The organism is Teichococcus rhizosphaerae (assembly GCF_002631185.1).
Classification (GTDB): domain Bacteria; phylum Pseudomonadota; class Alphaproteobacteria; order Acetobacterales; family Acetobacteraceae; genus Pseudoroseomonas; species Pseudoroseomonas rhizosphaerae.
The window spans coordinates 113706-227166 of sequence record NZ_PDNU01000002.1 but is presented as its reverse complement, the minus strand read 5'-3'; the positions used below and the strand labels follow the sequence as shown (position 1 = coordinate 227166).

Here is a 113461-nt window from a genome sequence, read left to right as displayed (position 1 = left end):
CACCGTCTTGCCCACGGGCACGAAGTCGTAGCCGCGCTGCGCCTTCTGCGTGTCGAGGAAGGGCTGGTGCTGGTAGGTGTTGATGTCGATCTCGCCCGCGGCCAGCGCCGCGTTGGGCTGGATGAAGTCGGCGAACTCCGTGATCTTCAGCACGAAGCCCTGCTTCGCCAGCACGTCGCGCACCACCTCCAGGACCTGGCCGTGGACGCCGCTGGTGACGCCGACGCGCAGCGGCCGCGTGGCGGTGCCGATTTCGCCGGCCGGCGCTTGCGCGAGGGCCGGGGCGCGGAGGATGGCCGGCAGCAGCAGCGCGCCGCCGGCGAGGATGAGGGAACGGCGGTTCAGCATGGGTACACCACTCCTCAGAAGGCGGGGACCACGGAGCCCTGGAAGGTCTCCTGCACGAACTTCTTGATCTCGTCGTTCTGGTAGGCGGCGACGAGGCGCTTCACCCAGGGCGCGTCCTTGTTGTCGCGGTGGACGGCGATGAGGTTGGCGTAGGGGCTGTCGGCGCTCTCGATGGCGATCGCGTCGCGCACCGGGTTCAGCCCGGCGGGAATGGCGAAGTTGGTGTTGATGGCGGCCGCCTCCACCTCGTCCAGCGTGCGCGGGATCTGCGCCGCTTCCAGCTCGATGATGCGCAGCCGCTTCGGGTTCTCCACCACATCCGCCACGGTGGCGCGGAAATCGGCGCCCGGCGTCAGCTTGAAGGCGCCGTTGGCCGCCAGCAGGGCGAGCGCCCGGCCGCCATTGGTCGGGTCGTTCGGGATGGCGATGCGGCTGCCGTTCGGGATATCGGCGACCTTCTTGTGCTTGCGGGAATAGATGCCCATCGGGAAGATCATGGTCTTGCCGACGGCCACCAGCGGCAGGTTCCGGTCCTTGACCGCCTGGTCGAGGAAGGGCTGGTGCTGGTAGCTGTTGGCGTCCAGGTCCTTCGCCGCCAGCGCGGCGTTCGGCGTGATGTAGTCGGAGAAGGGCACGATGCGCAGCACCAGCCCGTCCCGCGCGGCGATCTCCTGCACCTTCTCCAGCACCTGGCTGTGCGGGCCGGCGGTGCCGCCGATGCGCAGCGGCCGCGCGCCCGTGCCGATCTCCTGCGCGCTGGCGCCGCGGCTGGCCAGGAAGGGCAGGGCGAGGCCGCTGCCGAGCAGCGTGCGGCGGTTCAGGGACATGACGATCTCCTTCATTATATATGATGTGCGGGTGTTCAGCGGCGGCGGACGCGGCGGACCAGCCAGTCGCCCAGCGATTGCAGCCCCTGCACGAACAGGATCAGCACGATGACGACGCTGGCCATCACCTCCGGCATGAAGCGCTGGTAGCCGAAGCGGATTCCGAGGTCGCCCAGGCCCCCACCGCCCACGGCGCCCGCCATGGCGGAATAGCCGACCAGGCTCACCAGCGTGACGGTGACGGCGGCGATCAGGCCGGGCAGCGCCTCCGGCACCAGCACCTTCCACAGGATCTGCAGCCGGGTGGCGCCCATGGCGCGGGCGGCCTCCACCACGCCGCGGTCCACCTCGCGGAAGGCGGTCTCGAACAGGCGGGCGATGAAGGCGGTGGAGGCCAGCGCCAGCGGCACGATGGCGGCACCCGTGCCGATGGAGGTGCCGGCCACCAGCCGGGTGAAGGGCACGATGGCCACCATCAGGATGATGAAGGGCGTGGAGCGCACGGCGTTGATCAGCAGGCCGAGGGGCCGGTTGACGAGGCCGTTCTGCGCCAGCCCGCCCCGGTCGGTGGCGTGCAGCAGCAGCGCCAGCGGCAGGCCGAACAGGATGGCGATGAAGGCCGCGCCGGCGACCATGGTGAGCGTCTCGATCGCCGCCTCGACGAAGAGCTGCTCCAGCATGGGGGTGAGCCAGGGGATCATGGTCAGGCGGCCTCCGCCTTGGTCTGGGCGGCGGGGTCGGCCACCGGCGTCACGGTCAGGCCCAGCTCGGCGAACCAGGCGGTGGTGGCGTCGATCTGCGCGGGCGCGCCATAGGCGGCCAGCGCCATCAGCCCGAAGGGCTCGCCGGCGATCTCGTCGATGCGCCCCGAGATGATGTCGAGGTCGAGCGCGAAGCGGCGGGACGCCTCGCTGATCACGGCGCGGGTGCTGTTGGGGCCGGCGAACAGCACCTGCAGCAGCCGCCGCTCCTCGCCCGGCCGGGGCGCGGGCAGCCGGGCCACCGTGCCGGGCGGGATGAAGTGGCCGATGGTGTCGGCGATGAAGCGGCGCGTCGTCGGGTGGCGCGGCTGGGTGAACACGTCGAACACCCGGCCGGTCTCGATCACCTGGCCGCGCTCCATCACCGCCACGCGGTCGCAGATCTCCTTCACCACCGCCATCTCGTGGGTGATCAGCAGCACGGTGAGGTCGAGCTGGTCGCGCAGGCGCTTGATCAGCGCCAGGATCTCCTGCGTGGTCTCGGGGTCGAGCGCGCTGGTCGCCTCGTCGCAGAGCAGGATGCGCGGGCGCGGGGCGAGGGCGCGGGCGATGCCGACACGCTGCTTCTGCCCGCCCGAGAGCTGCGCCGGATAGGCGCCCGCCTTGTCGGCCAGGCCCACCAGGGCGAGCGCCTCGCGGATGCGCGTCTCGCGCTCGGCGCGCGGCACGCCCGCCACCTCCAGCGGAAAGCCCACATTGTCCGCCACGGTGCGGGAGGACAGCAGGTTGAAGTGCTGGAACACCATGCCGATGCGCCGGCGCCGGTCGCGCAGCGCCGCGCCGTCCAGGTCCAGCAGCTCCTCGCCCAGCACCCGCACCTCGCCGGAATCGGGGCGCTCCAGCAGGTTCACGCAGCGGATGAGGGTGGACTTGCCGGCGCCCGAGCGGCCGACGATGCCGAAGATCTCGCCCGCCGCCACATCCAGCGAGACGCCGTCGAGCGCCTTGGTGGCTACGCCGCCGCGGCCGGCGAAGTGGCGCCTGAGATCGCGCAGGGCGATGGCGGCCAATGCGGCGGCCGGTGCGGCGGCCGGTGCGGCGGCCTCATGCGGCGCGGGCGGGGAGGCCGACGCGGCGGCGGAAACGGGCATGGCAGTTCCAACATGCTGTGAAGGCGCGGGGAAAGGACGGCGAGGATGCGCGGACCGGCACGCGGTCCCTCGCGCGGCGGCGCCGCGCGGGCATGGTTCAGCCGGCGTTCAGCAGGGGGGCATTCGGCAGGTCATGGGCACTCCGGGCATCTCCAACATGGTCGGATGACCCACGAAGCGACCGGCGGCGGAGGGATCTCCCCTCCAGACCCGCAGCCCGGCTTCCTGGCGCTTTAGCACTTGGTGTCGCGGCGCAAGCTGCATCCGTCAAATCCCCGCGGGAAGGCATAGTCCCCTTCCGCAGCGGAGAATGGAGAAACCACAGCCTCACCGCAAGCGCAGATGCGGCTCATGTGACCATGCGTTCCGCGCATGGCTCATCCCCGTAGTCACCCATGGCGTGCAAATCCTGCGCGGAGGCTGTAGAACGCCCGCCATCATGCCGGATCAGAGGTGCCATCGCGCCTGCGCCGGCGAGGAAGCGCCCCGGACCCGGGTGCGCACCACCCGATCGTGGCGGATTTTTCGAACACATGCCTTTTCCTGTGATGCCCGAAGCGCTTCTGCGCGCCCTGACCGAGCGCGGCTATGCCGAGCCCACCGCCGTGCAGGCGGCGGTGCTGGAGCCCGAAACGGCGGGGCGTGACCTGCTCGTCTCGGCGCAGACCGGCTCGGGCAAGACGGTCGCCTTCGGCCTGGCCGTCTCGCCGGAGCTGATGGGCGGGGCGGAGCGCCTGCCTCCCGCCGGCTCTCCCCTGGCCCTGGTGGTGGCGCCGACGCGCGAGCTGGCATTGCAGGTGCGCACCGAGCTGTCCTGGCTCTATGCCGCCGCCGGCGGCCGCGTGGCGAGCTGCGTCGGCGGCATGGACCCCGTGGCGGAGCGGCGCGCGCTGGCGCAGGGCGCGCACATCGTCGTCGGCACGCCCGGGCGGCTCTGCGACCACCTGGACCGCGGCAACCTCCGCCCCGAGGCGCTGCGCGCCGTGGTGCTGGACGAGGCCGACGAGATGCTCGACCTCGGCTTCCGCGAGGAGCTGGAGAAGATCCTCGGCGCCGCGCCGGAGGACCGCCGCACCCTGCTGTTCTCCGCCACCGTGCCGCGCGAGATCGCGCGCTTGGCCGAGAGCTTCCAGAACGACGCGCTGCGGATCGAGGCCAAGGGCGAGGGCGGCCAGCATGTCGACATCGCCTACAAGGCCGTGCTGGTCGCGCCCTATGACGTGGAGCGGGCGGTGGTGAACCTGCTGCGCGCCTCCGACAGCCCGCGCGCCATCGTCTTCTGCTCCACCCGCGCGGCGGTGGCGCGGCTGCACGGCAACCTGTCCGAGCGCGGCTTCTCCGCCGTGGCGCTGTCGGGCGAGCTGTCCCAGGCGGAGCGCAGCCGCGCCCTCCAGGGGCTGCGCGACGGCCGCGCCCAGGTCTGCGTCGCCACCGACGTGGCGGCGCGCGGCATCGACCTGCCCGATCTCGGCCTCGTCATCCATGCCGAACTGCCGAAGGAGCCGGAGACGATGCTCCACCGCTCCGGCCGCACCGGCCGGGCGGGGCGCAAGGGCACCTCGGTGCTGATCGTGCCGCCGAACCGCCGCCGCATGGCCGAGCGGCTGCTGATGGCCGCGCGGGTCGAGGCCGAGTGGGGCCCGCCCCCCGCCGCCGAGGCCATCCATGCGCGCGACGCCGAGCGGCTGGCCGCCCAGGCTGGCACCCTGCTGGCCGAGGAGCCCTCGGCCGACGACATCGCCGTCGGCCGCGCGCTGCTGGAGGGCGGCGCCGCGCCGGAGGCGATCGCCGCCGCGCTGGTGAAGGTGCTGCGCGCGCCGCTGCCGGCGCCGGAGGAGCTTTCGGCGGTGGAGGCCACGGCCGCGCGCCGCCCGGTGCGCGAGCGCCCCGCAGGCCCGGGGCAGGAGGGCGTCTGGTTCCGCATGAATGTGGGGCGCGACGGCAATGCCGATCCGCGCTGGGTGCTGCCCTTCCTGTGCCGGCGCGGCCAGGTGGCGCGCGACGAGATCGGCCGCATCCGCATCCTCGGGCGCGAGACGCAGTTCGAGGTGGCCGCCTATGCCGCCGGCCGCTTCGCCGCCGCCGCCCGCCGCCCGGATGCGGACGATCCGCACATCCAGGTGGAGCCGGTGCCGCCCGGCGCTTCCGCGGGCGGCCCGCCCGCAGGCGGCTATCGCGGCCCGCGGCCGCATGGCGGCATGCGGGGAGGGCCGCGGAGCGAGGAGAGGGGGCGCCGCGCCCAGTTTCGTTAAGCTTCAGCCTGGTCGGTCAAGTTGCCGTGGGGGCGGCATGGCCGCCCTCCTGACTTTCCGTGCGCTCTGCTAGATCCGCGTGATGCGTAAGCGGTTTTGACGCTCTGTCATCCCAGGAGGAGGATCGACCGGCGCATGGCAGGTTAAGGGAACATGGAATCGATGCCATGGCATGAGCAGGTCTCTGTGGACGCGGAGGACGATCTCACCATCGATCGGCTGAGCCTCGCCGCGCCGCTGCTCGGGGCCACGGGCTGGATCGACGGGCTGGCGCGCCTGGTGGAGTTCGACCTTTCCGGCAGCGGAGCGGAGGCGGCGGCGCAAGCCCAGGCGAGGCTGGCGCAGACCCTTCAGGAGATGTTCGCCCCCCTCGGCTTCAACCTGCGGCGCATCGCTCCGGCCGGCGCCATGGGCCAGGATGGCGCGGCTCCCCCCGGCCATGCGACGGTCAGCCTTGTCGCGGCCCGCCGCACGGGGCGGCCGGTCTGCTCCATCCATCTGCCGCTGTGCATCGCCGCGCCCGAGCCGGGCTGGACACGCCCGCCCCACGCCCTCACGCGCCGCGGCAGCCGTCTCTATGGCTGCGGCACGCGGCGCGGGCAGGGGGCGGTCGCCGCCCTCTGGGCGGCGCTGCGGGCGGCCGATGCGGTGGGCCTGCCCCTGCGCTTCGATCCGGTCCTCCTGTTCACCCCCGACGACCAGACGGGCGCCGCCCTGCGCCAGCTCTGCGACCGGGGCGAGGTGAGGGGCCACTTCCTTTCCCTGGGCGGCATCGCGGCGCCGCGCATCTGGTCCGGCTCCCCCGGCCTGCTGACGGTGGCGCTGCGGGTCGGCGGCGCCCCTGATGCGAAGGGCGCGCTGCCGGTGCTGGCGCGCCTCGCGGAGCTTCGGCGGCGGCGCACCGGCATCCTCCCGGGGGCGGAGGAGGACGGCACCTCGCCTGAGGGGGGCCTCTCGGTGGTTTCTGTCGGCATGCAGGCGGACGAGGACGGGCCGCCGCGCTGCCAGGTGGTCGTGCAGCACCGCCTCACGCCGGATGAGGGCGGCGAGGCGGTTCTGGAGGAGCTGCGCGCCGCGATGGCCGGGCTGGGTGGCGAGGGCTGCCATGTGGAATGCCATGTGCTGCGCCACCTGCCGGCCGCCAGCGCGCCGGAGGACGGTGCCCATGCCGCCCGCTGGCGGCACGCCCTGAGCTGGGGCTTCGGCTTCGCTCCCGCCGCGTTCCGCCGTACCCGGGACGAGGAAGGGTCGGCGCTGGGCTTCGTGCAGCAGGCCGGGGTCCAGGAGATCCTGGTGAGTGGCCTGACGAGGCCCGGCCAGCGGCAGGCTCCGGTGGACGAGTTCACCACGGTCGAGGATGTCGAATCCCTGGCGCGTTCCATCCTGGCCTACCTGGCCGACGCTCCGGAACAGCGGCTGGACCTGGGCTGAGGACAGGCCGCCTTGCCCTCGTCCTGCCCCCTCAGCGATTGCCCGGCCAGAGGCCTGGCGTCGCCAGCTCCACCAGATGCCCTTCGGGGTCCCGCAGGAACAGGCTGTGGCCGCCCTTCGGCCAGGACACCCGCCCCTCCACCGTGATGGTGTTCAGGCCCAGCCATTCGCTCCAGCCCGGAAGCGTGTTTTCCGCCACCTGCAACGCGATGTGCTGCCGGCCTCCCGCGTCATGGCCTGGGATGCGGCCGCCGGGCACCTCCGTGTCGGCCGCGGCGGTGCCGCGCCGGAACAGCAGCAGCACTCCGGGGCCGATGCCGAGGGCGCAGAAGCTCTCCGTGGCCTGGAGGCATTCCAGCCCCAGTATGTGCTCGTAGAACCAGCGCGTGGCATGCAGGTCCCGGACGTACAGGGCGGTTTCCAGGAGCTTTCCGGGGGCGGCTGGGCGAAGCGCGGTCATGGGTCCTGATCCTGGGCTGGAACTGGGGCGCGGGGCTTCAGGGGCGGGGCTTCGGTGATGCAACCGCCACGCTCGCCAAGGGTTGCTCCCGGAAAGGCCGGCGCGCCTGCCCGGCCGGACGATCAAGGAGAGACGCGATGACCTCGCCGGACCCCCGCACCGCCGGCCGGAAGGCCGCCGGACAGAAGCCGGCCACCGAGGAAAAGGGCAGCCAGCAGAACGAGCGGGAGCTCGAGACGGCGCTGGAGGACACCTTCCCGGCCAGCGACCCGCCTTCCCAGTCCAGCCCGACCCAGGCCGTGGGCTGGGATGCCCCGGAAGAAGAGGCGAAGGACAAGAAGAAGGGCGGCTGAGCCCGGGCCGCCCGCCGCCCTGTTCAGTCCGGCGCCACCTCCGGGAAGCGCAGGCTGAACCGGGTGCGCGGGCGGTGCTCCGTCAGCAGCTCCCCCTCCACCTGGCGGGCGCAGGATTGCAGCAGCGTCATGCCGAAGCCCGACGAGCGCATCGCGGCCAGCGCCTCCATGCCGGCACCGTCATCCTCCACGCTCAGCACCAGCTCCGCGCCCTCGCGGAGAAGCGCGACATGGATGTTTCCGCGCCGCCCGTCCGGGAAGGCGTGCTTGAGGGCATTGCCCACCATTTCCGCCACCGCCATCCCCAGGGGCAGCGCGCGCTTTCCGTCCAGCGTGACGGGAATCGCATCGAGATGCAGCGCGACGGGCCGCCGCCCCACCCAGTGGCGGGTGATCCAGCGAATGAAGAACTCCAGGTAGCGGTCCAGCGAAACGGTCCCGACATCGCCTTCGCGGTGGAGCGCCTCGTGCAGCGCCGCCATGCTCTGGATGCGCTGGCCGGCCAGTTCCAGCGCCGTCCTCACCTCCTGGGGGGCGCGGCGGGCCTGCAGGCGCAGCAGGCTTGAGACGAGCTGGAAGTCGTTCCTCACCCGGTGCGCCAGGTCGCGATAGAGCCGCTCCTGGCGCGTGAGCGCCTCCTGCCGGTCCTGTTCCGCCGCATGCCGGCCGGTGACGTCCACCAGCACGCCGGCGGCGCCTCCCGATGGCAAGGGCTCGCCGCGCAGCAGGAGGACGCGCCGCTCCCCACCGGCGGCGGGAAGGGGGCGGAAGGCGACCTCCACCGGCTCCTGTTCCAGCTTGCGCCCGGCCTGGCGCAGGGCTTCGAGGTCTTCCGGATGGATGAAGGTGTGGAAATGCCCCAGCGAGACCAGGCCGGCATGCGGATCGCGGCCGAGCAGGCGCCAGGCATGGCCGGAAAGCAGCAGCCCCTGGCCGGCGGCATCCCACCGCCAGCTGCCGGCCTCGGCCAGCCGCTCCAGGCACTCGGAAGCCCGCTCCAGCCGCCGCGCATTCTCGGCCGCATGGCGCAGCTCGCCCGCCAGCCAGGCCACGAGCAGCCCGACCGCCAGCAGGAGCAGCGCCTCCCCGGCCTTCAGCGCCCCGCCGCCCGATGACAGCTCCGCGCCCAGGGTGAGCAGCGCCAGCAGCAGCACGCACCCCACCCCGCCCGACCGGCCGGCCACGAGCCCGGCCAGGGCGATGGGAGGCAGCAGGAGCGCGGGCGCGTGCAGGCCGGGCCAGAAGGCTTCCGCGCCGCGCCAGCCCACCAGAGCCAGAAGCGCGCAAGCCAGCGCCACGAGCTGGCCCGAGAGCACCCCTCCCGCGCGCGGCAGGCGCGAGACGAGGCGGATCACACCCGGACCGCCGCCTGCGGGCTGATGGGCGCGCTTCCTCCTCCGGTTCCCCGCATCGGCCGGTCAGCCATTGACCACGGTGCCCCCGTTCGGGTGCAGGACCTGGCCGGACATGTAGGAGGCATCGGGTCCGGCGAGGAAGATGTAGCTGGGCGCCACCTCGTCCGGCTCGCCCGGCCGGGCCATGGGCGCGGACTGGCCGTGCTTCTCCATGCGCTCGGCGTCGAAGGTGGCGGGGATCAGCGGGGTGCGGATCGGGCCCGGCGCCACGGCGTTGACGCGGATGCCCTTCTCCGCCAGCGAAACGGCGAGGGAGCGGGTGAAGGCCACGATCGCGCCCTTGGTGGCGGCGTAGTCGATCAGGGTGGGGTTGCCGTGATAGGCGGTGATGGAGGTGCTGTTGATGATGGCGCCACCTTGCGGGATGTGCGGCAGGGCCGCGCGCGTCACCCAGAACTGCGAGAGGATGTTGGTGCGGAAGGTGGCCTCCACCTGCTCCGGCGGAATGGTGGCGAAGTCGTGGTGGACGTGCTGCTCGGCGGCGTTGTTCACCAGGATGTCGATGCGGCCGAAGCGCGCCACGGCCTCCGCCACCAGCCGCTCGGCCACCGCGCGGTCGCCGATGTCGCCGTGGCAGAGCAGGATCTCGCGCCCCGCCTCCTTCACCAGCCGCTCGGTTTCCCGCGCATCCTCGTGCTCCTCCAGGTAGCCGATGACGATGTCGGCCCCTTCCTTGGCGAAGCCCACCGCCACGGCGCGGCCGATGCCGCTGTCGCCCCCGGTGATGAGGGCCACCTTGCCGGCGAGCTTGCCCGCAGCCTTGTAGTCCCGCATGGCGGAGCGCGGCGCGGGGTCCATGGCCCATTCCCGCCCCGGCTGGCGTGGCTGGACGGCGACGGGTGCGGCGGGGTTCTGCTGGCTCATCGGTGGCTCTCGGGTCGGGTTCCGCGCGGCGGGTCAGGTCGCGCCGGAAGGGAAGGGGGAGCGCTGCGCCCCTTTCGGGGCAAGTCGCCGCGCGGCGGGAAGGGCGGTGGTCCGGGGCGGAGGCGGCAGGGCAGTCGAACGGTGCCGGCGCCCGGCGGGGCTGCTTCCAGGGAGCGGCGCGCTCCAGCCCATCCGGAAGGGGAATGGATGGGGGGCGCCATGGATCTGTCGCAAAACCTCGCCAGCCGGCCCGGCCCCGGAACCTCCGGCGCGCGGTGGGTGCAGCATGATGCGCCCAACAACCCTGGAGCCCCGGCAGAGTTTCAGGGGCGGGCGGGCCCGTGGACCAGACCAGCCCTGTCATCGAACCTTCATAAAAGTGAAATGGAAGCGTCGCCGCGCGGCTCTAGAAGGCCCTCGACCGAACCGGCCCCCGGCAGCCCTGCCGCGCAAGGGCCCAAAGACGGAGAGATATGGTGAGCAACCGGCTTCTGGCCCTGGCGGCTGGCGTTGTGGCCACGATCGGCCTGTCCATGACCGCGCATGCGCAGCAGGCGACCATCACCGGGGCTGGCGCGAGCTTCCCCAACCCGCTCTACCAGAAGTGGGGCGAGGCGGCGAAGGAAGGGGCTGGCATCCAGCTCAACTACCAGTCCGTGGGCTCGGGCGCCGGCCAGGCGCAGATCCGCAACCGCACCGTGGATTTCGGCGCCTCCGACGCGCCGATGACCGCCGAGCAGCTGCAGGAGCACAACCTGCTCCAGTTCCCGGCCACTATGGGCAGCCTCGTCGCCATCGTGAACATCCCGGGCGTCGAGGACCACAAGATGCGCCTGACGGGCGAGCTTCTGTCCGAGATCTACCTGGGCAAGATCACCAAGTGGAACGACCCCAAGCTGGTCGAGATGAACCCGGGCCTCAACCTGCCGAACCTGGCGATCGCGCCGGTCTATCGGGCGGACGGCTCGGGCACGACCTATGTGTGGGTTTCCTACCTCTCGGCCGTCTCGGGCGAGTTCAAGCAGCGTGTCGGCGTCGGCACCTCGGTCCGCTGGCCTGCGGGCACGGGCGCCCGCGGCAATGAGGGCGTGGCCGGCACGGTCCGCAACGTCCGCGGTGCCATCGGCTATGTCGAGCACGCCTACGCGGCGCAGAACAAGCTGGTGACCACCCAGCTGCGCAACAAGGCCGGCAACTTCATCACCGCCGAGCCGGAGGCCTTCCAGGCCGCCGCCGCCAATGCCGACTGGAGCGCGCCGAACTTCGCCGCCAGCCTGATCGACACCCAGGGCGAGAAGTCCTGGCCGATCGTCTCGCCCACCTTCATCCTGCTGCCCAAGAACCCGCAGGATGCCACCCGGGCGCAGAACGTGATGAAGTTCTTCGACTGGGCCTTCCGGAACGGCGACCAGATGGCCGTCCAGCTCGACTACATCCCGCTGCCCGAGACGGTCGAGGACGCCATCCGCGCGGCCTGGACCGCCGAGGTCAAGGCGGACGGCAAGGCCCTCTGGCCGGCCCAGTAACCGGCAGGAACGGGCGGACAGGACCAGGCGGGCGGCTCCGGAAGGGGCCGCCCGCTTCCCGCAAGACGGGCCGGGCGCTATCCCGCCCCTGAAACCCGCTTTCCGGAGCATCTCCCTTGCAGCAGGCCGCAACCTTCTCAGCCCAGACGGCGCCGCCGCCCCCGCACGAGCTGCGGCGCGGCAAGAGCTCCGGCGCCCTGGGCGACGCCATCTTCGCCGCAGCCTGCCGCAGCGCCGGCGTCCTCGTGCTTCTGCTCCTCGGCGCCATCATCCTGGAGCTGTTCCTGGGCGGGCTGCAGGCCTTCCGCACCTTCGGCCCCGCCTTCGTCACCTCGACGGAATGGGACCCGGTGCAGGAGGTGTTCGGCGCCGGCGTCTCGATCTACGGCACCCTCGTCACCGCCGTGCTGGCGCTGGTGATGGCCGTGCCGCTGGCCTTCGGCATCGCCTTCTACCTCACCGAGCTGGCGCCCCCCTGGCTGCGCCGCCCCGTGGGCACGGCGGTGGAGCTGCTGGCGGCGGTGCCCTCCATCATCTACGGCATGTGGGGCTTCTTCCTGATCGTGCCGTTCATGTCCACCACGGTGCAGCCCTTCGTCATCGACACGCTGGGCACGCTGCCGGTGCTGGAGAACCTCTTCGCCGGGCCGCCCTTTGGCACCGGCATCTTCACCGCCGCGCTGATCCTGGCGATCATGATCCTGCCCTTCATCGCCGCCACCATGCGCGACGTGTTCGAGACGGTGCCGCCCGTCTTCAAGGAAAGCGCCTACGGCCTCGGCTGCACGCAGTGGGAGGTGGTGCGCAGCGTGGTGCTGCCCTACACCCGCGTGTCGGTGGTGGGCGGCATCATGCTCGGCCTCGGCCGCGCGCTGGGCGAGACGATGGCCGTCACCTTCGTCATCGGCAACGCCAACCGCATCTCCGCCAGCCTGTTCGGGCCGGGCAACACCATCGCCTCTGTGGTCGCGCTGGAGTTCGGCGAGGCCGAGCTCGGCAGCCTGAAGCTTTCCGCCCTGCTGGGCCTCGGCTTCATCCTGTTCGTCATCTCCTTCATCGTGCTGGCTGCCTCGCGCTTCCTGCTGCGGCAGCGGCTGAAGGCCTGAGCCATGAGCGCCACCCTGCATTCCGCCAGCGGCCCCGCCAAGGACATGCGCGTCGCCGCCGCCCTCGGACGCCGCCGCCGCCACGTCTCGACGGCCGTCAAGGCCGCCTGCTACGCCGCCACGGGGGTCGGGCTGCTGCTGCTGCTCTCGATCCTCGGCACGCTGTTCTGGAACGGCTTCTCGGCCCTGAACCTGAAGGTGTTCACCGAGGTGACGCGCCCGCCCGGCTCCGAGGGCGGCCTGCTCAACGCCATCCTCGGCAGCCTGATCCAGACCGCCATCGGCACCGCCATCGGCACGCCGATCGGGCTGATGGTCGGCACCTACCTGGCCGAGTATTCCAAGAACTCGCCGCTGGCCAACGCGGTGCGCTTCGTCTCGGACATCCTGCTCTCGGCGCCCTCCATCCTGATCGGCCTGTTCGTCTACCAGATCCTGGTGGTGCCGTTCGGCGGCTTCTCCGGTTGGGCGGGCTCGGTGGCGCTGGCCATCATCGTCATCCCCATCGTGGTGCGCACGACGGAGGACATGCTCCGCCTGCTGCCCGACACGCTGCGCGAGGCGGTGATCGGCCTCGGCGCGCCGAAGTGGAAGATGATCACGCTGGTCTGCTGGCGCGCCGCCGCCTCGGGCATCGTGACCGGCGTGCTGCTGGCCGTGGCGCGGGTCGCCGGCGAGACGGCGCCGCTGCTGTTCACCTCGCTCGGCAACCTGAACTGGTCGCTCAGCCTCTCGGCGCCCATGTCCAGCCTGCCGATCACCATCTTCGCCTATGCCGGCTCCCCCTACCAGGACTGGATCGCCCTGGCCTGGGCCGGCGCGCTGATCATCACCCTGGGTGTGCTGGGGCTCAACATCGCGGCGCGCAGCCTGCTGCGCAGGAAGTGAGGAAGACCATGGACCTTTCCATGATCCAGAGCGGTGCCGGCACGGCCGCCGCGGCTGCCCCGGCGGGCGCGACGAGGAACGAGCCGCGCATCGCCGTGCGGGACCTCGATTTCTACTACGGCGCCAACAAGGCGCTGAAGGGCATCAACTTCGACCTGCCGGAGCGGCAGGTGACCGGCATGATCGGCCCCTCGGGCTGCGGCAAGTCCACCCTGCTGCGGGTGCTCAACCGCATGTACAGCCTCTATCCCGGCCAGCGCGCCACGGGCCAGGTGCTGCTGGACGGCAAGAACATCCTCGACGACGACGTGGACGTGAACGCGCTCCGCGCGCGCATCGGCATGGTGTTCCAGAAGCCGACACCCTTCCCGATGACGATCTACGAGAACATCGCCTTCGGCGTCCGGCTGCACGAGAATCTCTCCAAGCGTCAGATGGACGAGCGCGTCGAGTGGGCGCTGACCCGCGCCGCCATCTGGGGCGAGGTGAAGGACCGGCTGAACACCTCCGCCATGGGCCTCTCGGGCGGCCAGCAGCAGCGCCTCTGCATCGCGCGCTCCATCGCCGTGCGGCCGGAGGTGATCCTGCTCGACGAGCCGACCTCGGCGCTCGACCCGATCAGCACGCTCAAGATCGAGGAGCTGATCGACGAGCTGAAGCGCGACTTCACCATCGCCATCGTCACGCACAACATGCAGCAGGCGGCGCGCTGCGCCGACCAGGTGGCCTTCTTCTACCTCGGCGAGCTGATCGAGGTGGCGCCGGCGGAGGAGATGTTCACCGCGCCCAAGCAGAAGAAGACGCAGGAATACATCACCGGCCGCTTCGGCTGACGAGGAAGCCATGCAGACCCTGCCGACCGAATCGCCGAACCCGCAGCCCCAGCAGAGCGAGCACATCGTGCGTTCCTATGAAGAACAGCTCAAGCGCCTGCGCGAGATGGTGGCCCGCATGGGTGGGCTCGCCGAGCGCCAGGTGGCCGACGCCGCCGCCGCCCTGATCCGCCGCGACACCGACCTCGCCAGCGCCGTCGTCGGCCGCGACGGCGAGATCGACGCGCTGGAAACCGAGATCGAGAATTTCTGCGTCCGCCTGCTGGCGCTCCGCCAGCCCATGGCGGCCGACCTGCGGCTGATCGTCGCCGCCATGAAGGTCTCGACCGACATCGAGCGCATCGGCGACTACGCCCGCAACGCCGCCAAGCGCGCCATCGTCGTCTCGCAGCAGCCGCATATCGGCAGCCTGAACGGCTTCCAGTGGATGGCCAAGCTGGTGCAGGAGAACCTGAAGGACGCGATCGACGCGCTGGTGAAGGAGGATGCCGCGGCCGCCGAGCGCGTCTGGGGCGCCGACGCGCCGGTGGACGACATCTACAACGGCATCTTCCGCGAGATGCTGACGCACATGATGGAGGACCCGCGCAACATCACCGCGGCCACCCACCTCCTGTTCATCGCCAAGAACTTCGAGCGGATCGGCGACCACGCCACCAACATCGCCGAGACCGTCCACTACGCCGTGCTTGGCCACATGCTGCCCGAGGACCGGCCGAAGGCGGACGCCTCCGCCTACACCGTCGTCCGCCCGCCCGCCTGAGCGCGCGACCAAGTCCGAACGACCGAGGAAAGACCCCGGCCATGGCTGAGCTGAATACCGGCATGCCCCGCCCGACCATCCTGGTGGTGGAGGACGAGGCGCCGCTGCTGACCCTGCTGCGCTACAACCTCGAGAAGCAGGGCTTCAAGGTGGACGAGGCGGCGGATGGCCAGGAGGCGCTGATGCGCGTGGCCGAGGCGCCGCCCGACCTCGTCCTGCTGGACTGGATGCTGCCGGCCATGTCCGGCCTCGAGGTCTGCCGCCAGCTCCGCCGCCGGCACGACACGCGCGCCCTGCCCATCATCATGGTGACGGCCCGCACCGAGGACCAGGACGCCGTCCGCGCCCTCGACATCGGGGCGGACGACTACATCGCCAAGCCCTTCGTGATGGACGCGCTGCTGGCGCGCATCCGCGCCCTGCTGCGCCGCACGGGCGGCGTGGCGGCCAAGGGCATGCTCGCCTGGCACGACGTGACGATGGACCAGGACGCGCACCGCGTCTTCCGCGCCGGGCGGGCGCTGCATCTCGGCCCCACCGAATACCGTCTGCTGGAGTTCTTCCTGCAGCATCCGGGCCGCGTCTTCTCGCGCGAGCAGCTCCTCGATGCCGTCTGGGGCCGCGACATCCATGTGGAGCCGCGCACGGTGGACGTGCATATCCGCCGCCTGCGCAAGACGGTGAATGGCGAGGGCGAGGTGGACATCATCCGCACCGTGCGCAGCGCCGGCTACGCGCTGGACCTGGAACACGCCTGAGGCGCCGCTCCGGGCGGGCGCCGCCCTCCGGGCCGGCCCCGCCTCTCCGGCCTTCGCGCGCCCTCACTTGCGCCGCTCTCTCCTTGCACCGGCCCGGTTCCGGCGGCATCTGGGATTCTCCACATCCGCCAGGGAGATCCCATGGACCCGACCGCACCCCGCCCGCAGGAGACCGAGTCCCGGATGCGCAATGTCGCGCTGGCGGTGCACGGGCTCTACGCGGCCAGCTTCCTGTTCGGCGTCACCTCGCTGATCGGCGTCGTCGTCGCCTACATGAAGCGGGGCGAGGCGGCTGGGACCATCTACCATTCCCACCTGACCTACGCGATCCGCACCTTCTGGATCGGGCTCGCGCTCAGCGTCGCAGGCTTCGTGCTCTCCTTCCTGGGCATCGGCTTCCTGATCTGGGCCTTCGCGCTGGTGTGGTTCGTGATCCGCCTGGTGCGCGCCTTCCTGGCCTGGAACGACCGCCGGCCGGTCGAGCGGCCGGAGCGCTTCTTCTGAGCGCATCCTGCCGCGCCTTCTCCGCGCCGACTGACAGCCAGCACGGCCGGCGCTACCCTGTGGCCTGAATCGGAAAGACAGGATACCAGCCTGTATGGCCGGAAGCATGGAACTGTCCTTGCGCCTGAGGCCCGAGGCGGAGGCCGTGCCGGTGCTGCTGGACCGGCTGGAGGCCTATGCCTGGGAGGCGGGCCTGCCGCCGGCCGCCGCGCAACGCCTGGCGCTGGTCTGCGAGGAGTGGCTGGCCAATGTCGCGATGCACGGGGCGGGGGCGAGCTTTGCCGAGCTGGCGCTGTGGCGGGAAGCGGATGGGCTGCATCTGCGCCTCGCCGATGACGGTCCCGCCTTCGATCCGCTGGCCGAGCCGCCGCCCGACACGGAATGCCCGCTCGGGGAGAGGATGGCGGGCGGGCTCGGGCTCCACCTCATGCGGCGGATGACCCGGCGGCTGGACTATGCGCGGGAGGCCGGCCGCAACAGGCTGCTGGCGGTGCTGGACGTGGCGTGACGGAACGCGGAAGGAGCGGGGAAGGTCATGGAGATTGTGGAGATCGAGGCGGAAGGCATGACGGTGGCGGTGCTGGAAGGGCGGCTCGACACCGCGACCGCCCCGGCGGCCGAGGCGCGGCTGCTGGCCCTCCTGGCCGAGCGGCCGGTGGTGGCCGACCTGTCCGCCGTGCGCTACGTCTCCTCGGCGGGGCTGCGGGTGCTGCTGAAGGCCGCCAAGCAGGGCACGGCCTCCGGGCACGGCTTCAGCATCTGCGGCCTGCAATCGCCGGTGCGCGAGGTTTTCGAGATTTCCGGCTTCGACCGGATCATCACAGCCTACCCGACGCGGGCCGAGGCCCTGGCCGCCTGAGGCGCACCGGCAGCGAGGGCAGGGAGCCGTTCCCGCCGTGACGCATCTCCCTTCCGCCGAGGCGCTGGCCAGCCGCGGGCTGGAGCGGCTGGTCGGCCTGTCGGACGGCGTGGTGTTGCAGGGAAGGCTGCGCCGCGCCGCACCGCTCATCGCCGAGGCCGGCTCCGGCAGGCTCGCCCGCCCCGCCACGGACGACCCGTTCTGGGCGACGCTGATCGATGCCGTGACCGTGCAGGAGACGCGCCTGTTCCGCACCCCGCGCCAATGGCAGGACCTGGCGGAGCGCGTGCTGCCGGGGCTGGCGGCGCTGGGGCGCCCGGCGCGGCTGCTGTCCGCCGGCTGCGCCACCGGCGAGGAGGCCTGGACGCTGGCCGTGCTGGCGGCGGGGGCGGGGCTGCCCGCCGCCGTGCTCGGCCTCGATCTGTGCCGGCCCGCGCTGGAGCGCGCGGCCACCGGCACCTTCCCACCCGGCCCGCCCGACCCGCTGCGCGACGTCCCGCCCGCCTACCGTGACTTCTTCGCCGTCTCGGCCAATGGCGTGCGGGCCCGCCCGGGCCCCCGCGTCTCGGTGCGGGTGGCGCGCGCCAACCTGCTCGAACTGCCGGAGGCGGGCCCTTCCTTCGATGTGATCCTCTGCCGCAACGTGCTGATCTACCTGACGGCCGAGGCGCGGGAGACGGTGCTGCGCCGCCTGCTCGCGCGGCTTGCGCCCGGGGGGGCGTTGATGCTGGGCGCCACCGACGTGCCGCCGCCGGCCCTGGGCCTGCGCTCCTGGGCCGGGGACCTGCCCTGCCTGTGGCGGCGATGAGCGAGGCCGCGCTTCGGGCGGGGGAAGGGTGGTACCGCCTGCCGCCCGGCACGGTCCCGGTCGCGCCGGCCGCCCTCCGCCCCGTGCCCGGCATGCCGGAAGGCATGCTGGGCCTGGCGCTGCGGCAGGGCGTGGCGGTGCCGGTGCTGGCGCCCGGCGGCCTATCCGGCCCGGTCTGGCTGGCCTGCGACGGCCCGGCCGGCCCTTTCCTCGTCACCGGCGATGCCGTGGCCGCGCCGGCGCCGCCCGGGGCCTTGCCGCTGCCCATGCGGGCCACCGCGCCACGCCCCGCGGCGCCCCACACCTCATCCCCCGTGCCGCCGCCCATCCAGCCGCCCGCCGCCGGAGCACCCGGCCCGATCGCGCCGCGGCGGGAGGAGGCGCTGCTCCTTCACCTGGCGGGATGGCGCTTCCCCTTGCCGGCGGGAGCCCTGCTGCGCGTGGTGCCGCTGCCGCCGCTCGCGCCGCCCCCTGGCCGCCCGCCCGGCGCGCTGGGCCTCGGGATGGTCGCGGGGGAGGCGGGCGCGGCGCTGCTGCTGGACCCCGCCTGGCTGGATCCCGCCTGCCCTGATCTGGGCGCGCCCACCCTGGCCGGCGCGCCGCTGATGGCTGTGCTGCTCCTCGGGGGCCGCTGCTACGCGCTGCCCTGCGACCATGTCACCCCCGTCCCCTCGCTGCCGGAGGGAGCGGCGAGGCTCGGGGAGCGGCTGGCGGGGCCGGAGGCGGCGCCGCTCCGGGCGCTCGCGCCGCCGCACCGCCTCATGCCCCCGCTCGCGCCACGGCCGGGGCGGGATCTGCTGCTGGCGCGGGCCGGCACGCTCGCCTTCGCCCTGCCGGTGGAGGAGGTGGGGGCCTTGGTGGCGCCGCAGGCCCCGGCCGCGGTGCCGAAGGCAGGTGGCCGCCTGCGCGGCGTGGTGGCGCATGGCGGCGACGTGCTGCCGGTGCTGGATGGCGGCGAGGCGATGGGGGAGGCCTCGGTGCTGGCGGCGCATCCCGCGCCGCCCTTGCTGCGGCTCGGCGGGGCTTGGCCGGTGGCGCTGGCGGTCAGCGCCGTGCTCGGCCTGCGCCGCTGGCCGCTGGCCGACATCCACCCGCTGGAGGTGCCGGGCCTCGTTGCGGCCCTCGCCCTGCCCGGCGTCGCGTCGGAGCGCCCTTTGCCCGTGTGTCGTGCCGAGGCGCTGGCGGCGCTGCTGGCGGGAGAGGCGCGGTGATCCGCGTCCTGGTGGTGGATGACAGCGGCTTCATGCGGCTGGCGCTGCGGCGGATCATCGAGGCGGAGGGCGACCTCAAGGTGGTGGGGGAGGCGGCGGATGGCCATGCGGCGCTGGAGCTGGCCGCGCGGCTGCGGCCGGACGTGGTGGCGCTCGACGTGGAGATGCCGGGGCTGGATGGCCTCGCCGTCACCGAGGGCCTGATGGCGCAGCCCTTGCCGCCGGCGGTGGTGATGGTCAGCCACCACACGCGGGAAGGCTCGGAAATGGCGCTGGCGGCCCTGGCGCGGGGGGGCGGCGGACTATCTCTGGAAGGGATCGGCGCTGTCCGGCCTCGATCTCGGGCAGATCGACCGCGAGCTGCGCGGCCGGCTGCGCCACTGGGCCACCGAGCGGGCGCGTGCCGCCCGGCCCGCGCGGATGTTCGAGCCCGCCTCCACCCCGCCGCGCGCCGCGCCCCGGCCGCCGCGCCGCGGCCGGGAAGGCGAGGCGTTCGACCTGCTGCTGCTGGGCGCCTCGACCGGCGGGCCGGACGCGCTGGCGGCGCTGCTGGGGGCGGCGGGCGTCCTGCCGGTCCCCTGCGTGGTGGCGCAGCACATGCCGGCGGCGCTGGGGCCGGACTTCGCGCGGCACCTGGCGGCGCGGACGGGGCAGCGCGTGCTCCTGGGCACCCATGGCGCCCGCCTCTCGCCAGGGGAGGTGCTGCTGCTGCCGGGCGGGACGGACGGGCACCTGGCCTGCACGAGCGGGGGCGGGCTGGCCCTGCGGCTGGCCGCCGGAGCGGGGCTGGTGCATCCTTCGGTGGACCGGCTGTTCCGCTCCGCCGCCCTGGCGGCGCGGCGGCCCTTGGCGGTGGTGATGAGCGGCATGGGGCAGGATGGCGCGGCGGGCATAGAGCCGCTGCTGGCGCGCGGTGGCCTGGTGCTGGTGCAGGAGGCGGCGAGCTGCGTCGTCTCCGGCATGCCGGCCGCCGCGCCGCCCATCATGCCATCCGCCGCGCCACGCGGCTGAGGGGATGGGAGAGCCGATGTCCGACCCGCTCGATCCGGAGCTTCTGGCCGCCTTCCTGCCTGAGTGGGACGCCGCCGCCACGGCGCTCGGCACCGCCGACGCGGCGGCCACGCCTCGGCTGCTGGACCATCTGCGCGGCATGGCCGGTGCCTTTGAACTGCGCTCCCTGTCCGGGATGCTGGCCGCGGCGGAGCCGCTGCCGGAGCCCTTCGCGCCGGGCGCGCTGGCGGGCCTTGCCGCGGCGCTGCGGGCGCAGGCGGCGCGCATCGCCGGAGCGGGAGCCGACGTGCCGCCGCCCGAGGATGCGGCCGCCCCGCCCCAGGCGCCGCGCCAGTGCCGCGTGCTGCTGGTGGATGACAGCGCCATGATGCGCCGCCTGCTGCGGGAGAGCCTGTCGGCCGAGCCGGCCTTCGCCGTGGTGGGCGAGGCGGCGAACGGCCATGCCGCCCTGGAGCGCATGGCCGCGCTCCAGCCGGACCTGACCCTGCTGGACATCGAGATGCCGGAGCTCGACGGAATCGGGGCCCTGCGCGCCTGGAGCCTGACAGGCCCCGGGGCGGTGGTGGTGGTCTCCTCCGCCGCGCGGCCCGGCACCGCCCTGGCGGCCGAGGCGCGGCGGCTCGGCGCGGCGGCGGTGGTTGGCAAGCCGTCCGGTGCCTTCAGCCCCGATCTGCGCGACCGCCAGGGCGGTGCCATCCTGCGCGCCGCGCGCCGTGCGGCGGGCCTGCCTTCCGCCGGGGAGGCGGGCTGATGCTGGAACGGGAGGACGCCCTCTGGGCGGAGTTCGCCGCCGAAAGCGAGGAGCATCTCGACGGCATCGAGGCGGTGCTGACAGGAGCCCCGCCCGGCCGCGAGGGGGTGAACGCGCTGTTCCGCGCCTTCCACAGCCTGAAGGGGATGAGCGACGCGCTGGGCGCGCAGGGGCTGAAAACCCTGGCGCACGCGGCGGAGGACGTGCTGGGCCTGGTGCGCGCGGGACGCCTCTCGCTGGACCCCCCCATGGCCGACCTGTTGCTGCGCACGGTGGACACGCTCCGCCGCCAGCGCCGGCAGCTGCTCGGCCGGCAGCCCGAGCTCCCGGCCGATCCCGCGCTGATGGCCGGGCTGCGCCGCCTGGCCGGCGGCAGCGCCGCGCCGCCCCCACGGCCGGACCCTCAGCCGGAGCCGCCACCATCCAGCCCGGCATCCGGCGACGCGGCCGATCCCCTGATGGCCACCCTGGCCTCACGCTGCCGCGCGGCGGTGCCGCTGCTGGCCGGGCTGGCGGGAGCGGCCCCAGGGGAGGCGGCCACAGGGGAGGCGGCCACAAGGGAGGCGGCCCCAGGGGAGGCGGCCCCAGGGGAGGTGGCCACAGGGGAGGCAGCCACAGGGGAAGCAGCAACAGCCGAGGCGGCGCGGCGGGAGGCGACCGCGCTTTCCGAGGCGGCGGCGCTGCTCGGGCTGCACCGGCTTTCCACAGGCTTCGCCGCCCTGGCGGAGGCGGAGGCCGGCATCGCGGCGCTGGCGGCGCTCGGTGGGTTGCGCCGGCAGCTGGAGCGGCTGAGCACCCTGGCGGGCGAGCCCGCGGGTGCCGAGGCGCTGCCTGCCGCCTTGCGGGGCGCGCCGGAGCATTGGATGGCGCCGCTCCTCGCCCTGCTGGGAACCGGTGCGGCGCCGGAGGAGCTGGCGGGACCGGCCCGGCAGGCGGCCGCCATCGCCGCCGCCCTGGGCCAGGATGCGCTGGAACAGCGCCTGCTGGTGCTGGAGGATCTGGCCGACCGCGCCGCCGAGCCGGACGCAGCCAGCGCCCTGGCCGAGGCGCGCGCGGCCCTACTGCATGCGCGGCCCGATTCCGTGCCGGCCATGGCCTGGCCGGCGCCGGGCATGCCGGAGCCGGGGCTGCCGGCCATGTTCCTCGGCGTCATGGGTCCGGAGGCGCGGCGCCGGGCCCTGGCGGCGCGGGCGGCGGGGCAGGGGCTGTTCCTGGCCCGTCTCGCTCTGGGCGAGGACGCGGCGCTGGAGGAGCGGGCGGGCGGCTGGCTGCGCCAGAAGGGCGAGGTGCTGGCCAGCCAGAACCCCGCCGGCGCCGAGCCGCCGGTGCTGGAGCTGCTGCTGGCCAGCGCGGCGGAACCCGGCAGCCTGGCGGAGCAGGCGGCGCTGCTGGACCCGGAGCGCCGGGTGCTGCGCGAGATCACCCCCCTGCCCGGGACTGCGCCTCCGGAAATCGTGCGGCCGGAGGAGGCCGAGGCCGCGGGCCCGGTGACGCTGCGGGTGCGGCAGGAGACGGTGGACGACATCATCGCCCTCCAGGCGGAGCTGAGCGCGGCCGCGCTTTCCCTGTCCGAGGTGGTGCGGGAGGGCGGCACGCGGGCCGCGCATGGCCGGCTGGCGGCGCTGGAGGCGCTGCTGCCGCCCCATGCCGCGCCACGGCTGGCCGCCGAGCTGGAGCGGCTGCGCCAGGGGCAGCAGGCGCTGGAAACCGCCGAGAGCCGCCTCGGGCTGGCGCTGCGGCGGCTGGACGATGCGGTGATGGGCCTGCGCGTGGTGCCGATCGGCACGCTGCTGGCGCGGCTGCCGCGCGTCGCGCGCGCGGTGGCGCAAGGGGGCGGCAAGCAGGTGGAGGTGGTGCTGGAGGGCCAGGAGGTCGCCATCGACCGAGGCCTGGTGGAGATCCTTTCCGACCCCCTGCTGCACCTGGTGCGCAACGCCGTGGACCATGGGCTGGAAGATCCGGCGGCGCGGCGGGCCGCGGGAAAGCCCGAGCGCGGCCTGCTGCGGATCGCCGCGCGGCGGGAGGGCGGCGAGATCCTGGTCCGCGTCGCCGATGACGGCGCGGGGATCGACACCGGTCGGGTGCTGCGGCGGGCGGTGGCACAAGGGCTGGTGGAGGAGGCGGCGGCGGCGCGGCTTTCCCTGCCCGAGACGCATGCGCTGCTGTTCCGCCCCGGCTTCTCGACCGCCGAGCGGGTGACGGGAACCTCGGGGCGGGGCGTCGGGCTGGACGTGGTGCAGGCGGCGGTGCGCCGCGCGGGCGGCACGCTGGCCGTGGAGAGCCGGCCCGGCGAGGGCACCGCCTTCCTGCTGCGCCTGCCGCTGGCGGCCTCGATCCAGAGCGTGCTGCTGGTGGAGGTGGCGGGCCACCCCTATGCGCTGCCGGCGGCGCGGGTGCAGGGCGTGGTGGAAACAGCGAACCTGCCGGCGGAGGCCGGGCGGCGCTCCCTGGCGGCGCTGCTGGGCCTGCCGGAAGGCCCGGAGGGGCAGGCGGGCGTGGCGGTGCTGGTGCGCTCGGCGGGGCGGCTGCTGGCGTTGCAGGTGGATCGCGTCCGCCGCCGCTCCGACCTGCTGCTGCGCCCGCTGCACCCCGCCCTGGCCAACCTGCCGGGCGTCGCCGGCATGGGCGTGCTGGGCGACGGGGAGCCCGTGGTCCTGCTGGAGCCCGAGGGCTTCTGACGAAGCCGGTCCCGGGAGCGGGCCGCATGATGGGCCGGAACGGGTCGCGCCCGTTCCGGCCCGCCTTCCTCAGCGGCGGCGGCCGTCGATGCTGAAGCTGCCCGGCCCGGCGAAGACCAGGTAGAGGAACACGAAGCAGAACAGGATCGCCGCGTCCCCGCCGTTCAGCACCGGATAGAAGCTGCGCGGCGCATGGGCGATGAAGTAGGCGAAGGCCATCAGCCCCGACAGCACGAAGGCCGCGGGCCGGGTGAACAGCCCCACCAGCACCAGGAGCCCGCCGAAGAGTTCCAGCATGCCGGCCGTCCAGGACATGGTGAAGGCGGCGGGCAGGCCGCTGGAGGGCGCGGCCGGGAAGCCCAGAAGCTTCTGCGTGCCATGGGCGATGAACAGAAGGGCTGCCATGATGCGCAGGGCCGCCAGGGCGTGCGGCGCGAAGCGTTGCAGGGAGGAAGAACTCGTCACGGATGGTCTCCTGGCTGGCGCGGGAGGGCCCCGCGCTTGCCGCGGAGATGGACCATGCGGGGGATGATGCAATGCCTGCCCTGCAAGCGACAGCCCGGCAGGAGACAAAACCGTGCCGCAGCGGCGAAGGGGCGGCAAAACTGTCAGGTGTTGATTGTTTACAGGGTTGCCGCCTGCCCGTAAGAGTATGGCAAGGAATGGCGGCATGGCCGCCCGACCGCATGAGGAAACGGCCGGCGGCGCCGGCCCGGCAGGGAAAACCGGCATGAGTGGCAACGACGACATCCTGTTCCAGACGCTGGACAACGGCATTGCCCGCGTCACCTTCAACCGCCCGCAGGCGCGCAACGCCTTCACCTTCGAGATGTATGAGCGGCTCGCCGCCTATTGCCAGGAGGTCGCGGAGGACAAGTCGGTTCGCGCCATCATCCTGACCGGCGCGGGCGACAAGGCCTTCGCCGCCGGCACCGACATCAACCAGTTCCGCGCCTTCAAGACTCCCGAGGACGCGATCCAGTACGAGGAGCGGATCAGCCGCATCATCTCGGTGCTGGAATCCTGCCCCAAGCCCACCATCGCGGCCATCAACGGCGCCTGCACCGGCGGCGGCGGCGCCATCGCCGCCTCGTGCGACATCCGCATCGGCTCCAGCAATGCCCGCTTCGGCTTCCCCATCGCGCGGACGCTGGGCAACATCCTCTCCATGGGCGCCTTCTCGCGGCTGGTGTCGCTGATCGGCCCGTCGCGCACCAAGGAGATGATCTTCACCGCCCGCCTGCTGGACGCGGCGGAGGCCAAGGAGATCGGCCTGCTGCATGAGGTGGTGCCGGAGGGCGGCGACCTGCAGGCCCGCGCCGAGGAACTGGCCCGCACCATCGCCGGCAACGCGCCGCTGACGCTGCGCGCCACCAAGGAGGCGATCGCCCGGCTGCGCCCGGCCATCTCCTCCGAGGAAGGCAAGGACCTGGTGCTGATGTGCTACATGAGCCAGGACTTCCGCGAGGGCATGGACGCCTTCCTGAACAAGCGCGCGCCCGTCTGGAAGGGCGAGTAAGCCCCCTCCGCCCCGCCCGCCGGACCATCTCGGGGGCGGGGCTGAAATCCACGCCGCGCCCCTTCTCTTTTTCCGGCGCAGTGGCATGACAGGGGAGGCGGCGGGGCGGGCCTTCGGGCCACGCCCGGCCGCCTCCTTCCGCGTGAAAGGCCAGACCGCCCATGATTCCCCGCCTCGCCGAACTGCCCGCCCCGGCTGCGCCCGCCCTGGCCTTCCTGGACGAATTGCGGCTGCGCGGCTTCTCGGGCGACATCTCGTCGGGCGTGGCGGACCGGGTGGTGATGTCCACCGACAACTCCATCTACCAGCGCCAGCCGGAGGCCGTGGTGTTTCCGCGCACGGTGGAGGACCTCCAGCGCATCGCCAGGGTGTCCGCCGACCCGCGCTTCCACGGCCTGGCCATCGGCCCGCGCGGCGGCGGCACCGGCACCAACGGGCAGTCGCTGACGGACGGCATCGTGGTGGACGTGTCGCGCCACATGACCCGCATCCTGGAGATCAACGAGGCCGAGGGCTGGGTGCGCGTCGAGCCCGGCGTGGTGAAGGACGCGCTGAACGCCACCCTCAGGCCGCTCGGCCTGTTCTTCGCGCCGGAATGCTCCACCAGCAACCGCGCGACGCTGGGCGGCATGATCTCGACCGATGCCTGCGGCCAGGGCTCCTGCCTGTATGGCAAGACGCGGGACCATGTGCTGGCCCTCTCCGTGGTGCTGATGGACGGCACGCTGTGGGAAAGCCGCAAGCTGGACGAGGCGGAGCTGGCGGCAGTGGCGCGGCGGCAGGACATGGTAGGCGCCATCCACCGCGTGGCGGACGGCATCGCGCGCGAGCAGGGGCCGCTCATCGCCGAGCGCTTCCCGCCGCTGAACCGCTGCCTCACCGGCTACGACCTCGCCCATATCCGCGATGCCGAGGGGCGGTTCGACCTGAACTCGCTGCTCTGCGGCTCCGAGGGCACGCTGGCGATGATCGCGGAAGCGAAGATCCGCGTGCTGCCCATCCCGAAGCGCAGCGCGCTGATCAACCTCCGCTACGACAGCTTCGACGCCGCGCTGCGCGATGCCCGCGTGCTGATGGCGCTCGGTGCCGCCTCGGTGGAGACGGTCGATTCCAAGGTGCTGGGCCTGGCGCGCGGCGACATCGTCTGGACCAGCATCGCCGAATACCTGCCCGACGACCCGGAAGGCCCCGCCGCCGGCATCAACCTGATCGAGTTCGTGGGCGACAGCGAGGTCGAGGTGCGGGCGCGGCTCGACGTGGTGGAGGCGCGCCTCGCCGCGGAGGGCCGCAGCCATGGCCGGCGCGGCCACACCGTGGCGTGGGACCAGGCGGGCGAGCGCATCCAGGGCATGCGCAAGCGCGGCGTCGGCCTGCTCGGCAACATGCAGGGCGACAAGCGGCCCATCGCCTTCGTCGAGGACACCGCCGTGCCGCCGGAGAACCTGGCCGACTTCATCGGCGAGTTCCGTGCGGCACTGGACCGGCGCGGCCTGGAATACGGCATGTTCGGCCATGTCGATGCCGGCGTGCTACATGTCCGCCCGGCACTCGACATGAAGGCCGAGGGCGCCGAGCGGATGATCCGCGAGATCACCGACGAGGTGTTTGCGCTCACCCGCAAGTATGGCGGGCTGCTGTGGGGCGAGCACGGCAAGGGCGTGCGCTCCGAATACGTGCCGGAGGTGTTCGGCCCGCTCTACCCGAGCCTGCAGGCGATCAAGGCGGCCTTCGACCCGCGCAACCAGCTCAACCCCGGCAAGATCGCCGCCCCCGGCGACGCGCCGCTGCTGGCGATCGACCGCGTGCCGATGCGCGGCCAGCTCGACCGCACCATCCCCGCCCCCGTGCGCGCCGCCTATGACGAGGCGCTGCACTGCAACGGCAACGGTGCCTGCTTCAACTACGACACGCAGGACGCGATGTGCCCCTCCTTCAAGGCGACCGGCGACCGCCGCCATTCGCCGAAGGGCCGGGCCAGCCTGTTCCGCGAATGGCTGCGCCAGCTTTCCGCCGCCGGGGTGGACCCGATGGCCGAGGCCGAGCGCATCCGCGGCGCGTCCTTCCTGTCCGGCCTGCCGGCGCGCATCCGCAACGAGATGGCCCGCCGCCGCGGCGAGGCGGATTTCTCCCATGCGGTGAAGGACGCCATGGATGGCTGCCTCGCCTGCAAGTCCTGCACCGGGCAGTGCCCGATCAAGGTGGACGTGCCGAGCTTCCGCGCGAAGTTCCTGGAGCTGTATCACGGCCGCTACCAGCGCCCGCTGAAGGACTACCTGGTGGGCATGATCGAGCAGGTCCTGCCGCTCGGCGCGCGGGTGCCGGGGGTGGCCAATGCGGTGCTGGGCAGCGGGATCGGCCGCGCCCTGGCGGCGAAGGGCGGGCTGGTGGACGCGCCGCTGTTCAGCGGCCTGGACGTGGTGCGGGAAGCCGCCGCGCGCGGCGTCCGGCTCGCGAGGCCCGAGGCGCTGCGCGGCCTGGAGGCCGGGGAGCGGCAGCGCCACCTCGTCATCGTCCAGGACGCCTTCACCAGCCATTTCGAGACGGGGCTGGTACTGGACCTGCTGGAGGCGCTGCAGGCGCTGGGCTTCACGCCGTGGCTGGCGCCCTTCCGGCCCAACGGCAAGCCGCTGCACGTGCACGGCTTCCTCGGCGCCTTCCGCCGCCAGGCCGAGGCCAATGCCGCCATGCTGCGCGCCCTGGCGGAAAGCGGGGTGGAGCTGGTCGGCCTCGACCCGTCCATGACGCTCACCTATCGCTCCGAATACAAGGGCATCGCCATGCCGCCCGTGCTGCTGCCGCAGGAATGGCTGGCACGGCGCCTGGCGCTGCTGCCCGAGCTGCCGGAGGGCGGCGGCTTCTCCCTGCTGCCGCATTGCACGGAGCGCACCAACGCCGCCGCCTCGCTGAAGGACTGGCAGGCGGTGTTCGCCCGCCTCGGCGCGCCGCTCGCGGTGCTGGCATCGGGCTGCTGCGGCATGGCCGGCACCTATGGCCATGAGGCGGAGCACCGCGACACCTCGGCGCGCATCTACGACCTGTCCTGGCGCGGCCATGTGGCGAGGCAGGGGGAGCGGCTGCTGGCCAGCGGCTATTCCTGCCGCAGCCAGGTGAAGCGGTTCGACGGCGTGCAGCTTCGCCACCCGATCCAGGCGCTGCTGCTGCGCCTGCGGGAGGCGAAGGCGGCCTGACCCGTCAGGCTTCCGGCTCCGCCCCCTCCAGGAAGGCGCGCACCAGCCGCGCCCGCGTGCCGCCGCGCATCCACATCAGCCCGATGCGGCGCGGCGGAAAGGGGCGGGGCAGGGGGATACGCGTGATGGCGGGGCCGGCCGGCCAGGGCGGCGCCCAGTCCGGCACCAGCGAGACGCCGAGGCCACGCCCCACCATCACCGCGATGGCATCCAGCGCGTCCAGCTCGAAGCGCTCGCGCGGCGCGAGGCGGGCTGCGCGCAGGTAGCGGTCCGCCAGCCTGCCGCCCCACTGGTTGCGGTCGTAGCGGATGAAGGGCTCGGCCGAGAGCAGCGCGTGCGGCTCGGCGCCCGCCATCGCCTCCGGCGCCAGCACCACCAGCGGCTCCTCCCGCAGCAGGCGCCATTCGCAGCTCTTGGGCGGCGCGAATTCCGGCTGCACGATCAGCGCCGCGTCCAACTCCCCCAACTGGATGCGGCGATAGAGATCGGCCGAGATGCCGGGGGAGATGTGCGTCTCAAGCTGCGGGTAGCGCGTGGCCAGCCGCGCCAGCATGGCCGGCAGCAATCCCGTCATGGCGGTGGCGATGGCGCCGAGCCGCAACTCGCCCGCCAGCGCGCCGGCGGTGGCGAGCGCCCGCAGGTCCCGCGCCTCGCGCAGCAGGGCGCGGGCGCGGTCGAGGATGGCGAGGCCCGCTTCCGAAGGCGCCACGGTGCGGCCGGCGCGCAGCAGCAGCGTGGCGCCCAGTTCCGCCTCCAGCGTCTGGATGCGCTGGGACAGGGCGGCGGGCGTCAGGTGCAGGCGGCGCGCGGCGGCGGCGATCGAGCCTTCCTCCGCGACCGCCACGAAGCTGTCGAGGAAACGTGTGTCCATTGGATAGGAAACCTATCGTCCGAAATCAGGAAAGGAAGGGTTTTCTGATTGCTCCGGCCTTGCCAGACTGGTTGCCGACACCGCCAAGCGCGGCATGGACTGGCACAAGGAACACGGCCGATGGATCTGGGCCTCAAGGACAAGGTGGCGCTGGTGCTGGGCGCCGGCGGAGGGCTTGGCGGCGCCATCGCCCGCTCCCTGGCGGCGGAGGGTGCCAGGCTCGCGCTGGCCGATGTCAGCGCCGAGGGACTGGCGCGCATCGAGGCCGAGGTGAAGGGTGCCGGCGCGCAGGCGATCAGCCTGACCTGGGATCTCGCCGACCTCGCCGCCATCGAGACCAACGTGGCGCGCATCGAGGCGGAACTCGGCCCGGTGCAGGTGCTGGTGAACAACACCGGCGGCCCGCCGCCGACGCCGGCCGGCGGCCAGGACCCGGCGCTGTGGGCCAAGCACTTCAACGCCATGGTGCTGTCCGTCATCGCGCTGACCGACCGCGTGCTGCCGGGCATGAAGGCCGCCGGCTGGGGCCGCATCGTCACCAGCACCTCCTCGGGCGTGGTGGCGCCGATCCCCAACCTCGGCATCTCCAATGCGCTGCGCTCGACGCTGGTCGGCTGGTCCAAGACCCTCGCGCGCGAGGTGGCGCGGGACGGCATCACCGCCAACATCATCCTGCCCGGCCGCATCGCCACCACGCGCATCCGCTTCCTCGACGAGCAGAAGGCCAAGCGCGAGGGGCGGGACGTGTCGCAGGTCGAGGCCGAGAGCACCGGCTCCATCCCCGCCGGCCGCTATGGCGAGCCGCAGGAATACGGCGACGCCGTGGCCTTCCTCGCCTCCACCCGCGCCTCCTACATCAACGGCTCCGTCATCCGCGTGGATGGCGGCCTGATCGCCAGCATCTGAGGTTCCGCCCCATGTCCGTCGAAGTCGCGCCGCTCGACCAGAAGATCATCGACACCCTCTCGGGCATCTCCACCGCCACGCTGACGACGGTGTTGCTGAAGAAGGGCCTGCGCAACGTGTGGATGCGCGGCACCCGCCCGCTGAAGCCGGGCCAGCCGCGCCTCGTCGGCCGCGCCTTCACGCTGCGCTTCGTGCCGGCCCGCGAGGACCTGGCGACGCCCGCCTCCTGGTCCAACCCGATCTCCACCCGCTCCGCCATCGAGGCGATGCCGGAGGGCGTCATCGTCATCGCCGACGCCATGGGCGTGACCGATGCCGGCATCTTCGGCGACATCCTCTGCGCCCGCATGGCGAAGAAGAAGGTCGCCGCGCTGGTCACCGATGGCGTGGTGCGCGACGGCGCCGGCGTCATCGGCACCGGCCTGCCGGTGTGGTGCCAGGGCAACGCGGCGCCGCCCTCGGTCGCCGGCCTCACCTTCATCAACTGGCAGGAGCCGGTGGGCTGCGGCGGCGTCGCCGTGTTCCCGAACGACGTGGTCGTGGTCGATGACGACGGCGCCGTGCTGATCCCGTCCGCGCTGGTGGACGAGGTGGCCGACCTCGCCGCCGAGCAGGAGGCGCAGGAAAGCTGGATCATGGGCGAGGTGGAGCAGGGCGCCTCGCTGCCCGGCCTGTATCCGCCGAACGCCGAGAACAAGGCGCGCTACGAGGCGAGCCGCAAGAAGATCTGAGCCCGCCCCGGTGCTCCGCCCTCCGCCAAGAGGGGGCGGGCACCAGAGGGAACGGGAGGAAGGAGACAAGAAGACATGACCATCACCCGCCGCGGCCTCGCCGCGCTGGGCGTGGCGGCGCTGGCCGCGCGCCCCGTCCAGGCCCAGTCCTGGCCCGCCGAGCGGCCCATCGTCGTCTACGTGCCCTTTCCGCCCGGAGGCGGCGTGGACCAGATGGCGCGCGTGATCCTGCCGCATGTGCAGCGCCACCTGCCGGGCGCCACCTTCATCGTGGAGAACCGCCCGGGCGCGGGCAGCCAGATCGGCATGGAAGCGACGTTCAACGCCCGGCCGGACGGCTATGTCCTGGGCGCCGTCACCTCGCCCGCCCTGATGACCATCCCCTTCGAGCGGCCGGTCCGCTACAAGGTCGAGGAGTTCACCTACATCGCCAATGTGGTGGACGATCCGGGCGGGCTGTGGGTGAAGACCGACTCCCCCATCAAGTCCCTGCAGGACCTGCTGGAGCGGGCAAGGAAGGATCCGGGCGGCCTCAGCTTCGGCACCACCGGCATCGGCTCGGACGACCACCTGGTGATGCTGGAGGTGGAGCAGGCGGTGCCGGACGTGCGCTTCAGCCACGTGCCATTCAACGGCGCCGCGCCGTTGCAGACCGCGGTGCTGGGCGGGCATGTCGATGTCGGCTGCTTCAACGTCAGCGAGGGTGGTCCCGGCTACCGCGATGGACGCTTCCGCTGCCTGGCGCAGGCCGGCGCGCGGCGCGACCCGTCGCTGCCGGACGTGGCCACGCTGACGGAGCAGGGCGTCAAGGTGGTGGCCGGCGCGCAGCGCGGCATCGTGGCGCCGCCAGGGATGCCGCAGGAGGCCCAGCAGAAGCTGGTGGCCGCCTTCCGCGCCGCGCTGTCCGACCCGCAGTTCCTCGCCGATGCCGAGCGGCTGGCGCTGCCGGTGAAGGGCATGGTGGGCGACGAGTACCGGCAGGCCGTGCTCGGCCTCGACGCGCGGCTGAAGGAGATGTGGGCCCGCAAGCCCTGGCGCGACCAGTAGCGGCGCCGGCGGGGCCGCGGTCCCCTGGAAAGGGGCCGCGGCCTTTTTGGCCGGTCAAGTGTTGACAGTTTAATGTCTGGGGCGACAGGCTGCGCCCCGACGGGACATGAAGGTCCACAGCCGCGCGGCCGACGTGGCGGGGCCGAGGAGGAAGAATGGACAAGATGGAAGCCCCGAAAGGCTCCGGCTGGCGCCGCCGCACCCTGCTCTCAGGCCTGGGCGGGGGGCTGCTCGCCATGCCCTTCATCCGCCCTGCCCGGGCCGTGGCCTTTCCGCAGCGCCCGATCGAGGTGGTGACGCATGCCGGCGTCGGCGGCGGCACCGACATCACCGCGCGGATGATGATGATGCAGGCGCCGGCCGAGCTGGGCGGCGACATGACGGTGGTGAACAAGACGGGCGGCAGCGGCGCCGCGGCCATCGCCTATGCCGCCAGCAAGCCCAGGGATGGCCACACCCTGCTGCTGGTGACGCAGAGCCACATCCTGACCATGCTGCGCATGCGCCTGCCGGCGCAGTTCGACGACCTCGTGCCCATCGCGCGCGGCACGGCGGACGCGCAGGTGGTGATGGTGCGCGCCGGCGGCCCGCTGGCCTCGGTCGCGGCGCTGCGCGAGCAGGGCGGGGACCGCTCGCTGAAGATCGGCGTCACGGCGGTGGGCAGCCTGGACCATGTGACGAGCTTCGGCTTCGCCCGGGCGGCCGGGCTGCGGCAGCTCTCGGCCGTGCCCTTCCGTGGCGGCGGCGACATCGTGGTGAACCTCGTCGGCGGCAATGTCGAGCTCGGCGTGCTGAACTATGCCGAGGCCGAGGCGCAGATCACCGCCGGCGAGGTGCTGCCCCTGCTGGTGCTGGCCGATGAGCGGCTCGCCGCCCTGCCGGACACGCCGACCGCTAAGGAGAGCGGCATCGACTTCTCCGCCATGGTGGCGCGGGGCTACTGCGTGCTGAAGGGCACGCCGGAGGACCGGGTGGCGAGGCTGCGGGACGGGGTGCTGCGCGCCATGCGGACGCCCGCCTACCGCAACTACCTCACCAGCTCCGGCCAGGCCGCCGGCAGCGCCGCCGGCGCCGAGATCTGGGCGCGGCAGCTGGCCGAGTACCAGTCGCTGAGCCGCGAGGCGCTGGCCGAGCTGGGGCTGGCGCGATGAGCCGCCCCGCTCCCTTCCTGTGGCGGGACCGGCGCGTGGCGCTGGTCGTGGCCGGGCTCGCCCTTGCCTTCCTGGCCGGCACCTTCAGCTTCGAGGCGGTGCCGCTGGCGCTGATGGAGGGGCTGGGCGCCAGCGAGTTCCCGCGCCTCGTGGGCGCCGTCATCCTGCTGCTGGCGGTGATGCTGGCGCTGCGGCCCGCCCCGGCGGAGGAGGAGGAGCTGCCCGCCGTCAATGGCTGCGGCTGGGCCACCTTCGCCGCCTGTCTCGGCTTCCTCGCGGCGATGGCGGTGGTGGGCATGCTGCCCGCCATGTTCCTGTTCATGGTCGGCGTCGGCTGGCTCTGGGGCGAGCGGCGGGTCGGCGTGCTGCTGCTCAGCGCGGGCGGCGTGGTGCTCTGCCTGTGGCTGCTCTTCGTCCGGGTGTTCGGCCTGGGCCTGCCGGGCGGCATGCTCGGCGAGATGCTGTTCAACTGAGCGGAGGCGACACGCCATGGAAGCCTTCCTGGGCGGCATGATGGTTCTGGCCGACCCCTTCATCCTCGGCATGACGGTCGCGGGCACGCTGCTGGGCGTGTTCGTGGGCGCCCTGCCGGGCATCGGCGGCAGCACGACGCTCGCGCTGCTGCTGCCGCTGACCATCGGCATCAGCCCCGTCGCCTCGCTCGCCTTCATGGGCGCGGTGTATTGCGGCGCCAATTTCGGCGGCTCGATCACCGCCATCCTGGTCAACACGCCGGGCGACCCCTCGGCCTCGGCCACGGCGCTCGAGGGCTACAAGATGGCCGAGAAGGGCGAGGCGGGGCTGGCGCTCGGCATCTCCGCCGTGGCCAGCGCCATTGGCGGCATCTTCAGCGTCATCGTCATGATCGTGGCGGCGCCGCTGCTGGCGCGCGCGGCCTATAACTTCGGCCCGCCCGAATATTTCGCCCTGGCGCTGTTCGGCCTTTCCATGTGCGCGGCGGTGGGCGGCGACTCTCCGCTCAAGAACCTCATCGCCGCCGCCTTCGGCGTGGCGCTGGCCACCGTCGGCATCGACCTCACCACGGGCGTCGAGCGCTTCACCTTCGGCTTTTACGACCTGACCGACGGCATCGGCTTCGTGCCCGTGCTGATCGGGCTCTTCGCCCTGGCCGAGATGTTCGACCAGGCGAGCCGCCAGCACACGCTGGGCAAGCTGCTGAAGCTGGACACCGTGCGCATCCCCGGCATGGCGGAGTTCCGCAAATGCGCCCGCAGCATCTGGCTCGGCAGCGGCCTCGGCACCTTCATCGGCGCGCTGCCGGCGCTGGGCGCCACCACCGCCGCGCTGGTGGCCTATAACGAGACGCGCCGCTGGTCGAAGCACAAGCACGAGTTCGGCCAGGGCTCCATCGAGGGCGTGGCCGGGCCGGAGGCGGCCAACAACTCGGCCGTGGGCGGCGCCATGGTGCCCACCCTGGCGCTGGGCATCCCCGGCAGCTCCACCACCGCCATCATGCTGGCGGCGCTGGTGGTGCAGGGCGTGCGGCCGGGCCCGCACCTGTTCAACGAGCAGCCGACGCTGCTCTACGCCGTCTTCGCCTCGATGCTGGCGGCGAACCTGATCTACCTGGTGCTGGGCCTCTATTCGGCGAAGCTGTTCGCCCGCATCAGCATGGTGCCGCCGGCGCTGCTGTGGCCGACCGTCTTCGTCCTGTCCGTGATCGGGGCCTATGGGCCGAACCAGTCGATGGGCGAGGTCTACCTCATGCTGTTCTTCGGCGTGGTGGGGCTGCTGTTCCGCCGCCACGGCTTCTCGCCGGCACCGCTGGTGATGGGGCTGGTGCTGGGCTCGCTGCTGGAGGAATCGCTCAAGCAGTCCCTGCTGATCTTCCAGGATGGCTGGGTGCTGGGCTTCCTGGGCCGCCCCATCGCCCTGCTGCTGATCGGCATCACCGTGGCGGGGCTGGCCGCGCCCTGGATCATGCGGCTGCAGGCGCGGCTGCGCGGCGCAACCGAGAAGCGCGCCGCCTGAGGGCGGCGGGCGGGGCCCTGCAAAGGACCCCGCCCGCCGGGCCTCCTTCAGCCGGCCGCGGCGAGGCTCGCCGGGCCGTGCTGCGCCTTCCAGGCGGCAAGCCGCGAAAGCGCCTCCTCCAGCACCTCCATCCTCTTGCAGAAGGCGAAGCGGACGAAGTGCCGCGGCGCGTCCGGGCCCGGATAGAAGGCGGACACCGGGATGGCCGTCACCTTGGCCACCTCGGTCAGGTGCCGGCAGAAGGCGACGTCGTCGCCCGCGAAGCCGAGCGGGGTGAAGTCGGCGGTGATGAAGTAGCTGCCGCGCGCGGGCAGCACGCCGAAGCCCAAGGCCGCCAGCCCCTCGGCCAGCCGGTCCCGCCGGGCCTGCAGCTCGGTGGACAGGCTCTCGAAATAGGCGTCGTCCTTGGACAGCCCCACCGCCACGGCGCGCTGCAGGTTGGGCGCGGTGGTGAAGGTGAGGTGCTGGTGCGCCTTGGCCACGTTGGGCGCGAGGCTGCGGTCGGCGGTGATGTAGCCCACCTTCCACCCGGTCAGGCTGAAGGTCTTGCCGGCCGAGCCGATCCGCATGCAGCGCTCCCGCATGCCCGGCAGGGTCATCAGCGGGATGTGCTTCCAGCCATCGAAGGTGAGGTGCTCATACACCTCGTCGCACACGGCATAGGTGTCGTGGCGCTGGCACAGCTCGGCGATGAAGGCCAGCTCGGCGGCGGTGAACACCTTGCTCGCCGGGTTCATCGGCGAGTTGAACAGGATCGCCTTGGTCTTCGGGCCGAAGGCGGCGGCCAGCTCGGCGCGCGGCAGCTCCCATTTCGGCGGGCTGAGGCGGACCAGCTTCGGCACGCCCCCCAGCAGCTTCACCAGCGGCAGGTAGATGTCGTAGAGCGGCTCCAGCAGCACAACCTCGTCGCCGGGGTTGAGCACGGCCATCAGGCAGGCGGTCAGCGCCTCGGTGGCGCCGGAGGTGACGATCACCTCCGAATCGGGGTCCACCTCCAGCCCGTAGAAGCGGCGATTCGCCGCGGCCACGGCCTGGCGCAGCTCGGGCAGGCCGGTCAGCGGCGGGTACTGGTTGCGGTGGTCAAGCAGCGCGTCGGCGGCGGCGCGCACCACGTCCTCCGGCCCTTCGTAGTCCGGGAAGCCCTGCCCGAGATTGATGGCGCCATGCTGCGTGGCGAGCGCCGACATGACGGTGAACACGGTGGTACCGGTCGCGGAGAGCAGGTCGTTCTGCGGCTTCATGGGCGGAATGCACTGTCCAACAGGGTCCCGCGCATCGAGCGGGGACGACACGGCCCGCTGCTCCAGGGAAGGTTCCCCGCGCCCCGGCCCCGGGCGGTGCCGGATAATGGGGGGGGAGTGCGGGCGGTGCAACCGCGATGCTGCGCATGGCTGCCGCTTATGCGGGCATCGTGCCTATCATGCGGGCGGAAGGCAGCCTGGACTCCGCCAAAATCCCTCCGCATGCCATTGCCGGCCTGGCCTGGGGCATGCGACACAGCAGGCGAGCCGCCCGCCGCCCTGGAGGGAAGATCCCGAGACGGATGATCCCGCGGCAGGGCGGAAACCCGGGAGGAAGGAAGGACGGGCCGTGCCGGGTCGGGGCGGTTCGTGAACGGAGCTGATGAAGAAGATCGAGGCCATCATCAAGCCCTTCAAGCTCGACGAGGTGAAGGACGCGCTGCACGAGATCGGGCTGCAGGGCCTGACCGTGGTCGAGGCGAAGGGCTTCGGCCGCCAGAAGGGCCACACGGAGCTGTATCGCGGCGCCGAGTATGTCGTCGACTTCCTGCCGAAGGTGAAGATCGAGGTGGTCTGCGCCGACGACCTGGCCGAGCGCGCGATCGAGGCCATCCAGGCCGCCGCGCGCACGGGCCGGATCGGCGATGGCAAGATCTTCGTCTCCGATGTCCACGAGGTCATCCGCATCCGCACCGGCGAGCGGGGCGAGGACGCGGTCTGACCGTGGGAATTCCGGCCTCCGCCGCCGGCCTGGCTCCAGGCGCGGCGGGTGGGCCGGCATAGCGCAGGCCGGCGGGCGCGCGAGCGGCGCGCCCATGGCCAGGCGGGGCGGGGGAGCACCCCGGCCCGTTCTATAAATACCGACGATGAGTGTCGTTAGGGGAACAGGACCGCACACGATGGCGAAGAAGACCGCAGCGCCCAGCGCCGTCTCCAAGGTCATGGAGATGATCAAGGAGAACAGCGTCGAGTACGTGGATTTCCGCTTCACGGACCCGCGCGGCAAGTGGCACCACACCGCGCAGCACGTCTCCACCGTCGAGGAGGAGATGTTCACCGACGGCATCATGTTCGATGGCTCCTCCATCGCCGGCTGGAAGGCGATCAACGAGTCCGACATGATCCTGATGCCGGATGCGGAATCCGCGTGCATGGACCCGTTCGCGGCCAAGCCGCAGCTGATCCTGTTCTGCGACATCATCGAGCCCTCGACCGGCCAGGCCTATAGCCGCGACCCGCGCTCCACCGCCAAGAAGGCCGAGGCCTATGTCGCCTCGACCGGCATCGGCGACGCCGCGCTCTTCGGCGCCGAGGCCGAGTTCTTCATCTTCGACAACGTGAAGTTCGGCACGGGCGGCAATTACGGCATCTACCAGCTCGACAGCATCGAGGGTCCTGGCTCCAGCCTGAAGGACTACCCCGAGGGCAACATGGGCCACCGCCCGCTGGTGAAGGGCGGCTACTTCCCGGTGAACCCGGTCGACAGCGAGGTCGACCTGCGCGCCGAGATGCTGTCCACCATGATCGAGATGGGCGTGGCCGGCGAGAAGCACCACCACGAGGTGGCGCAGTCGCAGCACGAGCTGGGCACCCGCTTCGGCCCGCTGGTGCGGCATGCGGACCACATGCAGATCTACAAGTATGTGATCCACAACGTCGCGCACAGCTACGGCAAGACCGCGACCTTCATGCCGAAGCCGATCTATGGCGACAACGGCTCGGGCATGCACGTCCACCAGTCGATCTGGAAGGCCGGCAAGCCGCTCTTCGCGGGCAACGGCTATGCCGACCTGTCCGACTACGCGCTCTACTACATCGGCGGCATCATCAAGCACGCCAAGTCGCTGAACGCCTTCACCAATCCCAGCACGAACTCCTACAAGCGCCTGATCCCGGGCTTCGAGGCGCCGGTGCTGCTGGCCTATTCCGCCCGCAACCGCTCCGCCTCCTGCCGCATCCCCTACGCGACGAGCCCGAAGGCCAAGCGCGTCGAGGTCCGCTTCCCCGACCCGACCGCCAACCCCTACCTGGCCTTCGCCGCCATGCTGATGGCCGGCCTCGACGGCATCAAGAACAAGATCCATCCAGGCGAAGCCATGGACAAGGATCTGTACGACCTGCCGCCCGAGGAGCTGAAGGGCATCCCGACGGTGTGCGGCTCGCTGCGCGAGGCGCTGGAGTCCCTCGCCGCCGACCACGAGTACCTGCTCGCGGGCGACGTGTTCTCCAAGGACCAGATCGAGAGCTACATCGAGCTGAAGTGGCAGGATGTGTATCGCTTCGAGCACACCCCGCACCCGGTCGAGTTCGAGATGTACTACTCCGTCTGATCTTTCCGCCGGCTGCCGGCTGGGCGGGGAGGGGAGAGCCTCCTCCCGGCCCTGGCGCGGGCGGCCGCTGATCGACGAAGAGGGCCGGCGGGGCCTTGCTCCGCCGGCCCTTCGCGTATCCGCGCCGCGGCAATTGTGAAGGGCGCGTGACCGCCGGTAAGATGCTGCATCACAGCATCCGCGGAGCACCCGCATTGGAACGTTTCTTCGAGCTCGCCGAGCGGGGCACCACGCCGCGCCGCGAGATGATGGCGGGCCTCGCCACCTTCCTCACCATGGCCTACATCGTCATCGTCAATCCGGGCATGATGGCGGCGGCCGGCATCGACCATGGCGCGGCCTTCGTCGCCACCTGCCTCGCCGCCGCGATCGGCTCGGCGCTGATGGGGCTGCTGGCCAACTACCCGGTGGCGCTGGCGCCGGGCATGGGGCTCAACGCCTATTTCGCCTTCGCCGTGGTGGGCGGCATGGGCATCTCCTGGCAGGTGGCCCTGGGCGCGGTGTTCCTGTCGGGCATGGTGTTCTTCGCCGTCTCCGTTTCGGGTTTCCGCGAATGGCTGATCAACGCCATCCCGATCTCGCTGAAGCTCGGCATCGCCGCCGGCATCGGGTTCTTTCTCGGCCTGATCGGGCTGCGCGGCATGGGGCTGGTGGTCGATAGCCCGGCGACGCTGGTGGCCCTCGGCTCCTTCCGCGAGCCGGCGACGCTGCTGTCCTGCCTGGGCTTCGTGCTCATCGCCGGGCTGGTGGCACGCGGCGTGACGGGCGGCATCGTCATCGGCATCCTGGTCACCGCGCTGCTCGGCATCCCGCTGGGGCTCACCACCTTCCAGGGCGTCTTCGCCATGCCGCCCTCGCTGGCGCCCACCTTCCTGCAGATGGACCTGGCCGGCGCGCTGGGCCTCGGCCTCGTCGGCATCGTCTTCACCTTCTTCCTGGTGGACCTGCTGGACAATGCCGGCACGCTGATCGCCACCACCCACCGCGCCGGGCTGATGCGCAAGGACGGCTCCGTGCCGCGCCTCGGCCGCGCGCTGATGGCGGATTCGGGCGGCGCCATGATCGGCGCGGCGCTCGGCACCTCGACAACGGTGAGCTACATCGAGAGCGCCGCCGGCGTGCAGGCGGGGGGGCGCACCGGGCTCACCGCGCTCACCGTCGCGGCGCTGTTCCTGGTGACGCTGTTCCTGGCGCCGCTGGCCGCCTCCATCCCCGGCTTCGCCACGGCGCCGGCGCTGGTGCTGGTGGCCTGCCTGATGGCGCAGAGCCTGCGCGACATCGCCTGGGACGACACCACGGAGTACCTGCCGGCGATCGTCACCGCGCTGGCCATGCCCCTGACCTTCTCCATCGCCACCGGCATCGGCCTCGGCTTCATCGCCTATGCGCTGGTGAAGGTGGTGGCGGGGCGCGCGGGCCAGGTCGGCGGCGCGGTGTGGGTCATCGCGGCCGCCTCTGCGCTGAAGTTCTGGCTGCAGGGCTGAGGCGGGGGAGGGCCGGCCCCCGCCCGCCGGCTCAGTCGCTGGCCTGGGCCAGTTCCAGATGGGCCTCGGCGTCGCGCCGCAGGCGGGCGGTCTGGGCCTTGCCGCAGGGCGGCGCGCCGAGGACGCGGTTTCCCGGGCGCACCACCTGCAGCTTGGCCTCCACCCGGCAGACCAGCTTCATGGCGTTCGGGCCGCCGCCGTTCCAGCGCCGCAGCGCGTCCGCCCAGTTGCCGGAGTCGCCGTAGTGGCGGCGAAGATAGCCGGCCGCCCAGTCGGCCGAGCGTTTCGCGTCCAGCGGCCAGTCCTGCCCGGCCTTGGCATGAACGCGCGTGTTGACCTGGAGGCACCCCGCCATCACCGGCTGCCCGGCCTTGGCGCCGGCGAGGATGGCCCGCGCCTCGGCGCGGCTTTCCGGATAGTAGGCCCGGCCGCCGACGCTCAGCGCATGGGCGTGCAGCCCGGACTCCGCGAGGGCAATGGCGACGAGCAGCCCTTCCGGCAGGTCGTGCTTCCGCTCCGCGGCGCGCGCGGCCTCCAGGCAGGCCGAGCGTGGCCCCGCCGCCATGGCGGGGCCGGAGGCCAGGATGGGGGCTCCCAGCAGGAGGGTTCCCAGGATGAGCCCCGTCCACCGTCCGGGCGGAACCTTGCGGGGTCTTGCGTGGGCGCCCCTGGAGCGGGGCGGTGAGGCGCTCCGTGCCTGCTGGCACGGGAACGCCGCGGGGCTTGGGCGGTGCGGGGGCACCACCCTGCAGGTCGCGGGCGTCATGCGGAAGTCGCTAGCACGGCCCTGGCGCCGTTCCCAAGCGGAAAAATCCGGCATGACCCGCGCGAAGGGCCTGCTAATCAAAGGCTAATCCGCATTTCGTTGCGAAGCGGTGAAGCTCAGGCGATCTCGCGCACCAGCTTCGCGCGCAGGGCGCGGGCGAAATCCTCGCGCCCCTGCGCGGCCATGACAAAGGCGCCGGGGCCGCCGATCACCGTCCGCCCATAGGTTTCCGCCAGGTCCGGCCGCCCGTCCAGGATGGCCAGCGCGTTGATGGTGATGCCCGCAGCCAGCGCGGCATCCCGCGCCTCCGGGGCCGGCCGGTTGCCGCGCATGTCGGGGGCGTCGCCCGAAAGGTCGATCACCGCCCGCGTCGGCTCGGAGGGGCAGGCGGCGATCAGCGCGGCGGCATGGTCGAGCGCGTCGCCGATGGCGTTCCAGCTCTGGCGCGAACGCGGCGCGGCGAGAAAGGCGCGGGCCAGGGCGGCGGCGCCGGCGGCGTCCGCCACCATGTGCCAGGGCACCACCGTCTCCGCGCCGCCGGGCGCGCCCCATTCCACCATGGCGACGGCGATGCGCCCCAGCGCCCCGCCGCGGATGGCCGCCAGCACCGAAGGGTGCGTCACCGCCCCGGCGCAGCCCTCGCGCTGCAGGCGGAAATCCTCCGCATCGATGCTGCCCGAGGCGTCCACCGCCAGCACCAGCGCCACATCGACAGGACCGGCGCTGGCCCGCCCGGGGCCTGCGGCCATGGCGGCACCGCAGGCGGCGGGCAAGGCGAGGAGATGGCGGCGTCGCATCCTGTGCTTCCCCCTGGAGGCCGCGCGCGGGCAGGCCGTGCCCCTCCAGGCTCCGGCGCCGGGCGGTTCCCGGTCAAGGCCGAATCGCCCCCGGCATGGGCAGGGGGTGCCGCAGCCTTGGGCAAGCCCGCGTGAGGGATGTCCGGGCCATCGCGATCTTCGCCGTGAAACGCTTGCGTGGCGGGGCGGTGCCTTGTTCAACTGCGAAGGGTGTTGTTCCCTTCATGGAACCTTACGGAACCAGGGTCCTTTGTTCCGGGGCAACGCCGCCAACCGCTGAGGACGCCGGAACCAACGTGGCCGATCGCCCTGCCTCCGCCTTCGATGAGATGCACGCCGATGGCGTCATCCGCCCGCCCTATGCCGAGATGGCCCGCTTCCTGGAGGCCACGGGGCAGGACGCCCTCGACCAGAAGAGACGCGAGGCGGAGGTTCTCTTCCGCCGCATCGGCGTCACCTTCGCCGTCTATACCGAGGGCGGCGACCCGGAGCGGCTGATCCCCTTCGACGTCATCCCCCGCATCCTCTCGCGCGAGGAGTGGGAGCGTCTCGCCAAGGGGCTGGAGCAGCGGGTGAGGGCGCTGAACGCCTTTCTGGCCGATGCCTACGGGCCGCAGGAGATCATCAAGGCCGGCCGCATCCCGGCCGAGCTGGTGCGGGAGAACGAGGGGTTCCTGCCGCAGATGGTGGGCTTCACCCCGCCGGGCGGGGTCTACACCGTCATCTCCGGCATCGACCTCGTGCGCACCGGGCCGGACGAGTTCTACGTGCTGGAGGACAATTGCCGCACGCCTTCCGGCGTCTCCTACATGCTGGAGAACCGGGAGGCGATGCTGCGCCTGTTCCCGGACGTGTTCACGCGCCACCGCATCGCGCCCGTCAGCCACTATCCCGAGGAGCTGCTGGAAACGCTGAAGGGCATCGCCCCGCCCGGCTGCCACGGCGCGCCCAAGGTGGTGGTCCTCACCCCCGGCCCGTACAACAGCGCCTATTACGAGCATTCCTTCCTGGCCGACGAGATGGGCGTCGAGCTGGTCGAGGGCGCCGACCTCTTCGTGCGCGACAAGGTGGTGTTCATGCGCACCACCGCCGGGCCGCAGCGCGTCGATGTCATCTACCGCCGCATCGACGACGACTACCTCGACCCGGAGGCGTTCCGCCCCGACAGCGCGCTCGGCGTGCCCGGGCTGATGGCGGCCTACCGGGCGGGCAACGTGGCGCTGGCCAACGCGCCCGGCGCCGGCATCGCCGACGACAAGGCGGTCTATCCCTTCGTGCCGGAGATGGTCCGCTTCTATCTGGGCGAGGAGCCGATCCTGTCCAACGTGCCCACCTTCATGTGCGAGCGCGAGGCGGACCGCGACTATGTGCTGGCCAATCTCGACAAGCTGGTGGTGAAGCTGGCGCGCGGCTCGGGCGGCTACGGCATGCTGGTCGGCCCGCACGCCACGGAGGAGCAGCGCGCCGATTTCGCCGCCCGCATCCGGGCCCGCCCCGGCGACTACATCGCCCAGCCCACCCTGGCCCTTTCCACCGTGCCGACGCTGTGCGAGACCGGCATCAGCCCGCGCCATGTGGACCTGCGGCCCTTCGTCCTGTTCGGCAAGGGCGTCCGCATCGTGCCGGGCGGGCTGACCCGCGTGGCGCTGCGCGAGGGCTCGCTGGTGGTCAATTCCAGCCAGGGCGGCGGCACCAAGGACACCTGGGTGCTGGACGATCCGCCCCCGCTTCCGCCGGGTGAGGCGCGGGAGCCGGGCCAGGGGGCGGCGCCGGAGCCCGGGCAGGAGCGGGCGGCGGGCGGCATGAGCCAGTCCATGGGCGGCATGCAGCAGCTGATGGGCGGCATGGCCGGGATGCCCCGCGGCGCGAAGCCGGCCAATGACGGCTCCGCGGGAGAGAAGTGAACGATGCTCTCCCGTACCGCTGACAGCCTGTTCTGGCTCGGGCGCTATTCCGAGCGCGCCGGCAACGTGGCGCGCGGCCTCGCCGCCACGCTACGCATGGCGCTGCTGGCCAACCCGCTGAGCGCCGCCGAGGAGGAATGGCGTTCGCTGATGATCGCCACCGGCTGCGACCCGGCCTTCCGCACCCGCCACGCGGTGCTGACGCAGGACGCCGCCATCCAGTGGCTGACGCTGGACCCCGGCAATCCCGCCAGCGTCGCCGCCTGCGTGGAGGCGGCGCGGCGCAACGCGCGCACCGTCCGCACCGCGCTCACCGTCGATATGTGGGAGGCGATCAACGACACCTGGATCGAGTTCCGCCGCCTCGATTCCAGCGCCATCCGGGGCGACCGGCTGCCCGGCTTCCTGGACTGGGTGAAGTCCCGCACCCTGCTGTTCAACGGCGCCGCGGCCGACACCATGCTGCGCGACGACGCCTGGAGCTTCCTTCATCTCGGCACCATCCTGGAGCGGGCCGACAACACGGCGCGGCTGCTCGACGTGCGGCACGCCGCCTTCGCGCCCGAGGCGGCGGCGGACGCAGCGAACTACGCGCAGTGGCAGGCGGTGCTGCGCTCGGTTTCCGCGCTGCGCGCCTTCCAGCACGTCTATCACGCGCGGCTCGATCCGAAGCAGGTGGCGGAGCTGCTGATCCTGCGGCCCGAGCTGCCGCGCTCGCTGCTCGCCTGCTACAGCCGCGTGGAGCAGACGCTGGACGCGATCGCCAGCACCAGCGGCGGCGCGCGCGGCGAGTGCCACCGGCTGGCCGGCGCCCTGCACGCCAAGCTGCGCTACGGCCGCATCGACGGGCTCCTGGCGGACGGGCTGCACGAGTTCCTCACCGGGGTGATCGACCAGAACATCGCGCTCGGCCACGAGATCGGCAGCTTCTACCTGAACGGGCGGCAGCCTTGACCTACTGCGTCGGCCTCTGGCTGAGGGACGGGCTGGTGATGCTGGCCGACACCCGCACCAACGCGGGCGTCGACAACATCTCGACCTTCTCCAAGATGTACACGGCGACCGCCCCGGGCGAGCGGATGCTGTGCCTGATGGCGGCCGGCAACCTGGCCATCACCCAGGCGGTGTGGAACCACCTGGGCGAGGGCGTGATGCTGGAGGATGGGCGGCACACGCTGTTCTCCGTCCCCACCATGTTCCGCGCGGCGCAGCTCGTGGGCGCCGCCATCCGCGCGGTCTATGCGACGGATGGGCCGACCCTGAAGGCGCAGGGCGTGGGGTTCGACGTGTCCATCATGCTGGGCGGGCAGATCGCCGGGGGGCCGGTGCGGCTCTATCTGGTCTATGCCGCCGGCAACTTCATCGAGGCGACGCCGGACACGCCCTTCCTGCAGATCGGCGAGCACAAATACGGCAAGCCGATCCTGGACCGCGCCCTGCGGCACGAGAGCAGCCTGGAGGACGGGGTGAAGCTCACCCTCGTCAGCATGGACAGCACGCTGCGCTCCAACCTCACCGTCGGCATGCCGCTCGACCTGCTGGTCTATGAGGCCGGCACCCAGCTCATCCGCACCCAGCGCCGCATCACCGAGGAGGAGCCCTACTTCCGCGAGCTGCGGGAAAGCTGGTCCGAGGCGCTGCGCGAGGCCTACCGGAGCATGCCGGGGCCGGACTGGGCCTGAGTTGCTGGGCCTGAACAGGTCGCCAGCACGCTACACATCCGCGCCAGGAGGCTTTACCTCGCCACCTGCCGCCACGAACAATCCCGCCATGACGCACGGTGGAAAGAGCGGAGGCAGCATGCGGCAGCAGGCGATGCGGCAGCGGAACGGAGAGGGACGGGCGGCGGGTGTCGGTGCGCGGGGCCCGCGCCCCTGGCGCCGGCTTCTGCCCCCGGGCCTCGCGGCGCCCGTCCTGGCGGTGCCGCTGCTGGCGGGCCTCGCCGCCGCGCCGGCCCTGGCTCCCGCGGCCCAGGCGGCGCCGCTCGGCGTCTATGGCGCCAACGACGCGAGCCTGGTTCGCGAGTTCGAGGACTGGCTCGGCTGCAAGGTTGAGCACCTGATGATCTTCACCGGGCAGCGCACCTGGGACGAGATCGGCAAGCCGCAATGGTTCATCCAGCAGTTCCACAGCTACGACCTGCCGGCGCTCTGGTCGGTGGCCATGATCCCGAAGAACTCCAGCCTGCGCGAGGCGGCCAGCGGCCGCTACAACCGCTACTACACGGATGCGGCGCGCGAGCTGGCCCGCACCAAGCCGTTCCCCGACGGCACCATCCGCGTCCGCCTCGGCTGGGAGATGAACGGCGACTGGTTCCCCTGGGCGGCGGAAGGCAAGGAGGCGGATTTCGTCGCCACCTTCCGCCACATCGTCGATTCCTTCCGCGCCGTGTCCGACAAGTTCCGCTTCGAGTGGAACATCAACTACGGCCAGACGATGGATCCCGCGAAGGCCTATCCGGGCGATGACTATGTCGACATCATCGGCATGGATTTCTACTGGAAGAAGCAGTACCTGCCCTCCGACCCGGTGCGCGCCTTCGAGGCCATCCGCGACGACCGCTACGGCCTGCGCTACATCGAGAACTTCGCGAGGCAGCGCAACAAGCCCACCGCCTATTCCGAGTGGGGCGTGCAGGGCGACGATGCCGGCCCCTTCATCCAGCGCTTCCAGGAATGGGTGAGCCGGCACAACGTGCTCTACACCAACTACTGGAACCACGACGCCGACTATGCCGGCAAGATCTCCGGCAACATCTGGCCGAGAACGGGCGCCGCCTTCCGCCAGGCCTTCTGCGCGCCCGGCGCCAGCGCCCGTACGGTGCCTCCCACGCCAGGCCGGGCCTCGCGCTAGCCATGCGAGGCGGGGGGCGGGGGAATGCAGCCCTCCGCCCCGCCCGGGTGTTGCAGCACCATGCCGACGCCCCACCCCGAGAGCTGGATCCGCGTCACCCCGCAGGGCCTCTACTGCGAGCCGGGTGACTTCTTCATCGACCCCATGGCGGGCGCGCCCCGCGCCATCGTCAGCCATGGCCATTCGGACCATGCGCGGCCGGACCATGGCGCGGTGCTGGCCACCCCCGAGACGCTGGCCATCATGACCGCGCGGCTGGGAGAGGGGCGGGCGGGCCGCAGCCAGCAGGCGCTGGGCTACCACCAGCCCCTCACCGTGGGGGAAGTACGGGTCACGCTGGTGCCGGCCGGCCATGTGCTGGGCTCGGCGCAGGTGGTGCTGGAATGGCAGAACAGCCGCATCGTCGTCTCGGGCGACTACAAGCGGCAGCCGGACCCCACCTGCGCCCCCTTCGAGCCGGTGCCGTGCGACGTGTTCGTCACCGAGGCCACCTTCGCGCTGCCCGTCTTCCGCCACCCGCCGGCCGGGCAGGAGATCCGCCGGCTGCTCGACAGCCTGGCGCTTTTTCCCGAGCGGGCGCACCTCGTCGGCTGCTACGCGCTGGGCAAGTGCCAGCGGCTGATCGCGCTGCTGCGCGCGGCGGGGTGGCAGCGGCCCATCTACCTGCACGGCGCGCAGCAATCCATGTGCGCGCTCTATGAGCGCTTCGGCATCCCGCTGGGCGAGCTTCTGCCGGTGCCGCGCCCGGAGAAGCGGGGCGCCACCGTGCTGGCAGGCGAGCTGGTGCTGGCGCCGCCCTCGGCCGAGGCCAACCCCTGGGCCCGCCGCCTGGCCGACCCGGTGACGGCGGTGGCCTCGGGCTGGATGCGGGTGCGGCAGCGCGCCAAGGCGCGCGGCGTGGAGCTGCCGCTGATCGTCAGCGACCATGTGGACTGGGACGACCTGCTGGCCAGCATCGCCGAGGTGGGCGCGCCCGAGGTGTGGGTGACGCATGGCCGGGAGGAGGCGCTGATCCACGCGCTCGCCGGGCGGGGCGTGCGCGGCCGCGCCCTGCACCTGCTGGGGCGCGAGGAGGAGGAGAGCGGCGAGGCGGCGCTCGACCTCGCCGGCGAGGAGGGCGCGGCATGAGCCTTCCGGCCTTCGCCGAGCTGCTGGAGCGGCTGCTCTTCACCCCGGGCCGCAACGCCAAGCTCGCCCTGCTGAAGCGCTGGTTCGCCACCCAGCCGGACCCGGACCGCGGCGTGGCGCTGGCCGCCATCGCGGGCGAGCTGCGCTTCTCCACCGCCAAGCCCTCCCTGGTGCGGGATCTGGTGGCCACGCGGGTGGACCCCGTGCTGCTGGCCTGGAGCCACGACTATGTGGGGGATCTGGCCGAGACGGTGGCGCTGATCTGGCCCGAGCCGCCCGCCCGCCCCAACCGGCCCCCGCCCGATCTCTCGGAGGTGGTGGAGACGCTGGAGCTGCTGCCGAAATCCGAGGTGCCGGCGCGCATGGCGGAGTGGCTGGACGTGCTGGATGCCGGGGGGCGGCTCGCGCTGATCAAGCTGGTCACCGGCGGGCTCCGCGTCGGCGCCTCGGCGCGTCTGGCGCGGCAGGCCCTGGCGGACTGGGCGGGCCAGCCGGTGGAGGAGGTGGAGGAGGTGTGGCATGGCGTGCCGCCGCCCTACCTGCCGCTGTTCCGCTGGCTGGAAGGCAAGGGGCCGCGCCCCGACCCGCGCGACGCCCCCGTCTTCCGCTCGCCCATGCTGGCGCAGCCGCTGGAGGCGCCGGACATCGCCGCGCTGGACCACGCCGCCTTCCGCGCCGAATGGAAATGGGACGGGGTGCGCGTGCAGGCCGCCGCCGGCCCGGGCGGGCGGCGCCTCTGGTCCCGCACGGGCGAGGACATGTCCGGCGCCTTTCCCGAGATCCTGGAGGCCATGGACTTCCATGCCGTGGTGGATGGCGAGCTGCTGGTGATGCGGGAGGGCGGCGCGGTCGCGCCCTTTGCCGACCTGCAGCAGCGGCTGAACCGCAAGGTGGTGGGGCCCAAGATGCTGAAGGATCACCCCGCCGGCCTGCGCCTCTACGACCTTTTGTTCGAGAATGGCGAGGACCTGCGCGCCTTGCCTTTCGACACGCGGCGGGAACGGCTGGAAGGCTGGTTCGCCCGCACCAGGCCGGAGCGGATGGACCTTTCGCCGCAGATCGCCTTCGTCTCGCTCGACCAGCTCGGCGCGCTGCGCGATGGCGCCCGCGCCGCCGGCATCGAGGGGCTGATGCTCAAGCGGGGAGATGCGCCCTATGTCGCCGGCCGGCCCAAGGGGCTGTGGTGGAAGTGGAAGCGCGCGCCGCTCTCGATCGACGCCGTGCTGATGTATGCCCAGCGCGGCCACGGCAAGCGCAGCAGCACCTACAGCGACTACACCTTCGGCCTGTGGCGGCCGGACGGGCAGGGGGGCGAGGAGCTGGTGCCGGTGGGCAAGGCCTATTCCGGCTACACCGACCAGGAGCTGGTCTGGCTGGACCGCTGGATCCGCAACCACACGCTGTCTCGCTTCGGCCCGGTGCGGGAGGTGGAGAAGGCGCTGGTGCTGGAGATCGTCTTCGACGCGGCGCAACGCTCGGCGCGGCACAAATCGGGCGTGGCGCTGCGCTTCCCCCGCATCGCCCGGCTCCGGGCCGACAAGCCGGCGGCCGAGGCGGACAGGCTCGAGAGCCTGATGGCGATGCTGGAGAAGGGTCGCGAATAAAGCCGCGCCTGGGCGGGAACCCTGGCGTGCCTTGGGCGTTGCCTTTGCGCAACCCCGCCGCCGCGCGGGCGATAGGAGGCCGAGATGCTGAAATGGGCGCTGATCTTCCTGGTGATCTCCCTGATCGCCGGCGCGCTGGGCCTGACCGGCGTTTCCGCGGTGACGGGACGCATCGCCAGGATCCTGTTCGCCGTGTTCCTGGCGCTGTTCGTCGTGGTGCTGGTGCTGGCGCTGCTGGCGGGCGAGGCAATCTTCTGATTTACCCCGCGCGCGGCCTGTTGACGGCGGCGCCGCGCCGGATTAATTCCCCCTCCACCGCGGCGCCCCATGGCGCCGCGGCGTGAGTATGGCGGCCTTAGCTCAGTTGGTAGAGCGCCACGTTGTGGTCGTGGATGTCACGGGTTCGAGTCCCGTAGGTCGCCCCACGCTTCCTCCCCCTTTCCATGTTCGCCCAGGGCTTTCAAGCCGCCGGAGAGCCTCGCCCGGCGCGTTAAGCCCGCTGGTCCTGCGCAGCCCGTCCGGGCGGATGCCACGGAAACAGAAAGGCCGAGGAAATCGCTTTCCCCGGCCCTGGTGCTGTTCGGTAGTTTCGCTTCAGGCGCTCAGCCGCCGCGTCAGCACCGCGTAGTCGTCGCGGCGCTCGATCTGCGCCAGGGCGGCGGCGAGGCGCGGCAACTCCTCCGGCGCGCAGTTCCCCGCCAGCGCGGCGGCGTCCTGGCCCAGGCCCAGGCGCAGGCGGCGCGCGGCGCGCAGGGCGCGGGGCTCGGCGAAGGGATAAAGCTCGATCCAGATCACCTGCATGTCCTGGCAGAAGCTGTCCACCGCCGCCTCGCCCAGGCCCGGGATCTTGCGCAGCAGCCGGCGCAGCGCCGGAACCTGCGCGCCGGCGGCCTGGCGCAGCGCCTCCGGCGTGCCTTCCCAGGTCTCGGCCAGATAGGCGGCCATCGCCTTCAGGCGGCGCGCGAGCGGCAGGGCATGGCCGTTATAGCCGGCCTCGCGCAGCAGCTGGGCCAGCGTCTCGGCGCTTTGCCCCGCCAGGACGGGGGCGGAACGCCAGCCCTGCGCGCGGAGCATCTCCAGGGCGCGGAGCGCGCCGGCCGGAGCGCCCGGCGTGGTGCGGAGCATGGCCCCGCACAGGCCCAGGAAGGCGGCACCCTCCTCCGCGGTCTTCACCGGCTTCTGCGGCGAGGAAAGGCCGAGGTCCAGCACGACGGGAATGACCCGCTCCGGCGTGCGCGATGCGGAAGCCCCGTTGCTGGCGGTGGGGCGGTGGAGAGTCTGGCTCATAAGGTCATGCCCGATTCCAGGCCGGGATAGCGTGCCGGCGGTGGCGGGGAGATCAGCCCACGAATTCGTGAGGTCCCGGGTGAAGGCCGCGATTTAAGCGATCCGGTCGCGGACGCAAGACCTCATGACGAAAATCTTTCAGGCAGGACACGGCATGGTTGCGGAAGGGAAACGGCCGGCAGGGGTTTTGCCGTGACCCCGCCGGCCTTCCTCAGCGCCGGCCGCGTTCCAGAAGCAGCAGTGCCCCGCCCGCCAGCAGCCCCCAGAAGGCGGCGCCGATCCCCAGGAACCCAAGCCCGGAGGCGGCGGTGACGAAGGTGAGGATGGCGGGAATGCGCTCCGCCTCGCGCGCCAGGGCGGAATGAAGGGCGCCCGACAGGGCGCCGAGCAGCGCGAGCCCCGCCACGGCCTGGATCAGCAGCGGCGGCGACGCGGCGATGAAGGCGACCGCGAAGCCCGCCCCCAGCCCCAGCGCCACATAGGCCAAGCCGCCCGCGACGGCCGCCACCCAGCGGCGCGCCGGATCGGGGTGGGCGTCGCGCCCCGCGCAAAGGGCGGCGGTGATGGCGGCGAGGTTGAGCGAATGGGCGCCGAAGGGCGCGATGAGGGCGCTGGCCAGGCCGGTCGCGGTGAAGATCGGCCCCGGCGCCGGGCGGTAGCCATTGGCGTTCAGCACGGCGAGCCCCGGCACGTTCTGCGAGGCCATCGTCACCAGGAACAGCGGCAGCGCGATGCCGATGGCGGCGCCCGCGGTGAAGCGCGGCGCCACCCATTCCGGCCGGGGCAGGATGTCGGAGAGCGCCTCGCCCGGCAGGGGCGTCGCGAGCAGGATCACCGCCGCCGCCACGGCCACCGCCAGCGGCACCGCGTAGAGCCGTGCGAAGCGCCAGGCCAGCGCCCATGCCAGGACCACCGGCAGCGCCAGCAGCGGCATGGTGCCGACCGCCCGCATCGGCGCCAGGCAGATGTCGAGCAGCACCCCGGCGAGCATGGCATTGGCCAGGCTGGGCGGGATGGCGGCCACGGCCCGGCCGAAGGGCCGCCACAGCCCCGCCAGCACGATCAGCAGCGCCGCCAGCAGGAAGGCGCCGACCGCCACCGGAAAGCCGCCCTCCGGCATGCCGGTGGCCACCAGCAGCGCGGCGCCCGGCGTGGACCAGGCGGTGATGATGGGCATGCGCCAGCGCCAGCTCAGCAGCGCCGCCAGCGGCCCTTGCACGACGCAGAGCGCCAGCAGGCCCGAGGCCGCCTGGGCCGGTGTCGCGCCCACCGCGGCGAAGCCCTGGAGCACCACGGCGAAGGAACTGGCGAAGCCCACCACCGCCGCCAGCATGCCCGCCACCACCGGCTGCAGGAGCCCTGCCTGCCGCGCCGTGCCATGCTCCGTCTCGGCCATGACCCTTGGGCCTCCCTCGATGCCGCTGGAATAGGGCGAGCAGGGTAGCGTAAGATTGGATCCAATCAACGGATGGATACCGGATTGCCCGCATGGCCGACCCCGCCTCGCCACTCGACGCGCTGGGCCCCGCCCTCGAGGGGCGGTGGCGCACCGCCACGGAGTTCGTCGAGGCGGTGCTGAAGGCGGCGATCCTGGAAGGGCGCCTGCCCGGCGGCACGGCGCTGCGGCAGGAGGAGCTGGCGGAGCGCTTCGGCGTCAGCCGCATGCCGGTGCGCGAGGCCCTGCGGCAGCTGGAGGCGCAGGCGCTGGTGGACATGGTGCCACACCGTGGCGCGGTGGTGACGGAGATCTCCGCCGCCGACGCGGCCGACACCTACGCCATACGCCGCGCCCTGGAGCCGGCGGCGTTGCGGCTCTCCATTCCGCGCCTGGCCCCGGCGCAGCTCGACACGGCGGCGGAGATCATCCTGGCCATGGACGCGGAGCCGGAGCCAGGACGGATGGGGCTGCTGAACCGGCGCTTCCACATGGCGCTCTATGCCGCCGCCGGCCACCGGCGCCTGCTGGCGCTGACCGCGGCGCAGCTTGCCGCCTGCGACCGCTACCTCCGCTTCCATCTCGCGGCGCATGGGCGGGAGCACCTGTCGCAGCAGGACCACCGCGCCATGCTGGCGGCCGCCCGGGCGGGCGACGCGCCCCGCGCCGTGGCGGTGCTGGAGGCGCATCTCGACCGCGCCGCCGGGGCCATCGCCCGCTTCTTCGCCGCGCGTGGCGGGTGAGGGGCGGTTGCGGAGCATCATCAACTTGTCATCGGGTTGTCATCCGGGTGACGTGGCCTGCCGCTTCCTTGCGCCGCAAAGGCCCGCTCCCCTGGCGTGGCCTGCCGATCCGGGACGCGAACACCATGCCTGACACCATCTGCCCGCCTCCGCGGCAGCGGACGCCGCCGAGAAGCCCCTGGAGCTCGAGGACATCGGCAGCAATCCGCACCCCGAGGAGACGGTGGGCGCGCTGATCGCCCGCCGCCTGTCGCGCCGCGCGGCGCTGCGCGGCCTCCTGGGCGGCGCAGCGGCGATGAGCTTCGCCGACCAGCTCCTGGCCTCGGCCCGCCCGGCCGCCGCGCAGCCCGGACCCCCGGCCGCCGCGAGCCCGTCGAGCCTCTCCTTCAAGGAGATCGCCCACCAGATGACGGAGCGCGACGCGGTGCCCGAGGGCTACGAGGTCCAGACGGTGATCCGCTGGGGTGACCCCGTGCTGCCCGGCGCGCCGGCCTTCGACCCGCGCCGGCAGGATGCCGAGGCCCAGGCCGCGCAGTTCGGCTACAACAACGACTATGTGGACTTCTTTCCGCTGCCGCGCGGCAGCCGCAACGCCACGCATGGCCTGCTGGCGGTGAACCACGAGTACACCGACCCGCACCTGATGTTCCCCGGCCTTCCCGACGATGCCGCCGCCCGCGCCCAGCCCAGCCGGGAGCAGGCGCTGACGGAGATGGCGGCGCACGGCATGTCGGTGGTCGAGATCCGGCGCGAGAACGGGCGCTGGCGGCCGGTGGAGGATGGGCGGCTCAACCGCCGCATCACCGCCACCACGCCGATCCGCATCAGCGGCCCCGCCGCCGGCCACCCGCGCATGCGGACCGGCGCGGACCCCACCGGGCGCGAGGTGCTGGGCATGCTGAACAACTGTGCCGGCGGCAACACGCCCTGGGGCACGGTCATCACCTGCGAGGAGAACTTCAACCAGTATTTCGGTGGCGCCGCCGCCGAGACGGGCGCGCAGGCCGCCGCCTACAAGCGCTACGGCATCGTGGCCCAGGCCGGCTATGGCTGGGGGCAGCATGTCGGGCGCTTCAACCTCGACGTGGAGCCGAACGAGCCCAACCGCTTCGGCTGGGTGGTGGAATACGACCCCTACGACCCCGCCAGCGTGCCGGTGAAGCGCACCGCCCTCGGCCGCTTCAAGCATGAGGGCTGCACCCACGCCATCTCCGCCGATGGCCGCGTGGCGTTCTATTCGGGCGACGACGAGCGCTTCGACCACATCTACAAGTTCGTCACCGCGCGCCCCTGGAACCCGTCCGACCCGGCGGCGAACCGCGACCTGCTGGACGAGGGCACCCTCTATGCCGCGCGCCTGCACGACGATGGCCGGATGGAGTGGCTGCCGCTGGTGCATGGCCAGGGCCCGCTGACCGAGGCGAATGGCTTCGCCAGCCAGGCCGAGGTGCTGATCGAGACCCGCCGCGCGGCCGACCTGCTGAAGGCGACACCCATGGACCGGCCGGAGGACGTGCAGGCCAACCCGGTGAACGGCCGGGTCTATGCCATGCTCACCAACAACACCCGCCGCAAGCCGGAGCAGGTGGACGCGGCCAATCCGCGGCCGACCAACGCGCATGGCCATGTCATCGAGATGATCCCGCCCGGCGCCGGCACGGGCAGGGTGGACCATGCCGCCACGGAGGGGCGCTGGGAGATCTTCCTGATTGCCGGCCGCCCCGGCGTGGATGCCGGCGCGGAATACCACCAGGGCACCAGCGCCGATGGCTGGCTGTCCTGCCCGGACAACTGCACCTTCGACAGCAAGGGCCGCATCTGGATCTCGACCGACGGTGCCCCCGGTACCTCCAAAGTGGCCGATGGGCTCTACGCCGCCGACACGGACGGCCCCGGGCGCGGCCTGACGAAGCTGTTCTACCAAGCCCCCTCCGGCGCCAAGGTCTGCGGCCCCTGCTTCACGCCGGATGACGAGACGGTGTTCCTGGCCATCCAGCACCCGGGCGACGACAAGGGCAGCCACTTCGACGCCCCCCTCCACCCGCTGGCCGGATTTCGACGCGGCGATGCCGCCCCGCCCGGCCATCATCGCCATCACCCGCCGGGGCGGGGGGGTGGTCGGCGCCTGAGCGGCGCGGCGCGCGGAACCGGCGCGTGAACGAAACAGGGGCGGCGCCCTTGGGCCGCCCCGCTCGCGCTGCTTGATTGCGGGGCCTGCCGGGGCAATCTCAGCGGCATGACACCCGCATCTCCCCTCCGGCCCACGCCGGACCCGGCCGCCGCTCCGGCACCCGGCGCGGCCCAGGATCGGATTGCCCTGGCCGGGCGCGACGCGCTGCGCCGCGCCGGCGGCTTCGCGCTGCTCGGCTGCTCGCTGTGGCTGGTGACGGTGCTGGCCTTCTTCCGCTCCATCATCCGGATCTTCTCGTGACCGGGCGGCGGGAACACTGGCGCGCGCGGCTGGAGCACAGCGGCGGCATCGCGCGGCTGGGCCAGCAGCTCCGCCGGCTGCGCGGCACGGTGCTGGTGCTGCTGGCGCTGCCGCTGGCGCCGGCGCTGCTGATCGCGCTGCTGTCCGGCGCGCAGCGGCCGCTGCTGGGCATCCTGCTCGGGCTCGGGCTGCTGGCGCTGGCGGTGCGCCGGCTGCGGCGCGGGCGGGTGGCGCAGGCGGCCGCGCTGGTCGGCGCGGCCACCGGGCTGGTGGCGGGGCTGGCCGGCGCGGTGCCGCCGCTCGGCGCCGCGGTGTTCGGCGCCATGGCCTTCTTCGGCACCCGGCTGCTCTACGAGGACAGCATCCCGCCCGAGCCGGAGCCCGTGCCGCCGGCGGCCCCCGGCCCGCTGGATGCCGCGCGGGCGCGGCTGGCGGCGCTGGCCGGCGCCGATGGCCGCCTCGCTCCCGCGCTGGAGGCGCTGCGCGCGCTGGCCGCCGAGCTGGAGCGCCGCCCCGAGCGGAGCGGCGAGGCGCGCCGCTTCCTCAACATCCAGCTCGACGGGCTGGAGCGGATCGGCCAGCGGCTCGCCCAGGGCGCCACGCCGCCGCCCGGCCTGCCGGCGCTGATCGACGACATGGCGCGCGGCAGCCTCGGCCTGCGCGACCGGCTGCGCGCCGAGGAAACCGAGGCCTTGGAGATCCAGGTGAAGGTGCTGGCCGACCGCCTGCGCCAGGAGGGCTACGCATCATGAGCCACGCGACGACCGGCACCTCCGCCGGCGAGACGGTGGCGCCGCAGCGCGTGGCGCAGCTCGCCGCCGAGATCGACCTGCGCGACCCCTCCACCATCCTGCGCTTCGGCTCCGAGGCGCAGAGCCGCGCCACGGCGGCGGCGGACGCCATGCTGGGCGCCGCCCGCAACCAGGCGACGGGCGAGGCGGGGGAGGCGCTCTCCGGCCTGCTCACCACCCTGCGCGGCTTCGACGTGACGCAGCTTTCCGAGAAGCCGGGGCTGATGGGGCGGCTGGCGCGGCTGGCCGGGCGCGGCCAGACCCAGGCCGTGGCCATCATCCAGCGCTACGAGAACGTGCGCGGCCAGATCGAGGCGGCGGGGGACCGGCTGGACGGCCACCGCACCCGGCTGCTGGAGGATGTGGAGCGGCTGGAGCGGCTCTACGGCGCGACGCTGGAATGGTTCCACGCCCTGGCCGAGCACATCGCGGCCGGCGAGGCGGTGCTGGCCCGCACCGATTCCGAGGTGATCCCCGCCGCCGAGCGCGACGCGGCCGACCCAGCCCAGCCGCTGGCCCCGCAGCGCCTGCGCGACCTGCGCGCCGCGCGCGACGAGCTGGACCGCCGCGTGCACGACCTGCGCCTGACGCGGCAGGTGGCCATGCAGTCGCTCCCCGGCCTGCGGCTGATCCAGGAGAACGACAAGGCGCTGGCGGCCAAGATCCATTCCGTGCTGGCCAACACCGTGCCGCTCTGGCGCACCCAGCTCGCCCAGGCCCTGGCCATCCAGAACATGCGCGAGGCCGGCAGCGCCGTGCGGGCGGCGACCGACCTGACCAACCGCCTGCTCACCGCCAATGCCGAGACGCTGCGCCAGGGCAACATCGAGGCGCGCACCGAGCTGGAGCGCGGCGTGTTCGACCTCGCCGCCGTGCAGCAGGCCAATGCCGCGCTGGTGGCGACGCTGGAGGACAGCCTGCGCATCGCCGAGGAAGGGCGTGCAGCCCGCCGGCAGGCGACGGTGGAGCTGGCCAGGGCCGAGGCCGAGATCCGCCGCGCGCTCACCGCCAGCCGGCCAGGGCCTTGACCGCGCCGCCTCCAGGGTTTCCCATCGTGATGGAAGTCCAAGAACGAGGGAGTAGCCTGATGCGTGGCTGGGCCGTGGTGAAATGCGGGGAACCGCTCGAGGACATGGAGTTCCCGACTCCGGAGCCGACCGGCGAGGAAGTCCTGCTGGAAGTGACGCATAGCGGCGTCTGCCATTCCGACCTGCACATCTGGGAAGGCGGCTACGACCTCGGCAGCCGAGGCCGCCTGTCGCTGACCGACCGCGGCGTGGTGCTGCCGCTGATCATGGGGCACGAGATCGTCGGCCGCGTCGTGAAGTTCGGGCCCGAAGCCAAGGGCGTGAAGGTGGGCGACACGCGCATCGTCTTCCCCTGGCTCGGCTGCGGCAAGTGCGAGCGCTGCCTGGCGGGCGAGGACAACATGTGCCAGGTCGCCGCCCGCAGCCTCGGCGTCTACCAGAATGGCGGCTATGCCAGCCATGTGCTGGCGCGCAGCCCGCGCCACCTCGTCGCCTATGACGGGCTCGACCCCTCGGTGGCCGCCACCTATGCCTGCTCCGGCGTCACCGTCTACTCGGCCATCCGCAAGGTGATGCCGATGCCGGCCGACAAGGCCGTCGTCGTCGTCGGCGCCGGCGGGCTCGGGCTGAATGCGGTGGAGGTGCTGAAGGCGCTCGGCCATAAAAACATCGTCGTCGTCGACATCTCGGCCGAGAAGCTGGAGGGCGCCAGGAAGGCCGGCGCCACCGCCACCGTCCAGGCCGGCGGCGAGGACACCACGGCGCGCCTCGTCGAGGCCTGCGGCGGCCCGGTGGACGCGGTGATCGACCTGGTGAACGGCACCGCCACCGCCCGCTTCGCCTTCGACGCGCTGAGCAAGGGCGGCAAGCTCATCCAGGTCGGGTTGTTCGGCGGCGAGCTGAACCTGCCCCTGCCGCTGATGGCCACCAAGGCGCTGACGGTGCGCGGCAGCTATGTCGGCAACCCACAGGAGCTGCGCGAGGTGGTGGAGCTGGCGCAGCAGGGCAAGCTCTCGCCCCTGCCGGTCAGCACCGAGCCGCGCTCGGCGGTGAATTCCGTGCTGAACCGCCTCCGGGACGGCAAGGTGCATGGCCGCGTGGTGCTGACCGCCGCCTGAGGCGGTGGCGGGGCGGGCGCTCTCCCGCCCCGCGCATGGCCGGTTCTCACTCCGGCGTGGGGACACCCCGTGACCCTGGCGCGCCGCTCCCCTATTGTGCGGCGGTGCAACCGGGGCGTGCCGAATGAACAACTCCTTCCCCTCCGCCATGCTCGCAGCGCCAGCGGAGCCGGAGGCGGAGGCCGCGCCCTTCGTGCCGCCCCATCCACCCCGGCCGCGCCGGCTGCCGCCGCTGCGCGAGCTGCTCCGCTCGCTGCGCCGCTCCTTCCTCGACTTCTGGCCGCAGGCCTGCTTCGAGCGCGAGATCCTGCGCCGCCGCGTGCTGATGCGCGACATCATCATCTGCAACAGCCCGGCCACCGTGCAGGAAGCCTTCGTGGACAATGCGCGCGTCTTCGAGCGCAAGTCGCCGCAGATGCGCCACGCGCTGCGCCCGCTGCTGGGGGACGGGCTGTTCATCAGCGACGGCGCGCTGTGGAAGGAGCGCCGGCGGGTGGTGGCGCCGGTGACGCATGTCTCCCGCCTCGCCGCGCTGACCCCGCCCATCACCGAGGCCGCCGCCGAGCGCGCCGCCGCCTGGAGCCGGCGCGATCCCGCGCAGCCGATCGACATGCTGGCCGAGATGGGCCACCTCACCGCCGAGATCATCTGCCGCACCATCTTCGGCCGGCAGCTCGGCGGCGGCGCGGCGGCCACCGTGGTCAGCGCCTTCGCCGAATACCAGCGCGCCGTGGCGCAGACCGACCTGATCTCGCTGCTCGGCCTGCCGGACTGGGTGCCGCGCTGGCAGCCGCGCCGCGCCCGCCGCGCCAGCCAGCGCATCCAGGCGGTGCTGGACGGGCTGATCGAGCATGTGCTCTCGGGCCGCGCCGGCGACGAGGCCAGCCTGATCCGCTCCATGGCCGAGGGCATCAACCCCGCCACGGGCCGGCCGATGGAGAAGGAGGCCTTCCGCAACGAGGCCGCCGTGCTGTTCATGGCGGGGCACGAAACCACGGCCAACACCCTGGCCTGGGCCTGGTACCTGCTCAGCCAGTCGCCGCCCGTGCTGGCGCGGCTGCAGGCGGAGGCGGACGCGCTGGACGGCCCCGCCCGCTTCGCCGACCTGGACCGGCTGCGCTACACCCGTGCCGTGGTGGAGGAGACGCTGCGCCTCTACCCGCCCGTGCCCCTGCTGGCGCGCGAGGCGGTGGCGGAAGGCGAGATCGACGGCCAGGCGGTACGCAAGGGTTCGCTGGTGATCGCCGTGCCCTGGCTGCTGCACCGGCACCGCAAGCTGTGGCAGGAGCCGGACGCCTTCCGCCCCGAACGCTTCCTGCCTGGCGGCGAGGCCGCCACCAAGCCGCGCTATGCCTGGATCCCCTTCGCCATCGGGCCGCGGGTCTGCACCGGCGCGGCCTTTGGCCTGACCGAGGCGGTGCTGTGCCTTGCCACCCTGGCGCGGGTGGTGACGCCGTGGCTGGTGCCAGGCACGGTGGTCTATCCCGTCTGTCGCCTCACCCTGCGCCCGGGCGACACGCTGCCGATGCTGCTGGTGCCGCGCGGCGCTGCCGGCCATGCCCAAGGCGGCGTTCAGCCTGGCGTCCAGGCCGGCGCCCAGGCCGGCACCCGTCATGGCTGAGCCGCGCTGGGCATCGCCCGCCGAAGGCGCCAAGGACCGCGCCCTGCACGAGTTCATGCGGCTGCTGCCGGTGCCGCTCTGCTCGGCCATGGGGGCGGGGCTGGCGCGCTTCGCCATCCCGCTGCGGCACCGGCCCAAGCTGGAGCGCACCATGGCCGCGCTGGCCGTGCTGCGGCCGGAGCTGGACGAGAAGGAACGCCGCCGCCTCGCCTTGTCCAACCTGACCCAGGCGGCCCGCTGCCTGGCCGAGTTCTCCGCCCTCGGCCGCTTCTGGAAGGAGGGGCGGATCGTGGTGGAAGGGGCGGAGCACCTGCCGCGGGGGCGGGTCGTCGTTGCCGGGCTGCATCTCGGCAACTGGGAGGTGATCGGCGCGGCGCTGTGCGCTCTCGGCCACCCGGTCAACTTCATCTACCAGCCGCCTCTGAGCCCCACCAAGCACGCCATCGCCATACGGGCCCGCACCGCCTACGGGGCGCGGTTGATCCAGCCCAGCACCATGGCCCCGCGCGAGGCGCTGCGCGGTCTCGAGGCGGACCAGCCGCTGCTGATCTACCTGGACGAGTACAAGCACGGGCTGGTCAATGCCCCGGCGCTGGGGCGGCCATTGCCGAAAGGGGGCAACATCGCCACCGCCCTGCGCCTGGCCGCCAGAACCGGCGCGCCCCTGGTGGCGGCCTACGCGCTGCGCGAGCCGGGGCCGCGTTTCCGGCTGCGCTTCCTGCCGCCCCTGCCGGTCAGCGGCGACCTGCCTGCCGACATCGCCGCGCTGGAGGGGGTGATCGACCCTGTCGTGCGCGCCAACCTGGAGCAGTGGCTGATGCTTTATTGCTTCAGGCCCTTGCGCTAGGGCTGGTCGCTTCCCGGCCTGCTGCGACGGCTCCGGCCCTCTGCCGCGGCCTGCGCCCTCACCCTGCCGGATGACCCCGGCCAGACGGGTGACGGGCGCCCGGCCCCGCATCCCGGGCCGGCGGGAGCCCCGTTCCCTTTTCCAGCAACTCCACATAGCGGGCGGCGGAGCGGGCAATGACCTCCGGCCCATCGCGCGGCACGTCCTGGCCGGCGAAGGCGCCGTAGATGCGCTGGAAGCGCCAGGGCGCCAGCCGCGCCGCCACGCGCCGCACCTCGGCGGCGGGCAGGGGCATCATGTTCGGGTAGCTCCACATGAAGGAGACGCGGCGCGCGCCGGGCGTCACCTGGACGATGTCCCCCGCCAGCAGCGCCCCCGCCTCGTCCGCCGTTCCCGCCCAGTGCAGCACCGTGCCGCCGGGGAAGTGGCCGCCGGCGCGGATCAGCGTCGCTCCCGGCGCCACCTCCAGCGTCTCGCCTTCCCACAGGTGCAGGGCCGGAGAGGGGCGCATGATCCACTCCCGGTCCGCCGCGTGCAGGTGGAGGGTGGCGCCGAAGGCGGCCGCCCAGTCCTGCATCGCCGTGTAGTAGTGGGGGTGCGAGATGGCGATGGCGGCGATCCCGCCCAGGCCGCGCACCAGCGCCTCCGTCGCCTCGTCGAGCAGGGCGATGCAGTCCCACAGGATGTTGCCGCGCGGCGTCACCAGCAGGAAGGCGCGCTGGTCGATGGCGAAGGCCGGCACGGTCTGGATGCTGAACAGCCCCGGCTCGTGCCGGCGCCAGGCGTTGCGGTGCCGCCCGGCCAGGGCCTCGCGGCTGGTCCAGGACTGCCCGGCGGCGGGCACGTATTGCCGCTCGTCCTCGCAGATGGGGCAGGACGCGGGCGGCGCGGCGGCCTCCGGGTAGAAGGTGCCGCAGGCCGTGCACAGGAACACCGTCATCGTCGTCCCTCCCGCCATGGCCGCCTGTTGCCTCAGCCGCCGATCGCCCGCTCCACCCAGCGCGCCCAGCCCAGCAGCGCCGCATCCGCGCCGAAGGGCGCGACGAGCTGCACGCCAAGCGGCATGCCCGCCGCCCCCGTGCCGGCCGGCAGGCTGATGCAGGGACCGTGCAGCGCCGTCCACAGCGCGTTACAGGCCGGGTCGCCCGTCGCGGCGATGCCCAGCGGCGCCTCGGAGGGGGCGGAGGCGGTGAGCAGGATGTCGTGATCGGCCATCAGGTCGCGGAAGGCGGCGCGGGCGGCGGCGAAGGCGGCGCGCCCCTCGATCAGGGCGGAAACGGGCAGGCTCTCCGCCCAGTCCAGCCGCTCGTTCAGCACGGGCGAGATCAGGGCGCGCGCGGTGGCCCGCTCCCAGGCCAGGGCGTGCGCCGTCTCGGCGTTCATCACCACGGGGTGCGCCTCCACCGCCGCCAGCAGCGGCGCGGTGAGGGCGAAGGGCGTGACCCGCGCCCCGGCGCGGGCGCAGGCGGCGGCGACCTCCTCGATGCGGGCGCGGCTGTCCCCGCTCAGCACCGCCTCGCCAGGGCCGAAGCAGAGGGCGATGCGGGGCGCCGCATGGGCGGCGGCGGAAAGGTCGAGCCCGGTGAGGGCGCCGGCGAACAGCGCGCAATCGGCGGCGCCGCGCCCGAACACGCCGATCGTGTCCAGGCTCTCGCTCATCACCTTCATGCCGGCGCGGTGGATCAGCCCGAAGCTCGGCTTGAAGCCCGTGATGCCGCAATAGGCCGCCGGGCGCAGCACGGAGCCCGCCGTCTGCGTGCCGAAGGCCAGCGGAAAGAAGCCCGCCGCCACGCCGGCCGCCGAACCCTGGCTGGAGCCGCCGGGGGTGCGGGCCGGATCGTGCGGGTTGGTGGTGGGTCCGGGGTGGCGCGTCGCGAACTCGGTGGTGACGGTCTTGCCCTGGACCACGCCGCCGGCCCGGCGCGCCAGCGCCACGGCCGCCGCATCGGAGCGCGGCCGGTGCCCGGACCAGATGGGCGAGCCGTATTGCGAGGGCAGGTCTGCGGTGTCGAGCACGTCCTTCACCCCCACCGGCAGGCCGTGCAGCGGGCCGGGAAGGGCGCCCGCCACCGCCCGCCGCACCCGCGCGGGCTCCAGTGCCGCGAAGGCGCGCACCGTCGCGTCACGGGCGGCGGCACGCTCCAGGCAGGCCTCGGCCAGCGCGGCGGGGGAGAGGGTGCCTGCGGCGATGCGCGCGGCGGCCTCGGTGGCGGAAAGGTCGGCGGGATGGGTCATGGCCGCGATGCTAGGCCAGTGGCGGCCAGGGTCCAGCCCGCGAAAACATTCCGCTCTCGTTTTATTCAGTGCCCGCCGCCTGACGCTCACCCAAAAGCGTAAGGATTCGTGAGCAATTCGGGCTATGCTCGGCGGACCTGGAGGACGCTGCCCTGGGAGGCGGCGGCCAGGCAGGCCGCCGCGGGCGGCATCACCCAGCCAGGGGCGTGCAAGGATGGACATGAACAGGCGCATGGCAGCCGAATTCCTCGGCACCGCCTGGCTTACCTTCGGCGGCTGCGGCAGTGCCGTGCTGGCGGCCGCCTATCCCGGCCTCGGCATCGGCTTCGCGGGCGTCGCGCTGGCCTTCGGGCTGACGGTGCTGACCATGGCCTATGCGGTGGGGCCCATCTCGGGCGGGCACTTCAACCCGGCGGTCACGCTGGGCCTCTGGGTCGGCGGCCGCGTGCCCGCTTCCTTCCTGCTGCCCTACATGGCGGCGCAGGTGGTGGGGGCGGTGCTCGCCGCCGCGCTGCTCTACCTGATCGCCAGCGGCAAGCCGGGCTTCGAGGCGGGCGGCTTCGCGGCCAATGGCTACGGGGCGCTGAGCCCGGGGCAATACTCGCTGCTGGCCTGCCTGGTGATGGAGGTGGTCGCCACCGCCATCTTCCTGGTGGTGATCATGGGCGCCACGGCGCCGAAGGCGCCGGGCGGCTTCGCCCCCATCGCCATCGGGCTGGCGCTGACGCTGATCCACCTGATGGCCATTCCCGTCACCAACACCTCGGTCAACCCGGCGCGCAGCACCGGGCCGGCGCTCTTCGCCGGCGGGGAATACATCTTCCAGCTGTGGCTGTTCTGGCTGGCGCCCATGGCGGGCGCCGTGCTGGGCGGCTGGCTTGCCCGCGCGCTCGGCCAGGACGTGGCCTCGGGCGACAAGCCGCAGATCGCCACCACGCCGGCCGGCCCGGCCGCGCCGGCGATGTGAATCCGCCCGCCCGCCGGCCGGGACCGCCCCGGCCTGGCACCCTCCCTCCCCGGAGGGGAAAAAGGGCGTGCGGGGGCACCGCCCGGATGTCGAGCCTGCGGCGGCATCCGGGCGCCTGTCCCTATCCCATGCGGTTCCTTCCAGCCCCGCGGGGCTGGTCCGCTCCCCGCGGGGAGTGGCCGGCCCTGGCATCGCGCGGCCCGAAGCCCCATTCTCTGGCCATGCCGACGAGTTCCCGAGAGGGCGTGGTCCGTGTCGCCGTGGCGGCGGACGGGGCGCTGCACTACGCCATTCCCGGCGCGCCCGAGACGCTGCCGCCCGTCGCTCCCCGGGCGCTGGCCCTGGCCTGGGACGCGGCGCGCGCGGCCGCCGCGGCCGAGGCCTGGGGGCCGCACCGCACCCTGCTCTTCGAGGGTGGCGCCGTGCTGGTGCTGGCCGATGCGGACGCCGCCTGCTGGGCCGAGGCGGTGGACCGCGCCGTGGGGCTCGGCACCCTGGCCGGCCTCGCCCTTTGCCTGCGCCTCCTGGCGCTGGTCGAGCTGCTGGGCCGCGCGAGCTGGACGCGGGGCCTGTTCGCCATCGCCGCCGACGGCATCGAGCTGCACCCGGCGCTGCTCGCCGCCGCCGCAGCAGCACCGCTCGATGCCGGGGCGCGGTTCGACGAAACCGGCATGAAGCGTCTATTGTCCAACCGCATCGCCGGCGAGGCGGGGGCAGGGGTGGAGAGCGGAGTCGCGGGGCGGGGCGCCACGCGCTGAACCGGCCGGCCCTCCGCAGCGCCGTCGCCGCCCGCCCTATCCTTCGCCTGACACCGCCGGAGCGCGCCATGAAACGCCTGATCCTCCCCCTGCTGCTGCTGTCGGGCGCCTGTGCCGCGCCGCCGCCGCCCACGCCGGAGCAGCGGCAGCGCGACGCCGCCAGCGCCGCCTGCCGCGTGGAGGTGGAGCGGCAGATGCGGTTCCGCGAGCGCGGCCAGACCATGCGGGTGGACGAGGCCGAGTCGCGCCTCGGCAGCGGCGCCTTCATCGGCAACCCGATGGAGCGTTCCCAGCTTGGCGCCCGCTTCGAGCGCGACCGCCTGCTCGACGACTGCATGCGCGGCGCGCGGGAGCAGCCGCCGGTTCCGGCCTCACCCACGGGGAGCGGGCGGGGCTCCTGAGCTGCCGGCCTTCCGGTCGCCCTTCGGCGCGCTGGGGCGCGCGCTGGCGACCCGAAACGCCCGCATCTTCTTCGCCGCCAGCCTCGCCGCCTGGACGGGGCTGTGGATGCACCGCATCGCCGTTGCCTGGCTCGCCTGGGAGCTGACGGGCAGCGCCCTCTGGGTCGGCCTCGTCGCCTTCTGCGACCTGGCACCGGCGGCGGTGATCAGCCCGATCGCCGGCGCGGTGGCGGACCGGGTGGACCGGCTGCGGCTGGCCACCGTCTCGCAGGCCGTCATCGGGCTCGAGGCGGCGGCGGTGGCGGCGCTGGTGGCCACCGGCACCATGCGCATCGAATACCTGCTGCTGCTGGAATTGTGCGGCGGCACCGCCGCCAGCTTCGCCCAGCCGGCGCGGCAGACGCTGATGGCCGGCATCGTCGGCCGTGCCGACCTGCCGGCGGCGGTAGCCTGCAACAGCCTCATCTTCAACGTCGCGCGCTTCATCGGGCCGGCGCTGGCCGGGCCGGTCATCGCCGGCTTCGGCGTGGCGCCGGCCATCGCCTGCAACGCGGTGGCCTATCTCAGCGCCGTCGTCACCATGCCCATGCTGCGGGTGGACCCTGCCCAACGCCGCGGCCACCCCGCCACCGGCAGCCTGCTTGGCGAGGTGCGGGAGGGCTTCAGCTATGTGGCGCGTCACCCGGGGCTCGGGCCGCTGCTGCTCTACGCCGCCTCGCTCGGCGTGCTGCTGCGCGCGGTGCAGGAGCTGCTGCCGCCCTTTGTCGAGCGCAATTTCGGCCGTGGCGCCGAATCCCTGGCGCTGATCACGGCCTGCTTCGGCGTCGGCGCCCTGCTGGCCGGGCTGTGGCTGGCGGCGCGCGGGCGCACGGCGGGGGCCACCCGGATCGCCATCCTGGCGGGGCTCGCCCAGGCGGTGGCGACGGCGGGCTTCGTCGCCACCGGGTGGTTCCCCTTCGGCCTGCTCTGCGCGGCGCTGATCGGCGCCACCGCCTCGCTGCACGGCATCTCCGTGCAGCAGCTCGCCCAGACGGCGGCGGACCCGGCCATGCGCGGCCGCGTGCTGGCGCTGTGGGGCATGATCACGCGCGCCTGCCCGGCGCTCGGCGCGCTGCTGCTCGGCGCGGCGGGCGAGGCCTTCGGGCTGCGCTGGCCGACGCTGGTGGGGGTGGCGCTGGGTCTCCTGGTCTTTGCCTGGGGCTGGGCGCGGCATCGCGGCATCGAGGCGGCGCTGGAAGGCCCGCCGGAGGAAAGCCTGGAAGAGGGGAGAAGGCGATGAGCCTGCAAGCCGCGATCATCGGCATGGGACGCTGGGGGCGCACCCTGGTGGAAAGCGTGCAGGGCCGGGAAGGGGCGGGGATCCGCTTCGTCGCCGGCAGCACCGGCACGCCGGACAAGGCGCGCGACTGGGCGCGGGCGCAGGGGCTGCGGCTGCATGACAGCTACGAGGCGGCGCTGGCCGACCCCGAGGTGCGGGCCGTGGTGCTGGCCACGCCGCACAGGCTGCACGCGGAGCAGGTGATCGCCGCCGCGCGGGCGGGCAAGGCGGTCTTCGTGGAGAAGCCCTTCACCCTGTCCAGGGCCAGCGCCGAGGCGGCGGTGGCGGCCTGCCGGGAAGCGGGGGTGGTGCTGGCGCTCGGCCACAACCGCCGCTTCCTGCCGGCGGTGGCGGAGCTGAAGGCGATGCTGGCGGATGGCCGCATCGGCCGGCTGCTGCATGTGGAGGGGCATTTCAGCGGCCCCGGCGCCGCCGCCTACAAGCCCGGCATGTGGCGGGCCGACCGCAGCGAGAGCCCGCTCGGCGGCATGGGCGGCATGGGCATCCACATGATCGACATGATGGTGAACCTGGCCGGCCCCATCGCCGAGGTCAGCGTCCACAGCACCGCCCGCGTGCTGGAGAACGGGCTGGACGACACCACCGCCATGCTGTGCCGCTTCGCCAGCGGCGCTACCGGCACCTTCGCCACACTGGCCTATGCGCCGCGCTGCTGGCGCATCGCCCTTTATGGCAGCGAGGGCTGGGCGGAGCTGACGGACCATGAGCACCTGGTCTACCGCCCCCGCGAGGGAGAGGGCTCCGTGCGCGACTTCCCGAAGCTGGACATCGAGCGCGCCGAGCTGGAGGCCTTCGCGGCGGCCGTGGCGGGCGGCCCGGCCTATCCGCTGCCGCCGGAGCAGGCGATCCACGGCGTGTCGGTGTTCGAGACGATGATCGTGGCCGCGGCCTCGGGGGGCGCGCACGCCGTTCCCTGAGCCGCAGACCGGCCGGACCCCCCGCCTTGCGGGCCGTTCATGCGCGGCCTAGAAGCGCGGGGTCCCATCCCGCCGGCCGGGCTGGTCCGGACCGGCGGACCCAGCACAGGGAGTGCGAAGATCCGATGAGCAAGATCACCCGCCACGACGTCAACCCGGTCCTGTCCGGCGCCGTCGAGTATCATGGCTTCGTCTTCCTGGCCGGCATGACCGCCGACGACCTTTCCCAGGACGTGCTTGGCCAGACCAAGCAGGTGCTGGCCAAGATCGACGCCGCGCTGGAAGGCCACGGCACCGACAAGACCCGGCTGCTCCAGGCCCAGATCTGGCTGAAGGACATCCGCGACCGCGAGGCGATGAACAAGCTCTGGTCCGCCTGGCTGCCCGAGGGCGGCGCCCCGGTGCGCGCCTGCGTTCAGGCCAACATGGCCGATCCGCGCCACCTGGTCGAGATCATGGTCACCGCCTGCCGCTGAGCGGCAGCGCCGGCGAATGACGCCGGCTGGGTGGAATCGGCGCCGGGGGATGCAACCTCCCGGCGCCGTTTCCGTTTGAAAGATGCCGTGCTGCGGCGCAACTTCGTCGCGGGAATTTGTTGTATTTTTGCCGCAACACTGTGGCAAAACGCATGGAACGCTCTTGAATTAGGATTAATGTCTTATTAAGACTGCTCACGCGGCGCGTGATTGTGCGAATCACATCGTATTTCCACCCGTAACAGGCTCCGCCATTGCCGTCTCCCTCATGGGCTTGCTACCGAAATATCAACGCGGTGCAGGCCGATCTGGAGATAGCGTTTTGGGGGTTTCATGCGGGTGAACAGCGCAGCAATGGCATTTGCCGTCCTTTTCGGGGCGATGTGTGCCGCGCCTGCGGCCGCTGACGCGGCGACCAGCCGCAACACCCGTGAGACCGTCAAGCAGCCGCGCGCCGCCCTGCATCAGCCCGTCGCCGTCCGCAGCGCCAAGTCGCCGACCCTGAAGCCTCTTCCGCCCGAGCTGCAGCGCGCCGAGAACATCTCCTGCGTGCCCTATGCCCGCGCCGTCAGCGGCATCGAGATCACCGGCAACGCGCATACCTGGTGGGCCGGCGCCGCCGGCGCCTATGCCCGTGGCCAGCGGCCGGAGCGGGGCTCCGTGCTCAGCTTCCGCGCCTCGGGCGGCATGCGGCTCGGCCATGTCGCGGTGGTATCCCGCGTCGTGGGCCCGCGCGAGGTGCTGATCGACCACGCCAACTGGGAAGGCCCGGGCATCCGCAAAGGCACGGTGATGCGCGGCGTTTCCGTCATCGACGTGTCGGACCGCAACGACTGGACCGCGGTGCGCGTGCAGACCGGCCGCAGCGACGATGCCTATGGCCGCGTCTATGCCACCAACGGCTTCATCCACAACCGCGCCCCCGGCACCATGATGGCCAAGGGCGACGCGGTGTTCGAGGAAGTCGCCGAAGCGCCGCCCGCCCGCAGCGCCCATGCCGAGCACATCGCCGGCGCCGTGCGCGAGCTGAACGTCAACGCCGTCCGCCGCTAGGCCGGACCACCGCTCGGGCCTGTGCGTCGCGCCCCGGAAGGGGCGCGATTTTTTTGTGCCTGCCTTCTTCCGCGCATTTGCCCCGCGCCGCCGCCCGGCGCATTCTCCGCCCCCGTCGGCTCCGCCCCACCGGGCCGCCCATGACTGGAGAGTTGAGCAGGATGACGGGGATCAAGCCACATGCCGCGCATTGGGGCAGCTTCGACGCGGTGGTGGAGCAGGGCCGCGTGGTCGGCGTCCGCCCCTTCCGGCGCGACCCGCATCCGGGACCGCTGATCGAGGCCATCCCTGACGTGGTGCATGCGAGAAGCCGCATCGACCGCCCCCATGTGCGGGCGGGCTGGCTGCGCGGCGAGCGGCGCGGCGCCGAACGGGGCGACCGCGACTTCGTCCCCGTCTCCTGGGACCAGGCCACCCGCCTGGTGGCGGAGGAGACGCGGCGGGTGCGGGCCGAGTTCGGCCACCCGGCCATCATGGGCGGCTCCTATGGCTGGTCCTCCGCCGGGCGCTTCCACCACGCCAAGAGCCAGCTGCAGCGCTTCCTCGGCCTCGGCGGCGGCTTCACCAACCAGGTGACGAACTATTCCTACGGCGCCGGCATGACGCTGATGCCGCACATCCTCGGTACCAACGAGGTCATCCAGGGGCCGGTGACGGACTGGTCCAGCATCGCCCGCCACACGAGGCTGATGATCTGCCTGGGCGGCCTGCCGCTGAAGAACGCGCTGGTGACGGCGGGCGGCGCCGGCGCGCATGAATACGTGCCCTGGCTGAAGCGCGTGGCCGAGGCGGGCGGGCGCTTCGTCAACATCTCCCCCTTCCGCGGCGACACGCCGGACTTCCTCGGCGCCGAATGGGTGCCGATCCGCCCCAACACCGACACGGCGCTGATCCTGGCCATGATCCACACGCTGGTGGAGGCGGGGCTGGAGGATCGCGGCTTCCTCGCCACCCATTGCACCGGCTGGGACCGCCTGCGCCCCTATGTGATGGGCGAGGCCGACGGCACGCCGAAGACCGCCGCCTGGGCCGCCGCCATCACCGAGGTGCCGGCCGAAACCATCCGCGCGCTCGCGCTGGAGGCGGCGCGGCTGCCCACCATGCTCACCGCCACCTGGTCCATCCAGCGTGCCGAGCATGGCGAGCAGCCCTGGTGGGCGCTGGTGGCGCTGGCCGCCGCGCTCGGCGGCATCGGCAAGCCGGGCCAGGGGGTGATGTTCGGCTATGGCTCGCTGAACGGCATGGGCACGCCGCGCCGCGAGCTGCCCTCCGTCTCGCTGCCGGCCACGCGCAATCCGGGCGGGCTCAACATCCCCGTCGCGCGCGTGACGGAGCTGCTGGAGCGGCCGGGCGAGATCCTGCAATACAACGGGCGCGACATCGTGCTGCCCGACATCCGCATCATCTGGTGGGCGGGCGGCAACCCGTTCCACCACCACCAGGACCTCAACCGCCTCCGCCGCGGCTGGAACCGGGCCGAGACCATCATCGTGCAGGAGCCGTGGTGGACGGCCGCCGCGCGGCACGCCGACATCGTGCTGCCGGCGACGACGACGCTGGAGCGCAACGACATCGCCTCCTCCTCGCGCGACCGCTTCGTGCGCGCCATGCACCAGGCGATCCCGCCCCAGGCCCAGGCGCGCAACGACCACGACATGCTGGCCGACATCGCCGAGGCCTGCGGCTTCCGCGACCGCTTCACCGAGCAGCGCGACGAGGCCGCCTGGCTGCGCCACCTCTACGAGCGCTGGCGCCAGGCCTGCGCCCGCTTCGGCTTCGACGCGCCGGACTATGACAGCTTCTGGGCCGAGGGCTTCGTCGAGGTGCCGCCGCCGGAGGAGGATTTCGTGCTGTTCTCCGAGTTCGCGCGCGACCCCGTGGCGCATCCGCTGAACACGCCCTCCGGCAGGGTGGAGCTGTATTCGGAAACGATCGCGGGCTTCGGCTATGAGGAGATCGGCGGCCATCCGCGCTGGCAGGCGCCGCAGGAATATCTCGGCGCGCCGCTCGCCGCGCGCTTCCCGCTGCACCTGCTGTCCTACCAGCCGGCGACGCGCCTGCACGGCCAGCTCGACCCCGGCCGCGTTGCCGCCGCCGACAAGATCCAGGGCCGCGAGCCGTTGCTGATGCACCCCGCCGACGCCGCCGCGCGCGGCCTTCGGGACGGCGACATCCTGCGCGTGTTCAACGAGCGCGGCGCCTGCCTCGCGGGGTTGCGGCTGAGCGACGGCATCCGCCGCGGCGTCGTCGCCATGGCCACGGGCGCGTGGTGGGATCCCTCGCCGGAGCAGGGCGGGCTCGACGTGCATGGCAACCCCAACGTGCTGACGCGCGACGTCGGCACCTCCCGCCTCGGCCAGGGCAGCGCCGCGCAGTCCTGCCTTGTGGAGGTGGAGCGGTTCGCGGGCGCCCTGCCGGCGGTGACGGTGCATGACGCGCCGCGGCCGGTGGCGGAACAGGCGGCGTGAGCAGGCTTTCCCGCCGGGCGCTGCTGGCGGCGGCCCGGCCGGCGCGCGCGCAGGTCACCACGCTGGACATGCCGCCCGGCCAGCTGGCGGTGAAGCTGGACGACACGGTGGCCCCCGGCTACCGGCGGGGCGTGCTGGCGCGCTGGGGCGACCGCGTGACCTTCGACGCGCTGCCCTGGAACCCCGCCGCGCCCACGCCGGAGGCGGCCGCCACTCAGTTCGGCTGGGACGGGCGCATCTGCGCCATCGTGCCGCAGCCCGTGGCGGCGGATGGTGTCCCCCGCGCCGTGCTGGCGGTGGCCCACCCCACCGTGGACCCGGCCATGGCCTTTCCCGATGGGCGGGACCGCCCGGCCGTGGCCGCGATGATGCAGGGCGCCTCGCTGCTGAACCTGGAACGCCGGGGCGGGCGCTGGATCGTCGCCGATGGCGGCTACCAGTCGCGCCGGCTGACGGCGGACACGCTGTGCCGCATCACCGGCCCGGCGGCGGGCAGCGTGGGCGAGGCGATCCAGGGCCTGCTGGCGGTTTCCGGCGGCTGCGCCACCCCCTGGGGCACGCTGCTGCTGGCCGAGGACGACCCGGCGCCCTGGATCACCCGCCTGGGTTCCCTCGGCCCGCGCTTTCGCGACGGGTTGCGCTTCGGCTGGGTGGCCGAGCTCGATCCGCTCGACCCGGCCGCCGTGCCGGCCAAGCGCACCGCCCTGGCCCGATTTCCGCGCGGCGATGCCGCCGCCGCCCTGGGCCGCGATGGCCGGGCCGTGGTGTACCTGACCGACCGGCGCGCCTTCGGCCACCTGTTCCGCTTCGTCTCGGACGGGCCGGCGGCGGAGCCGGGCGCGCTGGACCAGGGCACCCTGTCCGTGGCGCGGCTGGCCGGCCAGGGCCTGCGCTGGGAAGCCCTGCCGCGCGACGCGGCCACGCGGCTCAACCCCATCGCGGCCGCTGCCAGCTTCGGCGCCACGGCCTTCGACCTGCCCGGCGGCCTGGCGGTGGACGGGCCGGGCGGGCGCCTCTTCCTGGCCTGCAAGGGCAATGCGGCGCGGCGGCCGGAGCAGGTGGACCGGCTGAACCCGCGCGCCGGCAGCGCCGCGGGGCATATCGTGGAGATCCGCCCCGAGGGTGGCGACCACGCGGCGGCGGAGGCCGCGGCCAGCCTGCTGCTGACGGGCGGCGCACCGGAGCCGCGCCATGCCGGCCCGGGCTTCGCTTGGCCCGAGGCGCCCGCCACCCTGGCGCTGGATGGGCGTGGCAGGCTCTGGATCGGCACGGACCATGACGGGCGGGTCGGCGCCACGCCGGACGCGCTCTATGGCTGCGACACGGAAGGGCCGGGCCGGGGCCTCGCCCTGCCGGTCTATGGCGCGCCGCGCGGCGCGGCGCTGGGCGGTGCGGCGATGAGCCCGGACGGCACGGCCCTTTTCGCCCTGGCGCGGACCCCGGGCGCCGAGCCCGGCGCCAGCCATGCGCGCCCCGGCACGCGCTGGCCGGGCTTCCGGCCGGATGAGCCGCCGCGCAGCGCCCTGCTCTCCATCACCCGTCTCAGCGGCGGCATGGTCGGAGGCTGACGGCGGGGCGGCGCGCGTTCCGGCCTTTCACGGCTCCGCCCCATGGCCGGGCAGGCCGTGCCGGCGCATGATGCCGCCGCCGATTCAGCAGAAGGACGGGACGTGGCGGCGACAGAACACCAGGGTGAGGTTTCCGGCGACGAGCTGGGCGCGGTGCTGGATGCCGCCCCGCCAGCCGTGACGGAGGTGGAGGTGGCGGCGCTGGCGCGGGAGCGCTTCGGCCTGGAAGCGGCGGTGAGGCCGCTGACCGGCGAGCGCGACCGCAACTTCCACCTGCGCGCCGCCGATGGCGCCGAATACGTGCTGAAGGTGATCCACCCGGCGGAGGAGCCGGCGGTCTCGGACTTCCAGAGCCGCGCCCTGCTGCACCTGGCGGAAACCGGCCCTGACCTGCCCGTGCCGCGCCTCCACCCGCCGCTGGAGGGCGGGGCGCCGGAAGCCCTGTGGCGCCGCCCTGGCCAGCCCGATTGCCGCGTGCGGGTGCTGGACTACCTGCCCGGCCGGCCGCTGCACCTGACCCGGCCCGGCCCGGCGCAGCGCGCGGCGGTGGGCGCCACCCTGGCGCGGCTCGACCTCGCCCTGCGCGACTTCCGCCACCCGGCCGAGGAGCACGCGCTGATGTGGGACATCCAGCACGCCCTGCGGCTGCGGCCCCTGGTGGCGCATCTCCCCGATGCCCCCGACCGCGAGCTGGCCGATGCGGTGCTGGAGCGCTTCGCCACCCATGCCGTGCCGCGCCTCGCCACGCTGCGCCGGCAGGTGGTCCACAACGACTTCAACCCGCACAACATCCTCGCCGACGAGGCGCGGGACGACCGGGTGGCCGGCATCATCGACTTCGGCGACATGGTGCGCGCCCCCCTGGTGCAGGACCTGGCCACCGCCGCGGCCTACCAGATGACGGAGGAGGGCCACCCGCTGGAAGGGCCGGCGCAGCTCGCCGCCGCCTTCCACGCCGTCTGCCCCCTGGAGGATGGGGAGCTGTCCGTCCTCGCCGACCTCATCGCCACCCGGCTTGCGGTGGCGGTGACGATCAGCGGCTGGCGCGCCGCGCGGCAGCCGCAGAACGCCCCCTACATCCTGCGGAACTACCCGCGCAGCCTCGCCGGGCTGCGCCGCCTGGGCGCCCTGCCGCGCGCCGAGGCCGAGACCTATCTGCGGAAGGCCCTCAACCCATGAGCATGATCAACGCCTTCGACCCGAAGGCCACCAACGCCATCGGCACGCGCGAGCGGGAGATGATCGCCCGCCGCCAGAAGCTGCTCGGCCCGGCCTACCGCCTGTTCTACGCCAACCCGGTGCATCTGGTGCGCGGCGAGGGGGTGTGGCTCTACGACCCGGACGGCAACCCCTATCTCGACGTGTACAACAACGTCGCCAGCGTCGGGCACTGCCACCCGCATGTGGTGGCGGCGCTGGCGCGGCAGGCGGCCGTGCTGAACACCCACACGCGCTACCTCAATCCGGTGATCCTGGACTATGCCGAGAAGCTGCTGGGTTATTTCCCGGCGCCGCTCGGCCATGTCATGTTCACCTGCACGGGCAGCGAGGCGAACGATCTGGCCTACCGCGTGGCGCGCAGCCACACGGGCGGCACCGGCTTCATCGTGACGAAGCTCGCCTACCATGGCGTCACGGTGGCCATCTCGGAGATGTCGCCCTCGCTCGGCAGCCACGTCACGCTGGGCGGCAATGTGCGCACCGTGCCCGCGCCCGACCTCTACCGCGGCGGCCCCAGCGTGGCCGAGCGCTTCGCCGCCGATGTGCGCGCCGCCATCGCCGACCTGCGCGCGCACGGCATCGCGCCCGCCGCCTTGCTGGTGGACACCATCTTCTCCTCGGATGGCGTGTTCTCCGACCCGGCGGGCTTCCTGGCCCCGGCCGTGGAGGCGATCCGCAAGGCGGGCGGGCTGTTCATCGCCGACGAGGTGCAGCCCGGCTTCGGCCGCACGGGCGAGGGGATGTGGGGCTTCGGGCGCCATGGCCTGGTGCCGGACATCGTCACCATGGGCAAGCCGATGGGCAATGGCCACCCGATCGCCGCCATGGTCTCGCGGCCCGACATCCTCGCCCGCTTCGGCGAGGCCACGCGCTACTTCAACACCTTCGGCGGCAACCCCGTTTCCTGCGCCGTGGGGCAGGCGGTGCTGGAGGTGATCGAGGGCGAGGGGCTGGTGGAGAACGCCCGCGCCACCGGCGCCTTCCTGGCGGCGGGGCTGCGGCAACTGGCGGAGCGGCACGAGATCATCGGCGATGTGCGCGGGGCGGGGCTGTTCGTCGGCGTCGAGCTGGTGAAGGACCGCGCCGGCAAGGAACCCGCCACGGAGGAAACGGCGCGGCTGGTGAACGGGCTGCGCGAGCGCCGGGTGCTGATCAGCGCCGCCGGTCCGCACGCCAACATCCTCAAGATCCGCCCGCCGCTGGTGTTCCGCCAGGAGCATGCGGAGCAGTTCCTGGAGGCGGTGGACGCGGTGCTGGGGGAGATCGCCGGCGGCTGAGGAAGGGCGAGGGTTCGTTCCGGGCCCTCACCATTAATTTTCCCTTTCTGTTCTGGTTTTCCGGGGTAGAACGGCAAAGGCCCCTTGCCTTCGTGTTCTGTTTATGTTCGCATTGGGCCATGCCGATGCCGTTCCCCCACGCCCCCGTCCCGGCCACCTGGAACCGCCTTCCCCCGGCGGCCCCCCCATCCTGGTGGTATGCGCGACGACCCGAGCGGCAGCCCGGCATGACGCGGGCAGGGCGCGTTGCCCTGCCCGCGTCCTCCCCCTCGCGCATGGGCGCTCAAGCCCTGGCGCGGGAGGTCATGCTCGGCGCGGTGCTGGGCATCCTCGGCGGCTGGCTGTTCGGCTGGGTGGCGGCCTGGGCGCTGCTGTAGCCGCCGCGCGGACACGGCCGGGCTCCCGCCCCTTCAGACGGACAGGTAGCGCGCCCGCAGCGCCGCGTCCCGCATCAGCTCCGCCATCGGCATAGTGTGGCGCGGCGTTCCGGTTTCCAGGATGCAGGCGCGGTCGCCCACCGCGCTGGCGAAGGCGAGGTTCTGCTCGGACAGCAGGATGGACAGCCCTTCCGCCTTCAGCGTGCCGATGGCCTCCGCCATCCGCTCCACCACCACGGGTGCCAGGCCCTCCGAGGGCTCGTCGAGCAGCAGCAGGCGGGGATTGCCCATCAGCGTGCGGGCGATGGTGAGCATCTGCTGCTCGCCGCCGCTCATCCGCCCGCCGGGGCGGTGGCGGAGCGTCTCCAGGCTGGGAAACAGCGCGAAAAGGCGCTGCGGCGTCCAGGGCCGCAGGCCGGGGCGTGGCGGGCGGCGGCCCACCTCCAGGTTCTCCAGCACGGTGAGGTCGGCGAAGACGCGCCGCTCCTCCGGCACATAGCCGAGGCCGGCCCGGGCGATGGCATGCGGCGGCTGCCCGGCGAGGTCCCGCCCTTCCAGCCGCACCGTGCCGGCGCTGGGCGGCACCAGCCCCATGATGGCCTTCATCGTCGTGCTCTTGCCGGCGCCGTTGCGGCCGAGCAGGCAGACCACCTCGCCCGCGCCCACGGCCAGCGAGACGCCGTGCAGGATGTGCGCGCGGCCGTAATGGGCGTGCAGCCCCTCCACCGCCAGCATCAGAAATGGCCTCCGCCCAGATAGACCTGCCGCACCCGCGGGTCGGCCCGCACCGCCTCCGGCGCGCCACCGGCGATCAGCCGGCCGCGCTCCAGCACCAGCACGCGCTGGGCATGGCCGAACACCACGTCCATGTCGTGCTCGGTGAACAGCACGGCGATGCCGGCCTCCCGCGCGATGGCGGCGGTCTGTTGCATCAGCGCGCCGCGCTCGGCGGGGGCCATGCCGGCGGTGGGCTCGTCCATCAGCAGCAGGCGCGGCGCGTGGGCCAGCGCCATGGCCAGCTCCAGCCGCTTCAGGTCGCCATAGGCCAGCACGGCGCAGGGGCGGTCGGCCTGCGCCGCCATGCCGACGCGCTCGAGCAGCGCCTCCGCCTCCGCCGTGTGGAGGTGGCTGGCGGGGCGCCACAGCCCCAGCAGCCGTCGGTGGTGCGAGAGCAGCGCCAGCCGCACGTTCTCCCGCACGCTCATCGAGCCGAAGGTGGCGGTGACCTGGAAGGTGCGGCCGACGCCGAGACGCCACACCGCGCGCGGCGGCAGCCCCGTGATGTCCTGCCCCGCCAGCCGCACCCGCCCGGCATCGGGGCGGACCTGGCCGTTGAGCATGTTGAAGCAGGTGCTCTTGCCGGCGCCGTTGGGGCCGATCAGCGCCAGCATCTCGCCCGGCGCCAGGGAGAAGGAAACGCCGTCCACGGCGCGCACCCCGCCCCAGGCCTTGACCAGCCCCTCGGCTTCCAGGATCGGCGTGCTCATGCGCGGCGTTCCCGCCGGCCGTCGTGCCAATGGGCCAGGGCGCCCGCCAGCCCGCGCGGGAAGAACAGCACCAGCGCCAGGATGACGAGGCCGAGCAGCAGGCGCCACAGCTCCGTCAGCCGCGCGAGCTGCTCCTGCAGCCCGGCATAGGCGATGGCGCCGAGGATCGGGCCGCTCACCGTCTGCACGCCTCCCAGCAGCACCATCAGCAGCGCGTCGACGCTGCGCGGGATGCCGAGATAGGTGGGGAACACGCTGCCCTTGCCAAAGGCGAAGAGCGCGCCCGCCAGCCCGGCAAAGGCGGCCGCATAGGCGAAGGCCAGCCAGCGGATGCGGAAGCCGTCGATGCCGATGGCCTCGGCGCGCAGGGGAGAATCCCGCTGCGCCCGCAGGGCCAGGCCGAAGGGGGCAAAGATGGCGCGTCGCAGCAGCAGCACGCCCGCGCCGCAGAGCAGCACGGAGAGATAGAAGAAGGCCAGCCGCCCGCGCGCCCACTCGCTGGGCCAGACGCCGAGGATGCCGTTGTCGCCGCCCGTCACCTCCACCCACTGGAAGGCGACGCTCCAGGCGATCTGCGCGAAGGCGAGCGTCAGCATGGCGGCATAGACGCCCGAGAGCCGCACGCAGAACCAGCCGAAGAGGAGCCCCACCAGGCCGGCCGCGAAGGGCGCCAGCAGCAGCCCCGCCTCCATGGGTGCCGCGAGGTGGCGCAGCAGCAGCGCCGCGGCATAGGCGCCGGCGCCGAAATAGGCGGCGTGGCCGAAGCTCGCCATGCCGCCCGGTCCCATGATGAAGTGCAGGCTGGCGGCGAAGAGGATGAACACGGCGAAGTCCGCCAGCAGGATCAGCGGGTAGTCGCCGAGAAAGGGGGCGGCCAGCAGCAGCCCGGCCAGCGCGCCCGCCGCCGCCAGCGCCAGCCCGCGCGGCAGCGGGCGGGGCAGGGGCGGCGACTGCTCGCCGGCCGGCGGCGCGCCGGGGGCGCGGCCCAGCAGCCCGTGCGGGCGCAGCACCAGCACCACCGCCATCACCAGGAACACCAGCACCAGCGTGATGCGCGGGAACACCAGGATGCCGAAGGCGTGCAGCTCGCCGATCAGCAGCGCTGCCAGGAACGCCCCCGGCAGGCTGCCCAGCCCGCCGATGACGACGACCACGAAGGCCTCGACGATGATGGCCATGTCCATGTGCAGCGTGACGGCCTCGCGCGGCAGTTGCAGCGCGCCGCCGAGCCCGGCGAGGGCGGCGCCGAGAAAGAACACGGCGGTGAACAGCAGCCGCTGATCGACGCCGAGCGCCGAGACCATTTCGCGGTCCTGCGTCGCGGCGCGCAGCAGGATGCCGAAGCGGGTGCGGTGGAACAGCAGCCAGAGCAGCCCCAGCACCACCGGCCCCACCGCGATGAGGAACAGCTCGTAGCGCGGGAAGCGCAGCCCGAGGATCTCGACCGACCCTCGCAGCAGCGGCGCGCGCGGCCCGAACTTGTCGTCCGCGCCCCAGAGCAGCAGCGCCACGTCCTGCACCACCAGCACCAGCGCGAAGGTGGCGAGGAGCTGGAACAGCTCCGGCGCGTGGTAGATGCGGCGCAGCACCGTCATCTCCAGCACCGCGCCGAGCGCGCCCACCGCCAGCGCCGCCAGCAGCACCCCCCCCCAGAAGCCCCAGAACCCTCCCAGCTCCGCCAGCGGCCCGTGGCTGACAAAGGTCCAGGCGAGATAGGCGCCCAGCATGTAGAGGCTGCCATGGGCGAAGTTGACGATGCGGCTGACGCCGAAGATCACCGTCAGCCCCGAGGCGACCAGGAAGAGGGAGGAGGCGCTGGCCAGGCCGTTCAGCGCCTGGACGGCCAGGGCTTCCAATTCCGTGCTACTCCTGCGGGCGCCAGGCGCGCACCTGCTCGGGCCCAGGCAGGTAGCTGGCACCGTCGGCGTAGCGCCAGTCCACCATCCTGCCGCGCCGGCCTTCCAGCTTCGTGCGGCCGACAAAGGCGCCGAGCGTCGCCTGGTGGTCCAGCGCGCGGAACTCGACCTCGCCCGTGCCGTAGCCGGTCTGGTAGCGGATGCCCTTGAAGGCGTCCACCATCGCCTCGGTCTCGGTGCTGGCGGCCTTGCGCAGCATGGCGGCGATGGCCTGCACCGTGTCGTAGCCGACGATGGAGCCGCAGCGCGGCAGGTCGCCGAACTTCGCGCGGTAGGCGTCGCGCAGCGCGGTGTGGGTCGGGTTGTCCAGGTCGTCGCGCGGATAGCCGGTGACGATCCAGCCATCGGGGCATTCCTCGCCCAGCGGCTCCAGGTATTCCGGCTCGCCGCTCAGCATGGAAACGACGCTGCGGCCATCGAACAGGCCGCGCGTGTTGCCCTGGCGGACGAAGTTCAGCAGGTCGGTGCTGAAGGTGACGTTGAAGATGCCCTCGGGCTTCATCCGCTCCAGCGCCTGTACCGTGGAGCCGGCATCGATGCGGCCGAGCGCCGGGAACTGCTCGCCGACGAACTCCACATCCGGCCGCTTCTCCTTCAGCAGCTCGCGGAACCACTTCACGGCGGACTGGCCGTACTCGTAGTTGGGCGCCACGGTGGCCCAGCGCTTCGCGGGGAGCTTCGCGGCCTCCTCCACCAGCATGGCGGCCTGCATGTAGGTGCTGGGGCGCAGGCGGAAGGTGTAGCGGTTGCCCTTCGACCAGACGAGCGCATCCGTCAGCGGCTCGCTCGCCGCGTAGAGGCGCCTGTTCTGCCGCGCGAAGTCGGCCAGGGCGAGCCCGACATGAGAAAGGTAGCCGCCGGCCAGCAGCGCCACGCGCTCGGCGTTCAGCAGCTCGCCGGCCAGGCGCACCGCGTCCTCCGGGCGGCCGGCATCGTCGCGGAACACGGTCTCGAGCGGCCGGCCCCCGATGCCGCCCGCGGCGTTGACCTGCTCCTGCGCCAGCAGCCAGCCATTGCGGTAGGGGCCGAGGAAGGCGGGCTGGGCGGTGTAGGAGTTGATCTCGCCGATGCGAATGGGGTTGGCCTGGGCGCGCAGCACGGCCGGGCGGGCGATGGCCCCGGCGGCGATCCCGGCCAGCAGGAGGCGGCGGCCGGGGCCGCGCGCTGCGGTCTGGGAAAAGGTCATGGTGGCGGTCCTTCTGCCTGGTCCTGGCACGGGCTGAGCCGAGTGGCCGGCGAATGTCCTTCCTGTCATGCGACAGGGCAAGACGCCTTGCCGGCCCCGCGGCGGAAAACTTGCGCCAAGGGAAGATGGGAGGGCGGGAGGGAAATTGCCGCCCCCGGCCCGTCTCAGGCGAGGGCGCGGTTGAGCCGCCCCGGAACCTCCGCCAGCAGGCTTTCCTCCGCATTGGCGAAGGCGAGGCGCAGGTGCCGCTCCTGCCCCGGCCCGAAGAACGGCCCCGGCAGGGCGAGCAGCCCGTGCCGCGCGGCCAGCGCCTCGGCCGCCGCCATGGCGTCCGGCTGCCCGTCCGGCAGGCGAAGATAGGCGAAGTAGGTGCCCAGCGCGTCGACCTTCCAGGCCGGCGCCCCGGCCATGGCGGTGCGGAAGGCGCGCGCGCGGCCGGCCATCACCGCGCGGTTGCCGGCACGCCATTCCGCGAGGGCAGGAATGGCCCAGGCCAGCGCCGCCTGGGCGGGGCGGGCGGGGCAGATCTGCATGGTGTCCACCACCTTCAGCAGCTCCGCCCGGAAGGCGCCGCCGCCCGCGATGGCACCCACCCGGTGGCCGGGGATGCAGTAGGACTTGGCGAAGGAATAGAGATGCACCAGCCCTTCCGCCCAGTCCGGCTCCCGGAACAGCCCGTGCGGCGGCGCGCCGCCATCGGGCAGGAAGTCGCGGTAGGTCTCGTCCAGCACCAGCCAGATGCCGCGGGCGCGGCAGGCGGCGGCGATGCGGGCGATGGTCTCGGGCGGGTAGATGGCGCCGGTCGGGTTGTTGGGCGTCACCAGCACCACGGCGCGGGTGCTGGGCGTCAGCGCCGCCGCGAGCCGCTCGGGGTCGGGGATGAAGCCGTCCTCCGCCCGGGTCTCGAAGGGCTGCGCCTCGATGCCCAGCAGCTCCAGCGCCATGCGGTGGTTGAAGTACCAGGGCGTGGGCAGCAGCACGGCGTCGCCGCTGCCGGCAAGCGCCGTCATGGTCATGGTGAAGGCGAGGTTGCAGCCGGCGGTGATGGTGATCGCCTCGGCGCCCACCGGCGCGCCATAGGTGGCGGCGAGGTTGGCGGCCAGCGCCTCGCGCAGCGGCGCGTCGCCGTCGATGGTGCCATAGCCGGCGCAGGCGCGGCTGCCGGCGGCCTCGGCCAGGCGCTCGAGCAGCCCGGGATGCGGCGGGTAGCCGGGCACGGCCTGGGTGAGGTCGAGCATCGGGCCGGCGCCGCCATCGTAGCGGGCGGCCCAGGCGCGGGCGGTGGGAATGGGCGGCGCGGCGGTGGCGCGCACGCGGCCGGAAAGGCGACCGGGAAGGCGGGAGCTCGGCATGATGCGGCGCACAGTGTCACGCGGCGGTCGCGCCGGCCAGACGCGATGCGCGGGTGTCAGGGTTCCTCGCCCGCCGGGCGGCCGGTGACGTGCCGCCAGTGGTGCCAGAGCAGCCGCGCCGCCACCGAGCGCCACGGCGCCCATGCGCCGGACAGGGCCAGCAGCGCCTTCGGCCCCGGCCGTTCCGGCAGGCCCTTCAGATGTTGCGCGGCGGCGGCCAGGGCCACGTCGGCATAGGGGAAGATGTCGGCGCGGTCCTCGGCGAAGATCAGGTGGACCTGCGCCGTCCAGGGCCCGAGCCCGCGCTGGGCGGAGAGATGCGCGATGGCCACGTCATCGGCCATGCCGGGCAGCGCCTCCAGCCGCAGCGTGCCGGCGAGGCAGGCTTCGGCCAGCCCGCGCAGATGCGCCACCTTGGGGCGGGAAAGCCCGGCGGCGCGGAGCTGCCCGTCCGTCAGGCGCAGCAGCCCCGCCGGTTCCAGCGCGCCAGGAAGCGCTTGGAAGCGGCGCCAGATGGCCCCCGCCGCCTGGTTGCTGATCTGCTGGCCGAGGATGGTGCGCGCCAGGCCCCCGAAGCCGCGCGGCCGGCTGCGCCAGGGCAGCGGCCCCGCCGCCGGCTCGATGCGGGCGAAGTCCGGGTCCGCGGCGCAGAGCGCGGCGATGCCTGCCCGTGCCCAGTCCGGGGGTGGCGCATCCCCAGGCTGTGGGGCGGGGCTCAGCCGGGACAGGGGACGTCTTCCAGCGGGGCAGGGGGTGGGGCGATCACCGCGAGGGCGGTGCCGCGTGCGGAGGCGGGTGGCAGGACGGTCTCGGGCGGGATGTCCGTGTGCAGGCGGGGTCTCGCGGCGGGCCGGGCAGGGATCATGTTCGCTGACAGACGATACGAAGCGCAACAGGGCGCGCTCCGGCAAAAGCCTGTAACATGGCGCGCAGGCAACGTCGCCATATCGCCTCTATGGTCGAGCTCATGGAACCGCCTCCGCACATCCTGGTCGTGGACGACGATCGCGAGATCCGCGACCTGCTGTCCAAATTCCTCGAGCGGCAGGGCTGCCGCGTCACCGCCGCGCGCGACGCGCGGGAAGCGCGCCGGCTCTGGCCGCTCGGGCGCTACCACCTCGTGGTGCTGGACCTGATGCTGCCGGGGGAATCGGGGCTGGACTTCGCGCGCTGGCTGCGCGGCCAATCGGACGTGCCCATCGTGATGCTGACGGCGATGAGCGAGGAAACGGACCGCATCGTCGGCCTGGAGCTGGGCGCGGACGACTATGTGGCCAAGCCCTTCAACCCGCGCGAGCTGCTGGCGCGCATCCGTGCCGTGCTGCGCCGCGCCAGCGGCGAGAGCGGCGCCAGCCAGGAGCCGCCCGCCAAGTCCATCCGCTTCGCCGGCTGGACGCTGGAGCCCGCCCGCCGCCGCCTGCTGAACCAGGATGGCGTCGAGGTGTCTCTGACGGGCGGGGAATACGAGCTGCTGATGGTGCTGGTGGAGCGCCCCAACCGCGTGCTGACGCGCGACATGCTGATGGACCTGCTGCGCGGCCGCCAGGCGGGACCGTTCGACCGCGCCATCGACGTCGCCGTGTCCCGCCTGCGGCGCAAGCTGGAGGATGACGGGCGCAACCCCAGCCTGATCAAGACGGTGCGGGGCGGCGGCTATGTGCTGGCGGCCACGGTGGAGAAGCTCGCCGAGCGCGGCGGTGGCGAGCGGCCGGCGGATTACCCCGAGGCGGCCGCGGGCGGCGGACCCCCGGCCAAGGCGGCCGGCTGAGCATGGCGCCATGATCCACCGCCTCCTGCCGCGCAGCCTGGCGGGGCGCACGGCGGTGTTCCTCACCCTCGCCCTGATGCTGGTGCAGGCGGCGGGGCTGACCATCCATGCGCTCGACCGCGTGGACCTGCAGCGCTTCGCCCTGTCGCGCGAGATCAGCGCGCGCGCCTTCGGGGTGTGGCGCACCGTGCTGCTGGCGCCGCCCGACCGGCGCGAGGCGATGCTCTACGACATCGACCTGCCGCCCGGCCTGGTCGCCGAGCTGTCCGACCTGCCGGCGGTGCGGCCGGGCATGCCGCGCGCCTCGGCCGCGCTGATCCGGCTGTTCCGGCTCGACATCGTCACCGCCGGCCCGGCGCGCTTCCGCCCGCGCGAGGCGCTGGCGGCGGGCGGGCCGCTGCCGGGGATGCTGGTGCTGGCCCTGCAACTGCCGGACGGGCTTTGGCTGAACATGCGCATGGCGCTGCCGCCGCCGCGCCCCTGGCATTCCGAGACCTTCCTCTTCGCCTTCGTGCTGATGACCGGCGCCGCGCTGGCGCTGATCCTGTGGGCGACGCGGCGGCTGACGCGCCCCGTCTCGGCGCTCGCCCGCGCCGCCGAGCGGTTGGGGCGCGACGTGAACGCGCCGCCCCTGCCGGAGGACGGGCCGCTGGAGGTGGCCACCGCCGCCCGCGCCTTCAACACCATGGCCGAGCGCATCCGCCGCTTCGTCGGCGACCGGACGCAGATGCTGGCGGCCATCGGCCACGACCTCCGCACGCCGATCACCCGGCTGCGGCTGCGTGCCGAGTTCCTGGAGGATGACGAGCAGCGGCGGAAGATGCTGGCCGACCTCGACGAGATGGAGGCCATGGTGAACGCCACCCTGGCCTTCGCCCGCGACGATTCCGCCACCGAGCCCTCCGTGCCGCTCGATCTCGCGGCCCTTTGCCGCACCGTGCTGGACGAGGCGGCCGATGCCCGGCCCGAGCTCGCGCCGGAGGCCACCGCCTATGCCGGGCCGGAGCGGCTGCGCGTCCGTGGCCGGCCGATCGCGCTGAAGCGCGCCCTGGCCAACCTCGTGGGCAACGCGCTGAACTATGGCGGCAATGCCCATATCAGGCTGGAGGGGCCCGGCAACGGCGCCGAGGCCGCGCTGGTGCGGCTGTGGGTGGAGGATGACGGGCCGGGCATTCCGCCCGACTCGCTGGAGGCGGTGTTCCAGCCCTTCCGCCGGCTGGAAACCAGCCGCAACCGGGAAACCGGCGGCACCGGCCTCGGCCTGCCCATCGCCCGCAACATCCTGCGCGCCCATGGCGGCGACGTGGTGCTGAGCAACCGTCCCCAAGGCGGGCTGGCGGCGCTGGTGACGCTGCCGGTCTAGGCCCTCAGCCTTCCGGCGCGGGGAAGGGCCGGGCGCGCGGCCGCGTGGGATGGCCGGCGGCGCGCTGGCCGCGATGGTAGTCCCGCTGCCAGCCCTCCGCGCGCTCGGGGCTGCCCGGCTGCTTCAGGGCGGCGTTGAAGCGGCCGCGGCTGGCGCTCCAGGCGGCATGGGCGGCGGCCAGCTCGGGGTTCTCGGCCAGCCGGCGGGTTTGCGGCACGGTGCGCGCCAGCAGGTCCCGCGGCAGCGGGAAGAAGAACGCCACCGCCTCGCCCGGCAGGAAGCGGACCACATGGTTGGGGCGGGTGAAGCGCCAGTTCATGGTGAAGCCCATTGGCGACCAGTCGGTCTCGACGAGGCCGGTGAGGGGGGCGATGCCATCCTTCGGCGCGTTGGGCGGGCCGCTCACCCACAGCACCTGGCCCGGCGCGGTGCGCAGCAGCACCGGTAGCGGGAAGGTGAGCACGCCATGGCCGAAATGGCTGGCCGGCGCCAGCCCGCCCGGCTTCAGCACCCGCAGAACCACGTCCTCCGGCGAGGGGCCGCCGGTCCACCACGCCTCGAAGCCGGTCTGGCCCTGCACCTCCCAGCCATGGCCGTTGGCCGCCGTCAGCGGCAGGCAGCGATAGGCGAAGCCGTCCGGCGTGTCGTCCATCCAGCCACGCCGCGTGCTGGCGGGCCGCAGCGGCGGCAGGGGATGGCCGTCGAGCCGGTAGGCGGTCAGGGTTGGGCCAGGTTGGGAAAGGTCGGGCTGGACAGGATCGGGCTGGGCAGGATCGGGCTGGGGCATGGAGCCAGCCTGCCATGCGGCGGGTTACCGCATGGTTGGCCCGGGCTTCAGCCTTCCAGCAGGCGGCGCATCTTGCGCACGGCGCTGTCCGGCGTGGTCAGCACCGGAAGGCCGGTGGCTTCGGCCACGCGGGGCGCGGCGCGCGCCAGGCTGAACTGCGCCAGCGCGATGACGTCGCAGCCCGCGAGCCGCTTCGCCGCCTCGGCGGCCAGGCGGTCATGCGCGTCCATGTCGCCCGCGTCGAGCGCGGCCAGCGCCCCCTCGGCGAGGCAGGGCACCACCTCCACGCCCGGCGGGAACTCGCGCGGCATCGAGTCGAGCGCCGGCCCGAAGGTGGCGAGCAGGCCGATGCGCCGCCCCGCCGCCACCGCTTCCTCGATCATCGCCTCGTTGGGCTTCAGCACGGGCATCGGTGCGAGGCGCCCGGCCACGGCTTCCAGGCAGGGACCGAAGGCCGAGCAGGTGAACAGGATGCCGCGCGCGCCCGTGCCCACCGCGTAGTCGGCCAGCGCCTGGAAGCGCGCCGTTATCGCCGGCGTCAGCTGGCCTTCCCTCGCGAGGTCGGCGGAGAGGCTGTCATCCAGCAGGTTCATCGACCGCGCTTCCGGCCAGAGCCGGGCCAGCGCCGCCTCGATGGGAGGCGGCGAGTGCCGCAGGGCATGGATCAGGGCAAGCCGCATCGCTTCAACCTCGCAGAACAGCCAGGGCGACCGGGGAGGGTGACGGCACCGGCGCCACCGCCCGGCCGGGGCCAGTGGCGGCAGAAAAGCTGCATTCCGCCCGCCCGTCCAGCCACCGCTCGGAGGGTGGCCGGGGAGGCGGGCCGTTGGAGGGGCGGGGGCTGCCCGGCGTTGACAGCGCCCCCGTGCGGCTGATCCAGTGGCGGGCAGAACAAGAAAAACGGCCAGCACGGCCGACATGACCGGCGTGGCGATGCCGCGCGCCGGAACGGGAGATTTCACGATGCGACGCACCGAACGGGCCGCCGCCGCCCTCCTCGTTTCCTTGGGCCTTGGCGCCGCCGCGCTGCCGGCCGGGGCGCAGACCCTGCGCCTGGCGGTCGCCGCCCCCGCCACCTCCTTCGATCCGCACTACCATACGCTCACGCCCAACGCGGCGCTGGCCGACCATGTGTTCGAGGCGCTGGTCGAGCGCACGCCGGACAGCCGCCCCGTCCCCGGCCTGGCCGAAAGCTGGAAGGCGATCGACGACCTGACCTGGGAGCTGAAGCTCCGCCGCGGCGTGAAGTGGCACAACGGCGAGGCGTTCACCGCCGAGGACGTGGTGAACACCCTCTCGCGCGTGCCGAAGGTGGCCAACAGCCCCGGCTCCTACGCCGTCTATACCCGCGGCATCACCCGCATCGAGGTGATCGACCCACACACGCTGCGCCTGCACACGGACAAGGTGCACCCGCTGCTGCCCACCGACCTGACGCAGGTGGCGGTGATCTGGCGCGGCCTGGGCGACGAGGTGGCCACTGCCGACTTCAATGGCGGCCGCGCGGCGATGGGCACCGGCCCCTACCGGCTGGAGCGCTACGACCATGGCAGCCGCGCCATGCTGGTGCGCAACGAGGCCTATTGGGGCGAGAAGCAGCCCTGGGAGCGGGTGGACTACCGCATGATCCCGAGCAACGGCGCGCGCGTGGCCGCGCTGCGCGCCGGCGACGTGGACCTGATCGACAGCGTGCCGACGCAGGATGTCGAGGGGCTCGCGAAGGAGAGCGGCATCCACATCTCGCGCGCCGACAGCCTGCGCAGCATCCTGATGCGCTACGACATGCGCGAGCAGACGCCCTATGTCGCCGGGCCGAACGGCGAGAAGCTGGACAAGAATCCCTTCCTCGACCGCCGCGTGCGCGAGGCGCTCTCCATCGCCATCAACCGCAAGGGCATCGCCGAGCGGGTGATGTCGGGCGCGGCCAACCCCACGGGGCAGATGATGCCGGCGGGAACCTTCGGCTACGCGCCGGACGTGCCGGCGCCGGCCTATGACCCGGCGCGCGCCAGGCAGCTTCTGGCCGAGGCGGGCTATCCGAACGGGCTGCAGATCACGCTGCTCGCGCCCAACAACCGCTACGTGAACGACGCCGTCATCGCCCAGACCATCGGCCAGATGTGGGCGCGCATCGGCGTCAAGCCGGTGGTGGACACCATGCCCGCCTCGGTGTTCTTCACCCGCACGGCGCAGCAGGACAACTCGATCGCGCTGAGCGGCTGGTCCAACACGACCGGCGAGCCCTCGGCCGGCATGCGCGGCCACTTCGCCACCCGCGACCGCGCCAAGGGCTGGGGCGCGGTCAACCACACGCTCTATTCCAACAAGGCGTTCGACGCGCTGCTGACCCAGGCGCTGGAAACGGTGGACGACGAGAAGCGCGAGGCGATGTTCCAGAGGATGGCGAAGATGATCGCCGACGACTTCGCCTACATCCCGCTGCACCACCAGGTGAACCTGTGGGCGATGCGCGACACGCTGGCGCACACCCCGCGCGCCGACGAAATGACCCGCGCGATGGACGTGAAGCCGCGCGGCTGACACCCTGAACGGGCCGGGGGAAAGGCAACTCCCCCCGGCCCATGGCCTCAGTCCTTCCGGCCGCCCAGCTCCTGCCGCACCAGGCTGACCCAGTAGCCGGCGCCATAGGGGATGGCGTCGTCGTTGAAGTCGTAGGTGGGGGTGTGCAGCCCTTCCGAGGTGGCGCCGCCCGCGCCCTGGCCCATGAAGATGAAGGCGCCGGGCCTCTGCTCCAGCATGTAGGCGAAGTCCTCGCCGCCGGTCACGGGCGGCGCGTCGGCCTGCACCATCTCCGCGCCGACCAGCGCGGCGGCGGCGCCGGCGGCGAGGGCGGTGTGCTCGGCGTGGTTCACCAGCGGCGTGCCGTTGCGGCGGTACTCCACCTCGGCCGTGCAGCCGAAGCTGGCGGCGAGGCCCTGCGCCAGCTCGGTCATGCGGCGCTCTATCGTGTCCCGCACGGCGGGGGTGAAGGAGCGCGCCGTGCCGCCCACGCGCATCTCGGCCGGCATCACGTTGGTGGAACCGAAGGAGCCGCCGGCGATGGCGCCGACGCTGATGACGGCGGAATCGACCGCCGCCACGTTGCGGCTCACCACCGTCTGCAACGCCATGATGAACTGCGCCTGCAGCACCGTGACATCGGTGGAGAGATGCGCCGCCGCCCCGCCATGCCCGCCCGTGCCGCGGAAGGTGACCACCCAGCGGTCCGGCGCCGCCATGAACGGGCCGGGGCGGATGGCGAACCGGCCGAGCGGCATCTCCGGCATGTTGTGCAGCCCGTAGACGGCATCGACGGGGAAGCGCTCGAACAGCCCGTCCGCCAGCATCGCCTTGGCGCCGCCGCGCCCTTCCTCGGCCGGCTGGAAGATGAACTGCACCGTGCCGCCGAAGTCGCGGTTGCCGGCGAGGTACTTCGCGGCACCCAGCAGCATGGTGGTGTGGCCGTCATGCCCGCAGGCATGCATCAGCCCCGGATTGGTGGAAGCATAGGGCTTGCCCGTCGCCTCGGTGATCATCAGAGCGTCCATGTCGGCGCGGAGCCCAATGGCGTGCTGGCCGGGCAGGCGGCCCTTCAGCGTGCCCACCACCCCGTGCCTGCCGACGCCCTCGGTCACCTCCAGCCCCCAGGCCCGGAGCCTGTCCGCCACCAGCGCCGCGGTGCGCTCCTCCTCCATGCCGATCTCGGGATGGGCGTGGATGTCCTGTCGGATGGAAGCCAGCTCGGGCTGCATGGCCCGCAGGCTGTTCAGAAGGCTGTCGTTCACTCGGTCCTACTCCCGGTTGCCCGGCGCGCGGCGGCGGGAAGCCGTCCGCACCTGTCGAAAGCGGCTAAATGAACCCGCGCGGCGCCGAGGGAAAGGGCCGGCGCGACAGGAATTGCCTGTCGCCGCGCGCGATCCTGCCGCATAGCGGGGAAGACCAGAGGAGCACGGCACATGATGGACAAGGACGCGCTGACGGCGTGGGCGCTGCGGAATGGCTGGGAGATGATCGGCGGCCATCCCAGCCTGGGCAAGCCGAACGCGCCCAAGGAGGCGATCGTGCGGCTGGTGCTCAAGGCGACGGTCGTCAACCTCGAGGTCAGGAAGCCGGCGGGGAAGTGGGAAAAGGTCGGCGGCGGCAGCTATGCCGGCGTGACGCCCCCGGAGGAGCCGGATGCGCTCCCAACGGGCCTGGGCTTCGAGAAGGTGCCCAGCATCACGAAGCTGATGCAGGACAGCCGCGACCGGAAGGTGTTCGCGTCCTTCGGCTGAGGCCAGCCAGGCCCGGGCGGCACGCCGCCGGGCCTGGCGTCCGGTTCAGGCGCCGGCGGCGGCGCGCATCCGCGCCAGGGCCTCGTCGCGGCCCAGCGCGAACAGCACCGCGTCGATCGGCGGCGACTGCGTGCTGCCGGTCAGCGCGGCGCGCAGCGGCTGCGCCACGGCGCCCAGCTTCATCTCCTTCACCTCGGCATAGTCGCGGAGCCACTTGTCGAGGTCGGCGCGCTCCCATGGCGCTTCCGAGAGGAACTCGGCGAGGTCGAGCAGGCGCGCCTTGGCCTCGTCGTTCAGCTGCGCCTGCGCCTTCGGCTCGAAGGTCAGGGGAATGCTGGCGATGGCGAAGCCGCACATCGAGGCCGCTTCCAGCAAGGTGCGGGCGCGCGGCTGGATATCGGGCATCAGCGCGCGGATGGTGGTGGCGGCGCCATGCGGCAGCGGCCCCTGGCGGCGCAGGATCTCCAGCACCCGGCCGGTGACGGCGTCGGCGTCCATCTGGCGGAGATACTGCGCGTTCAGGTGGGTGAGCTTGGCGTAGTCCATCCGGCTGGCGGCGCGGCCCACATCCTTCAGGTCGAACAGCGCGATGGCGCGGTCGCGCGGCACGAACTCCTCGTCGCCATGGCCCCAGCCGAGGCGGAGGAGGTAGTTGCACACAGCCTCCGGCAGAAAGCCCTGATCGCGGAACTCCAGCGCGCCCACCGCGCCATGGCGCTTGGAGAGCTTGGCGCCGTCCGCGCCATGGATCAGCGGGATATGGGCGAAATGCGGCCGCCGCCACCCCATGGCGTCATAGACCATCACCTGGCGGAAGGTGTTGGTCAGGTGGTCGTCGCCGCGGATGACATGGGTGATGGCCATGTCGTGGTCGTCCACCACCACGGCGTGCAGGTAGGTCGGCGTGCCGTCCGAGCGCAGGATGATCATGTCGTCCAGCTCGGTGTTCTGCACCCGGACCTCGCCCTGCACGAGGTCGCGGATCACCGTCTCGCCCCCACGCGGGGCCTTGATGCGGATGACGGGCTTCACGCCCGCCGGCGCCTCGGCCGGGTCGCGGTCGCGCCAGCGGCCATCGTAGCGCGGCGGGCGGCCTTCCTTCATGGCCGTCTCGCGCATCTCCGCCAGCTCCTCCGGCGTGCAGAAGCACTGATAGGCCTTGCCCTCGGCCAGAAGCTGGCGGGCCACCTCGGCGTGGCGGGCCTCCTGCGCGGTCTGCATCACCGGCGGCTCGTCCGGGCTGAGGCCGAGCCATTCCAGGCTGTCCAGGATCTGCCGCACCGCTTCCGGCGTGGAGCGGGCGCGGTCGGTGTCCTCGATGCGCAGCAGGTACTGCCCGCCATGGTGGCGCGCGAAGAGGAAGTTGAAGAGGGCGGTGCGCGCCCCCCCGATGTGCAGATACCCGGTCGGGGAGGGGGCGAAACGGGTGCGTACGGTCATTGCTCAGCCAATTCCTTCGAGCTGGTGCTTCTACCACCGCCGGGCCTTGCTGTAGAGTGCGCGTAATGGTTGATAAAATATGAACAATATTCCCGTTACTGCTGCGGCTTTGCGCGGCTTCGCCTGGCCCTGGGCGCGTCTGGCTTTCCTGCCCGCGCGGGCCGAGGCGTTGCTGGCGCCGGAATGGCAGCGGCTGCCGCTCTGGCTGCCCGTGGCGATGGGAGCGGGCGTCCTGGCCTATTTCGCCGGCCGCGCGGAGCCGGGCGCGGCCTGGCTCTGGCTGCCCTGGCCCCTGCTGCTGCTGGCGCTGCTGCTGGCATGGCGGGGCTGGCGGCTGGCCGGGTGGGTGGTGGCGCTGGCCGGCATGGCGGCGCTTGGTTTCGCGCTGCCGCTCTGGCACGCGGCACGCCTGCCGCCACCTTTGGAACTGCCCGCGCGGGCCGTGGTGGTCGAGGGCGTGGTGGAGGCGGTGGAGGCGCTGCCGCAGGGCCTGCGGGTGACGCTGGCCACGCCCGGCCTCGATGGCGGGGAGCCGCTGCCGCGCTGGCTGCGCCTGCGGCTGCGCGCCAACGATCCGCTGCGCCCCGTGCCGGGCGACCGCATCCGCGTGCGCTCCCTGGTGCGCGCCCCCTCCGCCCCGGCCTATCCGGGCGGCTGGGACTTCCAGCGGGAAGCCTTCTTCAAGGGGCAGGGCGGCTCGGGCTTTGCGCTCGGCCCGGCGGAAAGGCTGGCCGAGGCCGAAGCGCCGCGGCGCTTCGCCGCGCTGCGGGCCGGTATCGAGCACAGTGTCATGGCGGTGCTGCCCGGCGGGGCCGGCGCCATCTCCGCCGCGCTGCTGACCGGCGGGCAGAGCGCCATCCCGTCCGCCGACATCGCCGCGATGCGGGATTCCGGCCTGGCGCACCTGCTGTCCGTGTCCGGGCTGCACATCGCCATCGTCATGGGGCTGGGCTTCGGGATGCTGCGCTTCGCCGTGGCGCTCTGGCCTTGGCTGGCGCTGCGGGTGGAGGGCACGCGCATCGCCGCCGCGGGCAGCCTGCTGCTCGGCGCCGGATACCTGCTCCTGACCGGCGCGCAGGTGCCGATGCAGCGCAGCTTCGCCATGGCGGCGCTGGTCACGCTGGGGGTGCTGACGGGGCGGCGGGCGCTCTCGCTGCGCGCGTTGGCGGTGGCCGCGGTGGCGGTGCTGGCCTTCAACCCCGCCGCGCTGCTCGGCCCCTCCTTCCAGATGAGCTTCGCCGCCGTGCTGGTGCTGATCGCCGGCGCGGAGGCGATGGCACCCTGGCTGGCGGGGCTGCGCGCCGCGCCCGGCTGGTGGCGGCGGCCGGCGGCGCTGCTGCTCGGCATGCTGGCCACCTCCCTGCTGGCCGGCATCGCGACCACCCCCTATGGCCTGCACCATTTCGGCCGGCTGCAGCTCTACGGCGTGGTGGCCAACATGGTGGCGGTGCCGCTCACCTCCTTCCTGGTGATGCCCGCCGGCATGGCGGCGCTGGCGCTGATGCCGCTGGGGCTGGAGCATTGGGCCCTGGCGCCGATGGGCTGGGGAGTGGAGGCGGTGCTTCTGGTGGCCCGCGCCGTGGCCGGCTGGCCCGGCGCCGCGATCCAGGCGATGCCGATGCCGGGCTGGGGGCTGCTGCTGGCCTCGGCGGGGCTGGCATGGCTGTGCCTGTGGCAGGCACGCTGGCGGCTGCTGGGGCTGCCCATGCTGGCCGCCGGGCTGGCCAGCGGCGCCCTTGTCACGCCGCCCGACCTGCTGGTCTCGGCCGATGCGAGGCTGATCGCGCTGCGCACGTCCGCCGGCGTGGTGCTGCAGAAATCCAATGGCGGCTCGGCCTTTCTGCGCGATGCCTGGCTGCGCGGATGGGCGGAGGAGGAGGCGGAAGCCCTGGCCGCCGGCGAGGCCGCCGCGCCAGGGCTGGACTGCACCGCGCGGGCCTGCCGCTTCCAGCCCCACGCGGAGGGGCCGGTGGCGCTGCTGCTGCGCGCGCCCAAGGTTCGCAAGGGAGAGACGGCGCCACCCCTGCTGGCCACGCCATATTGTGCCGAGGGCGCGGCGCTGCTGGTGGCGGCGGAGCCGATCCGGGGCCGCTGCCCCGGCACGGCCCGGCTGGACCGCTTCAGCGTCTGGCGCAATGGGCCGCACGCCGTCTGGCTGCGGCCGGGCGAGGGGGCGGTGGTGGTCTCGGACCGCGCCTGGCGGGGGGTGCGGCCCTGGGTGCCGCCGCCGCCCCGCCCGCGCGCCGCTCCGGACGCTCAGTAGCGGCGCAGCAGCCCGACCAGCCGGCCCTGCACCTTGACGCGGTCCGGCCCGAAGATTCGGGTCTCGTAGCGCGGGTTGGCGGCTTCCAGCGCCACGGAGTTGTTGCGGCGGCGCAGGCGCTTCAGCGTCACCTCCGCGTCGTCCACCAGCGCCACGACCACGTCGCCGCTCTCGGCGGTGTCGCCCCGGCGGATGATCACCGTGTCGCCATCGAGGATGCCGGCCTCGATCATCGAATCGCCGGCCACCTCCAGGGCGTAGTGCTCGCCGCCGCCGAGCAGCCCGGCCGGCACGCCGACGCTGGTGCCCTGGTCGCGCAGCGCCTCGATCGGCTGGCCGGCGGCGATGCGGCCATAGAGCGGCAGGCTCACCGCCGCGGCCTCATCGGCCCCCTTGGCCACGCCGGCCAGGTTGGAGGCGAAATGGCCGCGGATGACATTGGCCGAGAAGCCGGGCCGGGGCGGCGCGGCCTCCTCCAGGAGCGCGGCGGCCGGGATGACCGCGGGGGCGGCGCCCTCCGGCAGCCGGATCACCTCCAGCGCCCGGGCGCGGTGCGCGCGGCGGCGCAGGAAGCCCCGCTCTTCCAGCGCGGTGATCAGGCGGTGGATGCCGGATTTCGAGCGCAGCTTGAGCGCGTCCTTCATCTCCTCGAAGGAGGGCGAGAAGCCGGTGCTGCGCAGGTGCCGGTCGATGAACATCAGCAACTCATGTTGCTTGCGCGTCAGCATTGGCGGGCTCCCTGCGGCCAGAACAGTGCCGCGAACAAAGCGGCAACCATTCCGGTGTTCTACGAAGGTTCCAGCGCGCCGGTCAACAAGCGAATGCCGTATTTTCCGCCACTTGGCCGCGGAAGCCACGGCGGAAGGCGGGTTTTTGCGCCTGGGGCACGGAAAGGCCGGCCCTTGCTTCCAAGCGGTGTCCGGGCGCCGCTTCCACCGCCTTCCCAACAACGCCGGCTTGCGCCCTGTTCCTGAAGCTTTAACGGAGCCTTTTGCGCCTCTCAGCCGGGCTGGGACAGGGCAAGCCGCCCGGCCAGCCGCGCGTAGCGGTCGCGGCTGGAGGTCAGGTGGCGGCGCATGGCGGAGCGGGCGGCGGCGGCCTGCCCGGCCTGGATGGCGGCCGCGATTCGCGCATGCTCCTCCCGTACCCGCGCCAGATAGGCCGTGCGCGCCGACGGCTCCTCCAGATAGGGCCGCACCGTCTGGCGCGGGATCAGCATCGGGCCCAGGAATTCCAGGAAGCGCGGAAAGAAGCTGTTGCCCGTGGCGGCGAAGATGGCGCGGTGGAACTCCAGGTCCTGCGTCACCGCGCTCTCGCCGGCATCCACGGCACGGTCGAAGGCGGCGGCGGCCTGGATGATGCGCTCCAGCGCCGCCATGTCGCGCCGCTCGGCCGCGAGGCCCGCCGCCTCGGTCTCGATGGCGATGCGCAGCTCGATCACCTGCAGCACGTCGTTGAGGGAGCGCATCTCGCCGGGGTCGATGCGTACCTGGCCGCGCGCGGCCGGATCCGCCACGAAGGCGCCGACACCCTGGCGCGTCAGCACCAGCCCCTCGGCGCGCAGCGCGGCCACCGCCTCGCGCACCACGGTGCGGGAAACGCCGGCCTGCCGCATCAGCGCCTGCTCGGTGGGCAGGCGGTCGCCCGGGCGCAGCCGGCCGGCGCGGATCTCGGCGGCGAGGCGGCGGACCAGCTCCGCCGTCAGGTTGGCCGGCGGCGCGAGCGGTGCCAGTTCGATCCCAGGCGCGGCCTCGGCCTCGCTGCGTCCGTCCATGGTGATGACCTCCTCATCCGGCCGCGGAGGGCCCCAGGACATCATCTTATCCTATGGGGCAGGGCGGGGCGAGGGCCGGCCCGGCGCAGCGCCTGCCCGGGTCTGCGCCGTGCCGCGCCGTCGGGGGCGGCTCAGTCCTCGGCGGCGGATTGGAAGGAGGATTGGCCGAAATGCCGCTCCACCCAGTCGCGCAGCGCCGGCACCGTCGCCTCCAGCGTCGCCTGCACCCGGGCCAGCGGCTCCTTGGGGGAGCCAGCCTCCGCCACGTTGCGCTGAAGCTCCTCCAGCGCCCGCGCCAGGCGCCGCGCTCCGATGGTGCGGGCCACGCCCAGCAGCCGGTGGGCGGTGACGCGGATCTCGCCCACCTCCGGCGCCTGCAGCAGCGTCGCCACCCCCTTCTGGCCGCGCCCCAGCTCGGCCACGAACTCCCACAGCACGGCGCTGGCGGCGGGGCCGAGATCCGCGGCCAAGGCGGCGCATGCGGTGGTGTCGATCAGCACGGCCTGTTCCAGCGCCTCGTCGGCCTGCGGGGCGGCGGCGGGGCGGGCGCGGCGCTCATCGGCGTATTGCTGCACCAGCCGCAACAGCGTCTCGCGGTCGATCGGCTTGGCCAGGTGGCCATCCATGCCGGCGGCGCGGCAGGCTTCCACCTGCTCCGGCATGGCCGATGCGGTCACCGCGATGACCGGCAGCCGTCCCCGGGGCGGGGGCAGGGCACGGATGCGGCGGGTGGCTTCCAGCCCGTCCATCACCGGCATCTGCAGGTCCATCAGCACCAGGTCGAAATTGCCCTGCTCCACGGCGGAAAGCGCCACGGAGCCGTCCTCGACGCAGGTCACGTGGTGGCCCGCGCTGGTGAGCATGGCCCGCGCCACCAGCCGGTTGGCCGGCACGTCGTCCGCCACCAGCACCTGCAGCGGGGCGGGGGGCGCGGCGTCGGGCTCGGGGAGAGGCGGCAGGGAGGAGGCCGGCGCGGGCAGGGCGGGGGCGGGCAGGGCGGCCGGCAGCGGCAGCTCCACCCAGAAGGTGGCGCCGCGCCCGGGCGGGCTGTCGCAGCCGATGCGGCCGCCCATCAGCTCCGCGAGCTGCGCCGCGATCGCCAGGCCGAGCCCGGTGCCGACGCCGCCCTCGGGCGTCTGCGCCCCAGGGCTGGCAAGCTGCACGAAGTCGCGGAACAGCAGGTGCTGCTGCTCGGGCGGCACGCCGGGGCCGGTATCCTCCACCTCGAGGCGGATGCCGTCCGGCGACGAGATCGGGCAGGTCCGCAGCGTCACCCGGCCGCCCGAGGGGGTGAACTTCACCGCGTTGGAAAGCAGGTTCAGGATCAGCTGGCGCAGCCGCATCGCATCGGCCAGCACGCTGGAGGGAGTGTCCGGCGCCACCTCCAGCGAGAAGCGCAGCGACTTGCGCTGCACCTCGGGCGTCAGCAGCGCGGCACTGCGCTCGAGCAGCGGCGCCAGCTCGGTGGGCGCGGGATGCAGCTCCAGCCGCCCGGCGGCGATCTTGGACAGGTCGAGCAGCCCGTTCACCAGCTCCAGCAGGTGGCGGGCCGCCTCGTGCAGGGTGCGGAGCTGGTCGCGCTGGTCGGCCGCCAGGCGCGGATCGTTCAGCAGCACCTGCGCGAAGCCCAGGATGCCGTTCAGCGGCGTGCGCAGCTCGTGGCTCATCCGTGCCAGGAACTGGCTCTTCGCCTCGCCAGCGGCGGCGGCGGCATCGCGCGCGGCGGCCAGGTCCTCCATCGCCCGCTTCAGCTCGGTGATGTCGGTGCGGATGCCCACCGTCCCGCCGCCCGGCGTCGCCCGCTCGGTGATCAGCACCCAGCGCCCATCGGGCAGCAGCCGCTCCATGGGTGGGTTGTCGCCCCGGTGCCAGCGCCGCATGTCGGCCAGGAAGGCATCGAGGTCATCGCCCGCCTGCGGGTACTGGCCGCGCAGGAAGCCCTCCCGCATGATGTCCTCGAAATGCGCGCCAGGCTCGATGAAGGGGACGCTGACGCGGTAGAAATCCTTGTAGCGCGCATTGCAGGCGACGAGCCGGTCGTCCGCGTCCCACATGACGAAGCCATCCGTCATGGAGTCCAGCGCGTTCTCCAGCATGGCGCGCCAGCGGATGCGCTCCGCCTCCACCTTCTCGCGCTGCCGCATCGCCAGCAGCAGGGCGCCGCACAGCGCCGCCACCAGGGCCGCGAAGCCGAGCGAGATCAGCATGGCGCGGAAGCGCTCCTTCTCCCAGTCGGCCAGCGCCGCGGAGAGCTTCATGCTCGCCAACAGGGAAAGGGAGGGATAGAGCAGGGGCCGCACCGCCGAGATGGCGCGCCCGCTCTCGAAGCGGCTTTCCGTCTCGATCACGTCCGAGCCGGCGGCCTCCTGCAGGCGCTGCGCCGTGCTGGGGCTGAGCTGCGTGCCGATGCGCGTCTCGTCATGCGGCAGGCTGGCCAGCAGCGTGCCGTCCTCGCGCTCCAGCGTGATGCGCAGCCCCGCTCCCTCGCCGCCCACCGCGAGCAGCGTGCCGATCACGGGCACCGGCATCTCCGCCACGGCCAGCAGCATGCCATGGCCGGGCAGGCTGACGCGGCGCGCCATGAACAGGGACCACTCGCCCGTGGCGGGGTTGCGGAACGGCCCGCCGATCAGCACGGCGCCGGGACGCGGCGCGCTTTCGAGGAAGCTCCTGTCCATCGCCAGCGGCAGCGGACGGCGGCGCGAGACGGCGAGGCCGGTGGAAAGCGGGACGCCGTCCGGCCGCACCAGCATGATGTCGCGGAAGGTGAAGTTCTGGTTGTTCAGCTCGCGCAGGATGCGGTCGATGCGGGTGCTGTCCAGCTGGCCGTCGGTGGCGATGGGGGTGAGGATGGCGGGCAGCCCCGCCAGCACCGCGTCCACCTGCACGAAGTTCCGGTTCAGCGAGGCCTCGACGGCACGGGCGATGCGCTGGACGGTGTCACTGGCGACACCCATCGCCGCCTCGCGCGAGCGGCCGATCAGCAGGGCGGTGGCGAACCACTGGGCCAGCAGCAGGGCGATCGCGGCCAGCAGGACCGCCAGGCGGATCCGTCGGAAATGCGGCATCTCAGTCCGGCCGCGCCAGGATGCCGAGCGACGGCCCGAGATAGGTGTTCCACGCCTGCGAGCAGCCCTCGCCGCAACGGTCCACCCAGCGGGGCAGCACCGTCTCGATCAGCAGCTGGCGCCGGCGGAGCTGGTCGGCCGGCGTCACCGGCACCACCGTCATGCGGCCGGTCCGGCCGGTCGAGCAGCTGGGGCGCCCGGCGCTGCAATCGATGCCCTCGCCCGTCTGCTGCGCGGCGGCGTTCCAGATGGACGCCTCAAGCTCCTCCAGCCCCTTGCGGATGGCGCCGCGCACATCGTCCGGCAGCGCGTCCCAGACCGCCTTGTTGGCGCCGAACATCGAAACCCCCCAGGTCAGGGCCATGCTGTGCAGGTGGCTCGTCACCTCGTGCAGCCCGATGGTGTAGCCGGAGAGGGTGCCGGTGACGGCGCATTCCACCACGCCCGCCCGCATCGCCGGCACCATGTCGGCGAAGGGGATCACCACGGAGGTGGCGCCCAGCGCCTCGAACATCTCCGCCTGCCCGACGGAGGAGGTGCGCACCCGGCGCCCCGACAGGTCGCTGAGCCCGTTGAAGGGGCGGGTGCACCAGGTGACCTGCGCGGGATAGGTGTAGATCGACAGCAGCTCGACCCCGTAGCGCTCCTGCAGGATGTTGCGCAGATGGGGGCGGTAGAGCCGCACCGTCTCGCGCAGCCGGTCGATGTCGGGGTTGAGCGCCGGCAGGTCGACGGCGTTGAACTCCGGCTCCTCGCTGGACACCACCGCGACGAGCGCCGTGCCGAAGGGCACCACGCCAAGCCGCATCAGCGGCAGGATCTCCTCCGCCCGGAATCCGGCGCGGTCGAAGGGGGTGATCTCCGCCGTGACCCGGCCATGGGTCAGCTCCGTGACGCGGTGGCGCCAGAAGGGCTCCTCATACTGCGTGTATTGCGAGACCCCGGCGAGGCCGCCCACCACCTTCAGGCTGATGACGTCCGGCCCCTCCGCCGCCCTGGCGGGGGCGAAGGAAAGGGTGAGCGCGGCCAGGGCGGAGGCCGCGAGGCGCAGCGCCGCCCGGGCCAGCCTGGCCGGAGCGCGGCGCCGCGGAGCGGGATGCGGTGCCGGCGGCGCGGGAGGCATGCCTGGCTCCGGCAGGGCGGGGAAAGGCAGGAAATCCGGCCTGGGCTCCGGCATGCGCGGCATCAGGAGAGCCGGGTGCGGAGCCACTCGCCGGCCTCCGCCGAGAGGCCGTCCCAGTTCGCGGTGGTCACCGGGGTGACGAGCAGGGCGCCGTCCAGTCCGGCGCGGCGCATCGCGCCCCGCAGATGCTCGACCAGGTAGCGCGCCGACACGGCGCTTTCCACCAGCAGGGAGCCAGGCAGGGTGAGGTGCGACTCTGCCAGCTGCCAGACGGCATCCTCAAGTGCGAGGGCGCCATCCGCCGACTGATCGTGGGCAACCAGCAAGAGGGGCATGTCACGACCTCCCGGAGAGTTTCAACCAATTGTACAAGGCCACACAGAGTTGCGCCAGAAGCCATGCTGCGGCAGAGACACTGCCCCATGTCCGAGAACATGCCCCATACGGCCGCCCGCACCGCCATCGTGAGCCATCGCGGCGGCGCCTTCCTTTGGCCCGAGAACAGCCTGGAAGCCTTCCGGAACACCCTGTCCCTGCCGGTGGAGCAGGCGGAATGCGACGTGCATCTTTCCGCCGACGGCGTGCCGGTGGTGATCCACGACGCCACGCTGAACCGCACCACCGAGGGCGGCGGCCCGGTGGCGGAACGGGCGGCGGCGGAGCTTTCCGCGCTGCGCCTGCGCGGGGCCGGGGCCACGGGTGGCCGCGTGCCGCTGCTGTCGGAGGTCGCGGCGCTGTTCCGCGGCAGCGCCATGCAGTTGCAGGTGGAGCTGAAAGGCGTGCCCGGCCGGGCGCCCGACCCCGCCCTGCTGCCCCGCGCCCTGGCGGCGCTCGATGCCGCCGGCATCCGGGCGCAAAGCCGGATCATCGCCTTCGAGGCGCCGCTTGCGGCGGCGGCGCTGCGGGCGGGCGGCCTGGCTGGCGTCATCTGGCTGTTCGAGCCGGGGCTGCTGGGCCAGATCGGGGCGGAAGGCGTGGTGGGGGTGGCGCGCGCCCATGGCTTCGACATGGTGGAGACCCACATCGCCGCACTCGATGAGGCGCTGATGGCGAGGCTGCGCGCGGCCGGGCTGAAGGTGGGCGTGTGGGGCGCCAACCACGCTGCGCAGATCGAGCGTGCCCTGGCGCTGGGGGTGGAGGCAATGGCGACCGACGACCCCGTGCTGGCGCTGCGCCTGCGCGGGAGCTGAAGGAACGCCTTCCAGGGCTTTGTTCCTGAAGTTCTTTAAGGGGCCGACAGGACAGCCGCGCAGGCGGCCGGAAGGACCGGCGGCGGCGCCGGGCTGTGGGCGCGCGGCGGCGGCTGGCGTGCCTCGGGGGTGAACCACCATGCCAGGCTGGCGTCGCAGCCATCGCCCTGGGGCACGGGCGCCTGGGGCTGGCAGCCGGGCTGGCCCTCCGGGCAGCGCAGCCGGACATGGAAGTGCGAATCGTGCCCCCGCCATGGCCGGACGCGCCGCAGCCAGGAGGCGCCCGGTGCCACCTCGCACAGCGCCTGCTTGATCGCCGGGTTGACGAAGATCCGGTCCACCGCCGGGTGCTCGGCGGCGAGGCGTATGAGCGTGGCATGGGCGGGAGTGAAACGCGCCGGGTCCACCGCCAGCCCATCCGGCCGCACGACGGAGGGAACCTCGATCCGCTCGCGCGCGGCGGGTGGCAGGGCGGGCTTCGGGTTCAGGTCGAGCCAGATGTCCACGTCGAGGCCGATCTGGTGGCTGGCATGGCCCCAGGGCATCGGCCCGCCGCGCGGCTGGCCGAGATCGCCGATCCAGAGCGGCGGCAGCCCGGCCGAGCGGGCCCGCCCGGCCAGCTCGCGCACATAGCCGACAAGCTGCGGATGGCCCCAGAAGCGGTTGCGCGACAGCCGCACCACCTGCCAGCCCGGCCCATCAGCCGGCAGCGCGACGGCACCCGCGATGCAGCCCAGGCCGTAGCCGCCGGCAATGCGCGCCGGGCCGCCCGTGGGCCGGGAGGCCGCGGCCCAGCCCGCCGGCCCCTGGGCTGCCGCGCCACCCGGGAGCAACCCCGCGGCAAGGCCCGCCAGAAGCGCCAGCCGGAGGTGCCGCGCGGCGGGCAAGGTCAGCCGGAGAAGCGGAAGGAGCCGGGCACCGCCTGCGGCTCCGGCTGCTCCGCGGCGGGCTCGGCGGCGGCCGGCTGCTGCTGCGCCTGCTTCACCTTGGCGTCGATCTGCTTCAGCAGCGCCACCACGCTGTTGGCGAAGGCCGGCAGCTGCACCACCGGGATCATCAGCTGCCCGCAGGGCACCGGCTTTCCCTCCGAGCCGGTCTGCGCCAGCGTGATGCGGGTCACGCCGTAGTTGACGCTGGCCTCGAGGATGCCATCGGCGAACAGGACGGGCTTGTCGGACATCGGGGCGGGATACTCCTGAAACGCTGGGCTCACTGCTCGCGGAAGGCGCGGTGGAAGCTGTCGAGCACCGGTTGCATCATGTAGCGGAAGAAGCTGCGGCTTCCGGTCTGGATCTGCGCCTCGACCGGCATGCCGGGCCGCAGCGCCACATTCTCCAGCCGGGCGAGCTGCTCCGGCTCGATGACGATCTGCACGCGGTAATGGCTCATGCGCGTGCGCTCGTCCAGGGTGACGTCCTCGGCCACATAGGTCACCTCCCCGTGCAGGAAGGGCACCAGCCTCTGCTTGAAGGCGGGCAGCCGCACCTCGGAGTGCAGCCCGGGATAGACCACGTCGATGTCGGTGGGGGAGAGGCGCACCTCGGCCACCAGCCGGTCCTCGGCGGGGACGATCTCCATCACCGGCTCGCCCGCGCGCACCACGGCGCCCGGATTGAAGAAGCGGCTGCCGACGATGGTGCCGTCCTCCGGCGCCACGATCTCGCGCCGCTGCGCCACGTCATGCGCGGCCCGCAGCTTCTCCTCGACCTCGTTCAGGCGGTTGCGGGTTTCGCGCGCCTCGGCGGAGATCTCGGCCATCTGCTGGTCGCGCGTCTGGCGGATCTGGTTGCGCGCCTCCTCGACGGAGGCGTTGGCGCGCTCCACCTGGCCCATCAGGTCGACCATGTTGCCTTCAAGGGAGGCGACGTTGCGCTGCAGCGCCAGCAGGCGCGGCATCCGCTCCAGCCCCTGGCGCACCAGGGTCTGCACGTCCTGCTCCTCGCGCCGGATCAGCTCGAGCTGGCGGCGCTGGCTGCCGATCTGGCCCTGGGCGGAGGAGGCGGTGGCCTCGTGCTGGGCGATACGCGCCTCCAGCACCTGGAGCTGGCTGTTCAGATGCGCCCGGCGGGCGGAGAACAGGGTGCGCTGGCCGGTCATCGCCTCCAGCACGCGGGGGTCGGGGCTGGCGGCCAGCTCCTGGGGGAAGGCGATCTCGGAGGCGCCAGCGGCCTCGGCGCGCAGCCGCGCATCCTGGGCCAGCAGCGCCCAGCGCTGGGCGCGCAGCGTTTCCAGCCCGCTGCCGGACTGCACCTCGTCGAGCCGCATCAGCACCTGGCCGGCCTTCACCTTGTCGCCGTCGCGCGCCAGGATCTCGCGCACGATGCCGCCCTCCAGGTGCTGCACGGTGCGCCGGTTGCCCTCGCTGCGGATCTCGCCTGGGGCGATCGCCGCCTCGGCGAGCGGCGCCATGACCGACCAGGCGGTGAAGCCGCCGACGAACAGCACGGTGGCCATCAGCCCGAACAGCATGGTGCCGCGGGTGCGCGGGCGCGGCGCGTCCAGCGTCAGGTCGGGAGTGACGGGGGGAAGGGTGGAGGGGCCGGCCTTCTGCAGCTCGCCGCCCGGGGGAAGGGTGGTGACGCTCATGCCGCGCCTCCGCTGTTGGTGTTGGCGAGCCTCGGCTGGGCCGGGGGGGCGGCCACCTCGGCCGGGCGGGGGGGTGCCATCAGGCGCTTCAGCACCTCGGCGCGGGGGCCGAACATCTCCACGGCGCCGTCCTTCAGCAGCAGAACCTTGTCCACGCCCTGCACCAGGGCCGGGCGGTGCGAGACGAGCACCACGGTGGTGCCCTGGGCCTTCAGCGCGTCCAGCGCGCGCTGGAGAGCGGCCTCGGAATCGCCGTCCAGGTTGGAGTTGGGCTCGTCCAGCACCACCAGCTTCGGCCGGCCGAACAGGGCGCGGGCGAGGCCGATCATCTGCCGCTGGCCGCCGGAAAGGTGCTGGCCGCCCTCGCCGATCTCGGTGTCGTAGCCGGCGGGCAGGCGCAGGATCATCTCGTGGCAGCCCGCCATCCGGGCGGCGTCGAACACCGCCTCGGGCGTCGCGTCGCCCATGCGGGCGATGTTGCTCAGCACCGAGCCGTCGAACAGCTCCACATCCTGCGGCAGGTAGCCGACATGGCGGCCGAAATCCTCGCGCTGCCAGGTATAGACGTCGGCGCCGTCGAGCCGGACATTGCCGGCATTGGGCTGCAACGTGCCGATCAGCAGGCGGATCAGCGTGGTCTTGCCGGCGGCGGAGGGGCCGATGACGGCCAGGCTCTCGCCCGGCTGTAGGGTGAAGTTGACCCCCTTGATGATGGCCACCGCCGTGCCGGGCATGCCGTAGGAGACGCGCTCGACCGAAAGGCGGCCGACCGGCTCGGGCAGCGGCAGGCCGGGCGGGCGGATGCGCGGCAGGGCCAGGAAGGCGGAAAGGCGCTTCAGCGCCTGGCGGCTCTGCACCAGCCCCTTCCAGCCGCCGATCAGCTGCTCCACCGGCGCCAGCGCACGGCCCATGATGATGGAGCCCGCGATGGAGGCGCCCGAGGTGAGCTGCTGCTGCAGCACCAGATAGGCGCCGACGCCCAGGATGGCGAGCTGCACGGCGAGGCGGAAGAACTTGGTGGCCGAAAGCAGCAGGGCGGCGCGGTCGGCCGCCTTCTCCTGCGGCACCACGGCCTCGGACACGGCCTGGCGCCAGCGGCGCATCACCGAGGGGGCCATGCCCATGCTGTCGATCACCTCGGCGTTGCGGGCGATCGCGTCGGCGCGGCGCTGGCCGGCCATGCTGGCGGTGTTGGCCTCGCGCAGCAGGGCGGAGGTGGTCAGCTCGTTCACCAGGGTCAGGATGAACAGCAGCACCGCGCCGCCCAGGGCGATGAAGCCCATCACCGGATGGAGCATGAAGATGGCGGCGAGGTAGATCGGCACCCACGGCACGTCGTAGAGCGCCAGCGCGCCGGGCGAGCCGAGCCAGGAGCGGCAGAAGCCCAGGTCGCGCAGCGCCTCCATGCGGTAGGGGCGGCCGCGGAGCTGCGATTCCAGTGCGCGCTCGAAGCCCTCGGGCGCCACCCGCGCCTCGATCCAGGCGGCGCTGCGCTGCATGATGCGGCTGCGCACCGCCTCCAGCACCGCCAGCAGCAGCAGCGCCAGGATGGCGATGAGGCTGAGGAAGAGCAGGGTGTCGATGCTGCGGGTGGCCAGCACCCGGTCGAACACCTGCATCATGTAGATGGAAACGGTCAGCTGCAGCAGGTTCACCACGCCGCTGAACAGGCCGACGGCGATGAACTCCTTGCGGCAGGCGGCGATGGCGCGGGAAAGCGGGGTCACCGGCGCGGCGCCGGGGCGGGGGGCAAGGGCCATGGCGCTCAGCCCCGCGGCAGCGGAAGGGACAGGCCGAAGGCCTGGGCCAGCCAGGCCAGCAGGGCGAAGAGCGCGAGCCCCGCCAGCACCGCCGCCAGCACGGTCATGAAGCCCGCGGGCTGGCGCTGGCCGGCCAGCGCCTCGCGCGCGGCCTCGGCGCGGATGCGCTCGAGCTGGTTGTGCAGCCGGCGATAGGCCCAGTCATGCAGCAGCCGCTCGGCCTCGGCACGGCGGGCGGGAGCGGCCTCGGGCGTGGGGTCCGTGCCGGCATCGACGGCCAGGGCGTAGCTCAGGAGGGAAGGAAGCCGGTCCTCGGCGCCCGTGGGCCGGAAGCCTTCGGGCAGGCCGGAGGCGGAGATCGCGGTCGGTGTGGCGGAATCCGCCTGGGCGGCCGGCTCTGGCCGAAGACGCTGGGGCGCGGACATGTCCGGCTGGTACTCCAAACAAAGAAAGGCGCGGGCTTGGCAGTGCGCCGCAAGTGAGCACACCATACCGTGATGAGCGCGTCTAAGCACGCATCAATCGAACATCTTTGGAATTCCCTATAATACTGTAAAGCTTAAGTTTTCAATACTGGACCCATCTCAGGCGCCGTGTCCTCCGCCGCCGCCGCTTCCAGCGGCGGGGGCGCGGGAATGGCGAGATAGGCGATGCGCTTGGTTTCCTGCCGGCCGCGCGTCACCGTCTCCAGCACCAGGCCGACGGCCAGGGACAGGAAGGAAAGCAGCAGAAAGGCCACCGAGGCAACAAAGGTGGGCAGGCGCGGCACCAGCCCGCTCTCCAGGTAGGTGGACAGGACGGGCAGGAAGAAGCCGAGCGAGACCAGGAGCAGCAGCCCCCCCAGCGTGCCGAAGAAGGGCAGGGGCCGCTCCCGCTGCAACAGGCCGAGGATGGTGGAGAGGATGCGCATCCCGTCGCGCAGGGTGCGCAGCTTGGAGGTGGAGCCGGGCGGCCGGCTGGCATAGGCTGTCGCCACCTCTCCCACCGGCATGCGCAGCTCGAGCGCGTGGACGGTGAACTCCGTCTCCGTCTCGAAGCCGGTGGCCAGGGCGGGGAAGGATTTCACGAAGCGGCGCGAGAACACCCGGTAGCCGGAGAGCATGTCGCTGACGCGCCGGCCGAAGATCAGCCCGGCCAGCCCGGTGAGCAGCCGGTTGCCGAGCTGGTGGCCCGGCCGGTAGGCGGCCGCCTCGCGGGTGACGCGCAGGCCCGTCACCATGTCGAGCTGCTCCTCGCGCAGCAGGCGGATCATGGCGGGGGCGGCGCCGGGATCGTAGGTGCCGTCGCCATCGACCAGCACATAGATGTCGGCCTCGATGTCGGCGAACATGCGGCGCACCACATGGCCCTTGCCCTGGAGCGCCTCCCGCCCCACCCGGGCGCCGGCGGCGCAGGCCGCCTCGCGCGTCATGTCGCTGGAATTGTTGTCGTAGACAAAGACGCGGGCCTGCGGCAGGGCGTGGCGGAAGCCCGCCACCACGCCGCCGATCGCCACCGCCTCGTTGTGGCAGGGCACGAGGACGGCGATGCGCGGCGGTGGCGCGGCGGTGGCGTCAGTGGGCATGGTGGCGGTTCCGCGGGGCCAGATCCAGATGGGGCGGCTCAGGCGCCGCGGAAGACGAAGCGGCGGCTCAGCACGAAATTCCCCGTCATGCCCGCGAGCGAGCCCGCCGCCACCGCCAGCACGGGATGTGCCGCCGCCAGCGGCCACGACGCCACCAGGGCGGCATAGGTTCCGTAGTTCACCGCGAAGCCCACGAGGTTCACCAGCAGGAACAGCGCCCATTGCCGCGCCGCGCCGGCATGGCCCCCAGGGCGCCGCGCGGCGCGAAAGGTCCAGGCGCGGTTCAGCGCCCAGTTGCCGCTCGCCGCCGCGAGGTAGGAGAGCACCCGCCCGCCATACAGCCCCGCGCCGAGCCACAGCGCCAGATAGAGCGTCGCGGTATCGACCACGAAGCCGGCCGTGCCGACCACGCCGAAGCGGAAGGCCTGCCCGGCCAGCGCGGCGTGCCGGGACCAGTTCTGCGGAGGGCGCTGCGCGGGGCGGGGCATGCGGCGCGGGATAGGGCGGCGGCGGCGGCCTGCCAAGGCCGCGCGCGCAACATGCCTCTTGCACACGGACGGAGGCTCGGCTTCCCTTCGCCCACAGGAAGGGCCGAACCCTCCGGGGAGACCGAAAGACATGTATCGACGCCATCTGCTGGGCGCCACCGCCGGGCTGGCCGCCACGGCCGCGCTGCCCCGTTTCGCCATCGGCCAGGGGAGTGGAGGCGGCAGCGCCGCGAGGGTGCTGAAGTTCATCCCCCAGGCCGATCTCGCGGTGGCCGACCCGATCATCACCACCGCCTATGTGACGCGCAACCACGGCTACATGATCTGGGACACGCTGTACGGCTTCGACGAGGACTACAAGCCGCAGCCGCAGATGGTGCAGGGCCATGTCGTCGAGGAGGATGGCCGCCGCGTCACCATGACGCTGCGCGAGGGGCTGAGATTCCACGATGGCGAGCCGGTGCGGGCGCGCGACTGCGTGGCCTCCATCCAGCGCTGGGCGCGGCGGGACGCGCTGGGCCAGGTGATGATGACGGCGGTGGACGAGCTTTCCGCCCCCGACGACAAGACCATCCTGTTCCGCCTGAAGCGGCCCTTCCCGCTGCTGTTCGAGGCGCTGGGCAAGCCCGCCTCGCCGGTCTGCTTCATGATGCCCGAGCGGCTGGCCAGGACCGATTCCGCCACGGCGGTGAAGGAGATGATCGGCTCCGGGCCGTTCCGCTTCAGGCAGGATGAGCGCGTGCCGGGGGCGCGCATCGTCTATGAGCGATTCGCCGACTACGTGCCGCGCGCCAATGGCGCTGCGAGCTGGACGGCGGGCCCGAAGAAGGTGAACTTCGACCGCATCGAGTGGCATGTGATGCCCGACGCGGCGACCGCCGCCAACGCCATGCAGAACGGCGAGGTGGACTGGTGGGAGCAGCCGCCGGGCGACCTGCAGGCGCTGCTGCGCCGCAACCGCAACATCAACCTGGAGATCCAGGACCCGACGGGGCTGATGGCCATCGCGCGGTTCAACCACCTGCACCCCCCCTTCAACAACCCGGCCATCCGCCGTGCCCTGCTCGGCGCCGTCAACCAGGCCGATTTCATGACGGCGGTGATCGGCACCGACAAGAGCCTGTGGCGCGAGGGTGTCGGCGTTTTCACCCCCGACACGCCGCTGGCCACCGATGCCGGCATGGAGGCGCTGACCAGCCCGCGCGACTACGACAAGGTGAAGGCCGACCTGGCCGCCGCCGGGTACAAGGGGGAGAAGGTGGTGCTGATCGCCGCCGCCGACTTCCCCTCGCTGAACGCGCTGGCGCAGGTCGGCAACGACATGCTCCGGAAGTGCGGGGTGAACGTCGACTTCGTCTCGACCGACTGGGGCAGCGTGGTGCAGCGCCGCGCCAGCAAGGAGCCGCCGGAGAAGGGCGGCTGGAGCATGTTCTTCACCTTCTGGGCGGGGGTGGACATGTTCAATCCCGGCGTGCAGCAGGCGCTGCGCGGCAACGGCCAGAACGCCTGGTTCGGCTGGCCCACCGCGCCGCGGCTGGAGGAGCTGCGCAACGCCTGGTTCGAGGCGCCGGACCTGGAGGCGCAGAAGGCCATCGCGCGCGACATCCAGCTCCAGGCCTTCCAGGACGTGCCCTACCTGCCCTGCGGCCAGTACTTCCAGGCCTGGGCCTACCGGCGCAACCTGACGGGCGTGCTCAAGGGCCTGCCCATGTTCTGGAACGTGCAGCGGAGCGCATAGGCACCCGCCACGCATGGCGCGGGGAGCGAGGTTTCTCCGCCGCCCCGCGGCCAGCCTTGCGCGAAAGGCCTCCCCGCGAGGCCTTTCTGCATTTTTGTGCCGCGCGCGCGGCAACGGCGCTTGCAGCCGGCGCCGCTGCCTGATCCACTCGCAAAGGGGAGAGCGCGCGGACCTGGAAGATCCGGGCCGCGTTCAGGAAGGCGGAGATGCATCGCGGCATCCCGCCCGGCCGGCCACGCGCCGGCGCCGCCAGCACACGGAAGGAGAGGGCGCCCGCGCCCGGAACCCAAGGGGGTGGCAATGACGGATCTGTCTCGCAGAAGCATGCTGGGGGCTGGCGCGATGCTGGCGGGAATGGCGCTGCCGCGCCCGGGGCTGGCGCAGGGTGCCGCGTCCCGCACGCTGCGCGTGGTGCCGCAGGCCAACCTGACCAGCCTCGACCCGTTCTGGACCACCGCGGTGGTCACGCTGAACCACGGATACCTGGTCTACGATACGCTGACCGCCGTCGATGCCCGCAACCAGCCGCGCCCGCAGATGGCGGAGGGATGGGCGGTGGAGGATGACGGGCGGAGCTGGACCTTCACCCTGCGCCCCGGCCTCAAGTTCCACGATGGCGAGGCGGTGCGGGCGCGGGACTGCGTGGCCTCCATCGCGCGCTGGGCGAAGCGCGACGCCTTCGGCCAGGTGCTCTGGATGTCGGTCGACGAACTGTCGGCCCTCGACGACCGGCGGCTGCGCTTCCGGCTGAAGCAGCCCTTTCCCTACCTGGCGCTGGCCCTGGGCAAGAGCCCGTCGCCCGCCTTCATCATGCCCGAGCGGCTGGGGCAGGTGGACGCCTTCACCCAGATCCGCGAGGCGATCGGCTCCGGCCCCTTCCGCTTCCTGCCGGACGAGTGGAACCCGGGGCAGAAATCCGTGTGGGAGAAGTTCGCGGGCTACGTGCCGCGCGACGACGCGCCGGACGGGCTGGCCGGCGCCAAGCGGCCCCTGCTGGACCGCGTGGAATGGACGGTGATCAGCGACCCCGCCGTGGCATCCAGCGCCATGCTGACGGGCGAGCAGGACTATTGGGAATACCCGCTGCACGACCTGCTGCCGCTGCTCAGGCGCAACCGCGACCTGGTGGTGGAGCAGCGCCTTACCGAAGGCACCTATGGCTGCCTCCGCCTCAACCATCTGCAGCCGCCCTTCGACAACCAGGCCATCCGCCGCGCCGTGGCGATGGCGGTGGACCAGCGCGACTACCTGCGGGCGGTCGCGGGCGAGGCGCCCGATGCCTGGGGCGAGTGCCCGGGCGTCTTCACCTGCGGCTCGGCGCTGGAAACCGAGCAGGGCAGCGAGATCCTCAAGACGCGCAGCGTGGAGCGCGGGCGGGAGGCGCTGAAGGCCGCGGGTTATGCCGGCGAGAAGGTGGTGCTGCTAGCGCCAGGCGATTACCCGCAGATCAACGCCCTCTCCCTGGTCACGGCCGACCTGCTGCGCCGCCTCGGAATGAATGTCGAATTTGTTTCAACGGATTGGGGCACGCTGGTGCAACGGCGCACGAGCCGCGAGCCGGTGGACAAGGGTGGCTGGAGCGTGTTCCACACCACTTCTCTGGGCACCTCCTTGAACCTTCCGCCGATCCATCTGATGCTCCGTGCCAATGGGAAGGATGCATGGTTCGGCTGGCCGGATGACCCGGAGATCGAGCGGCTGCGCGCCGAGTGGCTGCGCGCGGGGGAGCCGGCCGAGGCCAAGCGCATCGGCGATGCGCTGAATGCCCGCGCCATGCAGACCATCCCCTACATTCCGCTCGGCTACTACTGGCAGCCCTCGGCCTGGCGGCGGACGCTGCGCGGCGTGCAGCGCTCGCCATCGACGGTGTTCTGGAACATCGAGAAGGCCTAGCCGCGCTCCTTCCGCGCGGCCCGGACAGGGTGGCACGATATGTGCTGGTCCGCCGCCAGCATCCCCCGGGCACAGGGCCGGGGGTCGGCGGACCGACAAGCGGCCGGAATGGCCCGATGCTGGGAGATGAGGGGGTATGACGATGGAACGCAGGTCTTTCCTGAAGTTCGCCGCCGGCGCGGCAAGTGTTCCGGCGCTCGGCGGCGGCCTGTCCGCGCCGGCCCTGGCGCAGGGCGCGGCGGCGCGCACGCTGCGCTTCGTGCCGCAGGCGAACCTCGCCAATTTCGACCCCATCTGGGGCACGCAGTATGTCGTCCGCAACGCCGCCATGCTGGTGTGGGACACGCTCTACGGCTTCGATTCCAAGCTGCAGCCGCAGCGCCAGATGGTGGAAAGCGAGGAGGTCTCGGCCGACGGCCTGACCTGGACCTTCAAGCTGCGCTCCGGCCTGAAGTTCCACGATGGCGAGCCGGTGCTGGCCAAGGACGCGGTGGCGAGCATGGCCCGCTGGGCGGTGCGTGACCCGATGGGGCAGATGATCCGCGCCATCCAGAACGAACTGGTAGCGGTGGACGACCGCACCTTCCGCTGGTCGCTGAAGCAGCCCTACCCGAAGATGCTGCTGGCCCTGGCGAAGAACAACTCGCCCTGCAGCTTCGTCATGCCCGAGCGCATCGCGAAGACCGATCCGTTCCAGCAGATCACCGAGTATGTCGGCTCCGGCCCCTTCCGCTTCGTGAAGGACGAGTGGGTGCCGGGCGCCAAGGCATCCTTCGCCAAATTCGATGGCTATGTGCCGCGCGAAGAGGCAGCCGACTGGATGGCCGGCGGCAAGCGCGTGATGGTGGACAAGGTGGAGTGGGTCATCATGCCCGATCCGGCCACCGCCTCCTCCGCGCTGCAGAATGGCGAGGTGGACTGGTGGGAGAACCCCATCGCCGACCTGGTGCCGCTGCTGAAGCGCAACCGCAACGTCAATGTCGACATCGCCGACCCGCTGGGCAATGTCGGCAGCTTCCGCATGAACCACCTGCACGCGCCGTTCAACGACCCGCGCGCCCGCCGTGCCGTGCTGATGGCGATGAGCCAGGAGGACTACATGCGCGCGCTCGTGGGCGACAACCCCGAGCTGTGGAAGCCGCTGCCCGGCTTCTTCACGCCCGACACCCCGCTCTACTCGGAAGCGGGCGGTGAGCCGCTGAAGGGCAAGCGGGACTACGAGGGCGCCAAGAAGCTGCTGAAGGAGGCGGGCTATGACGGCCAGCCCATCACCATCCTGGTGGCGCAGGACCAGCCCATCACCAAGGCCTTCGGCGATGTCAGCGCCGACCTGCTGAAGCGCATCGGCATGAATGTCGATTTCGTCGCCACCGACTGGGGCACGGTCGGCAGCCGCCGGGCCGTGAAGACCCCGCCGAGCCAGGGCGGCTGGCATGTCTTCCACACCTGGCATGCCGGCGCCGATTGCATCAACCCCGCCGCCTACACCGCGATCCGCGCCAATGGCGACGGCGCCTGGTTCGGCTGGCCGAAGAGTGAAGCCATCGAGGCGGCGCGCGATGCGTGGTTCGCCGCCCCCGACATGACCGCGGAGAAGGCCGCGATCGACAAGCTGAACAAGGAAGCCATGGATTTCGGGCTCTACGCCCCGACCGGCTTCTTCCTCTCTTACCAGGCCTGGCGGAAGAACGTGTCCGGCGTCGTGAAGGCGCCGATCCCGTTCTTCTGGGGCGTCACCAAGAGCTGATCGAAAAGCATGTTCGCCTACATCGTCCGACGTGTCCTGGCGACGATCCCCGTGATGGCGATCGTGGCCCTGTTTGTCTTCAGCCTGCTCTACATCGCCCCCGGCGATCCGGCGGCGGTCATCGCGGGTGACCAGGCCACGCCGGCCGATGTGGAGCGGATCCGCGCCAGCCTCGGCCTCGACCGCCCCTTCCTGGTGCGGTTCGGGGAGTGGGTGTTCCGCATCCTGCGGGGCGACCTCGGCGTCTCCATCTTCACCAACCTGCCGGTGACGCGGATGATCGCCCAGCGCATCGAGCCCACGCTCTCGCTGATGGTGGTGACGCTGTTCCTGGCGATCACCATCGCCGTGCCGCTCGGCGTGGTCGCGGCCTGGAAGGCGGGCTCCTGGATCGACCGCGGCGTGATGGCCTTCGCCGTGCTCGGCTTCTCGGTGCCCGTCTTCGTGGTGGGCTACCTGCTGGCCTACTTCTTCGCGCTGGAGCTCGACTGGTTCCCGGTGCAAGGCTACACGCCCTTCGCCCAGGGCGTCGGGCCGTGGCTGTCCAACCTCGTCCTGCCGGCGGTGGCGCTGGGCGGCGTCTATATCGCCCTGATCGCCCGCATCACCCGCGCCACCATGCTGGAGGTGCTGCAGCAGGACTACATCCGCACGGCGCGGGCCAAGGGCGCGGGGCAGGGCACCATGCTGTTCGTCCACGCGCTGAAGAACGCGGCCGTTCCCATCGTCACGGTCATCGGCATCGGCGTCGCGCTGCTGATCGGCGGCGCGGTGGTGACGGAAAGCGTCTTCGCCATTCCCGGCCTCGGCCGCCTGACGGTGGACGCCATCCTGCGCCGCGACTACCCGGTGATCCAGGGCGTGATCCTGCTGTTCAGCTTCGTCTACGTGCTGGTCAACCTCCTCATTGACCTCAGCTACACCCTGTTCGACCCGAGGATCCGGTATTGAGCACCACCATCCTGCCCCCGGGCGCCGTCTCGCGGCAGAGCGTCGCCGCGGCGCCCCCTCTGCCGGACGTCATGCAGCCGAAGCAGCCCCGCAAGGGCTTCCTGGGCTACCTGACGCGCCACCCCACCATCGCCATCGGCGGCTCCCTGCTGCTGCTCATGATCGCGGTCGCCATCTTCGCCCCCTTTCTCTGGACGAAGGACCCGACGGCGCTCGCACCCGTCATGCGCACGCGCGATCCCTCCGCCGCCCACTGGTTCGGCACGGACATGCTGGGGCGCGACGTCTATTCCCGCGTGCTCTACGGCACTCGCGTCTCGCTCATTGTGGGCTTCGGCGTGGCCATCGCCGCCTCGGTCATCGGCCTGTTCATCG

The 113461-nt window shown here is 72.7% G+C and carries 104 protein-coding genes, 1 tRNA gene and 1 pseudogene (2 of these 106 only partly in view); 68 read left to right on the top strand and 38 right to left on the bottom strand.

The annotated features are described in order from the left end of the window. The 4 genes in view from CR162_RS02295 to CR162_RS02280 are tightly spaced (at most 35 nt apart) and all read right to left on the bottom strand, a layout consistent with a single transcriptional unit that may run on beyond the window. Positions 1-348: the 5' portion of a MetQ/NlpA family ABC transporter substrate-binding protein gene (locus tag CR162_RS02295; protein ID WP_099093895.1), read on the bottom strand. The gene continues 480 nt to the left of window position 1, outside the view; the window shows 348 of its 828 coding nt (coding positions 1-348); it begins with the start codon at positions 346-348; its stop codon lies beyond the left edge, outside the window. A 14-nt stretch (positions 349-362) separates the two neighbouring features. Next, complete coding sequence (locus tag CR162_RS02290) at positions 363-1175, bottom strand: MetQ/NlpA family ABC transporter substrate-binding protein (protein ID WP_099093942.1); 813 nt, start codon at positions 1173-1175, stop codon at positions 363-365. 35 nt (positions 1176-1210) lie between these two features. Then, complete coding sequence (locus tag CR162_RS02285) at positions 1211-1876, bottom strand: methionine ABC transporter permease (RefSeq protein ID WP_099093894.1); 666 nt, start codon at positions 1874-1876, stop codon at positions 1211-1213. A gap of 2 nt (positions 1877-1878) precedes the next feature. Continuing rightward, positions 1879-3027, bottom strand: coding sequence for a methionine ABC transporter ATP-binding protein (locus CR162_RS02280; protein WP_099093893.1), 1149 nt, complete (start codon positions 3025-3027; stop codon positions 1879-1881). 533 nt (positions 3028-3560) lie between these two features. On the opposite strand from CR162_RS02280, the gene CR162_RS02275 reads away from it, so the two are divergent. Together CR162_RS02275 and CR162_RS02270 are read left to right on the top strand one after the other, a co-directional pair. Then, entirely contained in the window at positions 3561-5279 is a 1719-nt protein-coding gene (locus CR162_RS02275; RefSeq protein WP_099093892.1) for a DEAD/DEAH box helicase, read from the top strand. Positions 5280-5432: 153 nt separating this feature from the next. Next, positions 5433-6710: a M20/M25/M40 family metallo-hydrolase gene (locus CR162_RS02270; RefSeq protein ID WP_099093891.1), complete on the top strand. Its 1278-nt coding sequence runs from the start codon at positions 5433-5435 to the stop codon at positions 6708-6710. 31 nt (positions 6711-6741) lie between these two features. Here the strand turns inward: CR162_RS02270 and CR162_RS02265 are convergent, their stop codons facing one another. Then, a complete protein-coding gene (locus CR162_RS02265) occupies positions 6742-7170 on the bottom strand; it encodes a VOC family protein (protein WP_099093890.1) in 429 nt (142 codons plus the stop codon). Positions 7171-7307: 137 nt separating this feature from the next. On the opposite strand from CR162_RS02265, the gene CR162_RS02260 reads away from it, so the two are divergent. Then, positions 7308-7523, top strand: coding sequence for a hypothetical protein (locus tag CR162_RS02260; RefSeq protein WP_099093889.1), 216 nt, complete (start codon positions 7308-7310; stop codon positions 7521-7523). 23 nt (positions 7524-7546) lie between these two features. Here the strand turns inward: CR162_RS02260 and CR162_RS02255 are convergent, their stop codons facing one another. Both CR162_RS02255 and CR162_RS02250 read right to left on the bottom strand, forming a co-directional pair. Then, the gene (locus CR162_RS02255) at positions 7547-8878 is read right to left on the bottom strand and encodes a sensor histidine kinase (RefSeq protein ID WP_099093888.1); all 1332 of its coding nucleotides are present in this window, start codon (positions 8876-8878) and stop codon (positions 7547-7549) included. Between the two features lie 63 nt (positions 8879-8941). Beyond that, positions 8942-9802, bottom strand: coding sequence for an SDR family oxidoreductase (locus tag CR162_RS02250; protein ID WP_099093887.1), 861 nt, complete (start codon positions 9800-9802; stop codon positions 8942-8944). A 473-nt stretch (positions 9803-10275) separates the two neighbouring features. Here CR162_RS02250 and pstS point away from each other — a divergent pair, with 473 nt between their 5' ends. From pstS to CR162_RS02175, 15 genes and pseudogenes are all read left to right on the top strand, one after another. Then, positions 10276-11328 (top strand): phosphate ABC transporter substrate-binding protein PstS, encoded by a 1053-nt coding sequence (gene pstS / locus CR162_RS02245; protein ID WP_099093886.1) that lies wholly within the window; start codon positions 10276-10278, stop codon positions 11326-11328. A gap of 116 nt (positions 11329-11444) precedes the next feature. Continuing rightward, positions 11445-12434, top strand: coding sequence for a phosphate ABC transporter permease subunit PstC (gene pstC / locus CR162_RS02240; RefSeq protein ID WP_408887446.1), 990 nt, complete (start codon positions 11445-11447; stop codon positions 12432-12434). Between the two features lie 3 nt (positions 12435-12437). Continuing rightward, entirely contained in the window at positions 12438-13322 is an 885-nt protein-coding gene (gene pstA, locus CR162_RS02235; protein ID WP_218014823.1) for a phosphate ABC transporter permease PstA, read from the top strand. 20 nt (positions 13323-13342) lie between these two features. Continuing rightward, positions 13343-14155, top strand: a complete 813-nt coding sequence (gene pstB, locus CR162_RS02230) for a phosphate ABC transporter ATP-binding protein PstB (protein ID WP_099093939.1) — start codon at positions 13343-13345, stop codon at positions 14153-14155. 10 nt (positions 14156-14165) lie between these two features. Next, a complete protein-coding gene (phoU, locus tag CR162_RS02225; protein WP_099093885.1) occupies positions 14166-14918 on the top strand; it encodes a phosphate signaling complex protein PhoU in 753 nt (250 codons plus the stop codon). Between the two features lie 41 nt (positions 14919-14959). After that, positions 14960-15676: a phosphate regulon transcriptional regulator PhoB gene (gene phoB, locus CR162_RS02220; protein WP_099093884.1), complete on the top strand. Its 717-nt coding sequence runs from the start codon at positions 14960-14962 to the stop codon at positions 15674-15676. Between the two features lie 141 nt (positions 15677-15817). After that, a complete protein-coding gene (locus CR162_RS02215; RefSeq protein ID WP_141563056.1) occupies positions 15818-16180 on the top strand; it encodes a DUF4870 family protein in 363 nt (120 codons plus the stop codon). A gap of 94 nt (positions 16181-16274) precedes the next feature. Then, positions 16275-16688, top strand: coding sequence for an ATP-binding protein (locus tag CR162_RS02210; protein WP_099093882.1), 414 nt, complete (start codon positions 16275-16277; stop codon positions 16686-16688). 27 nt (positions 16689-16715) lie between these two features. Beyond that, positions 16716-17039, top strand: coding sequence for an STAS domain-containing protein (locus CR162_RS02205; RefSeq protein ID WP_099093881.1), 324 nt, complete (start codon positions 16716-16718; stop codon positions 17037-17039). Between the two features lie 37 nt (positions 17040-17076). Then, on the top strand, positions 17077-17847 hold the full coding sequence (locus CR162_RS02200; protein WP_099093880.1) for a CheR family methyltransferase: 771 nt from the start codon (positions 17077-17079) through the stop codon (positions 17845-17847). Beyond that, on the top strand, positions 17844-19058 hold the full coding sequence (locus tag CR162_RS02195) for a chemotaxis protein CheW (RefSeq protein ID WP_141563055.1): 1215 nt from the start codon (positions 17844-17846) through the stop codon (positions 19056-19058). Before CR162_RS02200 ends, CR162_RS02195 begins: the two co-directional genes overlap by 4 nt. Then, positions 19010-19333: pseudogene (locus CR162_RS23205) on the top strand (response regulator); the annotation flags it as partial. The gene CR162_RS02195 and the pseudogene CR162_RS23205, both read left to right, overlap by 49 nt. A gap of 145 nt (positions 19334-19478) precedes the next feature. Beyond that, a complete protein-coding gene (locus CR162_RS02185; protein ID WP_099093878.1) occupies positions 19479-20069 on the top strand; it encodes a chemotaxis protein CheB in 591 nt (196 codons plus the stop codon). A gap of 16 nt (positions 20070-20085) precedes the next feature. Next, the gene (locus tag CR162_RS02180; protein WP_176559683.1) at positions 20086-20820 is read left to right on the top strand and encodes a response regulator; all 735 of its coding nucleotides are present in this window, start codon (positions 20086-20088) and stop codon (positions 20818-20820) included. Then, positions 20820-23498 carry a chemotaxis protein CheA gene (locus tag CR162_RS02175; RefSeq protein ID WP_099093876.1) on the top strand — a complete coding sequence of 893 codons (2679 nt, stop codon included), beginning with the start codon at positions 20820-20822 and terminating at the stop codon, positions 23496-23498. Before CR162_RS02180 ends, CR162_RS02175 begins: the two co-directional genes overlap by 1 nt. Positions 23499-23567: 69 nt before the next feature. Here the strand turns inward: CR162_RS02175 and CR162_RS02170 are convergent, their stop codons facing one another. Beyond that, positions 23568-23963 carry a DoxX family protein gene (locus tag CR162_RS02170; RefSeq protein WP_099093875.1) on the bottom strand — a complete coding sequence of 132 codons (396 nt, stop codon included), beginning with the start codon at positions 23961-23963 and terminating at the stop codon, positions 23568-23570. Between the two features lie 265 nt (positions 23964-24228). Here CR162_RS02170 and CR162_RS02165 point away from each other — a divergent pair, with 265 nt between their 5' ends. Together CR162_RS02165 and ydiJ are read left to right on the top strand one after the other, a co-directional pair. Then, entirely contained in the window at positions 24229-25017 is a 789-nt protein-coding gene (locus tag CR162_RS02165; protein WP_099093938.1) for an enoyl-CoA hydratase/isomerase family protein, read from the top strand. Positions 25018-25178: 161 nt separating this feature from the next. Beyond that, the gene (gene ydiJ, locus CR162_RS02160; protein ID WP_099093874.1) at positions 25179-28205 is read left to right on the top strand and encodes a D-2-hydroxyglutarate dehydrogenase YdiJ; all 3027 of its coding nucleotides are present in this window, start codon (positions 25179-25181) and stop codon (positions 28203-28205) included. Between the two features lie 4 nt (positions 28206-28209). Here ydiJ and CR162_RS02155 read toward each other — a convergent pair whose 3' ends face one another. Next, positions 28210-29076 (bottom strand): LysR family transcriptional regulator, encoded by an 867-nt coding sequence (locus CR162_RS02155; protein ID WP_099093873.1) that lies wholly within the window; start codon positions 29074-29076, stop codon positions 28210-28212. Between the two features lie 120 nt (positions 29077-29196). On the opposite strand from CR162_RS02155, the gene CR162_RS02150 reads away from it, so the two are divergent. The 6 genes from CR162_RS02150 (at position 29197) to CR162_RS02125 (ending at position 34903) form a co-directional block, all read left to right on the top strand. Further along, positions 29197-29982 carry an SDR family oxidoreductase gene (locus tag CR162_RS02150; protein ID WP_099093872.1) on the top strand — a complete coding sequence of 262 codons (786 nt, stop codon included), beginning with the start codon at positions 29197-29199 and terminating at the stop codon, positions 29980-29982. A gap of 11 nt (positions 29983-29993) precedes the next feature. Next, the gene (locus tag CR162_RS02145; RefSeq protein WP_099093871.1) at positions 29994-30713 is read left to right on the top strand and encodes a ribonuclease activity regulator RraA; all 720 of its coding nucleotides are present in this window, start codon (positions 29994-29996) and stop codon (positions 30711-30713) included. Between the two features lie 75 nt (positions 30714-30788). Then, the gene (locus CR162_RS02140) at positions 30789-31760 is read left to right on the top strand and encodes a tripartite tricarboxylate transporter substrate binding protein (protein ID WP_099093870.1); all 972 of its coding nucleotides are present in this window, start codon (positions 30789-30791) and stop codon (positions 31758-31760) included. Between the two features lie 164 nt (positions 31761-31924). After that, positions 31925-32911, top strand: coding sequence for a tripartite tricarboxylate transporter substrate binding protein (locus tag CR162_RS02135; protein WP_176559682.1), 987 nt, complete (start codon positions 31925-31927; stop codon positions 32909-32911). Beyond that, positions 32908-33384, top strand: a complete 477-nt coding sequence (locus CR162_RS02130) for a tripartite tricarboxylate transporter TctB family protein (RefSeq protein WP_099093868.1) — start codon at positions 32908-32910, stop codon at positions 33382-33384. Before CR162_RS02135 ends, CR162_RS02130 begins: the two co-directional genes overlap by 4 nt. Before the next feature lie 16 nt (positions 33385-33400). Further along, the gene (locus CR162_RS02125; RefSeq protein WP_099093867.1) at positions 33401-34903 is read left to right on the top strand and encodes a tripartite tricarboxylate transporter permease; all 1503 of its coding nucleotides are present in this window, start codon (positions 33401-33403) and stop codon (positions 34901-34903) included. 47 nt (positions 34904-34950) lie between these two features. On the opposite strand, the gene CR162_RS02120 is transcribed toward CR162_RS02125, so the two are convergent. Then, on the bottom strand, positions 34951-36144 hold the full coding sequence (locus CR162_RS02120) for an aminotransferase (RefSeq protein WP_099093866.1): 1194 nt from the start codon (positions 36142-36144) through the stop codon (positions 34951-34953). A 382-nt stretch (positions 36145-36526) separates the two neighbouring features. Between CR162_RS02120 and CR162_RS02115 the strand changes: the two genes are divergently transcribed. The 3 genes from CR162_RS02115 to CR162_RS02105 all read left to right on the top strand — a co-directional run bounded on the left by CR162_RS02115 (position 36527) and on the right by CR162_RS02105 (position 39958). Beyond that, on the top strand, positions 36527-36865 hold the full coding sequence (locus CR162_RS02115; protein ID WP_099093865.1) for a P-II family nitrogen regulator: 339 nt from the start codon (positions 36527-36529) through the stop codon (positions 36863-36865). A gap of 178 nt (positions 36866-37043) precedes the next feature. Next, positions 37044-38474, top strand: a complete 1431-nt coding sequence (gene glnA / locus CR162_RS02110) for a type I glutamate--ammonia ligase (protein WP_099093864.1) — start codon at positions 37044-37046, stop codon at positions 38472-38474. 194 nt (positions 38475-38668) lie between these two features. Further along, complete coding sequence (locus CR162_RS02105; RefSeq protein WP_245870078.1) at positions 38669-39958, top strand: NCS2 family permease; 1290 nt, start codon at positions 38669-38671, stop codon at positions 39956-39958. Positions 39959-39989: 31 nt separating this feature from the next. On the opposite strand, the gene CR162_RS02100 is transcribed toward CR162_RS02105, so the two are convergent. Then, on the bottom strand, positions 39990-40523 hold the full coding sequence (locus CR162_RS02100; RefSeq protein WP_099093862.1) for a transglycosylase SLT domain-containing protein: 534 nt from the start codon (positions 40521-40523) through the stop codon (positions 39990-39992). Between the two features lie 317 nt (positions 40524-40840). Further along, the gene (locus CR162_RS02095; RefSeq protein WP_099093861.1) at positions 40841-41521 is read right to left on the bottom strand and encodes a DUF1194 domain-containing protein; all 681 of its coding nucleotides are present in this window, start codon (positions 41519-41521) and stop codon (positions 40841-40843) included. 296 nt (positions 41522-41817) lie between these two features. Between CR162_RS02095 and CR162_RS02090 the strand changes: the two genes are divergently transcribed. The 8 genes from CR162_RS02090 to CR162_RS02050 all read left to right on the top strand — a co-directional run bounded on the left by CR162_RS02090 (position 41818) and on the right by CR162_RS02050 (position 49435). Then, a complete protein-coding gene (locus CR162_RS02090) occupies positions 41818-43425 on the top strand; it encodes a circularly permuted type 2 ATP-grasp protein (protein WP_456316205.1) in 1608 nt (535 codons plus the stop codon). A gap of 3 nt (positions 43426-43428) precedes the next feature. Next, the gene (locus CR162_RS02080; protein WP_099093860.1) at positions 43429-44379 is read left to right on the top strand and encodes an alpha-E domain-containing protein; all 951 of its coding nucleotides are present in this window, start codon (positions 43429-43431) and stop codon (positions 44377-44379) included. Beyond that, a complete protein-coding gene (locus CR162_RS02075; protein WP_099093859.1) occupies positions 44376-45107 on the top strand; it encodes a peptidase in 732 nt (243 codons plus the stop codon). The genes CR162_RS02080 and CR162_RS02075 overlap by 4 nt, the downstream gene beginning before the upstream one ends. Positions 45108-45195: 88 nt before the next feature. Beyond that, positions 45196-46278 carry a glycoside hydrolase family 26 protein gene (locus tag CR162_RS02070; protein WP_141563054.1) on the top strand — a complete coding sequence of 361 codons (1083 nt, stop codon included), beginning with the start codon at positions 45196-45198 and terminating at the stop codon, positions 46276-46278. Positions 46279-46338: 60 nt separating this feature from the next. After that, positions 46339-47406, top strand: coding sequence for a ligase-associated DNA damage response exonuclease (locus CR162_RS02065; protein ID WP_176559681.1), 1068 nt, complete (start codon positions 46339-46341; stop codon positions 47404-47406). After that, positions 47403-49010 (top strand): cisplatin damage response ATP-dependent DNA ligase, encoded by a 1608-nt coding sequence (locus CR162_RS02060; RefSeq protein ID WP_099093856.1) that lies wholly within the window; start codon positions 47403-47405, stop codon positions 49008-49010. Before CR162_RS02065 ends, CR162_RS02060 begins: the two co-directional genes overlap by 4 nt. Positions 49011-49094: 84 nt before the next feature. Further along, positions 49095-49268, top strand: coding sequence for a DUF1328 domain-containing protein (locus tag CR162_RS02055; protein WP_099093855.1), 174 nt, complete (start codon positions 49095-49097; stop codon positions 49266-49268). 91 nt (positions 49269-49359) lie between these two features. Beyond that, a tRNA-His gene (locus CR162_RS02050) sits at positions 49360-49435 on the top strand. Positions 49436-49604: 169 nt separating this feature from the next. Here the strand turns inward: CR162_RS02050 and CR162_RS02045 are convergent. Beyond that, positions 49605-50297: a hypothetical protein gene (locus CR162_RS02045; protein ID WP_099093854.1), complete on the bottom strand. Its 693-nt coding sequence runs from the start codon at positions 50295-50297 to the stop codon at positions 49605-49607. Positions 50298-50508: 211 nt separating this feature from the next. Beyond that, on the bottom strand, positions 50509-51693 hold the full coding sequence (locus CR162_RS02040; protein ID WP_099093853.1) for a benzoate/H(+) symporter BenE family transporter: 1185 nt from the start codon (positions 51691-51693) through the stop codon (positions 50509-50511). 92 nt (positions 51694-51785) lie between these two features. Here CR162_RS02040 and CR162_RS02035 point away from each other — a divergent pair, with 92 nt between their 5' ends. The 8 genes from CR162_RS02035 to CR162_RS02000 all read left to right on the top strand — a co-directional run bounded on the left by CR162_RS02035 (position 51786) and on the right by CR162_RS02000 (position 60311). Continuing rightward, positions 51786-52475: a GntR family transcriptional regulator gene (locus CR162_RS02035; protein WP_099093852.1), complete on the top strand. Its 690-nt coding sequence runs from the start codon at positions 51786-51788 to the stop codon at positions 52473-52475. 223 nt (positions 52476-52698) lie between these two features. Continuing rightward, positions 52699-54633 carry a PhoX family protein gene (locus CR162_RS02030; RefSeq protein WP_245870077.1) on the top strand — a complete coding sequence of 645 codons (1935 nt, stop codon included), beginning with the start codon at positions 52699-52701 and terminating at the stop codon, positions 54631-54633. Positions 54634-54711: 78 nt separating this feature from the next. Further along, complete coding sequence (locus CR162_RS02025; RefSeq protein WP_099093851.1) at positions 54712-54906, top strand: hypothetical protein; 195 nt, start codon at positions 54712-54714, stop codon at positions 54904-54906. Next, positions 54903-55658 carry a hypothetical protein gene (locus tag CR162_RS02020; RefSeq protein WP_099093850.1) on the top strand — a complete coding sequence of 252 codons (756 nt, stop codon included), beginning with the start codon at positions 54903-54905 and terminating at the stop codon, positions 55656-55658. The genes CR162_RS02025 and CR162_RS02020 overlap by 4 nt, the downstream gene beginning before the upstream one ends. Next, positions 55655-56725, top strand: coding sequence for a toxic anion resistance protein (locus CR162_RS02015; protein ID WP_099093849.1), 1071 nt, complete (start codon positions 55655-55657; stop codon positions 56723-56725). Before CR162_RS02020 ends, CR162_RS02015 begins: the two co-directional genes overlap by 4 nt. Before the next feature lie 104 nt (positions 56726-56829). Then, complete coding sequence (locus CR162_RS02010; RefSeq protein ID WP_245870076.1) at positions 56830-57843, top strand: alcohol dehydrogenase; 1014 nt, start codon at positions 56830-56832, stop codon at positions 57841-57843. Positions 57844-57967: 124 nt separating this feature from the next. Further along, the gene (locus tag CR162_RS02005) at positions 57968-59464 is read left to right on the top strand and encodes a cytochrome P450 (protein WP_245870075.1); all 1497 of its coding nucleotides are present in this window, start codon (positions 57968-57970) and stop codon (positions 59462-59464) included. Further along, positions 59457-60311 (top strand): lysophospholipid acyltransferase family protein, encoded by an 855-nt coding sequence (locus CR162_RS02000; protein ID WP_176559680.1) that lies wholly within the window; start codon positions 59457-59459, stop codon positions 60309-60311. Before CR162_RS02005 ends, CR162_RS02000 begins: the two co-directional genes overlap by 8 nt. Before the next feature lie 58 nt (positions 60312-60369). Here the strand turns inward: CR162_RS02000 and CR162_RS01995 are convergent, their stop codons facing one another. Together CR162_RS01995 and CR162_RS01990 are read right to left on the bottom strand one after the other, a co-directional pair. Beyond that, positions 60370-61251: an MBL fold metallo-hydrolase gene (locus tag CR162_RS01995; RefSeq protein ID WP_218014822.1), complete on the bottom strand. Its 882-nt coding sequence runs from the start codon at positions 61249-61251 to the stop codon at positions 60370-60372. 32 nt (positions 61252-61283) lie between these two features. Next, positions 61284-62546 (bottom strand): amidase, encoded by a 1263-nt coding sequence (locus CR162_RS01990; RefSeq protein WP_099093846.1) that lies wholly within the window; start codon positions 62544-62546, stop codon positions 61284-61286. A gap of 214 nt (positions 62547-62760) precedes the next feature. Between CR162_RS01990 and aqpZ the strand changes: the two genes are divergently transcribed. The 12 genes from aqpZ to CR162_RS22270 all read left to right on the top strand — a co-directional run bounded on the left by aqpZ (position 62761) and on the right by CR162_RS22270 (position 75368). Next, entirely contained in the window at positions 62761-63513 is a 753-nt protein-coding gene (gene aqpZ, locus CR162_RS01985) for an aquaporin Z (protein WP_245870074.1), read from the top strand. 221 nt (positions 63514-63734) lie between these two features. Beyond that, positions 63735-64271: a hypothetical protein gene (locus CR162_RS01980; protein ID WP_099093844.1), complete on the top strand. Its 537-nt coding sequence runs from the start codon at positions 63735-63737 to the stop codon at positions 64269-64271. Positions 64272-64339: 68 nt separating this feature from the next. Next, on the top strand, positions 64340-64672 hold the full coding sequence (locus CR162_RS01975; protein ID WP_099093843.1) for a hypothetical protein: 333 nt from the start codon (positions 64340-64342) through the stop codon (positions 64670-64672). Between the two features lies 1 nt (position 64673). After that, positions 64674-65951, top strand: coding sequence for an MFS transporter (locus CR162_RS01970; protein ID WP_281254942.1), 1278 nt, complete (start codon positions 64674-64676; stop codon positions 65949-65951). Beyond that, complete coding sequence (locus CR162_RS01965) at positions 65948-66928, top strand: Gfo/Idh/MocA family protein (RefSeq protein ID WP_099093842.1); 981 nt, start codon at positions 65948-65950, stop codon at positions 66926-66928. Before CR162_RS01970 ends, CR162_RS01965 begins: the two co-directional genes overlap by 4 nt. A gap of 125 nt (positions 66929-67053) precedes the next feature. Continuing rightward, positions 67054-67404 carry a RidA family protein gene (locus CR162_RS01960; protein ID WP_099093841.1) on the top strand — a complete coding sequence of 117 codons (351 nt, stop codon included), beginning with the start codon at positions 67054-67056 and terminating at the stop codon, positions 67402-67404. A 354-nt stretch (positions 67405-67758) separates the two neighbouring features. Beyond that, positions 67759-68457, top strand: a complete 699-nt coding sequence (locus CR162_RS01955; protein ID WP_099093840.1) for a CHAP domain-containing protein — start codon at positions 67759-67761, stop codon at positions 68455-68457. 161 nt (positions 68458-68618) lie between these two features. After that, entirely contained in the window at positions 68619-70925 is a 2307-nt protein-coding gene (locus CR162_RS01950; protein ID WP_099093839.1) for a molybdopterin-dependent oxidoreductase, read from the top strand. After that, entirely contained in the window at positions 70922-72493 is a 1572-nt protein-coding gene (locus tag CR162_RS01945) for a PhoX family protein (RefSeq protein ID WP_099093838.1), read from the top strand. The genes CR162_RS01950 and CR162_RS01945 overlap by 4 nt, the downstream gene beginning before the upstream one ends. A 42-nt stretch (positions 72494-72535) precedes the next feature. After that, positions 72536-73672 (top strand): phosphotransferase, encoded by a 1137-nt coding sequence (locus CR162_RS01940; RefSeq protein WP_099093837.1) that lies wholly within the window; start codon positions 72536-72538, stop codon positions 73670-73672. Between the two features lie 2 nt (positions 73673-73674). Then, positions 73675-74991 (top strand): aspartate aminotransferase family protein, encoded by a 1317-nt coding sequence (locus CR162_RS01935; RefSeq protein ID WP_456316206.1) that lies wholly within the window; start codon positions 73675-73677, stop codon positions 74989-74991. A 227-nt stretch (positions 74992-75218) separates the two neighbouring features. Next, positions 75219-75368, top strand: coding sequence for a hypothetical protein (locus tag CR162_RS22270; protein WP_176559679.1), 150 nt, complete (start codon positions 75219-75221; stop codon positions 75366-75368). Between the two features lie 33 nt (positions 75369-75401). Here CR162_RS22270 and CR162_RS01930 read toward each other — a convergent pair whose 3' ends face one another. The 6 genes from CR162_RS01930 to CR162_RS01905 form a co-directional block, all read right to left on the bottom strand. After that, positions 75402-76103 (bottom strand): ABC transporter ATP-binding protein, encoded by a 702-nt coding sequence (locus tag CR162_RS01930; protein ID WP_099093835.1) that lies wholly within the window; start codon positions 76101-76103, stop codon positions 75402-75404. Then, positions 76103-76855, bottom strand: a complete 753-nt coding sequence (locus CR162_RS01925) for an ABC transporter ATP-binding protein (protein ID WP_099093834.1) — start codon at positions 76853-76855, stop codon at positions 76103-76105. Before CR162_RS01925 ends, CR162_RS01930 begins: the two co-directional genes overlap by 1 nt. After that, entirely contained in the window at positions 76852-78711 is a 1860-nt protein-coding gene (locus CR162_RS01920; RefSeq protein ID WP_099093833.1) for an ABC transporter permease, read from the bottom strand. The genes CR162_RS01925 and CR162_RS01920 overlap by 4 nt, the downstream gene beginning before the upstream one ends. Positions 78712-78718: 7 nt before the next feature. Next, positions 78719-79957, bottom strand: coding sequence for an ABC transporter substrate-binding protein (locus tag CR162_RS01915; RefSeq protein WP_099093832.1), 1239 nt, complete (start codon positions 79955-79957; stop codon positions 78719-78721). Positions 79958-80121: 164 nt separating this feature from the next. Continuing rightward, entirely contained in the window at positions 80122-81309 is a 1188-nt protein-coding gene (locus tag CR162_RS01910) for an aminotransferase (RefSeq protein WP_099093935.1), read from the bottom strand. A 56-nt stretch (positions 81310-81365) separates the two neighbouring features. Beyond that, positions 81366-82220: a DNA-3-methyladenine glycosylase family protein gene (locus CR162_RS01905; protein WP_099093831.1), complete on the bottom strand. Its 855-nt coding sequence runs from the start codon at positions 82218-82220 to the stop codon at positions 81366-81368. Between the two features lie 56 nt (positions 82221-82276). On the opposite strand from CR162_RS01905, the gene CR162_RS01900 reads away from it, so the two are divergent. Continuing rightward, complete coding sequence (locus CR162_RS01900) at positions 82277-83077, top strand: response regulator (protein ID WP_245870072.1); 801 nt, start codon at positions 82277-82279, stop codon at positions 83075-83077. A gap of 10 nt (positions 83078-83087) precedes the next feature. Continuing rightward, positions 83088-84440, top strand: coding sequence for an ATP-binding protein (locus CR162_RS01895; protein ID WP_099093830.1), 1353 nt, complete (start codon positions 83088-83090; stop codon positions 84438-84440). Positions 84441-84444: 4 nt separating this feature from the next. Here the strand turns inward: CR162_RS01895 and CR162_RS01890 are convergent, their stop codons facing one another. Continuing rightward, positions 84445-85227: a DUF6065 family protein gene (locus CR162_RS01890; RefSeq protein WP_245870071.1), complete on the bottom strand. Its 783-nt coding sequence runs from the start codon at positions 85225-85227 to the stop codon at positions 84445-84447. Positions 85228-85274: 47 nt separating this feature from the next. Then, positions 85275-85907 carry an aspartate/glutamate racemase family protein gene (locus tag CR162_RS01885; RefSeq protein WP_099093829.1) on the bottom strand — a complete coding sequence of 211 codons (633 nt, stop codon included), beginning with the start codon at positions 85905-85907 and terminating at the stop codon, positions 85275-85277. 283 nt (positions 85908-86190) lie between these two features. Here CR162_RS01885 and CR162_RS01880 point away from each other — a divergent pair, with 283 nt between their 5' ends. Beyond that, on the top strand, positions 86191-87768 hold the full coding sequence (locus tag CR162_RS01880) for an ABC transporter substrate-binding protein (RefSeq protein ID WP_099093933.1): 1578 nt from the start codon (positions 86191-86193) through the stop codon (positions 87766-87768). 47 nt (positions 87769-87815) lie between these two features. On the opposite strand, the gene CR162_RS01875 is transcribed toward CR162_RS01880, so the two are convergent. Continuing rightward, positions 87816-89012, bottom strand: coding sequence for a M20 aminoacylase family protein (locus tag CR162_RS01875; RefSeq protein WP_099093828.1), 1197 nt, complete (start codon positions 89010-89012; stop codon positions 87816-87818). Positions 89013-89183: 171 nt separating this feature from the next. On the opposite strand from CR162_RS01875, the gene CR162_RS01870 reads away from it, so the two are divergent. Then, a complete protein-coding gene (locus CR162_RS01870) occupies positions 89184-89501 on the top strand; it encodes a hypothetical protein (protein WP_245870070.1) in 318 nt (105 codons plus the stop codon). 45 nt (positions 89502-89546) lie between these two features. On the opposite strand, the gene gltX is transcribed toward CR162_RS01870, so the two are convergent. Next, positions 89547-90941: a glutamate--tRNA ligase gene (gene gltX / locus CR162_RS01865; RefSeq protein ID WP_099093827.1), complete on the bottom strand. Its 1395-nt coding sequence runs from the start codon at positions 90939-90941 to the stop codon at positions 89547-89549. Between the two features lie 79 nt (positions 90942-91020). Between gltX and CR162_RS01860 the strand changes: the two genes are divergently transcribed. After that, positions 91021-93204 (top strand): ComEC/Rec2 family competence protein, encoded by a 2184-nt coding sequence (locus tag CR162_RS01860; protein WP_099093826.1) that lies wholly within the window; start codon positions 91021-91023, stop codon positions 93202-93204. Here the strand turns inward: CR162_RS01860 and CR162_RS01855 are convergent. From CR162_RS01855 to CR162_RS01835, 5 genes are all read right to left on the bottom strand, one after another. Beyond that, a complete protein-coding gene (locus CR162_RS01855; RefSeq protein ID WP_099093825.1) occupies positions 93198-93932 on the bottom strand; it encodes a LexA family protein in 735 nt (244 codons plus the stop codon). The two genes, CR162_RS01860 and CR162_RS01855, sit on opposite strands and share 7 nt — an antisense overlap. Before the next feature lie 272 nt (positions 93933-94204). Continuing rightward, entirely contained in the window at positions 94205-94978 is a 774-nt protein-coding gene (locus CR162_RS01850; protein ID WP_099093931.1) for a FadR/GntR family transcriptional regulator, read from the bottom strand. A gap of 131 nt (positions 94979-95109) precedes the next feature. Then, positions 95110-98046: an ATP-binding protein gene (locus CR162_RS01845; protein WP_099093824.1), complete on the bottom strand. Its 2937-nt coding sequence runs from the start codon at positions 98044-98046 to the stop codon at positions 95110-95112. A 1-nt stretch (position 98047) separates the two neighbouring features. Continuing rightward, positions 98048-99169: a TRAP transporter substrate-binding protein gene (locus CR162_RS01840; protein WP_099093930.1), complete on the bottom strand. Its 1122-nt coding sequence runs from the start codon at positions 99167-99169 to the stop codon at positions 98048-98050. Positions 99170-99231: 62 nt separating this feature from the next. Then, complete coding sequence (locus tag CR162_RS01835; protein ID WP_099093823.1) at positions 99232-99504, bottom strand: hypothetical protein; 273 nt, start codon at positions 99502-99504, stop codon at positions 99232-99234. A gap of 87 nt (positions 99505-99591) precedes the next feature. Between CR162_RS01835 and CR162_RS01830 the strand changes: the two genes are divergently transcribed. Beyond that, positions 99592-100359, top strand: coding sequence for a glycerophosphodiester phosphodiesterase (locus CR162_RS01830; protein ID WP_245870069.1), 768 nt, complete (start codon positions 99592-99594; stop codon positions 100357-100359). Positions 100360-100394: 35 nt separating this feature from the next. Here the strand turns inward: CR162_RS01830 and mepA are convergent, their stop codons facing one another. From mepA to CR162_RS01795, 7 genes are all read right to left on the bottom strand, one after another. After that, positions 100395-101192: a penicillin-insensitive murein endopeptidase gene (mepA, locus tag CR162_RS01825; protein ID WP_245870068.1), complete on the bottom strand. Its 798-nt coding sequence runs from the start codon at positions 101190-101192 to the stop codon at positions 100395-100397. A gap of 56 nt (positions 101193-101248) precedes the next feature. Then, positions 101249-101539 carry a hypothetical protein gene (locus CR162_RS01820; protein WP_099093821.1) on the bottom strand — a complete coding sequence of 97 codons (291 nt, stop codon included), beginning with the start codon at positions 101537-101539 and terminating at the stop codon, positions 101249-101251. 29 nt (positions 101540-101568) lie between these two features. Further along, on the bottom strand, positions 101569-102945 hold the full coding sequence (locus tag CR162_RS01815) for an HlyD family type I secretion periplasmic adaptor subunit (protein ID WP_099093820.1): 1377 nt from the start codon (positions 102943-102945) through the stop codon (positions 101569-101571). Next, entirely contained in the window at positions 102942-104705 is a 1764-nt protein-coding gene (locus CR162_RS01810) for a type I secretion system permease/ATPase (RefSeq protein ID WP_099093819.1), read from the bottom strand. The genes CR162_RS01815 and CR162_RS01810 overlap by 4 nt, the downstream gene beginning before the upstream one ends. 5 nt (positions 104706-104710) lie before the next feature. Further along, on the bottom strand, positions 104711-105130 hold the full coding sequence (locus tag CR162_RS01805; protein ID WP_099093818.1) for a hypothetical protein: 420 nt from the start codon (positions 105128-105130) through the stop codon (positions 104711-104713). A 134-nt stretch (positions 105131-105264) separates the two neighbouring features. Next, on the bottom strand, positions 105265-106269 hold the full coding sequence (locus tag CR162_RS01800; RefSeq protein WP_099093817.1) for a glycosyltransferase: 1005 nt from the start codon (positions 106267-106269) through the stop codon (positions 105265-105267). Positions 106270-106307: 38 nt separating this feature from the next. Next, complete coding sequence (locus CR162_RS01795; RefSeq protein ID WP_099093816.1) at positions 106308-106757, bottom strand: GtrA family protein; 450 nt, start codon at positions 106755-106757, stop codon at positions 106308-106310. A 130-nt stretch (positions 106758-106887) separates the two neighbouring features. Between CR162_RS01795 and CR162_RS01790 the strand changes: the two genes are divergently transcribed. The 5 genes from CR162_RS01790 to CR162_RS01770 all read left to right on the top strand — a co-directional run. Then, complete coding sequence (locus CR162_RS01790) at positions 106888-108495, top strand: ABC transporter substrate-binding protein (RefSeq protein ID WP_099093815.1); 1608 nt, start codon at positions 106888-106890, stop codon at positions 108493-108495. A gap of 324 nt (positions 108496-108819) precedes the next feature. Continuing rightward, the gene (locus tag CR162_RS01785) at positions 108820-110388 is read left to right on the top strand and encodes an ABC transporter substrate-binding protein (RefSeq protein ID WP_245870067.1); all 1569 of its coding nucleotides are present in this window, start codon (positions 108820-108822) and stop codon (positions 110386-110388) included. Between the two features lie 142 nt (positions 110389-110530). Continuing rightward, the gene (locus CR162_RS01780) at positions 110531-112135 is read left to right on the top strand and encodes an ABC transporter substrate-binding protein (RefSeq protein WP_099093928.1); all 1605 of its coding nucleotides are present in this window, start codon (positions 110531-110533) and stop codon (positions 112133-112135) included. A 9-nt stretch (positions 112136-112144) separates the two neighbouring features. Then, complete coding sequence (locus tag CR162_RS01775) at positions 112145-113086, top strand: ABC transporter permease (protein WP_099093813.1); 942 nt, start codon at positions 112145-112147, stop codon at positions 113084-113086. Then, a protein-coding gene (locus CR162_RS01770) for an ABC transporter permease (protein WP_176559678.1) crosses the window boundary here: on the top strand, positions 113083-113461 show its beginning. The gene runs 548 nt beyond the window's last position; only the first 379 of its 927 coding nucleotides appear in the window; the start codon lies at positions 113083-113085; the stop codon falls past the right edge of the window. Before CR162_RS01775 ends, CR162_RS01770 begins: the two co-directional genes overlap by 4 nt.

Coding starts and splice junctions, on each gene's coding strand:
- CR162_RS02290 (WP_099093942.1), bottom strand. CDS start 1,175: ATGTCCCTGAACCGCCGCACGCTGCTCGGCAGCGGCCTCGCCCTGCCC.
- CR162_RS02285 (WP_099093894.1), bottom strand. CDS start 1,876: ATGATCCCCTGGCTCACCCCCATGCTGGAGCAGCTCTTCGTCGAGGCG.
- CR162_RS02280 (WP_099093893.1), bottom strand. CDS start 3,027: ATGCCCGTTTCCGCCGCCGCGTCGGCCTCCCCGCCCGCGCCGCATGAG.
- CR162_RS02275 (WP_099093892.1), top strand. CDS start 3,561: ATGCCTTTTCCTGTGATGCCCGAAGCGCTTCTGCGCGCCCTGACCGAG.
- CR162_RS02270 (WP_099093891.1), top strand. CDS start 5,433: ATGGAATCGATGCCATGGCATGAGCAGGTCTCTGTGGACGCGGAGGAC.
- CR162_RS02265 (WP_099093890.1), bottom strand. CDS start 7,170: ATGACCGCGCTTCGCCCAGCCGCCCCCGGAAAGCTCCTGGAAACCGCC.
- CR162_RS02260 (WP_099093889.1), top strand. CDS start 7,308: ATGACCTCGCCGGACCCCCGCACCGCCGGCCGGAAGGCCGCCGGACAG.
- CR162_RS02250 (WP_099093887.1), bottom strand. CDS start 9,802: ATGAGCCAGCAGAACCCCGCCGCACCCGTCGCCGTCCAGCCACGCCAG.
- pstS (WP_099093886.1), top strand. CDS start 10,276: ATGGTGAGCAACCGGCTTCTGGCCCTGGCGGCTGGCGTTGTGGCCACG.
- pstA (WP_218014823.1), top strand. CDS start 12,438: ATGAGCGCCACCCTGCATTCCGCCAGCGGCCCCGCCAAGGACATGCGC.
- pstB (WP_099093939.1), top strand. CDS start 13,343: ATGATCCAGAGCGGTGCCGGCACGGCCGCCGCGGCTGCCCCGGCGGGC.
- phoU (WP_099093885.1), top strand. CDS start 14,166: ATGCAGACCCTGCCGACCGAATCGCCGAACCCGCAGCCCCAGCAGAGC.
- phoB (WP_099093884.1), top strand. CDS start 14,960: ATGGCTGAGCTGAATACCGGCATGCCCCGCCCGACCATCCTGGTGGTG.
- CR162_RS02215 (WP_141563056.1), top strand. CDS start 15,818: ATGGACCCGACCGCACCCCGCCCGCAGGAGACCGAGTCCCGGATGCGC.
- CR162_RS02210 (WP_099093882.1), top strand. CDS start 16,275: ATGGCCGGAAGCATGGAACTGTCCTTGCGCCTGAGGCCCGAGGCGGAG.
- CR162_RS02205 (WP_099093881.1), top strand. CDS start 16,716: ATGGAGATTGTGGAGATCGAGGCGGAAGGCATGACGGTGGCGGTGCTG.
- CR162_RS02195 (WP_141563055.1), top strand. CDS start 17,844: ATGAGCGAGGCCGCGCTTCGGGCGGGGGAAGGGTGGTACCGCCTGCCG.
- CR162_RS02185 (WP_099093878.1), top strand. CDS start 19,479: ATGTTCGAGCCCGCCTCCACCCCGCCGCGCGCCGCGCCCCGGCCGCCG.
- CR162_RS02180 (WP_176559683.1), top strand. CDS start 20,086: ATGTCCGACCCGCTCGATCCGGAGCTTCTGGCCGCCTTCCTGCCTGAG.
- CR162_RS02175 (WP_099093876.1), top strand. CDS start 20,820: ATGCTGGAACGGGAGGACGCCCTCTGGGCGGAGTTCGCCGCCGAAAGC.
- CR162_RS02165 (WP_099093938.1), top strand. CDS start 24,229: ATGAGTGGCAACGACGACATCCTGTTCCAGACGCTGGACAACGGCATT.
- ydiJ (WP_099093874.1), top strand. CDS start 25,179: ATGATTCCCCGCCTCGCCGAACTGCCCGCCCCGGCTGCGCCCGCCCTG.
- CR162_RS02155 (WP_099093873.1), bottom strand. CDS start 29,076: ATGGACACACGTTTCCTCGACAGCTTCGTGGCGGTCGCGGAGGAAGGC.
- CR162_RS02150 (WP_099093872.1), top strand. CDS start 29,197: ATGGATCTGGGCCTCAAGGACAAGGTGGCGCTGGTGCTGGGCGCCGGC.
- CR162_RS02145 (WP_099093871.1), top strand. CDS start 29,994: ATGTCCGTCGAAGTCGCGCCGCTCGACCAGAAGATCATCGACACCCTC.
- CR162_RS02140 (WP_099093870.1), top strand. CDS start 30,789: ATGACCATCACCCGCCGCGGCCTCGCCGCGCTGGGCGTGGCGGCGCTG.
- CR162_RS02135 (WP_176559682.1), top strand. CDS start 31,925: ATGGAAGCCCCGAAAGGCTCCGGCTGGCGCCGCCGCACCCTGCTCTCA.
- CR162_RS02130 (WP_099093868.1), top strand. CDS start 32,908: ATGAGCCGCCCCGCTCCCTTCCTGTGGCGGGACCGGCGCGTGGCGCTG.
- CR162_RS02125 (WP_099093867.1), top strand. CDS start 33,401: ATGGAAGCCTTCCTGGGCGGCATGATGGTTCTGGCCGACCCCTTCATC.
- CR162_RS02120 (WP_099093866.1), bottom strand. CDS start 36,144: ATGAAGCCGCAGAACGACCTGCTCTCCGCGACCGGTACCACCGTGTTC.
- CR162_RS02115 (WP_099093865.1), top strand. CDS start 36,527: ATGAAGAAGATCGAGGCCATCATCAAGCCCTTCAAGCTCGACGAGGTG.
- glnA (WP_099093864.1), top strand. CDS start 37,044: ATGGCGAAGAAGACCGCAGCGCCCAGCGCCGTCTCCAAGGTCATGGAG.
- CR162_RS02100 (WP_099093862.1), bottom strand. CDS start 40,523: ATGGCGGCGGGGCCACGCTCGGCCTGCCTGGAGGCCGCGCGCGCCGCG.
- CR162_RS02095 (WP_099093861.1), bottom strand. CDS start 41,521: ATGCGACGCCGCCATCTCCTCGCCTTGCCCGCCGCCTGCGGTGCCGCC.
- CR162_RS02080 (WP_099093860.1), top strand. CDS start 43,429: ATGCTCTCCCGTACCGCTGACAGCCTGTTCTGGCTCGGGCGCTATTCC.
- CR162_RS02070 (WP_141563054.1), top strand. CDS start 45,196: ATGACGCACGGTGGAAAGAGCGGAGGCAGCATGCGGCAGCAGGCGATG.
- CR162_RS02065 (WP_176559681.1), top strand. CDS start 46,339: ATGCCGACGCCCCACCCCGAGAGCTGGATCCGCGTCACCCCGCAGGGC.
- CR162_RS02060 (WP_099093856.1), top strand. CDS start 47,403: ATGAGCCTTCCGGCCTTCGCCGAGCTGCTGGAGCGGCTGCTCTTCACC.
- CR162_RS02055 (WP_099093855.1), top strand. CDS start 49,095: ATGCTGAAATGGGCGCTGATCTTCCTGGTGATCTCCCTGATCGCCGGC.
- CR162_RS02045 (WP_099093854.1), bottom strand. CDS start 50,297: ATGAGCCAGACTCTCCACCGCCCCACCGCCAGCAACGGGGCTTCCGCA.
- CR162_RS02040 (WP_099093853.1), bottom strand. CDS start 51,693: ATGGCCGAGACGGAGCATGGCACGGCGCGGCAGGCAGGGCTCCTGCAG.
- CR162_RS02035 (WP_099093852.1), top strand. CDS start 51,786: ATGGCCGACCCCGCCTCGCCACTCGACGCGCTGGGCCCCGCCCTCGAG.
- CR162_RS02025 (WP_099093851.1), top strand. CDS start 54,712: ATGACACCCGCATCTCCCCTCCGGCCCACGCCGGACCCGGCCGCCGCT.
- CR162_RS02015 (WP_099093849.1), top strand. CDS start 55,655: ATGAGCCACGCGACGACCGGCACCTCCGCCGGCGAGACGGTGGCGCCG.
- CR162_RS02010 (WP_245870076.1), top strand. CDS start 56,830: ATGGAGTTCCCGACTCCGGAGCCGACCGGCGAGGAAGTCCTGCTGGAA.
- CR162_RS02005 (WP_245870075.1), top strand. CDS start 57,968: ATGAACAACTCCTTCCCCTCCGCCATGCTCGCAGCGCCAGCGGAGCCG.
- CR162_RS02000 (WP_176559680.1), top strand. CDS start 59,457: ATGGCTGAGCCGCGCTGGGCATCGCCCGCCGAAGGCGCCAAGGACCGC.
- CR162_RS01995 (WP_218014822.1), bottom strand. CDS start 61,251: ATGACGGTGTTCCTGTGCACGGCCTGCGGCACCTTCTACCCGGAGGCC.
- CR162_RS01990 (WP_099093846.1), bottom strand. CDS start 62,546: ATGACCCATCCCGCCGACCTTTCCGCCACCGAGGCCGCCGCGCGCATC.
- aqpZ (WP_245870074.1), top strand. CDS start 62,761: ATGGACATGAACAGGCGCATGGCAGCCGAATTCCTCGGCACCGCCTGG.
- CR162_RS01980 (WP_099093844.1), top strand. CDS start 63,735: ATGCCGACGAGTTCCCGAGAGGGCGTGGTCCGTGTCGCCGTGGCGGCG.
- CR162_RS01975 (WP_099093843.1), top strand. CDS start 64,340: ATGAAACGCCTGATCCTCCCCCTGCTGCTGCTGTCGGGCGCCTGTGCC.
- CR162_RS01965 (WP_099093842.1), top strand. CDS start 65,948: ATGAGCCTGCAAGCCGCGATCATCGGCATGGGACGCTGGGGGCGCACC.
- CR162_RS01960 (WP_099093841.1), top strand. CDS start 67,054: ATGAGCAAGATCACCCGCCACGACGTCAACCCGGTCCTGTCCGGCGCC.
- CR162_RS01955 (WP_099093840.1), top strand. CDS start 67,759: ATGGCATTTGCCGTCCTTTTCGGGGCGATGTGTGCCGCGCCTGCGGCC.
- CR162_RS01950 (WP_099093839.1), top strand. CDS start 68,619: ATGACGGGGATCAAGCCACATGCCGCGCATTGGGGCAGCTTCGACGCG.
- CR162_RS01940 (WP_099093837.1), top strand. CDS start 72,536: ATGGCCGGGCAGGCCGTGCCGGCGCATGATGCCGCCGCCGATTCAGCA.
- CR162_RS01935 (WP_456316206.1), top strand. CDS start 73,675: ATGATCAACGCCTTCGACCCGAAGGCCACCAACGCCATCGGCACGCGC.
- CR162_RS22270 (WP_176559679.1), top strand. CDS start 75,219: ATGACGCGGGCAGGGCGCGTTGCCCTGCCCGCGTCCTCCCCCTCGCGC.
- CR162_RS01930 (WP_099093835.1), bottom strand. CDS start 76,103: ATGCTGGCGGTGGAGGGGCTGCACGCCCATTACGGCCGCGCGCACATC.
- CR162_RS01925 (WP_099093834.1), bottom strand. CDS start 76,855: ATGAGCACGCCGATCCTGGAAGCCGAGGGGCTGGTCAAGGCCTGGGGC.
- CR162_RS01915 (WP_099093832.1), bottom strand. CDS start 79,957: ATGACCTTTTCCCAGACCGCAGCGCGCGGCCCCGGCCGCCGCCTCCTG.
- CR162_RS01910 (WP_099093935.1), bottom strand. CDS start 81,309: ATGCCGAGCTCCCGCCTTCCCGGTCGCCTTTCCGGCCGCGTGCGCGCC.
- CR162_RS01900 (WP_245870072.1), top strand. CDS start 82,277: ATGGAACCGCCTCCGCACATCCTGGTCGTGGACGACGATCGCGAGATC.
- CR162_RS01895 (WP_099093830.1), top strand. CDS start 83,088: ATGATCCACCGCCTCCTGCCGCGCAGCCTGGCGGGGCGCACGGCGGTG.
- CR162_RS01890 (WP_245870071.1), bottom strand. CDS start 85,227: ATGCCCCAGCCCGATCCTGCCCAGCCCGATCCTGTCCAGCCCGACCTT.
- CR162_RS01885 (WP_099093829.1), bottom strand. CDS start 85,907: ATGCGGCTTGCCCTGATCCATGCCCTGCGGCACTCGCCGCCTCCCATC.
- CR162_RS01880 (WP_099093933.1), top strand. CDS start 86,191: ATGCGACGCACCGAACGGGCCGCCGCCGCCCTCCTCGTTTCCTTGGGC.
- CR162_RS01870 (WP_245870070.1), top strand. CDS start 89,184: ATGATGGACAAGGACGCGCTGACGGCGTGGGCGCTGCGGAATGGCTGG.
- gltX (WP_099093827.1), bottom strand. CDS start 90,941: ATGACCGTACGCACCCGTTTCGCCCCCTCCCCGACCGGGTATCTGCAC.
- CR162_RS01860 (WP_099093826.1), top strand. CDS start 91,021: ATGAACAATATTCCCGTTACTGCTGCGGCTTTGCGCGGCTTCGCCTGG.
- CR162_RS01855 (WP_099093825.1), bottom strand. CDS start 93,932: ATGCTGACGCGCAAGCAACATGAGTTGCTGATGTTCATCGACCGGCAC.
- CR162_RS01850 (WP_099093931.1), bottom strand. CDS start 94,978: ATGGACGGACGCAGCGAGGCCGAGGCCGCGCCTGGGATCGAACTGGCA.
- CR162_RS01845 (WP_099093824.1), bottom strand. CDS start 98,046: ATGCCGCATTTCCGACGGATCCGCCTGGCGGTCCTGCTGGCCGCGATC.
- CR162_RS01840 (WP_099093930.1), bottom strand. CDS start 99,169: ATGCCTCCCGCGCCGCCGGCACCGCATCCCGCTCCGCGGCGCCGCGCT.
- CR162_RS01835 (WP_099093823.1), bottom strand. CDS start 99,504: ATGCCCCTCTTGCTGGTTGCCCACGATCAGTCGGCGGATGGCGCCCTC.
- CR162_RS01830 (WP_245870069.1), top strand. CDS start 99,592: ATGTCCGAGAACATGCCCCATACGGCCGCCCGCACCGCCATCGTGAGC.
- CR162_RS01820 (WP_099093821.1), bottom strand. CDS start 101,539: ATGTCCGACAAGCCCGTCCTGTTCGCCGATGGCATCCTCGAGGCCAGC.
- CR162_RS01815 (WP_099093820.1), bottom strand. CDS start 102,945: ATGAGCGTCACCACCCTTCCCCCGGGCGGCGAGCTGCAGAAGGCCGGC.
- CR162_RS01810 (WP_099093819.1), bottom strand. CDS start 104,705: ATGGCCCTTGCCCCCCGCCCCGGCGCCGCGCCGGTGACCCCGCTTTCC.
- CR162_RS01805 (WP_099093818.1), bottom strand. CDS start 105,130: ATGTCCGCGCCCCAGCGTCTTCGGCCAGAGCCGGCCGCCCAGGCGGAT.
- CR162_RS01800 (WP_099093817.1), bottom strand. CDS start 106,269: ATGCCCACTGACGCCACCGCCGCGCCACCGCCGCGCATCGCCGTCCTC.
- CR162_RS01795 (WP_099093816.1), bottom strand. CDS start 106,757: ATGCCCCGCCCCGCGCAGCGCCCTCCGCAGAACTGGTCCCGGCACGCC.
- CR162_RS01790 (WP_099093815.1), top strand. CDS start 106,888: ATGTATCGACGCCATCTGCTGGGCGCCACCGCCGGGCTGGCCGCCACG.
- CR162_RS01785 (WP_245870067.1), top strand. CDS start 108,820: ATGCTGGGGGCTGGCGCGATGCTGGCGGGAATGGCGCTGCCGCGCCCG.
- CR162_RS01780 (WP_099093928.1), top strand. CDS start 110,531: ATGGAACGCAGGTCTTTCCTGAAGTTCGCCGCCGGCGCGGCAAGTGTT.
- CR162_RS01775 (WP_099093813.1), top strand. CDS start 112,145: ATGTTCGCCTACATCGTCCGACGTGTCCTGGCGACGATCCCCGTGATG.